Source organism: Alteromonas sp. CH_MED4-4 (genome assembly GCF_037029575.1).
Taxonomy (GTDB): Bacteria; Pseudomonadota; Gammaproteobacteria; order Enterobacterales; family Alteromonadaceae; genus Alteromonas; species Alteromonas macleodii.
Genome location: NZ_JAYMEU010000009.1, coordinates 57,672 through 157,800, shown reverse-complemented (window position 1 = coordinate 157,800; position 100,129 = coordinate 57,672). Strand labels below are relative to the sequence as shown.

The window sequence follows — 100,129 nt, the reverse complement described above, 5'->3', positions numbered from 1 at the left end:
GAGACTGATATCGGATTTTGAAGTCTTAAAACGATCGGTCAACCGATCAGGAAAATATTCTTAACTGATCGGCATTACGCACTAAGCGCGCTTTTTTGTAACCTGTGTTAGCCACCTATCTACCCTTTCAGCGCCACGCCGGTTGCTCCATATTCAATTCGGTGGGTTCACTCATGGTCGCCTCGTAAAATTCTTGATCTAAAACAACTTACGTTTTTCCCAATGTCGTTTATAGTTAGTATTAGAAAGCTTCGATTTCGACAGCCGCTACTAAGTTTCGTAGTTAGGGGGACGTTATGATTGAGTGTAAACGAATTCTGGCCGTGGTAGATGCCGAGCGCGATAACCAACCTGCACTAAGCCGAGCTTATGAACTCGCTTCAAAAACAGGTGCTTCAGTTACCGCCATGATGGTGGTATACGACTTATCTTATGATATGACGACCATGCTTAGCCCGGATGAGCGCGAGTCAATGCGCGATGCAGTTACAAAGGAGCATGCAAAATGGCTTGCCACCCACTTAAGAGAACAAGGATTCACTGAAACTGATATCGTTGTAGAATGGAATAATCGTGCGTATGAGTCGATTATTTACTACACCCTAAACAATCAGATAGATTTAGTGGTAAAGGCAACCAAAAAGCACGACGATCTTGCTTCTGTTATTTTCACCCCCACCGACTGGCATTTAATGCGTAAATGCCCTCGCCCAGTATTGCTCGTTAAAGAGCACGACTGGCCAGAAGGAGGAGAGATTATTGCTGCAGTAAACGTAGGCAGTGAAGACGATGAGCACGCCGCACTTAACGATAAGCTCACCCTCATTGCTAACGACTACGCCTCTTTATTGAAAGGGAGCGTAAATTTGGTCAACAGTTACCCTTCTACACCACTTAATATCGCCATAGAAGTGCCTGAGTTCGACCCCGATACCTATCACGACGCGGTAAAAAATCATCATTTAAAGGAAATGCGTAGTCACGCGTTAAAGTACGGTATTCCTGAGAACAAATGCGTAGTAAGAGAAGGCCTTCCGGAAAAGGTCATCCCGCAAGTGGCAAAAACACTGGATGCAGAGCTGGTTGTTATTGGTACCGTTGGCCGTGTGGGCATTTCAGCGGCCCTAATTGGTAACACTGCAGAACACGTGATCGACGAACTCAATTGCGATGTGCTTGCTATTAAGCCAGATGGATTTGTGTCGCCGTTGTCGGTGTAATCTTTTCATCAGTACCGCATAGCCCGTGTTTGCCGTTACTTAGCGGCCAACACGGTATGTCACCAACAAATTTAACTTCACAAGCATGGTCTCGAAAAGCCGCTTTAATGTATAATGGTGGCTTTATCACAAACCAAGCTAGTTAATTATGAGTTTAGGCACAAACAGTGCTGACGCGTCGCCATTAAATGCTGCGCAAAGTAAGCAAAAGTACAACTTCAACAAACTTCAGAAACGACTTCGCCGCAATGTGGGTAAAGCCATTGGCGATTTCGGTATGATTGAAAACAACGACAAAGTAATGGTGTGTTTATCTGGCGGTAAAGACAGCTACACCATGCTAGATATTTTATTGTTTTTAAAGAAGATTGCGCCTATTCACTTTGATATCGTTGCGGTTAATCTTGACCAAAAGCAGCCTGGTTTCCCAGAACATATCTTGCCTGAATATCTAGAAAGCATTGGCGTTGACTACAAAATTGTAGAAGAAGACACCTACTCTATTGTTAAAGACAAAATTCCAGAGGGAAAGACAACATGCTCTCTCTGTTCTCGCTTGCGCCGTGGTATTTTGTACCGCACGGCAAAAGAGTTAGGTGCGACTAAAATTGCATTAGGTCATCACCGCGACGACATGCTAGAAACGTTTTTCCTCAATATGTTTCATGGTGGCAAGCTTAAGTCTATGCCGCCAAAGCTAGTCAGCGACAACGGTGAACACATCGTTATTCGTCCATTGGCGTACTGCACAGAAAAAGACATCGAGAAATATTCTCAGGCCGCTGAATTTCCGATTATTCCGTGTAACCTTTGTGGCTCACAAGAAAACCTACAGCGCCAAAACATAAAGGCTATGCTTCAAGACTGGAACCGTCGCTTCCCAGGTCGTATAGAGTCGATGTTCCGTGCGCTTCAAAACGTAGCGCCTTCACACTTAATCGACAGCAACCTTTATGATTTTAAGGCTATAGCTACACAAGAAGGCCCGGTAGAAGACGGTGATATCGGGTTCGATGAACCTTCTTTCACTACAGAAAATAGTACGGACTTCAGTGATGAAGATAATGCTATTGAAGTAATAAACATTATGGAACCTAAGTAAATGAAAATTGGACTTGCGCTAGGTGCCGGTGCCGCAAGGGGCTGGACTCACATTGGCATAATTGAAGCATTAGAAAAACTCGGCGTAAAAATTGACGTTGTAGCGGGATGCTCTATTGGTGCCTATGTTGGTGCTGCCTACGCAAGTGGCAAGCTGGAAGGATTGAAAGAGTGGGCCTGTTCCCTCAGCGACTGGCAGGTACTTGCTCTTATGGGCGTAGGACTTAGACGCGGCGGCATTGCAAGCGGACAGAAGGTTTTCGACAAACTAGCAAGCGAGTTTTGTGAATCGACTTATGAAGACATGCTTAAGCCATTTGCGGCTGTGGCTACCGACCTTTATACAGGCCGTGAAGTGGTGTTTAACTCTGGTCCTATTGGAGACACCATTCAAGCATCCTGCGCTATTCCCGCACTTTTTGCGCCCGTAGCACACGGTGATCGTTGGTTGGTAGACGGTGCCGTTGTAAACCCTGTACCGGTGAACTTATGTCGCCAATTAGGGGCCGATTTTGTAATCGCGGTTAACCTTAACGCCGATTTCCGACCACTTCGTCTTGAAAAGTTGAGACAAGATCATGAAGAAAACCAGCGCAAAACTGAGGACTTTTTTACAAAGAGTCAAAACGTACTACGCCAATGGTTCTCCCCTGACAACAAAGAAGAAAAAGCCCTAGAGAAAAAAGATGAAAAAGACAGCGTCTCGGCTGGCAATGTAAAGACTGAAGAAGGCATTGCTTCTGATGTGATTGAAAAAGTGGAAGAAGAGTTGACCGAAGTCCCCGCTAAAGTGAACAAGCGAAACCCGCCGGGAATTATGAGCGTGATGAGCAGTTCACTTGAGATACTTCAAGCTCGCGTCACACGCTCACGCTTGGCTGGCGATCCGCCTGACATTCTTATTGAGCCTCAGCTTACCGACGTGGGTATTATGGAATTCCACAGAGCCGAAGAGCTATGCGCGAAGGGCGAAGAGACCATCGCGCGTTTAGCAGAGCAAATAAGGTATCAGCTTCTTACCTAATCCCAAATATGCATTTAGCTTGAAGCCATAGCGGTAACACGTAGCGGCGCATGAGGCAGTGTTAAGCCTTTTGCGTCGTTGATCCAATCTTGTTCTAGATGCAATACGCCGTTATTGATTTGCACACCTTGTGGTGTAATGAAATCTAAATTCTTGTCATCAAACTGAATCATCAAGCCCTTTACCGAAGGCATCATGAAAGACAAAAAACTTCCCATTTCATTAAAGAAAGCTTCGTACTGACCATACAAAAACGTAAGGTCGTCTTTTGTGTAATACTGCTTAAGATATTCCGGCTTGGTTTCAAGTTGTACCGACATATCACACACGTTCGCGCGTTCGTTTAAATCGATGCGAACCAGTGCGTTGGCAAGTTTCAGGGCCTTTTCAGTAGGCACCGTGAATCGCCCTTCACCACTCACTTCTAAGGGCATTGTTTTCTTATCGGTTACGATAGACGCTCCGTTAACTTCACATAAACGCCCTTCGCCAACACGAACAAACCCGAATGCAAACTGAAGTGCTTGGGTATCTTCATTATCCAGCTTTTTAACATGGCTATAGAAACGGCTGTACTCAACATCTATCGTTTCAGCAGCAACGGAAGAACTGCCTACACCAATAAACAGAGATGAAGCAAAAAATAAAGCAGCGCGTATCATTCGGATAAAAACTCCTCGTTAAATAGGATCATAGTTTGAAGCTCTTCAACATAAGCGGCTCCTCGCTCAGAATAGTTCATTAGCCCTTCAGCTAACGCAACACCAGTAATAGGAATTTGGTTTGCACGCAGTCGACTGCGGATCTCTCTTAAATCCGCATACGCGTCGTGGCGGTTTAAATTTCGCATGTAGGTGTACGTTGCACGCGACAAACTGTCGAATTTGGCAACTTCATGAGATGCCCCATCGTTTCGACGGTTAGGAACAAAACCACACCCCTTAGAGAAACACCATAAGCCAAAGAAGTTATAGCCCTTTCTTGCGAACCGGCTGGTGCCCCAAGCTGACTCATTCGCGGCTTGCACGAGCACGAGTTCGGCTGGTAGAACATCAATCTTTTGTAGCAAAGCTAGCAATTTTGATTTTAGCGGCTGCGTTGGCTTAACTCGATATTCCTCTTCTAACCATTCAAGCCTTGCCATATCTTCTTCAGAGAGCGTCTCGTTAGCTAACGCCTTTCTATATAAGGTTTGTACGTAATGTCTTAGCGTGAGTAGATACGCATTCTGCTTCTCTATTTCGGGGCGTAAATAGTTAAAAAATGCCTCTTTCTTCTCTTTTACATCTGTATAGGCAGAGAAGTTAGGCACCGGCTTTTTAGCTTCAACCGTTTGCGGTATATCTAAAATATCCGGTTCGTCCTCAGTAAAAATTATGGCGTTAATGACGATTACCGCCAATACGCCTAACGTAATAAGGACAATTTTAAAGGTTTCACGCTTATGCATCGAAGCTAGACTCATTCACATCGTTTTCAGATGCTTCCGTGCTTACTCCCTGCTCGCCAATCAGTTCCTGATAGAGCAAGCCCATCATACTAAAATAAAAAGGTAATACCCAAATAAGTGAAAAGCCCAGCGTTAATGGCACCGACACAAACAGTAAAAAGAACACACCAAATATGCTGGCAATTTGAGCCCAGTATGCATTAAATACGCGACACGACAGGATGATCGCACTAATTGGCGTTAACTTTCTGTCAGCAACCAACATAAGTGAAAAGGACGATGCTAAATAAAAATAAACGCCGGGTATAATAAGCAACATCATACCTAGTTGAACAAGAATACTGTTCACTAGCTGAGTTAGCGCCAGCAAAAATATCAAGGGGAAAAACTGGAATACGGTAAATACTGAAGTTTTAGTGCCGCGGGCAACAAAAACGCCCATCATATACAACCCCGTCAACAGCGGGGCAACGATGCAGATTGCAACAATTTCTATGATAGACTGATGCTCGAATACATAGGTCCCATCGTCATTTATTGTGATGTACTGCTGAGCAAATACACCTAACACGACAAACGTCAAAAATAGAACAACACTTCCCTGCAGCAATGATGAAAAGTTTGCCTTTGTTAAACCGGCAGCGCGGCGCAATAGACCTTTGGTATCAAATTGATACTGTTTAGACAACGTATTGTTCAGGCGGTCTTGGTTTACGTCTTTCACACAACTCTCTTATCTTTTTGAAAAATCGGCGGGATTATACCAATTCACAAAAACAAATGCCTGTTTGTAAGGTAAACAAACGTTAACCTAGTACTAATTTCGCAGCTAAACCGACGAGTAGCACCCCCATCGCACGGTCTAACCAATACCCTTTTTTACCAATAAGCTCAGCTACTTTACTGGTGCTCAAAAGGTATGAAAGAAAACAGAACCACAGTCCAGTAGCTATAGCTAAATAGATACCGTAGCCAAGTTTCACTGTAAATGGAGTATCAATACTAATAATTGCAGTAAACAATGAGAGGAAAAATAGCGTTGCTTTTGGGTTTAGTCCATTTGTGAGAAAGCCCATCCAAACTGCGCGCTTTGCAGATATGTGGGATGTTTTCTTTTCAGCGTTAACTGCCTGGTCCTGTTTTACAGGCCCGCTTCTAAGCGCACCAAACGCAAGGTACAGTAAATAAGCTGCGGCGGCATAGCTAAACGTGGTGAATAACCATGGAGTAGTTGCAATAACCACACTAAGCCCCACTAACGAGTAAGCCACATGCAGTAATATAGCTAAGCCAATCCCTATACTGGTGTACATGGCGATACGTCTGCCATAGGCCACGCTGTTTCGAACAACCACCGCGAAATCTGGCCCTGGGCTAGCAACAGCCACAAGGTGTACCAACGCAATGGTAAGAAACTCATTCATATACTGCATGTCATGCGCCTCCTACAGTGCGTACTTTGATATTAATTGATCAACCCATTGTGGGACGATGTGAGAAGCAGGGCCTGTTAGCGATTCATCGAACAATGCATTAGTTACGCCCGGCTCCAAATTTGCCTCTATGGTGTGTGCGCCACTTTCTTTAGCGATCTGAACAAAACCCGCGGCAGGATAGACATTACCTGATGTGCCAATGGCAATAAACACATCAGCCTTTGAAAGCGCATCGTAAATCTCTTCCATGTACATGGGCATTTCACCAAACCACACGATATCCGGTCGTAAGGTTACTCTGTTGCAACACGGGCATTTAGTGGTGTGATCAAAACTATCACTCCAGTCAAAAGTCTGCTGGCTTATAGCGCAGCGCGCAGATAGCAGCTTGCCATGCATATGGTAAACAGACTGGCTTCCACCGCGCTCATGCAAGTCATCCACATTTTGAGTAACCAACATCAGGTTGCTACCGAACGCTTTCTCAAGTTTGGCCAGCGCCTCATGCGCTGCATTAGGATTCACGTCGTCTTGCTGTAACTGCGCACGTCGAGCGTTGTAAAAGCGATAAACTAAGCTAGGATTTTGTTCAAAAGCCTCTGGGGTGGCCACCTCTTCTACGCGATGATTTTCCCAAAGGCCGTCATTATCCCGAAATGTCTTTAATCCAGATTCAGCGGAAATACCCGCACCGGTAAGAATAACAATATTGGGTAGAGATTGATCAGATGGCATCAGGTTGTTCTTACTCTGTAGTTATAGCGCTAATTATACGATTAGCATGTTGTATATTTACTTAGTTAAAAGCCGCGACTCTTTACATACCTTTGACCACAGGATATTGAGTATCAGCGCCCCACTCTGACCAAGAGCCATCGTATACTGAAACCTGAGTAGCGCCGCACAATAATGCCGCCACACCAATTATGCAGGCGGTAACGCCAGAACCACACGTACAAATAATAGGTTTGCGTAAATCGATATTAGCGCGGTCAAAAATAGCCTTAAGCTGCTCAACTGGCAAAAAATGCCCGCTTTTGAGTAAGGTGTCAAAAGGAATATTAAACGCTCCAGGCATATGACCTGAACGTACTCCTTCACGAGGCTCTGACACTTCTCCTTTGAATCGCGGCGCGCTACGCGCATCAACAAGTTGTACTTCAGTATTTATTGCCTGAAGAACTGCACCGGAATTTGCGAACCAACCAGGCCTAGGTGTAGCTTGATAGGTTAATTTTCCGTATTGTTGTTGTTCTGAAACCGGCAGCGCTGCTTTTTCCCATGCAGGCTGTCCGCCATTTAATATATAAACATCTTGGTGGCCCAACGCTTTTAACATCCACCACACTCTTGGCGCAGAATATATTCCACGGGTATCGTATACCGTAATAGGTGTATTCGCTGTTATACCCTGATTACCAAGATAAATTGCAAGGTCATTTGCAGAAGGCATACTGTGAGGGAGACCTGTAGTGTGATCGCTACCTTCACTATCTAAGTCAAAGTCGACTGACGCAGGTAAAACCATTGCCGTGCGCGTATCTGGTGTTTTTGAAACGGGGTCGTCCATTAACGCTCGTACAAGCGTTACCGGCTTTTGTTGCATTACATTGGCTAATTCACCAACTGAGAGCAATACCGATGCCATTATATTCTCCTAAAAGGCACCCACATCAGTGAGTGCCCTGTAATACCCCGATAAAACAAATCGGTACTTATTCAAACACATTACATAGTTAGCTAACCAACTAACCTATGTTGCGGATCTACTTAGCTAAGAGCTGCGATAGCCGCGTCGTAATTCGGCTCTTCTGTTGTTTCTGCAACTTGCTCTGTGTAAACCACTTTGCCTTCGGCATCGATAACCACTACTGAACGAGACAGCAGCCCAGTAAGCGGCGCTGATTCAAAGGTAACACCATAGTCATCACCAAAGCTTGAGCGGAAAGTCGAGCCTGTAAGTACATTTTCAATACCTTCAGCACCACAGAAACGACCCGCTGCAAACGGAAGATCTGCCGATACACAGATAACTGTAGTGTTATCCAATTTTGCCGCTTCTTCGTTGAATTTACGCACAGACATTGCACATGTTCCCGTGTCGATAGAAGGGAAAATGTTTAATACCACATTTTTTCCTGCAAGCTCAGACAGTGTTACTTCACCCAAATCTGCTTTCACTAATGTAAAGTCTGGTGCAGATGTACCTACTTCAGGAAGCTGACCCTTTGTCGTAACTGTATTGCCTTGAAAAGTAACTGATGCCATTCGCTTTCTCCGTGTTTAGTTAATATGAAATAGTGGATGTAAAACAATACTTTCGCAAATAAAAGTGGCGCTTTTTAAATGTTACTTTTAACCTGCGACTCTGCAAACGCAAGCTTATGCTGCAAATGCGGCTTACCTTTTAAATATTCCCGTCTAAACACACTGAAATAATGCGCTAAGGTTTGCGCCCCTTGCTTCTGCTGCGCAAGGTCTAAAACGCTAATACCAACTTCAGCAGTACAGTGTTGGAAATCATGGGTAGATTCGCGTAGTAAATAATCTGACGCTACGTCCATACTCACGCTCAACACAGGAAAGTCATGCAAGTAAGGGCTCTTCACGAACATTTTTTTTGCTTCACGCCACGTTCCATCCAAGAAAATAAATAGTAACGTTTTCCCAGTATTCAATGGTGGCGTATCAATACAACGTTCAGCTGCAGCATATTCGTGTGGAAATACCACGATAGGAAAATATTTTTCGTTGCGAAGTAACGCCAATAGCGCCTCTTCTGGCTCGGTGCGCTTCCACAAAAATGCGTGGTTATCTTTAACCACGTCCGCAATTAAACGACCGGTATTAGTAGGCTTATAATATTCGCCTTTGTACATCAAGAACAAAACCGCCACATCAGTGCCAGCCTCAGGCTTAAATTCACAAATACAGTTTTGCGTTGGAAGCAGACATGCGTCGCAGCGAACTACTTTACTCCCACGAGCGTGGAATGGACGTTCAGCACGAGATAACTCGTCTAAACGAAGTGACATAACAGAATTCAAGATAGTACGTCTTTGCCAAAATTTTTATGGATTTTACCATAGTAATTTGTGATAAAAGAGCGCAATTATTTTATCAATTTTTTGATTAAAATTTGGAATGTTTGGGAGTAGATAAATGGTGCCCGGGGCCGGACTTGAACCGGCACGCTGTTACCAGCGAGGGATTTTAAATCCCTTGTGTCTACCAATTTCACCACCCGGGCATCGGGTTGCTTTTCAGCAAAGGTGTCAGGCGTAGAACCTGATGCTGCGTTGCAGCGTTTGGAGGCGGAACCCGGAGTCGAACCGAGATAGACGGATTTGCAATCCGCTGCATAGCCATTCTGCCATTCCGCCAGATGCGTCTGGCGCGTGATTAAAACTCATCTCTAAGATGATTGGAGCGGGAAACGAGATTCGAACTCGCGACCCCGACCTTGGCAAGGTCGTGCTCTACCAACTGAGCTATTCCCGCATGTCTTAATCGACCATTTCGTTTGGTTGATGTCCTCTCGAAATGTGGGGTGCATTCTACCTACCCATTCAAAACTGTCAACACAAAAAAGCGTTTAAATTGAGATAAATGCGGTTTTTTATGATCGTTTGCTATTTTTTTATTCACTTTGATTAATGTACGATCAATTTCACTTTACTGCGCCACTTCGAAGGTGTGGCCAGGCCGCTTTTGTATAAACAAACATTGACCAAATTGACAGCACTGCTGAGAAATATAAAAGAATATAACCTAAAGAAACCCAATAAATAGTTATGCCCATAAAGGTTTCTAATCCCGACAACAAGCCAATTAAGGCTAACATTTGCGCAGTGGTTTTTGCTTTACCTATAAAAGACACTTTAACCGCATCCCTTACACCATTCGAACCCATCCATTCACGTAACGCCGACACATAAATTTCACGAACCAATAGCGCAATAGATGGCAACGTGATCCACAGGTTTGCATAACTATGAGTAATCATAAGAAGAGCAGCGCCCACAATGAGCTTGTCTGCTACAGGATCTAAGAATGCACCAAAGGGTGTAGACTGCTGTAGTTTTCTTGCTAGATAGCCGTCAAACCAGTCCGTTATTGCCGCAAGCCAAAAAATAAATGCGCCTGCCTCGTGCGCCCAGCGCCAATCAAGAAAATAAACAACTACAAATACAGGAATAAGGATTACTCGGAATAAAGTAATACAGTTTGGAACAGTCCACATAAAAAGTACGTCTCGGTGTTATGCCTCTATGGGCGTTTTAGCGCGGTAGCGTATAAGCTCTGCATCTTTCATTTTTGTAACACATTACCTTAATTTGTAATGCATTGCTTGTTACTCATTCATTTATTGATGAAGGTGGTCGTAAATAGTTTCCGCCAGTTCAGGGCTTATACCAGGTACATTTGAAATTTCATCTTTACTGGCTTTCTTAAGACCCTGCAAGCCCCCCATGAATTTAAGCAGTGTTTGTCTGCGTTTAGCACCAATACCAGGTATGCTTTCCAAACTCGACGTGGTTTTAACTTTCTGGCGTCGGTTGCGGTGCCCAGTAATGGCAAATCGGTGAGATTCATCGCGAATATGCTGAATAAGGTGAAGCCCTGGCGAATGGCTATCCATCGGCAGAACCTGATGGCTACCTGCCAGTATTAGTGTTTCTAAGCCAGGCTTACGGGTGGTGCCTTTTGCCACGCCTAACAGCATAGGCTTTTTATCATGGGGCCAATCTTCAAAAAACGCTTCTGCTTGGGCAAGCTGTCCTTTACCACCGTCTATTAATAGAAGGTCAGGTATTTTTTGCACTTCTTTCACTGACTTGTAGCGACGTTTTAACGCCTGTGCCATGGCCGCGTAGTCATCACCTGGGGTGATGCCTTCTATATTATATCGGCGATAGTCACTTTTGTGCGGTCCTTCACGATTAAATACCACACACGAAGCCACCGTTTGCTGGCCAGACGTATGTGATATATCAAAACACTCCATGCGTTGAATAGGCGTATCAACTTCCAGTGCCGCTTCTAAGTCGAGATAGCGTGCAAACACAGACTTTTGCTGACTGTATTGAGCATCTAACGCAGTTTGCGCATTTGACTGCGCCAACTGCAGGTACTTGCGCTTCTCTTCCCTCGCCCCTTTGAAGAACTGGACCTTGTGTCCCGCTTCACTGGCTAGTACATCTGCTATAGCGTCTTCGTCAGTTAATGTATTGCTAAGTACTATCTGCTTGGGAATAACTTTGTTACCCGCCAGATAGAACTGTAGGAAGAAAGATTCAAAAACTTCTTGTTCATCGGCAGTGTTGGGTACTTTGGGAAAATAGGCCTTGCTGCCTAACAACTGCCCTTCACGAATAAACATTACCTGAATACACGCCATATTGCCTTTGAACGCAAACCCAAACACATCCATTTCGTCTTGAGTACCGGCAACCCACTGTCGTTCTTGAACTTTTCTTAGTGCATTAATCTGATCTCGGTAACGGGCAGCAGCTTCAAAGTTGAGTGCCTCGCTGGCTGCTTCCATCTTTTCCACCAGCCCACCAATGACCTGCTGGTTTTTACCTTTCAAGAACAAGCGTGCAAAATTGACCTGCTCTTTATATTCTTCATCGCTCACATAGCCTTCTACACACGGCGCACTGCAGCGCTGCATCTGATACTGAAGACAAGGTCTACTGCGTGCTCGGTAATAGCTATCTTCGCACTGACGTACGGGGAAAATTCGCTGCATTGAACGCAAGCTTTCTCGCACCGACCACGCACTGGGGTATGGGCCAAAGTATTCGCCCTTTTTCTTTTGAGGGCCGCGATGAAAAGAAAGCCTTGGATGTTCGTGATCGGATAAGAAGATAAAGGGATAAGACTTGTCGTCACGCATGACCACGTTGTAACGCGGTTTGTATTTCTTGATGAAGTTGTTCTCAAGCAAAAACGCTTCGGTTTCGCTGTTTACAACCGTGACATCCATGTTCGCAATCTGACTAACTAGCGAACGCGTTTTGGCGTTATCAAGATTACTACGAAAATAGCTTGATACGCGCTTTTTAAGGTTTTTGGCTTTTCCTACGTAAATAACCTCTTCCTGACTATTGTACATGCGGTACACGCCAGGTTGAGAGGTTAGATTCTTAAGAAATGCTGCTGAATCAAATGCAGACATAATCACTTTGACGTTGCGCGTCTAGTGACGCTTAAAAGGTGTTAGGATTGATAAGCTTATGACGATAGGCCAAGTGCGTTAGCTCTACATCAGAATTTACGCCTAACTTTTGAAACATTCGATAACGGTAAGTATTAACCGTTTTTGAGTTAATACTGAGTTCTCGGGCTATATCCGGCACTTTGTGACCTTCGGTTAATCGCATTGCTATTGTAAGTTCTCTACTCGATAGCTCGTCAAACGGATTATCCGAACTAGGCAATAACTTACCGATGGCTATGCTATTGGCCACTTCTTGATCAACATACTTTTGTCCTGCCGCAACTTTATGGATAGCGCGTATTACTTCGTCTGGCTCTGCATCTTTTGTCAGAAAACCGTATGCGCCTGCGTCCATAACTTGCATTGGAATAGGACTTTCCTTGTGCATTGAAACACAAATAACACGCGTATTTTCAGACATACGAACAATTTTCTTTGTCGCTTCCAGTCCGCCAATACCGGGCATATTTACGTCCATGAGTACCACATCTGGCGCGTTTTTTCGGCACAAAAGTACCGCGTCTTCACCGTTCTTCGCTTCTGCGAGGATAGTAAAATCGTCTACGTCTTCCAGAATCCGGCGTATCCCTGTTCTGACCAAATCATGGTCATCTGCTAGGATTATTTTTATCACTCTAGTATCTCACTGACTTCAGTTTTACATACAACTGGAATAAAGGCTGATAACGTTCATTAATGAGAAGTATTACCAGCCTTTAACCTTATCCAAGTCATCATACCACGAGATAAGAATTCGTGAAGTAGAGATACACAATTTGAAACTAAATTATTGATCTAGATTACTTTTAGGCAGCTATTTAGGTAATTCAAACCACAAGGCCACACTTTCCTCTGAGGCTTTCAGACGAATGATGTCTTGCTCGTAAATACCCAAAGCATCGCCTGCCTCTATTTCAAATGCATTCGTTTCACTGTCTACCACAGCCTGTACATTACCGCTAATCATATGAAGGTAACCCTTTTGGTCTTCAGTGCCATGCTCCCATGTTTCGCCAGCTTTCAAAGTTAAACGGCTGATTGCCGCATTTTGCTTAATGCGTAATGACCCTTCCCTACCGTCATCACTTACTAATAATTCAAGCTTTGAATCATGGTTATTTCCACCCGCCTGTGTGCCAAAGGTTTTTTGCGCATAGCTGGGCGTACCGCCTTTTTCTTTGGGCACAATCCAAATTTGCAGAAAGTTAACAGGCTCTTCAGTAGAAGGGTTAAACTCTGAATGCATTATACCCTTACCTGCACTCATTACTTGCACGTCACCCGCAGGCACTACGTACTCATTACCGGTATTATCTTTGTGCTTTAAAGCACCGCTCACAACATATGAAATTATCTCCATATCTCTGTGACCGTGGGTTTCAAAACCTCTGCCGGCCTGAACAACATCGTCATTGATAACCCGTAGCGCTGAAAACCCCATATGTTTTGCGTCATAATAGTGTCCAAACGAAAAGCTATGTTGGCTTTTTAGCCAGCCAAAGTTCACTTTTCCTCTTTCATTCGCTTCTCTCAAATACATCATCTTGCATTCCTTATAACCGTAAGCCGTCACTGACTCTTCTGCCCAACAGGAGTAACGCTGGGCGATAGAACATGTGTCAAGGGCTAATTATTTAATAAGGCCATTTTAATCCTCTTTAATAGGAATAAAATGTCATATATTTGAGCTTATTATTCTAATATTTAGAATTAAACTAACTGTCGGTCAACAGATGCGGGTTAAGCTACGCTAAGAAATAAAGCACAGTCTTTGCAGCGCGGTTTCTACAACCGCAGGGTGACAGGCTAAATTTAGCCTAATATGGTGTGGAGAACCAAAGGTCGCACCGTCGTTACCTATCACGCCTCGCTCAATACATCCTTCCACAGTGGTCACGGGTGAATATTTGAGAGGTTGACGAGAAGCGTCACCTAAAGGAGCTTCATCCACAGAAGCGATACTGTTCGGCTGTGTTAAATGCGAAGGGAATGTTGAAAGGTCTAGCCACAAGAAATAGCCAGCGCTGCCCATTGTATAATTAACAGATAAACCATAGTGCTCAAAGAAGCGCACAACAAGCTTTCGGTTGAAGCTCAACGCACTTTTTACGCTGTCTAACCAAGTACTTCCCTTCTCATAGGCGGCAATCAACGCAACTTTTCCTAAGTTACTTGCGTTCAGGTGCCTGCTATTAATAGCTTGGGAAAACGTCTCTCTGATCGTTTTATCCTTAATGACCGCATACGATGCACCTGGAATACTCGCTAGGTTAAACGCCTTGGACACGCTATTAATGTGGATAATTCGCGGCAGTTGATGAGTATGGATGTTACCACCATTTAGACTTTCTTGGCGACCCTTGCTCTTATTGCTTACCTCTGCACCAAACATGGGGATTAGCGTTGGTTCATTTGACGAGTTAAATGCAAACTCGCTGTGCACCTCATCAGTGATCATTAAAATATCGTTCTTGGCGCAGAAGCTCATAATAACACGCTGCTCTTCTGCACTTAATACTGTACCTGTAGGGTTATTAGGATGGCAAATCACGAATGCAGCCGCAGCACTATCGAAGGCTGAAGTATCTATAGTTGAGTAAGAACCTTCGACGTCTTCCTGACGACTCTTGTCGCTACCCTTTGTCGCGGCAACTTCAGAAAGCTTAGTCTGAATTTGAAGCGCGTTTTGAATGACTGGAATAGATACTGGTGTTAAGCCGTTATTTTTAATAGCCTCCGTTAAAGGGGAATAAGTTGGTGTTAATACCATGACTTTTTGACCAGGTTGGCAAAAAGTGTGAAGCGCAACGTCTATTGCTCCTATTACGCTCGCAACATCCACAACATCGCCACTTTCTACTTTAAAGCGACTACTTTTTTGCGTGGTACGCTCAAAACGTTTTGCTACCGCGTCACCGATATCAAGGGACTGATATCCATAAGTAGAGCGAAGGTTTTGTGTAATCGCGCTGAGAATTTCATCACAAGGCGGGATGTCCATATCCGCTATCCACATTGGAATAGGGTCTTGCTGAGACGCGACAACGTTCGCTTGAGATGAAGACGCGCCCTGAAAGCGGCGAAATATCGCTGAATATTTAAGACGGGTTTGATCGAGTTTCAGGTGAGAAGGTGCCTGCCATACATCCTTGTAAGGCATAAACTCGCTTTGCATAGCGTTGAACACGGGGAGATGGCTTAGCGCGTTGCTCACCTTCACATTATCCTATCTATATAGCCTTACGCATTTACTATTGGCTAAAGGCCTTCTGAATTCTATTATATTTATAAGCGCGAAACACGCGTACCGCGCTCACTTTATGCTACACACACTTTAATAGACACCGTGTTATTCTATCTTTTCAAACACGTTAAATTCAGAAAGCGTATGTTGGTATTTCCGCTTTGTTTCTCGAATGACAAATGGAATGTCTTTAGGTTCAGCAATTCGTTTAAAGCTCTGACCTAATGCATCTTCAAGCGCCTGAGTAGAGCTAAGCGTTTCACCATTTTCATCTTTATAGCCGCCCAACCATTCACTTCTTTCGGTATACTCTTCCAACCATGTAAAGGGGCTGGCGACAACGAGCAATCCACCTTTATTTAGCCGCGTGGCCATGTCCGTTAATACCTTTCTTGGACTATACACTCTATCAATAAGGTTGCCTAAGAAGATCAAGTCGTAGCCTGTGAATTGCGGCTTCAAATTACACGCATCACCTTGTGCGAAAGCAACGTTGTCTACACTGTCATCTAAACCGAGCGCAGAGAGCTTCCGCGCCTTAAACGACGTAAGTTCACCTTCTTCTATAAGGTTATAGCGTATTTCACCACGCTCTTGCATCTCAAACGCTGTTTTTATAAAGCGTGCAGAAAAATCGATGCCATCGACATGATCGAAGTATTTTGCAAGTTCAAAGGTAGACCGACCAACGGCACACCCCAAATCTAACGCTTTATCGTGTTGACGCCCTTGCATAGCGTCAATACAAAACTGCGCACTGGCTTTAGCAAAATTAGGGACGCCGTAGTACTCGTCGCCGTAATGGAATTCACTGTATTGCGAAACCTGTGTATCACTTTCATAATCAAAATCGTTCACTGCTATAACTCGCTTTCCTTGAACATACCGAAACCCCGCGTGCTGAAAGAAGTGGCGCCTAAAAGCGTAACGACTATCTTTCATTGCTTCGTTACCTGTAGATATCCAACTACCGCCTTTAATGAGGTTATGCTTATTGTCGAATGTGGGTGTTGTAAAGTCGTCATATAAAGGATGAACGTTAAAGCCCTCAAACGGATAGATGGGTGTTTCTGTCCATTGCCATACGTTGCCAACAACATCATAAAATTCGCCGGACTTATTAACATTAACAGGTTCACTCGACGCATACTTTTGCAGCGCTATGTTGAACCCTTCGCTGTATACGGTTTGTGTTACACCAGCCTGCTGTCGTAACGCTTGCCATTCATTTTCAGTCGGCAGACGAATAAGATCACCCGTTTTTTCACTCAAGTAGTTACAAAACGCTTTCGCTTCATGATAATTCACATCCACAGGCCAATCTAAAGGTAGTGGATGCTCTTCAAGCATGCTGCGATATAAATAATCATCACCCTTTTCAATCCAAAATACAGGGTGCTGAGCTTTAGTGTATTCACGCCACTTATTGCCTTCAGCCTCCCAGTATTTTGCGTTGTTATAGCCGCCGTCTTGCACAAACGATAAATACTCACCATTACTTACAAGAAATTTAGACGCACTGAACTCGCTAACGGATTCTTGCTGAGAACCATATTCATTGTCCCAGCCGTAATAAGCACTGTCCCACGCTTTGTCATTTATAACTTTCTGTGCCGGAACGGTCATTAAAACATTAGCCTCTAACGCTTCAGCATTAGTTTGCATAGTGCTACATGCAGGCCATTCTGGGCTGGGGCGTACCGATGCAATGGGTAGCTGTCTGATTAGAACAGATGAGGTTTCTAAATGAATACGTTCATGCTCTATTCCCATTACAACGGGCCACATTGGGCTTTCCCAGTCAATAGGCATGCTAAAAGACATGGTATCTATTAAATCGCATACCAATGTGCGCACTTGATTACGATATTGACACACCTCTTCCACCTTCGGCCAGTCGTAATTTTCATCGTTAAGATCATCCCAACTCATTTCATCAACACCAATGGCAAATAGCGATTCAAATTTTGGGTTAATGCGCTCGTTTATCGCCTTAGACAGTACTAATTTATTGATAAAGAAAGTAGCAGTATGACCAAAATAGAAAATTAACGGATGGCGCAACTTTTCAGGTCGTTGATAAAATACGTCATCATTGGCAAGACAAGAGAAAAGCGATTCGTAGGTATCAAAGGAATCGAGGAAATAAGCCTTTATTTCCTGTCTTTTTTGCTCAACTGTTCCGTCCCGTAAATTAAGTGTGGGCATTGCCTGCATAATGTCCTCTCGATTTTTGTTATTACTACCAACTGCGTAGGACCAGCGCCGTAAAAATAAAAGAAGAGCGCTTTAAAATGCCGTAATGATTTCAGTTGATTGCTAACCCTTTATGTATACCAAGCTTTTATGAATAAAGCGCGACATAACTAGGTTTTTATGGAATGTCCTGTAATTACAAGATACAGACAGGATGAGATCAGAAAATATTTCATAACAAACTTATGCCTGCGATGATGCTGTGAAACACCGTTCAACTTAAAGCTCGTGATCATAAAAAGCATGGAGATACCGTTGGTTATCATGTTACGTTTACCTAGCTTACTAAATGCCCGATTCAACGTTGGCTAATAAGCTGCGTCGGTAAACAGCATACTTATACGCTTATACCTTCACACCTTCAGAAACGAAAAAGGATTTTTCTTAACATGAAATCAGTAATTTACATAGCAGTAACGCTGCTCTCGTTGTACGGTTCACCCGCGACTGCAGCTGACAACTATACTAATGCGCTTCTCAATGAAGCCGTTCGCAAAGGCAATAAGAGTACCCCTTTAATTGTAAACCCAACACTCACTATGGAGCGCCTATCAACCAGTGACGGAGAGATCACTTATCACTATCGCTCTATGACGTTGACTCAAAACAAAGGCGTTAATCAATTTGTAGAGGAACAACAAAAGAAGCTCTATCCGTATGTGTGCACTTCACCCTCGCAAGAAATTTTTAGGCGACATGGAATTACAGTTAATTATTTGTACAACGATAAGAATAATGATTTTTATGCGGTGATAAGTATCGACACTACAACGTGTAACGAGGTTGGTTGAAGACGTTCTAGCAGCACGTTTTTATTTGACCCATAAAAAAACCCGCAACTAAGTGCGGGTTTTTCGTATTTGGCGGAGAGTGAGGGATTCGAACCCCCGGTGGGTTTGACCCCACGTCTGATTTCAAGTCAGGTGCATTAAACCGGGCTCTGCCAACTCTCCTGAAGTGACGCTTATCTTAATGATTTACGTGACGCTGTAAAGCACTAATTTCAATTAAATCAATCAACTGGTGAAATATTCACCTTTTCGCAAGAATAATAACCATCTTGGTAGAAAATGACCTGCGTTCTCATTATTTAAAAACACTATTAGCGTTAACCTACTATAAATGCACGTAAAACTTAAAACGAAGTTTTTTAAAAGCGATTGAAGTTCTCACTCAAAAATTCTCATTAGGTATTCTATGCACGTCGACAGTTCATGATGCCAAAATGATAATGTTCGTTTAGCTTTGAACAATATAGTTTTGCGTAGGTTTCACTCTTGGCTATAGCCATATACTAAAGCGCGTAAATTTAGCCCATAAAAAAACCCGCAACAATGTGCGGGTTTTTCGTATTTGGCGGAGAGTGAGGGATTCGAACCCCCGGTGGGTTTGACCCCACGTCTGATTTCAAGTCAGGTGCATTAAACCGGGCTCTGCCAACTCTCCTGAAGTGCTGCGTATCTTAATGATTTATGTGGGACTGTAAAGCACTAATTTTAACATTTTTACTCAAACGACCAATTGATAATCAAAGTGTTCAAAATTTAATTGCTCTCGTTTAACGCAGGCGTTTTTCAATCAGGTGTTGCACTGACGCGGCAATGTGAAGCACTGGTCAATCACACCACATAAACATGCTTGCAGGTTTGGTTAGAAGCGTTAAAGACAGAGCTTTATCAGCTGCTCTATTATTAACGCCATAACAAACATGGAGTGGAAGAAGGTGCTCTTCTCTAGGATGGGCGTATCGGGCATCCGGCGCGCTGTACCATTCAACAAGACGAGCTTTGCGTTCATTCTCGCTGTAGGCACTGGTCTGCATAGTTGTCTGAAGCCAGTTATTAAAGCGCGTTGCTTTTCGCATTGCATCATCGGAGCTATCAAAAAAGCCCTGCATATTGTGAAAAGAAGACCCCGAGCCCAATACTAAAATATTCACTTCGTTCTTTGCTTCACTATTTACAGGCTCTACCCCGAGTTCAACAGCTTTCCTAATTGCTTCCCCCAATAGCACATGCTTTTTAGAATCCAAATCAGACGTAATGGATAGTTGAATACAGGGTACATCGGCACTGGGATACATAATACTTAGGGGAATGAACATTCCATGATCGAAACCACGTGCCCTATCCTCCAATACAGCGATGCCTTGCCCTGCTAAACGCTTTAGTAATAAAGTTGCGAGTGCTACTTCCCCTTTGGCCGGATATTCAAGGGAATACGCCTCTTTAGGGAAGCCATAATAGTCATAAATCAAGGAAGGTTCTGGGTGAGTAGTTACACAGACTTCAGTATCTTCCCAATGGGCACTAATCACTATGACTGCATCAGGTTTGGGTAAATCTGTTGATAATGCTTTGAGCGCTTCAATCATTTCAATGTGATAGGCAGGCATTCTCGCCTCTCCTACTGACTGCATTTCAAGAAGTGGAAGCGGCCCTCCACCATGAGAAATATAAGCGGTGTTAATTCTCACAGACGGGCGAGTTTGCGTTCGCTGTTGCATAAAACCATACCTTGTTAGATGTAGAGAATACCATTCCTGCACTCCCACGCTTCGCTAGGAAACTTGCCAGCGTCTTCTGAGTGGGCAATTATCTATGCGGATTGATATAAGGGCTCTATAGCCATTGAAACCGGCGCATTTGGGCCGGTTTCGTTAGTCGTCGAATCTCACAACCGCTATTTATTAAGCTTGTGACTAATAAGAGAGTCGATTGAAAGTTTACCGCCACCTTGAATAGCTAGCGCACCTGTTGCAGCAAGTAACGTTAGTGCAAACTCGTAACCGTTGTTAGTCATAAATAAACCGTTTGCTGCATGTACACTAAAAATCGCAATCACCATTGTGAATGCACTTACTAAAGCGGCTGGGCGTGTTAGAAAACCTATAATAAGCGCTAGCCCGCCAAAAAACTCAGCGCTGCCGGCCAGCAATGCCATTAAAAAGCCTGGCGCTAAACCAATGCTTTCCATCCACTGACCTGTGCCTTCTAGTCCATAACCACCAAACCACGCAAAAAGCTTTTGTGCGCCGTGTGCGGTAAGAATAATGCCCACAGGCACACGTAAAACCAAACTAGAAATACTGCTGTTAGAAGTAAAAATGTTTTTCAGAAATTGCTTGTTCATTGTTGAATCCTCAAAGTCTCTCGTAATTGAAAATGTCATATCTAAAAGTGATGAACGCTCCGCCTGACTTCATTGAGTTGGCACAGCGCTAACCTGATGCATATAGAATAGTTACCAACACCTATTGAATAAAGCAGTTAAATATTGAATGATTACCAACAATTTGTTGTTTATTGAGACGAATGGCTAAACGATGGATAAATTATCGCTACTGAAAACCTTCTGCGTTGTTGCGAATGAAGGGAGTTTTACAAAAGCTGCAGAAAAGCTAGACACGTCAAATCAACTCGTAAGCAAGTATGTTGCCGAATTAGAGAAGCAACTTGATACGCGTTTATTCAATCGCACTACAAGAAAAATTCACCTAACCGAGGCTGGTCAGCAGTGTTTGCAACATGCAAATCATATTCTAGAAAGCGTAGCCGATATGGAAAGTCAGCTTGGGTTGCTCAATACGGAAGTAAAGGGAGTTCTGCATGTAAGTGCCCCTGTCTCTTTCTCAACATTACATTTAGCGAGTGCACTCAGTGCGTTTCAACAAGCACACCCTCACGTATCGATAAACTTGCAGCTAAACGATAGAAAGATTGATGTGATAGACGAAGGGTTTGATGTAGCAATACGTGCAGGTCACCTAGCTAACTCGTCGCTGGTGGCCAAGAAAATCACAACGATAAAGCTGGCCCTGTGCGCTTCACCAGCCTACCTGGAAAAATATGGCACACCGCAACATCCAGCCGAATTAAAACCAGAACACTATCTTGAGTACTCCTACGTCAACTATGATAACGATAAATCAGTGCTTATTGCGGCGCTTAAAGCAAATGCCCAGACTGTGACGCCCAAGCTAACCGCGAATAATGGAGAAGTCCTAACCAATGTAGCAAAGCAGGGTGAAGGTTATGTACTTCAACCTACCTTCATTGCCGGTGAAGCGCTCAAAAACGGGGAACTCGTGTCCATACTGGACGATTTCGTACCGCAAGCTATCTCTTTGTATGCGGTCTATCCTCATCGTAAGCTCATTTCTAATAAGCTAAGGGTTTTCATTGACTTTTTATCAAGCTATTTTGAAAGTACGCCCTACTGGGACAAGTAAATCACGGTACGCGTAACGCTTAATTTATATAGTAGAAACATAACTTCAGTGGATGAGGGATATCAGCTTAATAAATTAAATAAAAACGGCGTGGAGAAACACCTCCGACGCCGTTCGCGTAATAGCCTATCTGGTTTCAGTGACTTAAACTTTAAAGGAGTAACCTTACCCTAAAGCCCTCATCACATTCTGAAGGTTTCCATAATCGCGGGCACCCCCGGGAACATACCAATTAGTGCCATAACGGTACATAACACCAAAAACGTAATTCCTGGAATTAGCCAGCGCCCTGCTTTGCCGAGCTCTCCAGCTCTATCTTTACACCCAACGAGCCCCAAATTATCCAAAAGCATGGTAAAAGACCATCCGAATACTGGATTAACTAATACAGAGGAGATCACTACCAATGCGGCAGATTGCGTCGTTTTACCTTCACGCGTCATTTGCATACCGGCTTCCATTAGCGGCAGAAAGACCCCAACAATAAGCGCTACGCAAAGCACTGGCGGCCAAATTGCTAGATCCATGGGGTAACCCCAAAGTGCCGCTACAACGCATAAAAAACCAGTAACTAATGCACCACCGGGTATGGGTCTGCGCGCGATTGAAGCCGGAATAATGTAGGTCCCCCACGAAGATGAGATATTCCCCCCTCCCAATAGGCTTCCCACTGCCTGACGACTAGATGCAGCAATCATGGTGTCATCTATATTCATGTGCGCTCGTTCACTTTTCTTAGGGTAGCTAAGCTTTTGGAAGACTTGATGACCTAAGAAATCTGGCGACCACATAGACACAGCTAGCACAGCAAAAGGCAGCACAGCAATGAAATGTGACCAGTCTGGCAGGCCTAGTTTCCAACCTGTGTCTTCCCCCCACCAATAAGCAGGGTTCAAGTTAGGCATACCCGGCGACGTTGTGAACTCAAATGGCGCACCGAAGGAAAACGCAATGACGGCCGCCATCACCGCACCAAGCGGAATGGCTAGCCAGCGCTTTTGAATATGCTCTAGCCATGCATACATTAAGATAGTGGCAATGATCACCACGAAGGCTAAGTAAGCCATATCGAAGCTTTCTGCCCACGCAAAGAGTTTCTTCACCTGGCCTGTAATGCCAATAAACCCTAAGTACAACAGCAACCCACCGCATACACCGTTACTGGTTAGCCTAGCAAGCACACTGCCGCCCTTCGTTATTCCTAAAATAAAACCAAAGAGTCCAATGAGCAGACCGAGCGCCATGGGATGGCCGCCAGATGCAACAATAAGGGGTACCAAGGGCAGTAAGGGGCCGTGTGTACCTGCTAAATTAGCTGACGGGTTCAGAAAACCGGAAATCAGAACAACGAACAAGACTGCTGCAATGAGTAATTCAAAGCGCACGTTTTCAATAACAAACTCAGGAGATAGCCCTAGCGGTGCTGCGAATGCACCTACTACGGCGGCAACCATAACGATTTTTCCTATGGTCGCCGCCATGCCTGGCACGAAGTCTTCCCACTCAACGCGGTAGTCTTTACCAGGCAGGTTCAACCGCCAACGTTTTGGAGAAAGTATTTGAAGTTCGTGATTTAAATATTCGTCTCTTGATTTAAAACTACTGCTCGGTTTGTGAAGATTTTGATAAGAAGAACTTTCTTGTGACACATAACACCTTTAGATTGCGCGAAGAAAAGCGCAAGCCTAAACATGTGAATGGAATGTAACAATGCGACTGTGGTCTTATACGAAAGTCTAACGTGGAAGACGGGCATAAAAAAACCCGCAACAATGTGCGGGTTTTCATAATATGGCGGAGAGTGAGGGATTCGAACCCCCGGTGGGTTTGACCCCACGTCTGATTTCAAGTCAGGTGCATTAAACCGGGCTCTGCCAACTCTCCTGAAGTGCTGCGTATCTTAATGATATTTTTATGACTGTAAAGCGAAAAATTAAAAAAGTTGTCTAAGTGCCGAGATTTCAATCAAATAGACTGTTTAGCACGTATAAGAGATGTTTTTATATTCACCTGACACCATTTTCATCTGAAACTACTTGAAAATGGGAACTAAAACCCATACAACATACACTAAATAATTGTGTACCATTTTGGTCATATCATAAGTCCTGTTGGAGGAAACAATGGATCAACGTTCGATGTATTCAAGTGCATCTCAACCATCGGTATTGCAGACGAACAAGGTTCTACGCAACACCTATATGCTGCTTGCGATGACACTGGCGTTTAGTGCGGTTTGTGCTGGTATAGCAATGGCAGTAGGCATTTCTCCTATGATGTCTCTTGTTATGACTATCGGCGCTTTTATTACGTTATTTGTAGTTCAGAAAAAAGCTGATTCAGCATCTGGTATCTACTGGGTGTTTGCATTCACAGGTTTAATGGGTGCATCACTAGGTTACACGCTTAATTTCTATCTAGGCGTTGCGGGCCCAGGCTTGATCATGGAAGCGCTAGGTGCAACAGCCCTTGTGTTCTTCGCGCTTTCTGGCTACGCACTTACCACTAAGAAAGACTTCTCGTTTATGGGCGGATTCTTGGTAGTAGGTCTAGTTGTAGTGCTTGTAGCTGCTATTGCGAACATCTTTTTCGCAGTTCCAGCGGTAAGCTTAGCAATCAGTGCAGCGATTGTGTTTATTATGTCAGGTTTCATCTTGTTTGATACAAGTCGTATCATCCACGGGGGTGAAACAAACTACATTCGTGCAACAGTTTCGCTATACTTGAACATATACAACTTGTTCACGTCTATCCTTCACCTTCTAGGTGCGTTTGGTGGCGACGATTAAAACAGCGTTAAAGGTTTAAAGAGAAACACCCCTTAACCGGGGTGTTTTTATTTGTATGGCAGAATATTCAGTACTTATCACATCATCACCGTTTCAAGGCGATACAGCGTTACGCGCCCTCTCCTTTGCACAAGGTGTAATCGATAATGGTGATGTAATAAACAACGTTTTCTTTTATAGCGAAGGTGTTCACCACACCAATAACTTAATGCTAAAGACGGGCGACGAGCTGTTCGTACTTGATAGCTGGAAGACTCTAGCTACTGAGCACAACGTGAAATTACTTGTATGCATTACCGCCGCCGTTAAGCGAGGTATTGTTAGTGAGTTAGAGGCGAAAGAGAATGGGTTGTCTCAGGCCAACTTAACCGCGCCTTTCGAGCAAGCTGGCTTGGGCGAATTCTTCACTGCGCTCCACGATTGCAACAGGTTGGTACAATTCTAATGGCGCAACTACTTATTAGGTTTACGCAAAGCCCTTTTTCCAATGCTAAAAGCCAAGACGGTTTAGATTTTGCGCTTGCTGCAACAAACTATGGGCACGATGTTAAAGTGCTTTTTGAAAGCCAAGGTGTACTGCAGCTTGTTAAGGCAGCGTCTACCAAAGGACTAAAAAATCACACCAAACGTTTAGCTAGCATGCCGTTTTTCGATATCGAAGAATGCTTTGTGTGTAAAGCAAGTGCAGATACCTACGACATTGAGCAGGTTCTTTCTAATAACAGTTTAGTTGATGAGTTAGACTGTGAGTGGATAACCCCAGAAGAAAAGGTCACGCTTATCCAAAGCGTAGATCATGTGGTGACATTCTAATGCTTATTACTATTTCAACGCCAAATTTGAGCACTGAATACAAACAGCTTATTGAAGCCACTTTTGAGCAATCGACTTCTACTTATGTTGTATTTGTTGGAGATGGCGTTTATGCCCCTGCATTAAACACCGCGTTTTTTGAGCAGCTGGCCAATACGGTAGAAAGCACTGTAAAAGACAAATCAACGCTAAACCTGTCGTTCTTGAGTACAGATGCGGATACCAGGGGCGCAAATCTTCCCGAACATATTAATCCTATTTCTCACAAAGAACTTGCTGCAATATCAGCAAAAAATCAGCACTGGATACCCCTTTCATGACACAAGAAACCTATAGCTTCAATTATAAAGGGCAAGCGATCCCTACAGACAAAGCCGGGTATTTACTCGACTATACCCTTTGGGAAGAAGATATGGTTGAGTTGCTGGCGCAAGAAGAGAACATTGAATTAACAGAAGCCCACTGGGAAGTGGTGCGCTTCGTACGCGCATTCTATGAAGAGTACGAAACCAGCCCAGCGATTCGTGCTTTGGTGAAAGCTATGGCCAATAAGTTTGGGCCAGAAAAAGGTAATAGCCGCTACCTGCAGCGACTCTTTAAAAAAGGCCCGGCGAAGCAAGCCACTAAACTAGCAGGATTACCTAAACCTGCGAAATGCTTGTAAAGGCGATCGCACATTATATTTAAAGTGCTAGCGCCCCCGGTTAGCCTTCTGCTAAAAGCACTTGTTGATTTGCTTCACGGGTTGAAACCCGATTTAAGGTAGCTATCAGAAGAGCCACCCTATTGTTAACTGTTTTAGCCTTGGTGTTGATATTGCAACTCCCCTCCTACATTGGCGTTTTATCTCGGGTTTCAGGCATATTTTTCATACTTGCCTTTTACCGAACACCATAAACGTGAATGTTTTACATAAATGGACATAGGAGGCTGTATGACAGTTCAAAAACACTACGTAATTGTGGCCAACCACGACGACGCCACAGCTTACACCTATACCAACCACGGAAGTGCACTTGTTGAAGTAAAAAAGTGGCATAACGAGTTTAGTGGCGCGAGTGACCAAGACATTTATACAGATAAACCCGGCAGACAATCGGCTCCCGCTTCGCAAGTACCAGGCGTTGATAGCATGAATCGAAAAGATGCCGCCGAACTCGAAGATGAAAGATTTGCTAGTGACATTGCTGACTGGCTAGATGGTGAACGTAAACGAGGTGCGTTGGGCTCGATAGATATTATTAGTGGGCCTGGATTTCTTGGTAAATTGAGAAGCGGAATGTCATCTCAATGTTCAGACGTCGTCGACAAAGAAGTGAAAAAGAATGTTTTAGGCGCGGACGAAGAAACCTTGCTTTCCTACCTTAAATAAAACGTTATTTAGTAGTTAGATTGTCACAGGCGGCTGTTTTTATAGCCGCCTTCCTTTGCTCACTTAGCAGTTAAAGCTAGCGGTTTTCGTCAGCTTTTAACACATTAACCTCACCGATTGCCTCGGCGCTTTTAAACGTCTTTACTCGCGTGACTTCAAGATCGGTATAAACACGAGGATTATTCAAAATATATTCTACCTCATTGTTCAATGAGCCTTGTGTGTCAGCCGCTAACCACGCATTTATCGCATGTGCATTATGTGGAAGAAAGCAAGGAATAGATTTTTCATGATACTGACTAAACCCCTCTACGGGTGGGCGCGTCACTACTGCACAGGAAAATAGGCCATTACTAAACCGCCGGTATACCGCGCCAATGAGCAATGCACCAGTAGCCGGTTTCATTAAATAGTGCGCTTTTCCTTTACCAAGCGGGTTTGACTCCCCTACTGCAGTTGCGACAACCACAGCGCGTCGTTCACGAATGAACTTGCTCCAATAAGGGCTATCGAGATTTCGAGCGTTAAATGTTGTTCTATCACCTACGGTAAGCGCGTTTCCATTAGGTTTTGCGTCAAACCACCACGTTGCATCGATGGTGCTATCACCAGATACAATTAAATTGGTAATTTGTCGTTCTGGCACTTTTCCAAATGCAGGATAAAAGTTAATAACATTGCTTGTGGAAGATTCATTGACAAAAAGCGGAATGGTTTGTGTAAGCCCGACTTCTTCAAGTAGCGCAATAACGTCAGGTGAGTCAGTAATACGCTGTATAAATCCGCACATGTAAGAAAGCCTATGAGTTTGTACTCGCTTCAAGGTACAGAAATTATAAGGGAAGTAACACAAAAAAGAGCCACCACGTTCACGTGGTGGCTCATCGTTTTAGTTAACGCTTATTCGAAGCGAACAGTAATACCTGCATTCAACCTGCGACCAAGTAGGTCGTATAGCGGATCGAACGTGTAGCCAGGTGGTACTTTATTGAATGCGTTTCTTAAACCCACATATACATCAACATTTTCGTTGTAGGTATATTCAATGCTGAAGTCATGAGTCCAAATACTTCCAACAAACGCTGGAGACACGTCTTCAGGTGAATCCGCACCAGGTGAAACGTCAAATAGCGCAGAACGATCAATAAAGCGGCTCGTATAGTTGAAGTTCCACTCATCAATACGGTAGTCAACGATGGTTCTGAATTGATACTCAGGGTCGCCAACTTCGCCCACTTCTACGTTAATCTCATCTGGACGGTCTTGGAAAGCGTATTCTTCAAGTTCGTTAACTTTGTTCCCTTGAAGGTTTAAGCGAAGCTCACCCGGTAGACCTAAATCGCTGAGCTCAGTAGTATATCGGATCTGAAACTCAACACCCGATGTTTTAAGTGCAGAGGCATTAATAAAGCCAGAGCGTACAACTTCAACATCGTTATTTTCGTCGCGGTCAATCTGAGAGCAGAACCCTGCATCAGGACCACCTGAAGCATCCACACAGTTATCGAGAATATCTTGTGCACCGACTTCTGTGATCGCATCTTCAATCTCAATGTCATAGAAATCAACCGTGACAGAGAAGTTTTCTAAGAACTCCGGTGTCCATACAATGCCTATCGTTCTCGACTCACTGCCTTCAGAGAAAAGGTCAGGATTACCGCCTGAGACTGTCTCGATACTTACGTTATCATTTGCTTCAAAACCAGCAGGAATACCCAGTGCTAGACAATTTGCGGCGCGATCTGGATCATCGTTAATATTGTCGGCGTCACACGGGTCATTGATGTTTGCAAAGCCTGGCGATTGAGGAGAAAATGCTTCGTCAACATTAGGAGCACGAACAGCTTCACCTACGGTACCGCGGATTCGCACATCTTCAATTGGAGCCCACATAAAGCCAACTTGCCACGCATCCGCATTACCCGCGTGTGAATAGTCCGCTGTGCGATATGCCGCATCTAATGATAGTTCCTTAGCCAGCATAACGTCACTAAGAAGAGGTAAGCGAAGCTCAATAAAGAACTCACTCACATCATAGCCACCAAAGGAGTCTGGCGTAGCAGCGTTGGTAAAGACCCCTTGTTTTGTTAATTCATCGGTCGTTGTCTCAACGTCTTCTTCACGATATTCGTAACCTAACGCAATACCTAATGGCCCACCAGGAAGTTCGAACCACTGACCTGAATCGAACGAAAGTGTTCCACCAACCATCTCTTGAGTGATTTCATCTTCTCGTTGAACATCACCAGCTATAAAGTCGGCAGATGCTGCACTTGCTTGACCAAAACCAAATGGATTAAATGGTGCGCAGTTTTCCGGGTTTACTAACGCTGGGTCTTCATAGTCTTCCCCTTGAAGCGCTGGAACTTGGCTGCGGCACGCCGCTTGCCCTGTTTCAGGATCAATGACCGAATCAAGCGCAGCCAGGAAATTTGTAGGAATTAAATCATTTAGCGTACGACGTACATTCGATACTTCGCCGCGAGTGTAGTAAACATCGTAGTCGAAATCAGTATCACTCAGAGTAAAGTACCCTTCAAAGCCACCGATGAAGCGAAACAGCTCACGATCGTTAGACGCTGTTCGGTTACCAATATCGGTGAAGAAACGCGACATTTCAACCACTGATTGACCGCCATCAAGAAGGCGTGAGCGAGTAGACTCATCTAAGAATGCATTATCTTCTACATCAACGAAAATACCACCAAAACGGAAAGACGGCTGGAATTGCTGCTCAATTTTCTTATCTACGTGTTTGACGTCACCGTAAAAGCGAATGTTGTCTGTGATGTCATAGCGGAACGTACTTGCTAGGGTAACTGTTTCTTGATCAGGAATGTAGTTAACGTAATCTTCGCCGAAGAAAACAGAATCGTAACGTTGATCGAAACTACCAAAAGCGAAGCTATTATTTTCCAAGCGACTTACTTGATCCATCGGCGAACCGTCTGGCATAAATGTAATCCGAGGACCACCACCAAATGGATTAATTACGCCAAACTGGTTAATCATTTCTGAACCAACAAATGGAACGCGTAGTCTATCTGCAATACCATCGTTTTCACCAGTATCTAGAGGGTTTACAATAGTACCCCATGCAGCGGCCTGTTGAAGGTCAGGCTCCATAACTTGGTTAATGTTATTTTTTTCAGCGAAAAAGGTGATATTGCCTTTTCCATCATCGGTAGTGTGACCGTATAATGCACTAAAATTATTGGTTCTATTTCCAACACCTTCTAGGTCAGTGGTGCCATCAAATCTGAACTCAAGGCCCTCATAGTCGTCTCTAAGGATAACGTTGATAACCCCTGATACAGCATCAGAACCATAAATAGCTGACGCGCCACCAGTAATTACTTCAATTCGCTCAATCATAGCGGCAGGTATAGAACCTGTGTCTACCGCATTAGAAAACGGTGAACCTGCTACGTGTCGTTTACCATTCACAAGAGTAAGTGTTCTATTTTCACCAAGAGAGCGTAGATCTGGCGAGCTTAGTCCAGCGTTAGCATTGCTATTGTTGTTACCAATTAGAGTAGAGCCTGCGGCTATCGCGGGAAGTTCAGCAAGAATACTACCTAAGTCAGGCGTACCGAAGCGCTTAATTTCTTCTGCGCTCACAGAAACTATTGGCGCGGGCGTAGAAAGCTCTGTTCGCTTAATACGCGAGCCAGTTACTTTGATTTTTTCAACAGATTCTTCATCAACTGGAGTTTCTTGAGCTAAGACAGGATAGGCAAGTGAGCCTACAAGACCAACTAACGCTGCATTTCGCAACGTCCTGGTAATGAGGTTTTTTTTAAACATGTGTGTTCCCTGGAATTTCATGTAAGGGAAAGAGAAATTCCAAGAAGGACATTTCCCTTATCCTCAAACATCAATATTTATTGATATGTAACTTTTCCTAGACGCGATACGAAATACGATTTTTCAATAACTTGCGTCAACCGAAACATTAGCCAAAAGTAGGGGGTATGTAAAGAAATGTAAAGACAGGTAAAGACCTATCTTTGATGATCTTATCTCAATGAAAAATAAAGAATAAATTCTTAATCATCGCAACACATTTACAATTTGAAACATCTTTTTCACAACCAAAAGGCTGATTATGAGCCCATTTAAATATTAGCTATTCATTACATTTTAAACAATTACTCCATTCTCTCATCACAGTATTCTCAGTAATACTTTATGCTAATCAGGTTTACTAATAAAAAAAATCCGACACCTTTCGGATGCCGGATTTTCATTTAAATTCGCTTTGTGCAGTAGTTATCGCTCAACTAAATAAAACTAATCCTTAAAGCTTCTGTACTTTACACGCTAGTCGCTTTGATAACCTCTTGGCCTGCCATGTAAGGCACAAGCGCCTTTGGAATCGTAACGCTTCCATCTGCCTGCTGATTGTTCTCTAAAATAGCTACAAGCGTACGCCCTACCGCTAAACCAGAACCATTCAATGTGTGAAGAAGTTCAGTTTTATTCGTTTCTGGGTTACGGAATCTAGCCTGCATGCGTCGTGCTTGGAAGTCCAACATGTTTGAACATGAAGAAATTTCACGATAGGTATTTTGCGCAGGCAGCCATACTTCAAGATCGTAGGTTTTACATGCACCAAAGCCCATATCACCAGTACAAAGCAACACTTTGCGGTACGGTAATTCTAGCTTTTGAAGAATAACTTCGGCGTGTCCTGTAAGTGCTTCTAGCGCGTCAAAGCTCTCTTCCGGCTTAACTAACTGTACAAGTTCTACCTTGTCGAACTGATGCTGACGAATAAGTCCACGGGTATCTCGACCGTACGAACCAGCTTCTGAGCGGAAGCAAGGCGTATGTGCTGTCATTTTCACAGGCAGTGATTTCGCATCTAATATTTCATCGCGTGCAATATTAGTTAGCGGAACTTCCGCCGTTGGAATTAGGCTAAGCCCCTGTCCTTCTTCAGTTGCTGGCTTGGTGTGAAATAAGTCCTCACCAAATTTAGGCAGCTGACCTGTGCCATAAAGGCTGTCAGCATTAACCAAGTAAGGCACATACATCTCTTGGTAGCCATGTTCTTGTGTATGGGTATCTAGCATGAACTGAGCAATTGCACGATTTAGGCGAGCAATATCGCCGCGCATCACTACAAAGCGGCTTCCCGTAAGCTTACTTGCGGTAGCGAAATCTAAGCCGTTGTTTAAGCCTTCAGCCACATCAACATGATCTTTAACTTCAAAATCAAACGTGCGTGGTTCGCCCCATCGAGAAATCTCAACATTGTCATCTTCGTCTTTACCCGCTGGTACAGACTCGTGTGGCAAATTAGGAATGCCTTGCGTAAGGGTGTTAATTTCTTCCAACAGTTCGCTAAGTTCCGCTTTAGCGGCGTCAAGCTCGTCACCAAGCTTACCCACTTCAGCCAATAGCGGTGCAATATCTTCGCCCTGCGCTTTTGCTTTACCAATGGATTTACTTCGTACGTTACGCTCGTTTTGCAGATCCTGTGTTCTGGACTGAAGTGTTTTTCTTTTTTCTTCAAGCGAACTGAAAGCTGCTACATCGAGGTTAAAACCACGGGCAGCTAATCGCTTAGCTGTTTGTTCTATATCGCTTCGCAAACACTTTGGATCTAACATGTGTTTCTAATTATCCTTTCATCAATTGAATGGCTAGCCAACCTGCTATTAGGCAAGCGCCAACGTTAAGAAATACATTTGCTGCGGCTTTAAGCCACAACCCGTTTTCTAATAAAGTTAAGGTTTCAACGGAAAATGTTGAGAATGTAGTAAAGGCACCTAATAGCCCTACACCGATAAGCGCTCGGTAAGGAGAGTCGCTTAAATCATGACGTTCGATAAAACCGTACAGTAATGCGAGTGCAAACGACCCGACCACATTCACCGTTAGTGTACCAAACGGCATGTGTTTTCCAAATAAGGAATCAACACTTGTGGTAACAAAATAGCGTAAACAGGCGCCGGTCGCACCGCCAGCGGCAATAAAACAATACAAAGCTAACCCTTGAGGCACGAAAACTCCCTAGCGCATTTTTTATTAACTAATTCATATAATCTGAACTAGTTGAGTTACTTGTCTGCAACTTTACCTTTTATTGTTACTTCTCGCATTAAGTGAATCGAGAAATTCACGCTTGGCTTTCAAAGCTTTCTCTAAACCGCGTTCATTAGGGTTATACAAGCGAGTTCCGGTAAGGCTTTCCGGAAAGTAAGTCTCACCCGCGGCAAACGCGTTTGGCTCGTTGTGAGCATAGCGGTAACCATCGCCATGACCGAGCTCTTTCATTAGCGACGTAGGCGCATTGCGTAAATGCATGGGAACAGGTGCATCAGAGGTTTTACGTGCCAATGCTTTTGCTTCGTTAAACGCCATATATACTGCGTTACTTTTTGCAGCTAACGCACAATATACCGCAGCTTGAGCAATAGCGCGCTCGCCCTCTGCAGGCCCTACTCGGTGAAACGTGTCCCAGGCATTAATACAAAGTTGCATTGCTCTTGGGTCTGCATTACCAATGTCTTCAGACGCGATAGCAAGTAAACGTCTTCCTACATACAGCGCGTCTCCCCCGCCATCAAGAATTCTTGCGTACCAGTAAAGGGCTGCGTCTGGATCTGAGCCTCTAACAGATTTATGAAACGCGGAGATTAGATCGTAGAAGGTGTCGCCTTTATTGTCGTAACTAGCAACTTTCTCGCCTACCGCATGGTCAACATCGCTTACGGTTATTTCGTTTGCTCCGGTGAAGTCGGCAGCAAGCTCTAAATAGGTGAGAAGACGACGTGCGTCGCCGCCACTTAAATCGATAAGCGCGTTTCTGGCTGCTTCTTCAATACCAAGGGCTCTGTCACCCAGACCTTTTTCAGTATCGCTTAGCGCTCTATCAATCAATTCAGACAGTGCTTCGTGTTCGAGTGTTTTTAGCACATAAACACGTACACGAGATAAAAGCGCTTTATTTAATTCGAACGAGGGATTCTCTGTCGTTGCGCCAATAAAGGTAACAACGCCAGACTCAACAAATGGAAGAAACGCGTCCTGCTGACTTTTGTTGAATCGGTGTACTTCATCAACAAACAACAAGGTTCGCTGGTTATAACGGGCGTTTTCTTCAGCCGTATCCATGGCGGCTCTGATGTCTTTTACCCCAGAGGTAACCGCAGAAATACGCAATACAGATGCGTTGGTGTATTGAGCAATGAGTTCAGCAAGGGTAGTTTTACCGGTACCGGGCGGCCCCCACAAAATCATAGAATGACAGTGACCCGCCTCTAACATTTTACGTAGAGGCTTACCTTCGCCAAGTAAGTGTTCTTGACCGCTGTACTGCTCTATGGTGACTGGGCGCATTCGCGCCGCGAGGGGCGCGAAATCTTGATTAACGCTGGTCATCAATTATGAAGCTGTCTGGAATATCAACTGAGAACGTATCAGCGGGCACTGGAAAACGCGTTTCAATATTACTGAACACCAAAGTGCTGATTTGCTGTTGCGCATCGAGCATATTAAGCGAAGCGAGTTCACTGTCTTGGTTAAAGGTTAATGTAAGCGTTGCGATTTGGCCGCCTTGTTCTTTAGGCGTGATTTGGTAGCTTTTTGTTGCGCTCACACCATTGATGTTGTCTGCCGCGCCATTTTCACGTGTTACGGCCGATGAACCGCTATTTAATTGACTGATAGAGAACTTTGACCACGTTGCTTCATCTGTCGATGTAAGCAAAACAATAGGGTTATCTTTAATCGCATTGTCTTGAGATAGGACTGTTACCTGCTCTACGAAGGTATCCACATTCCAAACCGCTTCGCCATCGGCAACCAAAAGGGTTTCATCAGGAAACGTTGTTTCCCAGCGAAGCTTATTAGGGCGGGTCATGGTCAGCGTGCCTTGTGCTTCGTGAACGACATTTTGCTGTGCATCGACTACTGTCTGCGCAAAGCTTGCACGAAACTGCTTCATATTGCTTAACAAAGCCTGCAGTGAAGTACTCGCAGAATCTTTGATAAGCGATGAAGTTTTAGGCTGACTAGTGTTTACTGTGGCATTAGCCTGAATAGCGTCATGAGCACTGACAACCTCGTGAGCATTGTTGTTGCCTATATTTGAACCTGTTGTATCTAATTCTACCGCAGCGTTAGCAGCAGTCATTGCTGTACCTGCCGTTACCAATGCACTCACAAAATAAACCGAAACTGCTTTATTCATTTATTCAATCCATTCGTTATTCTTTGTGGGGCGGCGGTGCAAGAACCTCACGGTTCCCGTTATGCCCCTGTGCACTTACGACACCACTCATTTCCATTTGTTCAACCAAGCGCGCAGCCCGATTGTAACCAATTCTAAACTTACGCTGCACACTCGACACACTAGCTCGACGTGTTTCAGTAACAAACGCCACGGCTTCATCATAGAAGGCATCAAATTCTTGATCCTCACCCTCAGGCTGTTCGCCTGGCAGTAAGACTTCAGCCGTCGCTTCGCCATTCAGGATCTCATCAATGTATTCAGGCTCACCACGTTTCTGCCAGTCTGCAACTACAGCATGTACTTCGTGATCATCCACAAATGCACCGTGAACACGGGTTGGCACAGGGCTACCAGGAGGCAGATAAAGCATGTCACCCATCCCTAGCAAAGTTTCTGCGCCTTGTTGGTCTAGAATGGTTCTTGAGTCTATTTTACTAGAAACTTGGAATGCACAACGGGTTGGAATGTTGGCCTTGATCAGACCTGTAATAACATCTACAGATGGACGCTGTGTGGCAAGGATAAGATGGATGCCCGCAGCACGTGCTTTCTGCGCGATACGTGCAATAAGCTCTTCTACTTTTTTGCCCACTATCATCATCATGTCGGCAAATTCATCGACCACTACCACGATAGCAGGAAGTTTGGCTAAGTCAGGCGCTTCAGCATCCATACTTTCTTCATTCTTCCACAGTGGGTCCTTTATTGGTGTGCCATTAGCAATAGCTTCTTCTACTTTCGCGTTATAGCCCTTTAGGTTACGCACGCCAAGAGCGCTCATTAGACGATAACGACGCTCCATCTCACCCACGCACCAACGAAGGGCATTGGCGGCTTCTTTCATGTCGGTAACCACTTCAGCAAGCAAGTGAGGTATGCCTTCATAAACGGAAAGCTCAAGCATTTTCGGGTCAATCATGATCATGCGAACATCTTCTGGCGTGCTCTTATAAAGCAAACTAAGAATCATAACGTTCACACCTACAGATTTACCTGAACCTGTAGTACCCGCAACCAAAAGGTGAGGCATTTTGGCTAAATCGACCACCACTGGCTGACCTGAAATATCAGCGCCCAACACCATGGTTAATGGTGATTTATTAGACTGAAAAGTATCGCAGCTAATAACTTCGCTCAGCCGCACCATTTCACGTTTTTTATTCGGCAGTTCTAAGCCAATTACTGACTTACCCGGAATAACTTCCACTACACGCACCGAGATAGCTGACATAGCGCGGGCTAAGTCTTTCGACAGTCCTGAGATCTTGCTCACTTTTACCCCAGGTGCTAAATCAAGCTCAAACCGGGTAATAACAGGGCCTGGGAACACGCCAACCACCGTCGCTTCAATGTTAAAGTCAGCCAGTTTTTCCTCTACCAAACGAGAAATACCTTCAATCTCTTCTGGCGTAAGCGGGTTTTCATGTTTGTCGGCACGTTCAAGTAAATCAAAGGACGGCATAGGTGGTAAATCAGGATCTAACTCACCTGCCCTCGCCTTCACGGGTTTGGCACCTAGTGCAGCAGGCGTAAATGCTTGGTTAGCACCTTGACTCGCTCCCTGAGTTTCAACAGTTTGCGACTGTAGCGTTTCCGTATTTGGTTCGCTACCTTCAACAGATGGCGCGCTGTTATTTGCAGAAGTTATTGGCTTGCTTCCAGTTTCGTAAGGCAAGTCTTCATCAAACTCTTCTAAGTCGTCGAAGTTAATATGCGGACTTTGCTGCGCTTGGTGTTTATGCTCATGTTGACTGCTATCATCTTCTGACTGAACTGAGTCATCTTGGCTCGATTTACCCAAACCCACTTTGTCTTTAAAGCTACCAGTAACCGCACTACGCATACCTGACAATGAGAACGACGACTTTTTCGTCTCAGCTACATCTGCACTTGATGTCGCATCGTCTTCCTCGGCGTTGACAGTATCGTTGGGATTAGATTGAACAGACTTGTCTCCGTCATAGGTATAAAACGGCGGTTCATCATCTACATCGTCAATGCCAAAGGTAGGCTCACTGCGTGATGGCGTAGTTTTCTGTGTCTGTGATGGTTTTGTCTGTGCAGTAGAAGCCAAAGGTTCAGCGCGCATACTAGTAATATCTAGCTCTGCACCTTCGTCGCCACTTTGATTAGACGATTTGTTAGCTAGGGCTAGTCGCGGCATTTCAAATGCTAACAAACTCTGAGGTGCTGAAAGAGTCTTACGTCCTAACCACAGCGTACCTTCACCTAACCTGTCGATAATAGTGAGCCAGCTAATACCAGTTAGTAAGGTAAAGCCCGTACAGAAGAAACAAAGAAGTAGCAAAATTGTGCCAGCTGTATTGAAGTAAGGCACTAGCGCTGAACTAATTACGTCGCCAACAAAACCGCCGGCTGAAAAGTTGTAGATGTCGTCAAAATTTATACTGGCGATGCCCGTTGCACCGAGGGCCATCAACAGCCCACCGATAATTCTTAATCCAATAGTAAGGTAATCGAATTCATCGAGTTCTTTAATGTGTTGGAATAGAAACCACCCTAAGAAGGCGGAGCCGAAAGGCAGCAAATACGCTAAAAAACCAAATGAGAATAGCAGAAGATCAGCGACCCACGCCCCTGTTGCTCCAACCCAGTTGTGAACGTCGAGTTGTAATCCAGCCTGACTCCAACCTGGGTCTCCTGGATGAAAAGATGCTAGTGCCAGCAATAAGAAGAAGGCGAAAACACAGGCGATAATCATACCTGCTTCCCACACTCGCTGAACCCCTGTTAATCGCGCCATAACCCTAAAAAACCTTCAATTTCCATCGCATGTATTACCGCAGATAGCTTTTTACGCTATGCGGTAACCGCAGTACTAACCGCAACAAAGAGCTTAGCGAACTCTTTGCTATTCCTACATAATTATTATTGATTTACTTTTTGGTAAGTTACTGAGCGTACAACTGAATTAATACACCCATCCCCTACCCTGTGCTTTAGTGTGCTGTTAATCCTTTGGTAAAACACAAACACTGTATTTTTGCACAGCCTACCACAAAACCACGCTATTGAGCCACGCTTTCATTACTTCAAATTAATGCGCAGCGACGATGTACTTTTTACTTCTTCCATCACAACGTACGTACGCGACTCACTTACTCCGGGCAAGCGCAGTAAAGTATCACCTAATAATTTCCTATAACTTCCCATATCTGCAACGCGTGCTTTAAGAAGGAAGTCAAAATCTCCGGACACCAGGTGACATTCTTGTATATCGTCATGCAGTTTTACCGCAGCAGAAAATTCTGCAAAGATATCTACCGATGTTTTCGTTAACGTAATCTCTACGAACACAAGCATAGCTGCGCCGAGCTTTTCTGGGTCAACGACAGCATGATATCCTTTTATATAGCCCTGAGCCTCCAGCCTCTTAACTCTCTCAAGACAAGGGCTGGGGCTTAATCCCACTTCTTTAGCAAGTTCGACGTTTGATATACGCCCGTTTTTCTGTAACTGTACCAGGATATTCCTGTCTATTCGGTCTAGGTGTTTTGGTGTCTTTACCAGCATATAAAATATCTTAAAAGCATCTTTTAGGAGAATTATATGCTACAAACGCCCATTCTTCAGCAGATAGTTCGTTTTTTTATCACGTATACTCCGCAAATATGTTCACGTGCTTCAAAGCCGAACACTATTTATCAAAAGTTCAACCAGAGCCGCTTAGAAGCTCACTATAAGATTGAGGACTATACATGTTAGTTGGTGTACCAAAAGAAATTAAGAACCACGAATACCGTGTTGGCTTGACGCCAGCAGCTGTAAAAGAGTTTGTTAGCCACGGTCACAGCGTTTTAGTAGAAACTAACGCAGGTGACGCAATAGGTTTCACTAACGAAATGTATGTCGAAGCAGGCGCAGCCATTGCATCAACGGCTGAGCAAGTGTTTGCTGAAGCAGAAATGATCGTAAAAGTTAAAGAGCCTCAGCCTAACGAGTGCAAAATGCTTCGTAAAGGCCAGACACTATACACCTACCTACATTTAGCGCCTGATCCTACGCAAACAAAGCTGCTTGTGGAATCTGGTGCAACTTGTATCGCATATGAAACAGTGACTGACGACCGCGGTGGGCTTCCACTACTAGCACCAATGAGTGAAGTAGCTGGCCGTATGTCGGTTCAAGCTGGCGCGCACTACCTTGAAAAAGCACACGGCGGTAGCGGTACACTTCTTGGTGGCGTTCCGGGTGTAGCACCAGGTAAAGTACTGGTTATCGGCGGTGGTGTTGTTGGTACTAACGCAGCAAAAATGGCACTAGGCCTTGGTGCTGACGTTACTATTCTTGACCGCTCGCTTCCTCGTCTTCGTCAAATCGATGATATCTTTAACGGACAAGTAAAAACGGTTTACTCTACCGTTGACGCTATCGAGCACTACTCTTCAAAAGCTGACCTTGTTGTTGGTGCGGTACTAATTCCTGGTGCAGCAGCTCCGAAGCTTCTTACTCGCGAACAAATTAAGGCAATGAAACCTGGTTCAGTGCTTGTCGATGTTGCTATCGACCAAGGTGGATGCTTTGAAACATCGAAAGCGACCACACACCAAGACCCTGTTTATGTTGTTGACGATGTAGTTCACTACTGTGTTGCAAACATGCCTGGTGGCGTTGCGCGTACTTCTACGATGGCACTTAACAATGCCACATTGCCATTTGGTCTAGCCTTAGCTAACAAAGGACCAGCGAAAGCAATGCTAGAAGACAAGCATTTGCTTAACGGCCTAAACGTGCACGAAGGTAAGGTAACGTACAAAGCTGTGGTTGACGCGCTAGGTGAAGAACTAGGCCTTACCTATACACCAGCTGAAGTAGCGCTTAAAGGCGAATAATTTCTAAAGATTAGTCTCGGGTAGGGCTGTGGCCATACCCTTGAATAAGAATATCGGAATAAAAAAGCTCGGTATGTGAACATCACATCCGAGCTTTTTTGTATTTGAAATAAGTCTAACCGTTTATTGATGCGTTTACTGCTTTCAGTACGGCAATAGGGTCTTCCGCTTTAGTGATAGGTCTTCCCATAACTAAATAGCTCACGCCAGCTTTCATAGCATCGGGAGGCGTCATGACGCGCTTTTGATCACCAGCATCTGCGCCTACTGGGCGAATACCTGGTGTAACTAGCAGAAAATCGTCGCTGTGTTTTTCGCGTAATGCGCTGGCTTCCTGTGCCGAGCAGACAATGCCGTCTAATCCTGCTTTTTCTGTTAGTGCCGCCAGACGCAGCACTTGTTGCTCTGGTGTCACACCGCTTACTACATCCGCCAACTGCGCTTCATCCATGCTGGTAAGAACGGTAACCGCAATAAGTTTAGTTTGAGGGTTGCTGCTTGTTGCAATCGCCTCTTTAGCTGCTTGCATCATAGGTAGGCCGCCCGATGCATGTACGTTTACCATCCATACACCCAGCTCCGCCGCTGCTTTACACGCTTTCGCTACAGTATTTGGAATGTCATGGAATTTGAGATCTAAGAAAACGTCAAAGCCTTTAGCGATTAGCGCTTTTACGAACTCCGGTCCAAATAAGGTGAACATCTCCTTGCCCACTTTTAGCTTGCACAAGCTTGAATCTAATTTATCAACAAACGCCAATGCAGTGTCTTTATTGTCATAGTCTAATGCAACAATAACGCGTGGGTCATGCATGTTCTTTTATTCTCCGTCTAGCCCTTTGATAGGTTTTACTACGCCCCACTTTTTACAGCTAGGACATAACCAATATAATTTTCGACCGGAAAAGCCACAGCTGCCACAGCGGTATTTAGGGCGCTGCAACATTTGCTTTTCCACCAATTCTTTAAGTAAGCGTAAGCTATCAGCCGTGGTTTTATCTGAAAGCTGGTCAATGTAAAGCCCCATAAGGGTTTTAAAGCCGCGCATAGTCGGGCGTTTGCGAAGTTGCTCAAGTAAGTATTCAGCCGCCTGTGCCGTTTCACCGCGCTTCATAAGCACATCAACCATGGCTAAATAGGACGTAGCACACTCTTGCCAGTGCGCTTCTAAGTTCTTCTGAAAACTTTCCCAGTCGTCAGTTTCTTCAGCAATTTTTTCCAAACTAGGTACGGCTTCGCTGAACCAGTTGATATCGCGTTCGGCCACTTGCGTAAAGTACGCGTTGGCATCAGTAAAGCGTTTTTGATCAAGCGCTATATCACCTAACATAAGCCACGGCCTAACCGCATGTTCGTCGGCGTTTACCGCTTTTTGTAATAAGGTCAATGCCGCCCCTTGGCTATCGTTCTTTAACTCAACCGATGCTTGTTCACAATAAAAGTGTGCAAGGCGTTCGCACAAATCATCATTGTCACCATGACACTGCACCATACGTTCGGCTAATTCGATGGCTCTTTCCCACTCTTTCGTGGTCTGGTAGATACTGAAAAGTTGCTGTTGAGCTACAAGGTAGTGTTTATCGCTGTTAAGCAGTTGAAGAAAAGCATTTTCAGCACGCTCTAGAAAGCCCGCTTGTGTGTAGTCGTGACCAAGCTCCCTCAGAGCATTTTCTCGTTGAGCCGGCTGGAGCTCATCACGGCTAACTAAATTCTGGTGGACTTTAATTGCGCGGTCTATTTCGCCTCGGTGACGGAAAAAGCTCCCCATCGCGATATGCGTCTCTACTGTATCGCTATTCACGTTAATCATTTTGATTAGCGTATCGACTGCTTTATCAGGTTGGTCTGAAAGAAGGAAGTTTAGCCCCTTGTAATAATGCTTAGATAGAATGCTAGACTGCTTTCGCTGCGCTTGACGGACACTATTTCGACCCATTATCCAGCCGTAACCTGCCGCAACAGGCAAAAGGAGAAACAGCAGTTCGAGCATTAGTGTTCTTGTTCCAGACTCTGTATTTTAGACTGCGCAGACATCAGCTGAACACGCAATTTTAGCCAGCTCATTAGCATTACCAAAATACCAATACCAACGCCTATTGAAAGTGTTATCGCTATTAACGTTGATAAGCGAAGATTCGCCTGAGCAATTAAATAATTAACTGTTACTTGTGCTTCATTTTGAGAGCCAATGACAAACGCGATCGCGAGCAGCACCAAAATGATAAGAAACGTTAGGATCCCTTTCAACACTCAACCCTTTTTTGTTGATTTATTTACAAGAATAGCAAAATGCGAAAAGAGATAACACTAAAAGCGTAAGTGAAATGATGTTATACCAATCTGCATCGATAATTGCCCATTCAGAAGGCTCTGGCATTAAGCCGCACCTTCGCTTTCTAGATCCTGTCGTTGGGGTTTGGCAATAAGATTGTCTACCACTAAATCGTGGTGAAGGGCTGACATATTAGTAATAAAAATACAGTGTGTATAACCCGCCTGCATCGTTTCGAGCTTGTCATACATGGCTTTGTCTAGCTTTGATAGCTGGGCAAGACGCTTCTTAGTTAACGGCGTTATCGCACCGTGACATCGAATAGCAGTGACATCTGTGGCGCTGAGATGTATTTTTTCTTCATCTAACTGAGTTTTTATCTGTGTTCGCAACTTAGAAAAAAGGAAGTCGCGTTCTTTTATATACACTAAGCGGCTATCGCTCTTTCTAACGCAGTGAACCACTAACGCTTGTTCAGATGTTTCTTTAAACATCGCCTCTAGAATTTGTGACTTGGGCTTAGCCTGCCCTTTGTCTGCAAAAAAGCCGTGCAATGGGATAATATTTTGAGTGCGCGAAAAAGGATAAAGATCATCAGATGCGTCACTTTGATACACCGTTTTGAGCCTGTCTAACGTAAAGCGGTTCATCACACATAGTACCGATAAAGACGGCATATGCCTAACCGCCAATTCCCAGATATAACGGTGAGTTGAGCGTTGAATACGCGCAATATCTCTTACTTTGAAATACGCGGTATTTTCTTCAACCATATGATCGACGCTCGAGCTCACTTTAGCCTTACGTGTATCTTCAACAAGACACAACCTCACCACGCCCGTTTCCGCTTGGTAGTGCACAACCTTATATTTTTCACCTTTAATTTTCAGTTCCGGTACTGAAACACGAATTTCCTTTTGTAGCTCACTTTTCGGTGCAACGATTAACTTCATCCCGCTTGCACTTAGATCAGCAACCCGCGCATCAATCGATGTCAGCAGTCCAACTTTAATAGAGGCAGGTTTATCAATAACGTAACGTGTCTCACTACGTCTATCTAAATCCTCTTCCATTACATAATCAATTCGCCAATTATTGCCGCTAGCCCTCAAGGTTTTTGACAAGGGTTTGAAATCGCATTTTGCTGAAAGGGTCAGATTAGTAAGATAAGCAGACACGTCTTTACAGTAAAGAACATGGGAGATCTGCGCCAGTTGCTCAAATTCTTTACTGGCAATATCGTGAATAGCAAACGCTTTTTGTTTATCTTCTCGCGTCACGCTATCAAGTCGACAATGGGTACAGATGAAGTCGCCACTTTTGGCAAGAAGATAAACCAACGCGTTAAGCTGTTTTAATGCCAGCAGTTGTCTATGCGTCGCTGTTATTTGAACGTTACCATTTTTGGTTTTGATGTTGCCATGAAAGACATAAGCTTCATTATACTTGCGCAGCTCGTCAACTAACGTCGCGAAGATAGGCTTATCTTGTAGGCTAGCCAAGAGTTTTTCGGCGTCGTTATGCTCGACATTGGCTTTGGTAAACAGGGCAATAATGGGCTTAAGCGACTTCTTCTCTGGCGCGAGAAACACGGGCAACCACGGGCTATTTTCAAGTATTCGGTCGCGTTCTAGTTCTTGCATGGCGCGTTCTATTTCTAAATCACGCTGCAAAGGCTGTTTATACGCGGTAATCGCTACATATCGTTTAAGGGTTGCAAGAAAGCCTTTATCCACGTCGTCTTGAAAAACAAACGATGTCTCATACTTCCCTAAGTGCTTGTTGTATTTTACCGACTCTAGTTCAAGTGTTATTTCAGTCGGTTCTTTAGTAAGTCCTTTAACTTCAGGAATAGTGAACGTAATAATGTCACCAGTAGAAGCGTTCGGTGGCCTTTTCGTTTCAAGAGCAATGCCTTTGTGTGACATCGAACTGATTGAACAATGACGGCCTTTCTCAAAATCGGGGGAAGAAATAGTAAAATTTGGGCGAATTGCGATGTCATCGCCGAAATCTATATCAGTAAATGATTGGCTTTCAACATTAAAAGCATCGACAATTTTTTTGAACTGTTCTTTTTTTATTTGGTTTTGGTAGAAGTCTGAGTTCATTACTGACTCAAACACGCCTACCGTATATCTGTCTTGATAAAGCGATGTTTCGTTTTTGAGTATCTGCGCGCCGACTTTATCAAGGCGCATTTGAACCCCGAAGTGCTTGAATTTCATGACGGGGAATTGAGCAAAGGCAGAGTTATCAGCAGGTGCGTCGGTTAACGACGTTAATCGAACAACCTCCTCTTTTACTACTTTTCGAACACTACTAGGTAGACGCTTCGAAAACTTGTTAATTCCTTCTAACAGCTTGTTTTGTTGTTCATAAGGAATTAACGCGCGAATGAGCGGCTGGTATTGTTTTATTATTGCTTGTTCGTCGCCGGCTGACATTACTTCTATGAATACCGTTTATTATTATTTGAACAATATATAACCCTATTCAAGTTGGGGTCAATAGGTATCAAAAATTAAACGAAAGTATATCAGCAATAACGAGCGTCTTATTTTAGCTAAGGCAAATAGACTATTGAATTTTGCTAAATAACAATAAGGCAGCAGACACAAAAAAGCCGCTTTTCAGCGGCTTTTAAAATGCATTATGCGATTGAGGCGTCTACCCTTTCGCGAAGTTCTTTACCAGGCTTAAAGTGCGGTACATATTTACCGTCAAGTTTCACTGTCTCACCCGTTTTTGGGTTTCTACCTACGCGTGGAGCGCGGTAGTGAAGAGAGAAACTGCCAAAACCTCTAATTTCAATACGCTCACCCTTTTGAAGAGTTTGTGCCATTTGCTCTAGAAGTTCTTTTATCGCCAGTTCGAGTTCCTTCGCCGGAATATGACGCGCTTGATCCGCGAGCCGTTCAATTAATTCAGACTTGGTCATGCTTAACCTCATTGTCAATATTATTGTTTAAACAGCTATCGCGAATTGGGTGTGCATCTGCACACCCACAAAAGCATTATTCGCCTTTAGCAGCTTTAAATGCTTCTGCCATCGCGTTAGCGAAACCAACATCTTCTTGCTGGTTAACTTTATCGATAGCTTCTTTTTCGTCAGCCTGATCTTTCGCTTTAACAGATAGGTTAACAGTGCGGTTCTTACGGTCAACGCCCATGAACTTCGCTTCGATGCTATCACCAACGCTTGCTACTTCTGTTGCGTCTTCAACACGCTCTACAGCAAGATCTGCAACGCGGATGTAGCCGTCAACTTCTTCAGCTAGGTTTACAGTAACGCCTTTCGCATCAACTGCTGTTACTGTACCAGTAACGATAGCACCTTTCTTGTTATCTGTCAGATACTTGTTGAAAGGATCTTCTTCGATTTGCTTAACGCCAAGAGAGATACGCTCACGCTCTGGGTCGACTTGAAGTACAACTGCAGAGATTTCGTCGCCTTTCTTGTAGTCGCGAACCGCGTCTTCACCAGACTTGTTCCAGCTGATGTCAGAAAGGTGAACTAGACCGTCGATGCCGCCGTCAAGACCGATGAAGATACCGAAGTCAGTGATTGACTTGATCTTACCAGACACTTTGTCACCTTTTTCGTGTGACTCAGCAAATGTTTCCCAAGGGTTAGCAATGCACTGCTTAAGACCTAGAGAAATACGACGACGCTCTTCGTCAATTTCAAGAACCATTACATCTACAGTGTCACCTAGGTTAACAACTTTAGATGGGTGGATGTTCTTGTTAGTCCAATCCATTTCAGAAACGTGAACAAGACCTTCAACGCCGTCTTCGATTTCAACGAAGCAGCCGTAGTCAGTAAGGTTAGTAACCTGACCGTTGATCTTAGTACCTTCTGGGTAACGAGAAGCAATTTCTTGCCATGGATCGTTGCCCATTTGTTTCATGCCAAGAGAAACACGCTGCTTCTCTTTGTCGAACTTAAGTACTTTAACGTTGATTTCGTCACCAACATTCACAATTTCACTTGGGTGCTTAACGCGCTTCCAAGCCATATCAGTGATGTGTAGAAGACCGTCTACGCCACCAAGGTCAACGAACGCACCGTAATCGGTAAGGTTCTTAACGATACCCTTGATTTCATGACCTTCTTCAAGGTTAGCAAGAAGCGTTTCGCGCTCTGCGCTGCTTTCTGCTTCGATAACTGCACGACGAGAAACAACAACGTTGTTACGCTTAGCGTCAAGCTTGATAACTTTAAATTCAAGCTCTTTGCCTTCAAGGTGCGTAGTGTCACGTACTGGACGTACGTCAACAAGAGAACCAGGAAGGAACGCGCGTACACTGTTAACTTCAACAGTGAAACCGCCTTTAACTTTACCGTTGATAACGCCTTTGATAGTAGCTTTATCTTCGTAAGCTTTTTCCAGCTCAACCCACGCTTCGTGACGCTTCGCTTTTTCGCGAGAAAGGATAGTTTCACCGAAACCATCTTCAACTGCATCTAGTGCAACGTCTACTTGGTCACCGATAGCGATTTCTAGTTCGCCTTCAGCGTTCTTAAATTGGTCAGCTGGGATAGCACTTTCTGATTTCAAGCCTGCATCAACAAGAACGATGTCTTTGTCGATAGAAACAACAGTACCTTTTACAATTGAACCAGGACGTGTTTCTAGTTCTTGTAAGCTTTCTTCAAAAAGTTGTGCAAAATTTTCAGTCATAAGTCTCAAATAACTTTTAAGTTGATATCCACGCTTCTTATCCGGATAACGCGGGGTTATTAAAATTAGTCGCCACTTCCTGTAGCAACACTGCTTTGGATGCGATCAGCTCTCGTCATTAAAGGCGTGAGGAAATAATATCCATCGCTTTTTCAAAGACTTGGTCAATATCCAAGTCCGTTGAATCTATAATTACTGCATCTTGTGCCGGTACCAAAGGAGCCACTGCACGTTGTGTATCGCGCTCGTCTCTTGCCTTGATATCGGTTAAAAGGCGCGCAATATTAACATCCATGCCCTTCGCTTTCAACTGGCTATAGCGTCGCTCAGCACGGGCTTCTGCGCTTGCTGTAAGGAAAATCTTTACAGGCGCATCGGGAAATACCACCGTACCCATGTCGCGACCGTCAGCAACAAGACCAGGATCTTGTTGGAAAGCGCGCTGTCTGCGAAGTAATGCTTCGCGAACCCGGGGTAATGCCGCAACTTTTGACGCCACGGCGCCAACTTCTTCGGTGCGAATATCGTCAGTAACGTCTTCGCCTTCTAAGATTATGCGAGTGGTATCGCCATTCGTCTCGAAACTAACATCGAGACCGGTTGCTAGAGGAACAACACATTCTTCATCATCACACGGAAGGTCGTGGTGAAGTGCAGCAACTGCTAATACGCGGTAAATTGCGCCGCTATCTAGAAAGTGCCACCCTAATTTCTTTGCCAGCAAGCTACTTAACGTACCTTTACCAGCACCACTAGGACCGTCAACCGTGACTACGGGTGTGGAATGCATACCTGCTCCATCGTTTAAATTACTAAAAATCGCGCGCAATTATACGCTTTAGTGAGAGATAAGCAATGCCGCCTCTAATTGGCGGCATTGAACATCAGGTTTAACCTGATTCAGATCAATGGGGCAAGTAAGGCGATCACCGGCATTGCCTACCATTATTTATGAGGAATATTTTTTGAGCCTTTACGCGCTATACAGTGTTTTAAAGCGAGTAAAATAGTCTGGGAACGTTTTGCGCGTGCAGCCCGGGTCGTTTATTGTTACCGGCGTATCGCTTAATGCAACAAGCGAGAAGCACATGGCAATGCGATGGTCGTTATACGTGTCTATCTCAGCATGTTTTAGCGAGTCAGTTGGCCATACTTTAATATAGTCATGCCCTTCTTCCACTTTCGCGCCCAACTTTTGAAGCTCGGTGGCCATAGCCGCAAGACGGTCTGTTTCCTTAACACGCCAGTTATAAATATTGGTCATGGTCGTTGGACCTTCAGCAAACAATGCCGTAGTCGCGATGGTCATGGCCGCATCTGGAATATGGTTCATATCCATGTTCACGCCTTTAAGCGGCGCACCGGTTACTTCAACATACTCATCGTTCCAAACCACCGTTGCACCCATGGCCTCAAGTACATCAGCAAAACGAATGTCACCTTGAATGCTGTTCTGGCCAATTCCGGTTACGCGTACCGTTCCACCTTTAATGGCACCGGCTGCAAGGAAGTAAGATGCTGACGATGCATCGCCTTCTACCATAAATTTACCCGGCGCAATATACTTAGCGTCACCAGAAATCGTGAACGTTTGGTAGTTATCATTTTTAACAGTAACGCCAAACTTCGCCATGGTATCTAACGTGATATCGATATAAGGCTTAGAAACCAACTCACCTTTTATGCGAATAGTCACATCGCCAGAAAATAACGGCGCAGCCATTAAAAGGGCTGTTAAAAACTGGCTAGATACACTGCCGTCCACCGACATTTCGCCACCGTTTAAAGTTTTACCTTTAATTTGAAGCGGCGGGAAACCTTCGTTTTTGAGATAGGTTACTTCAGCATCAGCTTCGCGCAGCGCATCCACTAAATCACCAATTGGACGCTCTTCCATGCGTGGTTCACCAGTAAGTACTGTGTCGACATTACTAGCAGCGAGTGCCGCGCATAAAGGACGCATTGCGGTACCGGCATTACCTAAGAAAAGCTCAAGAGGCTCAGCTACGTTGAATGCGCCTCCGTTACCTTGTACAACGCATTGCGTTTTATCTTCGCTTAAGCGATAACTAACACCTAACTTAGTAAGTGCATTGAGCATATGCTCAATATCTTCGCTATCAAGTAAGTTAGTTAATTCAGTTTCACCTTCAGCTAACGCGGCTAGCAGTAGTGCGCGGTTAGACAGACTTTTTGAGCCAGGTACATTGACCTCTCCCGATACTTTTGCAATCGGGTCTAATGTTAACTGCTCCATTTTATCCATTCACTCTTTCAAATTCGCGCATAAATTCAACTAGCGCAACAATGCCCTCTACTGGCATTGCATTATAAATACTGGCACGCATGCCCCCTACTGAACGATGCCCTTTAAGAGCAAGTAACCCTGCTTCTTGTGACTGTTTAAGGAACAATCCGTCAAGTTCAGCATTGGCTAAATGAAACGGCACGTTCATTTTTGAACGGTTGTCAGGGTGAACTTTACTTGAATAGAAGTCAGAGCTGTCGATAGCTGAATACAATAACGCCGCTTTTTCAGCATTGCGTTTAGCCATAGCGTCAACGCCGCCCATATCTTTAAGCCATTCAAATACAAGCCCCGCTAAGTACCAAGAGAACGTTGGCGGTGTGTTGTACATAGAGTCAGACTTTGCCGCTAGTGCATAATCGAAGATAGAGGGCGTTTCTTTACGTGCTTTGCCAACCAGATCTTCGCGAACAATAACAACTGATAAGCCGCTTGGGCCGATATTCTTTTGTGCGCCAGCGTATATAACGCCATGTTTTGCTACATCTAACGGCTGAGACAATATAGTCGAAGACATATCAGAAACCAGCGGAACCTTGCCCGACTCTGGTAGCCAATCGAAAGCGATTCCGTCAACGGTTTCATTTGGACAGAAATGGTAATACGCGGCAGATTGATCAATATCGCTCAACTGAGGCTGCGCAACGTAGTGACAGCCGTCTTTTTCAGACACTTCACCCACCACTTTGGCGTGGTTGTATTTGTTTGCTTCGTCAACGGCACCTTTAGACCAAGAACCGCTGACTAGGTGAAGACTGGTATCGTTAGCGTTGGATAAGTTGAGTGGTACAGCGGCAAATTGCCCACGCCCACCACCGTGCGTGAACAGCACATGGTAGTTGGAAGGAATAGACAGCAAGTCTCGTAAATCTTGCTCAGCTTTTGCCGCTATTTCAATGAAGTCTTTACCACGATGGCTTACTTCCATTACAGAGCAGCCTAGATCGCGCCAATTTGTAAATTCTGATTGTGCTTTTTCCATGACTTCTTTTGGAAGCATAGCCGGGCCAGCACTAAAATTAAAAACCTCTTTCATCGCGTTTTTCAACACCTGTAGATAATTACCGTTTAACTCGCTTTGTTTTGAACGTTTTGCGGGTCTATTAGGTAAACAAGCGGCTTAAGCCGCTTGTTTGAAAGAACACTGATAATGCGCAAGTATGAATACCTGCGCCCTATCCCTACTCTTCTGTCGTTGAGCCGTCACCGTCTTCTGCGGTGTTCTCTTGCTCTTGAACAGCAGTTTCTGCTTGTTCTGGCGCATCGTCTGAAATGATTAGGTTACCGTCTTCGTCGAATTCTTGTAACTCTTCCACTTCTTCAATGCGTTGTAAACCTACAACGTGCTCACCTTCTACTGTACGTATTAAGCGAACGCCTTGTGTGTTACGGCCTACTACTGACACTTCGCCTACACGGGTACGAACCAGTGTGCCTTGGTCACTAATAAGCATAATTTCATTGGTTTCGTCTACTTGAACCGCGCCAACCACTTTACCATTACGCTCAGACACCTTAATTGATACAACACCTTGTGTCGCACGGCTCTTCGCAGGGTAATCTTCAAGCGGAGTACGCTTACCGAAACCATTCTCTGTTGCTGTCAGGATTGGGCCGTCGCCTTTAGGAACAATAAGTGATACCACTTTTTGACCATCTTGCAGACGAATACCGCGAACACCTGTGGCTGTTCTTCCCATAGGACGAAGTGCCAGAAGCTCTTCACCCGTCTCTGGGTCACGCTTAACTTCACCGGTTTCGCTGTCGCGAAGCTTCTCGTTGAAGCGAACCACTTTACCTGCATCAGAGAACAACATTATGTCGTCATCACCGTGAGTGATATCAACACCAATCAGCTCATCACCTTCGTTCAGGTTAACGGCGATAATACCGCTTGAACGTGGGCGAGAATATAGGCTCAGGTCAGTCTTTTTAACCGTACCGTTTGCCGTCGCCATCAGTACAAACTTGCCTTCTTCAAACTCTTTAATAGGAAGAATAGCAGTAATACGTTCGTTCTCTTCAAGCGGTAGGATGTTAACAATTGGGCGTCCGCGCGCGTTACGGCTAGCAAACGGCAACTGATATACTTTCAACCAGTACAAGCGACCACGGGTTGAGAAGCAAAGTATGTGATCGTGGGTATTAGCTACCAATAATCTTTCGATGAAATCTTCATCTTTCATCTTGGTTGCTGATTTACCACGGCCACCACGACGCTGTGCTTCGTAGTCTGTAAGCTTTTGATATTTCACATAACCTTCGCGAGAAAGCGTTACTACAACATCTTCTTGCTCTATAAGATCTTCAATATCAATATCGTGACTTGCTGCCGTAATTTCAGTACGACGCTCATCACCAAATTCATCACGTACTTTTTCAAGTTCTTCTTGAATCACTTCCATCAAACGCTCTGGGCTGTTTAGGATGTGAAGAAGTTCTGCGATGATCTCTAGAAGTTGCTTATACTCTTCTAGAATTTTCTCGTGCTCAAGACCTGTTAGCTTGTGTAAGCGAAGGTCAAGAATAGCTTGCGCTTGCTGTTCTGTCAGGTAGTACTTGCCGTCGCGAATACCAAATTCTGGCATTAGCCAATCAGGGCGTGCAGCGTCATCGCCTGCGCGCTCCAGCATTTGCGCTACATCACCTAAGTCCCAACCTTGTGCTACAAGCGATTTCTTGGCGTCTGCTGGGCTTTGTGACGCTTTAATCAACTCGATAATTGGGTCGATGTTCGCAAGCGCTATCGCCAAACCTTCAAGAATGTGAGCGCGGTCACGGGCTTTACGTAATTCAAAAACAGTACGACGTGTTACTACTTCACGGCGGTGAAGAATAAAGCATTCTAGCGTTTCTTTAAGGTTGAATACCTTAGGCTGACCGTTATCAAGCGCAACCATGTTAATACCGAATACCGTTTGAAGCTGGGTATTCGCGTATAAATGATTAAGTAGGACTTCGGCAGATTCGTTGCGTTTAACTTCGATAACAATGCGCATACCGTCTTTATCAGACTCGTCTCGCAGTGCAGAAACGCCTTCGATGCGCTTTTCTTTTACCAGTTCAGCAATCTTTTCAATAAGACGCGCTTTGTTAACCTGGTACGGGATCTCGTTAACAACAATGGTTTCTTTACCGTTGCTGTCAGTTTCAATTTCCGCCTTAGCACGAAGATAAATTTTACCTCGACCTGTGCGATACGCATCTTCAATTCCCTTGCGCCCGCTGATCATCGCCGCCGTTGGGAAATCTGGACCTGGAATGTGTGTCATCAAGTCATCGATGGTAATAGACGGGTCTTGAATTAACGCTACGCAGCCGTTGATTACTTCGGTGAGGTTATGTGGCGGAATATTCGTCGCCATACCAACCGCGATACCCGATGAACCGTTAACAAGAAGGTTAGGAACCTTCGTTGGTAATACTTCAGGAATATGCTCTGTACCATCGTAGTTAGGTACGAAATCTACGGTCTCTTTATCTAAATCGGCAAGTAACTCGTGCGCAATTTTAGCCATGCGAACTTCGGTATAACGCATCGCAGCAGCAGAGTCGCCGTCTACCGATCCGAAGTTACCTTGACCGTCTACTAGCATATAGCGAAGTGAGAACGGTTGGGCCATACGAACAATAGTGTCGTAAACTGCAGAGTCACCGTGAGGGTGATATTTACCAATTACGTCACCCACCACACGGGCAGATTTTTTGTATGGCTTGTTAAAGTCGTTTTTCAGTTCGTTCATTGCGAACAGCACACGACGGTGCACTGGCTTCAAGCCATCTCTTACGTCAGGCAAGGCTCGCCCGACAATAACGCTCATCGCGTAATCAAGGTAAGAGTTCTTTAACTCTTCCTCAATATTAACGGGGAGGATTTCTTTAGCGTTATCAGACATAAACTGCTTAATCCCTTTATCTTGGTTTGTTCTGCGTTATCCAGCACTTCGCTTCACATCATTGTGAAAACAAGGCGTGGGAGCGCACTGTTATTATTATGTGGGTCATAATCGTGCTTCGAGTGTACCACTTGATGACAGAATTATGTAGCGCTTAATTACGCTTATTAATCAACTAAAAGGCAAGCGATTATTTTTCGTTCGACCCTTCTTATAATTTGTCTATTTCTGTTTAAAAACAGTGAAACACAACCTCGATTTACGATATCTTAAAAAGAGATAGATTAAGGATTGTTTTACTCATGACGAACGTCGATCAACAAGAAATCAATAAGTTCTCTGAACTCGCTTCACGCTGGTGGGATCCAGAAGGCGAATTTAAGCCATTGCACCTTATTAACCCACTTCGCTTAGACTTCATTAATCAACACAGTGAAGGCCTGTTTGACAAAAAAGTCGTCGATATTGGCTGTGGTGGCGGTATTTTAGCAGAGTCTATGGCGCGTGCAGGCGCGACGGTAACAGGTTTAGATATGGCAGAAGCCTCGTTAGAAGTAGCGAAGCTGCACGGTTTAGAATCAGGTGTAAAAGTTGACTACGTATGTTCAACTGCCGAAGCATTCGCAGAAGCAAATGCGGGACAGTTCGACGTGGTAACCTGTATGGAAATGTTAGAGCATGTACCCGACCCGGCTTCTGTTGTATTGGCCTGTGCTAAGTTGGTTAAGCCTGGTGGCCATGTTTTCTTTTCTACGCTTAACCGAAACCTAAAGTCGTATCTGATGGGGATCGTGGGAGCGGAATATATCCTTAAACTGGTTCCAAAGGGCACCCACGATCACAGTAAGTTCATCAAACCATCTGAACTTATGGCGATGACCGATCATGCTGGTTTGCTGCCTCGAGATATGACAGGTCTACACATGGACCCAATTTCTCAAGGCTTTTATCTCTCTGCGAATAATGTCGACGTTAACTACTTACTATATACAGTAGCGCAAAGTTAATTTAACACTATATATTGGGTTGCGGCGATATTTTAAACACCATATATCGTGTTTATATAAAAACTATTTTCTAAGAATAAATTAATTTTTATGTCGAAGAAATAATTAAAAATGCTTGCAATCCAGATATTTTACGCTTGTAGAACGCTAAAAAGTTAGTTGTTACTAACATAAATTTCATGCCAGATTGAGTGCTTGAAATACCACCAGATATTGGGTTGCATTAAGACTAAAACCTCACTATCTTGTGTTTAATTCAGCACGTGATCCCAATGCAGATTTTCTGGGATCGCACAGATCGCTAACGAGATTATGGCAATGCCATATGCAGTGTGTGACATCAACCTCGCTGAAAATATAAATGCAGTGAAAAAATTAAATGAGCAGTCTCTACTTTGTACTTTCGGTATTGGTTTAGGCCGCTTTCGTGTGTGTTGTTATCTGGCGTGAGCCAATGGTGATAATGTCACTCACACTCAATAAATTAAAAATGAAAATGGGCATAACATAGCCCACGCATCAAGCGCTAACAGACAAACGGCCAGTAACATGAACAACAACTTATTAGTCACCAAACGCAACGGTGAAAAAGAGTCCATCGACTTAGAGAAAATCCACAAAGTCGTGACATGGGCAGCCAAAGGACTTAAAAACGTTTCCGTTTCACAAGTTGAAATCAAGGCACAAATCCAGTTTTATGACGGTATCAATACTAGCGAGATCCATGAAACCCTGATCAAATCAGCGGCAGATCTTATTTCTACCGATGCGCCAGATTATCAATACCTGGCTGCGCGCTTGGCCATTTTCCACCTTCGCAAAAAGGCATATGGTCAATTTGAGCCGCCTGCCCTGCTTGAGCATGTAGGTAAGATGGTTGATATGGGCAAATACGATAAGCACTTGCTTGAAGACTACACGCCTGAAGAATTTGCTGAAATGGACTCGTATATCGACCATTGGCGAGACATGAACTTCAGCTACGCTGCAGTTAAACAGCTTGAAGGTAAATACCTGGTTCAAAACCGAGTTACAGGTGAAATCTACGAAAGTGCACAGTTCCTATATATCTTAGTGGCGGCATGTCTTTTCGCAAATTACGATAAAGCGACGCGTATGGACTACATCCGCCGCTTCTATGATGCCGCTTCAACATTCAAGCTTTCATTGCCTACACCTATCATGGCTGGCGTACGTACGCCTACTCGCCAGTTTAGCTCATGTGTACTTATCGAAACCGGCGATAGCTTAGACTCAATCAATGCAACCGCAAGTGCCATTGTTAAATACGTAAGCCAGCGCGCTGGTATCGGTGTAAACGCAGGCCGTATTCGCGCACTAGGTAGCCCTATTCGCGGCGGTGAAGCATTCCATACGGGTTGTATTCCGTTCTACAAATACTTCCAAACAGCCGTTAAAAGCTGTTCACAAGGTGGTGTTCGTGGTGGCGCTGCTACGCTGTTCTACCCTATCTGGCATATGGAAGTTGAATCACTGTTAGTGCTTAAGAACAACCGTGGTGTTGAAGAAAACCGTGTACGTCACCTAGATTACGGCGTTCAGTTCAACAAACTAATGTACCAGCGCATGATGAAAGACGGCTATATCTCACTATTTAGCCCGTCTGACGTTCCAGGTCTTTACGATGCATTCTTCGCTGACCAAGAGAAGTTTGAAGAGCTATACGTTAAATACGAAAACGACGACAGCATCCGCAAAAAGCAAATTAAAGCCATGGAGCTATTCAGCTTGTTCATGCAAGAGCGTGCAAGCACAGGTCGTATTTATCTACAAAACGTTGACCACTGTAATACGCACAGCCCGTTTAACCCAGAAGTTGCGCCAGTTCGTCAGAGCAACCTGTGCCTTGAAATTGCGCTACCTACTAAGCCGCTTCAGCACGTTAATGATGAGAACGGTGAAATTGCACTATGTACGCTGTCAGCGTTTAACTTAGGTGCGATTAAGTCTCTTGACGAGTTTGAAGAGCTGTCTGATCTTGCTGTACGTGCCCTAGATAACCTGCTTGATTACCAAGACTATCCTGTTCCTGCTGCATATAACGCAACAATGGGACGTCGTACGCTGGGTGTTGGTGTTATCAACTTTGCATACTACCTTGCTAAAAATGGCGTTAAATATTCTGATCACAGCGCGAACGGTCTAGTTCACCGCACGTTCGAAGCAATGCAGTACTATCTACTTAAAGCGTCGAACAATCTTGCTAAAGAAAAAGGTGCGTGTCCTAAGTTTAACGAAACCACCTATTCTCAAGGCATCATGCCAATTGATAGCTACAAGAAAGATCTTGATAGCGTATGTAATGAACCACTTCATTACGACTGGGATGCACTTCGTGAAGAAATCAAAACTCACGGATTGCGTAACTCTACGCTGTCAGCATTAATGCCGTCAGAGACGTCTTCTCAGATTTCTAACGCGACAAACGGCATTGAACCTCCGCGTGGTTTTATCAGCATTAAGTCGAGCAAAGATGGTGTTCTTAAGCAAGTTGTACCTGAGTACGAAACGCTAAGAGACCAATACGAGCTACTTTGGGATATTCCTTCAAACGATGGTTACCTACAACTTGTTGGTATCATGCAGAAGTTTATCGACCAAACTATCTCAGCGAATACCAACTACGATCCAAGCCGTTACGAAGGTAACAAGGTACCAATGAAGCTTCTTCTTAAGGACCTTCTTACTACGTATAAACTGGGTGTTAAAACACTTTACTATCATAACACTCGCGACGGCGCGTCAGACACATCTGCTCTCGATGCTAAAGCGAGCGAGCCTATGCCACGTCAAGAAGAAGTGGTTGTAGAGGAAGATGATGATTGTGCAGGTGGTGCGTGTAAGATTTAGAACACGCCCCCTGTTTAAATGGCAAATGCATAAAAGGAGTTAACTGCATTTGCCATTAACGTTTCGCAGCAAGAACACAAACAATAATACGCGTTAATCATTAAGTTTTTAGTTAGGCCATCATGAAATACACTACGTTTAATCAGCAAAGTACTAATCCATTGATCGAGCCGATGTTTTTCGGTAACCCCGTAAACGTTGCACGCTACGACCAGCAAAAGCATGCCATATTCGAAAAGCTTATTGAGAAGCAAATTAGCTTTTTTTGGCGCCCTGAAGAAGTTGACGTTTCTCGCGACCGTGTTGATTTCCAAAAATTGACCGACCCAGAAAAGCACATCTTTATTTCAAACCTTAAGTACCAAACCCTGTTAGATTCGGTGCAAGGCCGTAGCCCGAACATCGCGTTCTTGCCCATTATTTCACTACCAGAGTTAGAAACTTGGGTTGAAACATGGTCTTTCTTCGAGACTATTCACTCACGTTCGTATACCCATATTTTGAGAAACTTGTTCTCAGACCCAAGCGAAATATTCGAAGATATCGTAGTGAATGACGAAATTAAGCGACGTGCTGCTGATATTTCTAAATATTACGATGATCTCATTTTCGCCACTCAGCTTTGGCAGACACAGGGTGAAGGCGTACATACAGTGAATGGTGTTGCACACACTATCAACATGTATGAGCTTAAGAAGAAGCTTTACCTATGCATGAACTCGGTGAACGCACTGGAAGCAATCCGTTTCTACGTGTCTTTTGCCTGCACATTCGCTTTCGCTGAGCGGAAGCTGATGGAAGGTAATTCTAAGATTATTCGTTTGATTGCCCGTGACGAGAATCTGCACTTATCTTCAACACAGCATATCCTTAATTTGTGGGCTAAGGGTAAAGATGACCCTGAAATGGCGCAAATTGCAGAAGAATGTAAAGAAGAAGCGCGTGCTATCTTCATGAACGCTGTCGAGCAAGAAAAGCAGTGGGCTGACTACTTGTTCCAAAACGGCTCAATGATTGGTTTGAATAAAGAAATTCTTTGCCAGTACGTTGAGTACATTGCGAATCAACGTATGTCTGCTATTGGTCTAGACACCCCGTTCGAGATAAGCAGTAATCCACTTCCATGGATGAATAACTATTTGAATTCAGACAACGTGCAAGTGGCACCTCAAGAGTCTGAAATCAGCTCTTATCTTGTTGGTCAAATCGACTCTGCCGTGAGCGAAGACGACTTTGCTGATTTTGAGCTGTAAAACTACAGCTTAATGAGCAGCAACGATAAATCACTCCGCATCGACGTTGTCGATGTGGGGGCGATTATTTCCCCTTCTGATTCCACTATCTTAAACGCCCTTGAAGCAGCGGACGTTCATATTCACTACCATTGTCGTGAAGGCTTTTGTGGTGCATGCCGCACAAAGCTAATTGAAGGCGAAGTTGAGTACACCACAGATCCCCTCGCCTTCATTGACGACGATGAAATTCTTCCTTGTTGTTGCGTGGCTAAATGCCCGCTAAAAATAAAAGTACCGCTGTAAAATCTTCATTCATCGTTCTCACTATCACACTCACAGTGTTTCTGCGCGTTAGAGTAATCCACTTCAATAGTTTTACGTAGCAACTTAACACTAATCAAACGTAAGGATAATGTTATGAGTGAAGTTTCTGGAAAAGTTGTCATCATTACAGGTGCAAGTAGCGGGCTTGGAGAAGCAACGGCGAAAATGCTTGCGGATAAAGGTGCTAAATTAGTGTTGGGCGCCCGCCGTGAAGACCGTCTTAAAAAACTTGTAGATGAAATTGAATCTTCAGGTGGCCAAGCTACTTATCAAACGGTAGATGTCACGAAAAAGGATGAAGTCAAGGCGCTTGCGAAAGCGGCCATAGATGCCTATGGGCGTATTGACGTGCTCGTCAACAATGCTGGTCTTATGCCACTCGCTCCGCTTGACGAGATGAAAGTTGACGAGTGGGATCAGATGATAGATGTAAACATAAAAGGCGTTATGTATGGAGTAGCAGCTGTATTAGGACAAATGCGAGAGCAAAAAAGCGGGCATATTATCAATCTTTCCTCTGTGGCAGGTCATGTTGTGTTCCCTGGAGCAACGGTTTATTGCGCAACTAAATTCGCTGTTAAAGCAATAAGTGAAGGCATTCGCAGGGAGTCAAATGGTGAAATTCGCTCTACCAACATCTCACCTGGTGCAGTGGCGACAGAACTTACTGACCACATTTCTCACAAAGACTCAAAGCAAATGGCAGATGATATGTATGACGATGCTATCGATGCAGATGCTATTGCACGTGCAGTAACGTTTGCCATAGAGCAGCCTGGCGACGTAGACATAAACGAAATGATCATCAGACCTACCCGTCAGGAACTCTAATACAACTCATTGCTAACGTAATGGTATTGTTTGGCCATCTAACATCTAATAATTAAGCCTGCAAAAGCAGGCTTAATTTATTTCTGAATTTAAAGTACTTTTTCGATGGCATACAATTCTTCATCAATGACCTGTAAGCGAGATGCAACAACGACTCTCGCGTCGTTTACGCCTTTATTATAAAACGATGCGCCCATTTCTTTACTAATGAAGTCGAGAAGAAATTCTCCGTCAAATTGACCAAGTTCCACGCTTAATTCATCATCAAAATATCGTTGCAGTTTAGCGACTAGCGCGTCTTTTTCCTCACGGGTAAATGCAATATCACTCATTGTCATCCTTCATTTGTCACTTATAAAATGTCACGTTCTTTGTTTTAGACTCAACTATCGTTTTTCTTGCTCGTTAGCAATTATAAACGTTTTAACGTTAACACGCCGCACGCCTAATTTTAGATTTTTTAGCATGTAGGCTCAGCCTGGTATGATTTTCGTATACACCTTGTGGGCTTCTCTATTTTTAATTGCTGATTGTCTAAAAACAACTTTTTTAATGCAGAGTCTACATGCCCTTTTGTTCAAAGCACTATCGCAATAGTTTGCGTAGATAATTACATCAAAATGGAGCATCGCTTTCACGTAATTTGCGAGGTTAACAATGAAAGTTCTACCTATTATCGGAATAACAACCGTACTAGCAGCAAATAGTTTACCTGCTTGCGCCAACCCTAACCCTCATAAAGATAAATCACTCCCTCCGGGTATAGAGAAGAAGTATGAACGAACAGGTGAATTACCGCCGGGTTGGGACAAAAAGCTAGCCGTTGGAAATCGTTTAGATCGTGATATTTACAACCATGCCCGCATCATTGTGCCTCTGGGAGAAGACGGGTTAGTAACAGTTCGCATTGAAAACAAAGTGGTACGCCTTATTCAAGCCACAAGGGAAATTGTAGAGATTTTAGATTAAGCCTGCTCATATCTGAAAGAGAGCTTCTGATATGGAGCTCTTAGCTCACTTTTACTTATGGCTTACTATCAACATTTGAAAATTGACTTGCCCTCACTCGACAGTAGTATCTGGATTCAACCATAGTTTTTTAGTTGGGTAGCCATCATGTTATTCCTGCAACACATCACGCAGGATATACTAGAGCCAGTTATTCTTTGTTGTACATCAAGACTCAACAATCCCCAACTTAATGACTTGTTTAACACTTCTATAATAATGGCGGCGTTTCATTTTCTATGATGAAAGTACAAACGGCCCCAATTGCAATAAAGAAATCAGGAACAAAAAATGGCAGCTAACGCACTGTTTAAGCCTTACTCAAAGGGCAACTTATCGTTAACCAACCGAATTGTTATGGCCCCCATGACTCGTCAATTTTCGCCTAACGGCGTACCTACCAACGATGTAGCTGGTTACTATAAACGCCGCGCTCAAGGTGGCACAGGTTTGATTATCACCGAGGGCACTACAGTAAACGATAAAGTCGCTACGATGGATGCAAATATCCCTCAATTCCATGGCGATGAAGCGCTAGCCGGTTGGAAAAATGTGGTAGATGAAGTTCACAGTGTCGGTGGGAAAATTATGCCTCAACTATGGCACGTGGGTATGGCGAGGGTAGCGGAAAAAGCGCCTTATCCTGAACTTCCAAGTGCAGGGCCTTCAGGTTTATTCAAACCAGGAAAACAGGGCGCTGAACCTATGACCGTTGAACACATTGAATCCGTAATTACTGCCTTTGCACAAGCAGCAGCAGATGCCAAAACTATCGGTATGGATGGAATTGAGATTCACGGTGCTCATGGTTATCTAATCGACCAGTTCTTCTGGGAAGGCACAAACCAGCGAGCTGACAGTTGGGGCGGTAACATGGAAAATCGTGGACGATTTGCGGTTGAAATAATTAAAGCCATACGTGATGCAACCGGTCCCGATTTTCCGATCGTACTGCGCTATTCGCAGTGGAAACAACAAGATTACACCGCTCGTTTAGCGCACACGCCCCAAGAACTAGAACAGTTTCTTCTTCCGCTAAGTGAAGCTGGTGTAGATGTTTTTCATTGTTCTCAGCGCCGCTATTGGGAAAACGAATTTGAAGGCAGTGATTTAAACCTTGCAGGCTGGACGAAAAAATTAACTGGCAAGCCCACCATAACGGTAGGTTCAGTTGGGCTAAATGACGACTTCTTCGGCGCATTCAAAGGGCAAGATTCCAGCACTCGCTCAGTCGATGATTTACTTGAACGTATAGACGCTGGCGAATTTGATCTGGTTGCTGTAGGAAGAGCGCTACTGCAAGATCCGAACTGGGCAAACAAAATAAAAGAAAACCGCACCAACGAACTAGAGCAATACTCTGGTAAAGCCTTGGCAACGCTGTCTTAAGCCCGATTAAATTAAGCACTAGCGCGGCAAAGTTGCGCTAGTGCCTCTCCCAAAAGGACTCAAAGTCTGATTTGCTGAGCGGTTTTGCAATGAAATAACCCTGCGCATAATCACAGCCCATGCTTTTTAGAATATCGTATTGTTCTTGTGTCTCGACACCTTCCGCTACTACCTTTATTCCGAGTTTATTCGCCATCACAATAATGGCTTCGCACAGCACCTTATCATTGCTAACGTCAGTCATCGACTTCACAAAGCTCCTGTCAATCTTGATAAAGTCTGTAGGAAAGCGCTTTAAATAAGAAATAGAGCTGTAACCTGTACCAAAATCATCCAACGCGATATCAACGCCTGCTTGCCTAAACTGGAAAAGCTTCTTGGACACCATCTCGTTGGCTTCCATTAATAAGTTTTCCGTGACTTCAAGAAGTATAGAACGCGCAGAGATCTTCTGGTCTAAAAGCAGGTTTAACCATTGAGTTATATTAGATTCTAAATTGAAGTAGTGGCTAGGTGACGTATTAATACTCACCTGCAGCTCTTGACGGTTTTGGGCTTTCCATTGTTTGATATTGGCACAGACTTCATTAAATACCCAATTACTGATATCAATGATGAGTCCAGATTCTTCCGCAAGTGGAATAAATTCATCTGGTGTAATTCTCCCCTTCGTGGGATGCTGCCATCGAAGTAACGCTTCAGCTTTCATCACTTTCTGGCTGCTGAAACATGCAATTGGCTGGTACTCAATAAACAATTCTTTGTTCTTAACTGCATAGCGCAAATCATTCAACAAGGTCATTCTCTTGATTGCTGCAGTTTGCATGTCGTGGGTATAATACTGATAGTTGTTTTTACCGAGATCTTTAGCACCGTACATCGCTTGGTCGGCATTCTTTAACAGGCCTTTGACATCTTTTGCGTCGTCCGGGTATAAGGTGACACCTAGGCTCGCGCTAGTATGCACACGTTCCAGCTCTAAACTATAAGGTTTTACGATCTCGCCAAGTAGCTTTTGTACGACCAGTTCTATAGAACTTAGGCCTTTAATGCCGTTTAGGATAATGACAAATTCGTCACCGCCTAATCGGGAAACGGTGTCATCTGAACGCAAACACTGCTTTATTCTTCTGGCGCACTCAATTAAAAGCTTATCACCTATATCGTGACCAAGCGTGTCATTAATATCTTTGAAATTATCAAGGTCCAAGAATATCACCGCTACCTTATCGCTCTCTCTATCGGCAGCCTTAATGGCTAACTGTAAGTGATCCAACATAAGGTTTCGGTTAGGAAGTCCTGTCAAAGAATCAAAGTTGGCTTGCTTCCATATAAGTTGATTCGCCAGCTCTCTTTCAATAGCGATGCTAGCGATATGCGCGAACTGTTCGATTAAGCGCATTTCGTCCGCTGTCGGTACTGCTCTTTCTCTATGATAAATTGCAAAAGTACCAATAGCGTCACCATTAGCTCCTTGTATTGGCTGTGACCAACAAGAACATACACCAGCGCGCAATGCTAAATCTTTCCAATCGGTCCAAAACGGGTGCGTACTGATATCTTCAACAATGGTCGGTAAGTTCGTCGCGGCTGTATTTCCACATGATCCCCTGCCTACACCAAACTCAACGCCATCGATAGCGTCGTTATAAAAGTCGGGTAAAGAAGGCGCAGCACCCATTTTCAGCTTGCCATCTTCTAATAGCAGGATACTGCAAATTTGATCTGTGTATTCGGCCTCTATAGCATTCACAATGTCGTGGAGTACGGTATGCAATGACTCTGCATTTACCACTTTCTCTAAAATAGCGCTCCTCACACGGGTGATTTTTTGTGTTTGAGCTAGCTTAAATTGGTACTCTTCCAACTGAGTTGAGAGATCATTGAATTCTTGTCGCTGTAGTTCCGACTCTACAAGTTTTGCAAGCTGCTCTAATTGCTGTATTTGAACGCAATTGAATATTTTTGGATTATTATCCGACACACATAGCGTTCCCACCGCAAACCCCTCTATCATCAGCCTAACACCCGCGTAAAAACCAATGTGAGGATGACCAACCACAAAAGGATTGCTTTTGAAGCGAGGGTCCTCTTGAGTATCTGGAACGACTAAGGTTTTGTCCTGCGCTATAGCATGGGCACAAAAGGCGACATCCCATTCTGTTTCAGTCATATCGAGATTAATAGCCGACTTAAACCACTGCCTACTGTCATCGACAAATGTGACCGATGCGAATCTACAATCAAAAATGCTACTCGCTAGTCGAGTAATACGGTCAAAGCGCTCTTCTGGTGGGGTATCGAGCACTCTCAGTTTGTTGAGTGCAGCTAGCCTCTCATGTTCATTTACAATAGTCGGGGGTGTGCGCACAACTCACTCCTAAATCCAACACGGTCGAATTGCGCACATTGTGCAACACGCTTTCAATAGCGAGGTTAAGCCAGTTGGACATTATTTCTGCCGCTCTCTTTGGCTTTATATAATGCGTCATCGGCTTCCGATAGTGCTGACTCAATAGTGTCATGATGTTCTTTTACATAAGATACACCCGCACTAACAGTGATATCAATAAACTTCCCGTTCACATCTAGAGGGTTTTTACTTATTCGATCTCTTAACTTTTCAGCTAACTTGAAGGCGCCTGCGCGGTCGGTATCAGGCAATAAAAGTACGAATTCCTCACCGCCAATGCGCGCTACGCAATCTGCATTACGCGAAGACATTTTTAAAATTTTTGCTACGTGTTTAATCGCTTTATCACCCATGTCGTGGCCGTGAGTGTCGTTGATACGTTTAAAAAAATCGATGTCGATCATCACCACTGACAGCGATCGCTTGTAGCGGTGACTAGCCGCTATTGCTTGTTGGGAAACAATCTGAAATGCCCGTCGATTTAGCAAACCAGATAGGTAATCAAAATTAGCGTCTCGCTGGAGCTTAGTGGCAAAACGACTTACCTTTGCCACCATTGGACGAAATATGAAAAACGCTTCAACTAATATGGTGAGGATAATAATGCCCAACACTACGTTTTGTGCATTTCTAAGGTCGTTTACTTTTTCCAAACTCTCTTTTTCATATTGCCCAACAATGTTGTGTAACGGTGTTAGCAGGTCGCTTTCTGCGAGTTGTAAAAACATCAAACTTCCGTTAGAAAACTGGACAGCGCCAACGTTACCATTTTCTGAAAGTGCGGCCCTTATCTCGCCTTCAAATAACTTTATTTTCTTATCTACATCAGAGGGAGGCATAAAATAGAGGTTATACAGTTCTTCAGAAAGTGGGCTGGGTTGACCTTTTGATAATGCTTCAAAATGTGGTGCTAGCAGAAACTGATGGTTTTGCTTCATTTTCTCAATCGCAGCTATAGAGAGTCTTTTTGATTTTTGAGCGCCAGTTTGCAAGTAATCGACCGCAAACATACTGGCTCTTTGCGAAAGCATGCGTTGCTGACCACTTACGTTAACAATTTTGCCAGTATTGTTCTGCTCTGAAATGACTTCATCTAACATGAAGTGAACAACCAGAGACAGTACCGCAATCACTGAAAGCGAAATAACATAAGTTAGCGTTAACAATCTGCCTGGATTTCTTATCGTTATTGGATCTTCTGCGTTCATAACTGCGTTCCCATTATTTAGTGATCTACTACGTTAGCACTGTTGGAAAATTCAAATATTGCTCTTTAGTCTGGAAATATGCGTTAACGCTCCCCCATTAAACTTTATAGAACTATTTCGCCACGGCGGAAAATAACGCTTTTTCTGTTTTAAACGTAGCGTATAAAACGCTATTTTTTTATAACCAAGTAGATGCCACCCAACGTAGCTATTGAAGCAACCAGGATCTGCATTGTGAGTGGCTCACCAAGCGCTATCCACCCCATCAGCGATGCTATGACAGGCACGCTCAGTTGCACTGTCGCGGCGGTGGTCGATTTGATAAGGGGAAGCGCGCTGTACCAAATAGCGTATCCGCAACCCGATGCAAACACCCCTGATGCAAGCGCGTAATAAACACCCTCGCTATCTAAGACAAAATTATCTGCGCCCACGAAGCAAACCACACCAACCAAAGGAACACAGAAAAACGCGGCATAGACAAAATTACCCGATGTAGATAAAAGGGCTGAGCTACTTTTTTTACCCAAAAGCGAATAGACGCCCCAAGCCATACCCGCCAAAACCATAACCGCGCCAGTTAAAAGAGGCGGTGCTGCCGCGCTAGGCAACAGTAAGATAACAAGGCCTAAAAATGCCAACACAAACCCCAACCACTGCCATTTTTTAAATCGCTCGCCATTGAACAACCCTACGGAAATCATAGTGAGTTGCACGGCACCAAATAATAAAAGTGCCCCCGTACCCGTGGACATTGAGATATAGGCATATGAAAAGCAGATAGCGTAAACGAACAACGAAATGCCACCGAGTACGCTGGCGTTGGTTTTTAGGCCATGAAAAAGGCCTTGAGAAGGCACGCTCTCACTTTTGAAATAAGAAGACAAAAGTAACAGCGCTATCGCCCCGCTCGCTAAGCGTAAAATAGTAAAACTAGCTGGATCTATATCGGTGTTAGCAAGAGCCATGCGGCAAAGTAGCGAATTAGCAGCGAATGCAATCATGGCAATAGCGACCAATACAAAGGTTTTCAACAAACCGAATCTCCCTAGTTTTAAACGCAAAAATGCTTAGCAGTACACTAACTTATCCCGTAATGCATCGAAAAGTAAATGCTTAAACGCAAGAGACAATATTTTACAACGACGTAGACAGGTCAAACTGCCTAAAACGAAAAAGAGGACCGAAAGGTCCTCTTTAAATTAGTTATTACTTGATGAGGGTTTTAAAGCGATAAGCCTAAGCGCTCAGCCACTTCAATATAGGTCTCGACTACAGAGCCCAAACCTTGTCTAAAGCGGTCTTTGTCCATCTTTTTACGGGTTTCTTTATCCCACAAGCGACAGCCATCTGGTGTGAACTCATCACCTAGTACGATATTGCCATCTTTGTCGACACCAAACTCTAGTTTATAGTCTACAAGCAACATACCCGCGTCATCAAAGAGTGCTTTCAAAACACTGTTAACCTTGAAGGTCAATGCTTTCATTTCAGCAATTTGCGCTTCGGTTGCCCAACCAAATGATAAAATATGGTAGTCATTTACCATTGGGTCGTGAAGTGCATCATTCTTTAAGAAAAACTCGAAAATAGGTGGGTTAAGCTCTTTGCCCTCTTCCACACCCAGTCTGCGAACTAAAGAGCCAGCAGACAAGTTTCTCACCACACACTCAACAGGGATCATGTCAAGCTTCTTAACCAAAGACTCAGTGTCAGAAACCAGCGCCTCAACTTGCGTTGCAATGCCTGCTTCTTCAAGCTTTGTCATAATAAAGTGATTAAACTTGTTGTTTACTTCACCTTTGCGTTCTAGCTGTTCAATCTTCTCACCATCAAACGCCGAAGTGTCGTTTCTAAAGTGAAGAATAAGTTTATCGCTATCATCAGTGTAATAAACAGTTTTTGCTTTACCGCGGTAAAGCTCGTCGCGTTTTTCCATTCTCAGTCTCAGTTATATATCAAGGTTATCTTCTGACATGACCTCAGCAAATGCACTGTAAAGGTCGGAAACCTGATTTGCTTCAAACGGTACACTTTCATTATTCATGAAGGTAACTGACGTGCGATCTGCACCCGCTCTTGCAACTTTCAAACGATAGTCACCTTTCTTTAGTAACTCTTTATCGCTTGAGAATAAACCATCCCACCAACTACCTTGATCACCATTGTAAGTGACAAATAATAGGCCGTTTGATTTATCTAAATCTTTAACGTCAAAACCAAGCTTACGCAGTACTAACAGCATTCTTGGCCACGCTACATCATACTTAGCTTCTACGATATACGCCGCATCACCATCGGCATTAAAGCCCATCTCGGTATTGATACCCTGACGGATACGAGCAATTCTTCGTGTCTCTGCTAGCTGAATTTGGTACTCATAGTGACCAACAACTTGGTTCAACACCTCAACTTCTTCGCGACGTTCTTCCATTGAAGAGACTTCTGCAACCACGTCGTTGCCCAATGTTTGCATATAGTCCTTTAATTCAACAGTAAGCGCAGCACTACGGCCGTGAGGTTTAACGTCTAAGCTGAATTCAAAACGTCGACCGATTTCGGTTTCTTCATCTATAAAGCTATACCAAGGACCTTCGACTTCTTTAGTTATCACCATCCAGTCAGTAACCAGCACTTTCTCTTCTGGACTAAAGCTATCTACACCAATACCTTGTTCATCTAAGAAACTTAAAAGCGAGTTCCAAATTGCTTGGCTTAGCGGCTGACTATCGTCAACCTGGTCAAACCAAATGGTTGCTGAACTCTTACCTTCCTCAATGTGAGAACCTGTAACTAACGGTAAAACTAATGCTGGAGAGCGAACCATCAACGACTTGCCCACCAAATTTGAATCGGCCTCTTGACCTAACTCAGGTAATACAAAATCACGAGAAAAAGCAGGTGCATCTAAGTCAGAAGGTACTTTTAGCGATTCTTGTTCTTTAGTTTTTAAGTATTCGTAGCTGCCAGACGCGGTTTTTCTATCTATTTGGCTTGAACAACCTGCAAGTGCAACCATCGCTACTGAACTTGCTATAGCCAGCGTTCTTTTCATCTGTGTTCCTTATTAACCAGAAATCAATGCGTATTTTTTTAGTAGTTCTTCGATACGTTTTTGGCTTGATAGTTCCGGTAAAACCATAGGTAATCGCATAACTGCGCTTTCCATCATGCCCATTTTATACAATGCCCACTTCGGCATTACTGGATTTGGTTCAATAAATAGTTCGCTGTGAAGTAATTTAATGGTTTCATCGATATCGCGACATTTATCAAAATTATTTTCTAGCGCAGCTTCACACATTTGTGCGATTGCTTTAGGCACTATATTAGCCGTTACGGAGATAACGCCATGACCGCCTTCACACATAAACTCGCAGCTTGAACCGTCATCGCCGCTAAGTAAAACAAAGTCATCGGGAACCAAAGGCTGAGTAGCCTTAAGGCGTGCAATATTGCCAGTCGCGTCTTTAAGACCAACGATATTTTTGTGCGTTGCTAATTTAGCCACCGTTTCAGGCAGCATGTCGGCTACGGTGCGGCCTGGTACATTGTAAAGAATAACAGGTAAGTCACTAGCGTCTGCAATTGCATTAAAGTGCGCGACCATACCCGCCTGTTGAGGCTTATTGTAATAAGGTACTACGCTTAGGAAACCGTCTATACCTGTAGAGCCTAATTGCTCTGTAAGAAAAATAGCCTCTGCCGTAGAGTTTGCGCCACTGCCGGCAATAACCGGAATTGCTCCTGATGCCATAGCAACGGTTTCTTTAACCACATTGATGTGTTCATCAAAAGGTAGCGTTGCTGACTCACCAGTAGTTCCAACCGACACTATACCGTGGGTGCCCTGCTCTACATGAAACTTCACAAGTTTCTCTAAAGACTTGTAATCAATATCGCCGTTTTCGAACATCGGCGTGACGAGTGCTACGTAACTACCAGTAAACATAATCTCTCCGAAAAATGTGAGCGCACATGGTAAATATGTCGGTGCTTAAACACAAGTAATAGCGCAAGTAAAATGACAAGAATTTGACAATATCTTATTCAAAGGCAAGAAAAAGGCGCTGACTTATAAAAAAACTCTGTGCTAACATCCCGACATTATTAACATTGAAGTGAAGTAGATGTCGAAACACCAACTTATCGTCACCATCTTGGGGACAGACAAAAGTGGCATTTTAAGCGAAATTGCAACGACGGTATCAGAAGCTCAGTGCAATATTCTAGATAGCAGGCAAGCCATTTACGGCAAAGAGTTCTCGTTGACCATGATCATAGAAGGAACGCAAAGCGCTATCACAAAAGCTGAATGTATTTTACCTTCGCTATTTCAGCGTCTTGACCTGCTTTCTATGATGAAGCGCACTAGCCATCACGAAAAGCAAAACCTTGCCCATCTTTTTAATGTCGAGTTTAGTGGCGAAGATGCAGCTGGCTTGATTAAAGCGGTGACCGGCTTTTTTGCCGAGCGTCATGCAATGATAAGTGCATTTAGACAACGCACATTTAAAGACAAGACATCGGGTAAAGACAACATGCGCTGCAAATTTGTTGTTTCTCTTCCCTCTAATGAAAATGTAGACGCACTAGAATCTGATCTAATGTCCCTGTTCACTTCGTTAAATGTGACAGGCAAAGTTGTAGACAAACAAAAAAAGGATCCCAATGAAAACGTTACAAGCTGGTGATAAAGCCCCACAATTCTCATTGCAGAACCAAAATGATGAAACCGTATCTTTAGCTGATTTCGCAGGTAAAAAAGTACTGGTTTATTTTTACCCTAAAGCGATGACGCCTGGTTGCACAGTACAAGCCCAGGGCTTACGCGACGTAAACGAAGAACTAACGGCGAAAAATGTGGTTGTGCTAGGAATTAGCCCAGATGCAGTTAAACGCCTGCCTAAATTCATCGAAAAAGAAAACCTAAACTTTACGTTGCTTTCTGATGAAGACCACGCCGTTGCCGACGCTTTTGGTGTGTGGGGACCTAAAAAGTTTATGGGTAAAGAGTATGATGGCATTCATCGCCAAACATTCCTCGTGGATGAAAACGGTGTTATTGAGCACGTTTTCAACAAGTTCAAAACAAAAGAACACCACACCGTAGTACTTGATTATCTAAACAGCTAAACCGGTATAGAATTTAAAAAGCCCCGATAACATTATGTTTTCGGGGCTTTTTTATACTTACTCAATTCGTATCAGTGTTTACCTATAACGCCTATTTGAATCAGTACTCATTTTGAATCTCGTACTGGATGGCGCTGACTGGTTCGCCAAATGGGAATAACTACTTTGCCTCTTCGGGTACAATAACGGGGTTACTAGACCACGCTGTAATTACCGCCTTCACGAGGGTAGCGAGAGGAATAGCGAAAAATACCCCCCAGAAACCCCAAAGACCTCCAAACACTAATACTGCAACGATTATATAAAGCGGATGCAAGCTAACCGCCTCCGAGAATAGCAGCGGTACCAACAAGTTACCGTCTAACGCCTGAATAATGCCGTACGCTATCATTAAATACCAAAATTCTGGTGAAATACCCCACTGAAACATAGCGACAACGGCCACGGGTATAGTAACCACTGCTGCACCGATGTACGGAATAAGTACTGAAAATCCCACCAATACGCCAAGCAAAATAGCATAACGTAAGTCCATCAATACAAACGTTACGCAGCTCACCGCGCCCACAATTATAATCTCGATCACTTTGCCGCGAATATAGTTGGCAATTTGAGAGTTCATTTCGTGACCAACTTGCGTAATTAAGCGTCGCTCCTTAGGCAGCAAGCGAGATATGCTGTCTAAAAAGAAAAGCTTATCTTTTAGCATGAAAAACACCATAAGCGGTACGAGGATCACGTAAACGAGCAACGCAGCTAAGTTGGCGATATTACTAAACGAAGCAGAAATAAGGGTTTCGCCCACCTCAACCAATTTGTCATTTAAACCTTCCATCATTTGATGGATTTGATATACCTGAACGTAATCTGGATATTTGTCCGGAAGCGTTAATATCCATTCTTGCGCTTTCTGCCATATTAGCGGCGTTTCTTGAATCAAGTTAACGCTTTGCTTTGATATAATTGGAACAAGGCCAATTAAGGTTAATATGGTTATAGTGATAAAGCCGAGCATTACAACGACGCAGGCGAGCGTTCTACTTACGCCGACATTTACCAAGCGACAGACTGGCCAATCGAGTAAATACGCAATCACTGCTGCAACCAACACAGGCATAATTAGCCCGCCCCACAATAGCAACACTGCCGTGGTCAAAAGGATCAAGATAAGCAACATTGCTGCATCAGGATCAGAAAATTTGCGTCGGTACCAACGACCAAAAACGCTAATCATATAAACGCCTAGAAATTACTAAGAATAGGACACGCATCATAGTTGATAGCGCTAGCACTTAGCAATAAGTAGCACTTAAGAATCTTTCAAAATCAAACTGGTATGATGTTTTTACAGTATAAGCATTAGTGTGTAGAGTGGTTGTTACAACAGTAAAAGAATAAACTGGATGCGTTTGTGTCGCATTGGTATAACTGACGTGTCATAAACGAGATGGCATAGGCGATATTGCCTTGTGTCTTCGAAAATGATGCATATAAGAAAAAAATAAAATTTGAAACTGTTTAGCAACTTAGCGCTCTAAGGATTAAGCAGTATTAACCGTATACAATGATTGTAGGTTCATGAGAAAAAAGTTTTCAGCATCTTTGGTTGCCCTTTCCTTCGTGCTCACATCGAGCCTAACGGCTGTTGCACAAGATGCCAATTACAGCAATAAAAATGCGTTACCTGAAATAGGTGTTGTTGCGTCAGACGCCATATCGCTTGATAAGGAGATGATCGTAGGCGATGCCGTAATGCGGCAAATGCGCGGTCAAAGTCCTGTAATCTCAGATCCGGTGCTGGATGAATATTTACAGGATGTTGGCAACCGATTGGTTGTCCATGCTGACAACGCCAAATTTCCTTTTGAATTTTTCTGGGTAAATAATGATGCCATTAACGCGTTTGCGTTTTTTGGCGGTCACATTGGTGTTCACACAGGTTTAATGCGTCGTGCTGAAAATGAAAGTGAACTGGCTTCGGTGCTAGCGCACGAAATTTCTCACGTGACTCAACGCCACATAGCACGACGTATGCAGGCGCAGCAGCGCTCATCTCCCCTTGCCTTGGCGTCACTTATCGGCGGGGTGCTAATTGCTATGGCCAACCCAGAAGCGGGTATTGCGGCCATGCAGGCGGGAACCGCAGCCTCTGCACAATTGCAAATCGACTATACCCGTTCAAATGAACAAGAAGCCGATAGAATTGGTATCGCAATGCTTGCTCGTGCGGGCTTCGATCCGAGTGCGGCTGCTTCATTCTTTTCTACCATGGCGGAAGAGTACCGCATGGTTTCTCGTCCACCCGCAAGGCTGCTCACTCACCCTTTAACCGAAACCCGTATTGCTGATGCGAGAAATCGCGCTGGTGACTATCCTAGACGCTACTTACCCATTAACAAGCAATTCGAGTTGGCTAAAGCACGTATAAAGGCACGCTACTCGTTTAAAGCTGATTACGCTGTAGAATATTTCGAAGCGGCCGTGGCTCAAGACGTACAGCGCAGTAAAGAAGCGTCATTATATGGTTTAGCGCTTGCTTATATGCGCGCCGAAAAAATCGAAAAAGCCAAAGACATTATGGATGAGTTAATAGCAAAAGATAGAGGAAACCTCTTTTATCTCGACGCTATGACAGATATCTATATTTCGCAAGGTGAGCCTTTAAAAGCCGTTGAAATGCTAAGACCCCACGTTACGCATAACCCTAGAAATCAAGTATTGGCACTAAACCAGGCCAATGCTTACATAAGCGCAAACAAATATGAAGAAGCGGTGTCTCTACTTAAGGATTTCCTGCTGGTTAAAAAAGATTATCAATTGGCACATCAGTTGATGAGTGAGGCGTATCAAAAGTCGAAACGTTTCTCGCAAATGCATCAGAGCAAAGCGGAAGTATATGCATTGTATGGTGCTTATAACCGCGCGGTTGACGAACTTCAATATGCGTATAATTTCGCAGGCGATGATCACCTTGAAAAACAAAGAATCAGAGCGAGAATAAAACAATTTCGCGACCAAGAAGAGCGTTTACAACGACTCTAGACCATCGCACTTCCCTGCTATTCGTCAGCGCCTTTCAATTCAGCTAGGCGCTGACGCAGATGCGCTGCCGTAATTTCTCCCATTATCGTATCCTTTATTTTCCCATCAGGTCCAAGAATAAACGTTGCTGGTAAATAAGGGGGTTTTTGCATGGGCAGTTTAGTGTCTGGCGAACTTATAATAACAGGCAAATCAATATCAAACTTCTCAGCCATGGCTTTGAGTTCAGGCTTCGTTTTAAGGTCGTAGTTAATAGCAAAAAGACGGGTATCGTCAGGTAGCGAATGATTAAATGTGACGAGCTCAGGCATTTCTCGTAGACATGGTGCACACCATGGCGCAAAGTAATTTACCACAACCCACTTCCCCTCAAGATCTTGCCAAAGGTAAGCAGTTCCATCTAATGTTTCAAAGTCATGTTGAAGACGCTGATACGTATATGCACCGGCAAACGCAACAAGCGCTAACAGCACTAGAAAGAGTATAGGCTTTATTTTTCCTGCATTGCTTTTTGGCTGTGACAACAACATATAACCTTCTAATTTTGACTATTTTTTCATAGTGCCAGATTCTTACTTCGCGCACTAACATAAATTCAACCACGCTTTTTAAACACCGTTTTCCAGAAACGATGCTGTAAATAAAGAATAGTACGAATTTATTACCCGTTATCGGTAAACTGCTTGATATTCTATGGCAAAAACGCAATAGTTCGCGCCAATCCATATAATCATGAACAAGAGTATTTATGACAGACATTACCATTATTCACAATCCTCGCTGTTCAAAGAGCAGACAAACCCTAGCATTACTTGAAGAGCAAGGTATAGCGCCTGTTATTGTTGAGTACCTAAAGCAGCCTCTAGACGCAAAAGAACTGAAAGAGATATTTAAAAAACTTAACCTTGGATCGGTTAGAGATATGATGCGTACTAAAGAAGCAGAATATAAAGATGCTAACTTAGGTGACAGCGCACTGTCTGACAATGCGCTTTTTGAAGCTATGGCTCACACGCCCAAGTTGATAGAGCGTCCAATTGTTATTAGCGGCGAGAAAGCCAGAATTGGTCGTCCACCCGAATCTGTTTTGGAAATTGTATAGTGCAACCTGTTCTCGTACTTTATTACAGCCGCAACGGCAGCACAAAGCGATTAGCTGATGCCATCGCCCAAGGTGTATCGTCATTAGGTGCTCCTGTGATAGTACGTACAGTCAAGAGTATCAGCGATGCAGCTAATGACGCGGCATCTAGTGCTGTACCCGAGGTTTCCCTTCAGGAACTCGAACAGTGCAGTGCCCTGGCGTTAGGTAGTCCTACGCGTTTCGGCAATATGGCAGCGCCAGTAAAACACTTTTTGGATTCTACAAGCAGTCAATGGTTAAAAGGCGCGTTGATTGACAAGCCTGCGTGTGTATTTACATCTTCTTCTTCCATGCACGGCGGCCAGGAATCCACATTACTTTCCATGATGGTTCCGCTTATCCATCACGGCATGGTGATTTGCGGGCTACCTTACAGTGAGCCTGCGCTACACAACACCACAATGGGTGGCAGCCCTTACGGTGTAACACACGTCGCTCATCACAGTTTGAGTGCACCAGAGCAATTGAGTGCAGATGAAAAAGCGCTATGCATTGCTCAGGGTAAGCGACTTGCAATGTTCGCTAAAAAACTAGCTGACAACGCCTAACAGTTACGTTATTTGGCGCATAAAACGTAGACCTTATAAAGAACATTAAAAAACAAATTGTTTCGGAGACATTACCATGGCACCAGATACGCGTTTTTATCGCTATCTCGCACTTATAAGCCACACCGGGTTAATCGTATGGATAACACTGTGGCAATTTACATTTACTAAAGAGCATACTTACTCTCCTTTGTTTATTGCCTTGTTTTATATTTTACCTTTATTGTTACCTTACTGGGGTATATTAAAAGGCAAGCCATATACTCACGCATGGGCCAATTTTGTCGTTTTGTTTTACCTTATTCACGGATGCACTGTGGCATACGCTGTACCTGATGAACGTTGGTATGCAGTGGTAGAGATTATTCTATGCACGGGTATGTTTGTCGGCTGTAGTGCGTTTGCTAGAAAACGTGGTCGTGAATTGGGTTTGGGCCTTAAAAAGCTTAAAGAAGAGATGCAAGAAGAAAAAGCACGCTTTGAGCAAGGTCAACAATGATCATGTAATACACAGCGAAAACACATGCTGCCAAGGGGTTAATATGACACGCCATTTGCCTGAATTTACATTAGTAATCGCATCGTTATCGTTACTTGCAGCATGTGGAGGTTCTGGTTCAGGCGATAGTTCAGCCCCAAGCACTCCTTCCATTCCTCCAACCATTAGCATTTCAGGTCCTACAAACGCCGTTGTAGGCGATGCGGTCGACTTTGCTGTCGCCTCGCCTACTGGCCACGCTATTGTAGACATCAATTGGCAAGTCTCAGGCATATCACAGCAGCCTCTCAGTGCTCACACGCAGGCTATAGGCTTTGATGTTACCTCTTCAAGTAGCTTCGATATCGCCGTAAACGTTAGCTTAGAAAATGGCACAACGCTTACAGACAGCATCACGTTACAAACGAACGAAAGTACCGCGCCGCTTGCCGCATTACGATTGGGTCATGAGGCATCCGAAGGCGGCAGAGTTTCTCTTCGCGTTGACACAGTTAACACGCAAGCGTTAACAATCTCAAATATCACGTGGCAACAAACGTCTGGACCAATCGTCAATAACTTCAACTTTGATGAAGGCGATTATTCTCATTCGATATATTTTCAAGCGCCTCGAGTCAGCAACGACACAATCATTGAAATAGAAAGTACCGTTACACTCTCAAATGGCGAGGTGTTAACCGATAGCGCGCAAGTTCTAGTGAAAAACATCGACATTAACAATAGCGGCTTTTTTGTAGATGACGAGACAAGTATTCCCGAAACGGTAAGCGCGCATATGCAGCCCTATAGAGCCGACAGCCCTTACGCGTCGGCACTTGTTGATTGTGTTTATAATAATCAGGTTTCAAACAGCTGTACGTTCTCTCAGCTACCACTGATTGGCCAAGTCACCGAAAGCCCCACTATCGATGATATTTTAGATAGAACATACGTCTCGCATCCGTGGATGGGCGATGCATTTAGAACGTATTTAGAAACTTCAGCAACCCGTGATGACATGCTTAAGTTACTACGCGCAACTAACGCGATTGTGATTTCTTACGATATCCGCCCGTCATTTTATTGGGTTGCCACTGGTGCCATTTACTTAGATGCCAACAACTTTTGGCGCACACCGCAAGAGCGAGACACGCTAAATACTCGCCCAGATTATAGAAGTGGTTTTGGTAGTGAGCTCGATTTTACGACGTCATGGCGCTACGTGAAAAACGGGGCCTATTATTTCCCTAATATCAGCACAGCGAACGTAGCAGATAGACTTCCACGTGACGTGAGCGACGTAGAAGCAGCATTAAGCTATTTGCTATACCACGAGCTAGCTCACGCCAATGACTTTTTCGACTACACCGAATGGCAACAACTCAGCAATAGCGCGAGCCCACTGTCGTCTTATGATGACAGCTCTCCCATTTCTACGGGGCTAACAACTTCATTGCCTCTTACGTCGTCACAACTCCATGCTTTGGCCGAAATTCGATACGGCGGCGCAACCGCTTCAAGCGCGCAGCGAAATTATACCGCGCTACAAGTGGCAAATTGGTTTGAGGATGATGGTGCGGTTGCTTTCTATTCTTACTTTACGGAACGAGAAGATCTCGCCATGTTATTCGAGCGCTTCATGATGCTTTACCGGCTTGAGGCAGAAGCGGATGTAGGCGTATTTACAAGAGAGACAATGGAAGACGGCAGTTTCATTCCCACTTGGGCTCAGAGAAACCGTGTTAATGATGATAACGTTACTATGCGCGTAGATTACGTATTAAGTAGAATTTTACCCGAACTCGATGTACCTGCTATTCAAGCGTCACTTCCAAGCCCTTATCTGCTTCCGAACGATATTACCTGGCGGGACTCTGCGTCTAGTACAAATCCAAACGTACAGTCTGCGAGCGATAAGTTAATGCTACAGCTCGACGGAAACAATTCGGTTACTTCCGATGGAACTCTAATGACGGTAGCAGAAGAATTTAGCACCACATCAAGCGCTCATAGTTTAAGAAAAGAACAATAAACGGCAACACAGCAGCGCTTTGACTAATTTAGGTTAAGCTCGCGCTTTGGCTAACTTAAGTTAAGCTCGCGCTTAGACTAACTTAGGTTAAGCTCGCGCTTTGGCTAATTTAGGTTAAGCTCGCGCTTAACCATGGCCACGGATAAGCGTTTTTGTTCTTGGAGTGAGCGTGTGTCTAAACGGGCTAATAGTGACATGAGGCTTTTTAGGTCTCGTTCACTATGGTGCAAAAGAAACTGTAGTGCTTGGTTTGATAGCTTTAATCCACGTTCCGCTGCACGTAAGCGCACGGCTTCTTCACGACCATTGTCATCCAGTTGGTTTACGTGATAAATAACCCCCCACGCCAAGCGAGAACGCAAGTCAGGTAAAACAAAAGCCGGGTTAGATGGGCCTAGGTGACTAGAACAAAGTACCATGGTTTGCTTAGTCTCAATCACTCGGTTTAACAAATCGAACAACGCTTCTTCCCAACGTAAATCGCCCGCTATCGCGTGAATGTTGTCAAATGCGATTAACGAAAGATTCTCAAGGCCTTCAAAAATATCGAGCGACCACGCTTCATAATTATTAAGATTTAAATAAAGGTGACTAACCGATTTTTCGGCTAGTTGATGACAAGTGGCAAACAATAAGTGGCTTTTGCCGATAGCGGTACTGCCTAGTAAAGTAAGCAAAGGCAGCTGAAGCGATGCTAAAGGCCCCAATTCAGGAGCCTCGCGCCAGTGTGGCAGCGCATCTGCAATCTGCTCAAGGACTGAAACTACTTCTTCGTTACCCGTATTGACAAAACTATCGAAGTTTTCGTCAACAGGTAGCGTGACAGGCAATGGCAGCTGCATGCTAAATTAATTGCTCCAATAGAAACTGTGTCCTTTCACGGATTGTCCGTACGAATCGGTTACGGGACGTAATTTGCTTTCTAGTTTAATACTGTTAAGTAAATCGTCCACCGTTCCAATTAATGTAAGTGAGTACGTGGCAACAGAACCAGATTGCTCTACTAGTGTAGCGTTTTCAATCACACTTAAACTATTTAAATAGTCAGTAGCGCTGGCGTAACTTTTTACCGAGCCAATATTGGCAATCGATACTTTGATAACTTCTCGCTCAGACGCTTCGATTCCTACGATTGCATAAAGCGACGATAAATAATTTGAGTAGGCATCGATTAACTGATTGCCAAGAGCTTCGGGCGAATCACCGTATATGCTGCCATAGCTAACCTTACCGCCACCAACGAACACCCAGTCTAGTGCATAGTCACCTTCATCGGCACGCTTCGCATAGTTGGCAAACTCGTTCATGGTGAACGGCATCGTTGTGCTCTCTTCCTGCGCCAGCTCCTTCGCCGAGGTTCCGTCAGCATTATTCGAGTTTTGGTTTGTTTCGTCATAACCGTCGTTTAACTGAGCATCAACACCGTTATTCATCGCACCGGACTCAACGTTATCTGAAAAAGTGCGCTGTGCGTCCGTATTATCTACACGCGGATTTCGCTCATCGAAACTTTGTTCATCAGTTTGTGCTCTAAACTGTGCTTCTTCATCTAGCACGCTATCAAGAGACTCTACTGTTCCAGAAGGCACAACGTTTTCCGGCAAATCAGGAATTGCACTCGCGTCGTTACGATAAACTCTGGCACCAATAATGTTGTCGACGCTATAGCGTGTAGATGCTTTGCGCAAAGGCTCAACAAATCGTCCCCACACATCATAAGTAGAAATATTTACATTGTCGGTAAGGTCCATTAAAGGCAAGCTTAATGGAACGCCTCGTTCTTTCGCTGTTTGTTTGAGCGTATGTTGTAATTCTGTATTGAGAGATTCGTCTAAGATGATGCGAGTTTCGTTTTCGTCTTCCTGCGCAAGCCACACTATCGTTTCAGGGCGTCTATCACCCCAGAGCGGAAGCATTTCACGCTGAAGAAGTTCATTGAGTTTTGCTTGATCGAACTCCGCAACGTAATACGTTCTACCTTTGTCAAAAGCAAATCGATAGGAACGAAGCAGCGATTGAGGCGACGATAAGGCTGCTCTAACACCGGCATTATCGAGCACGCTTGTGCTGCCCGACATCTTCACAAAAACCTGCCTTAATGCTTTTTTAAGCGCGTTTTGTTGGGTACGCTGAGTTTGATCTTCAACTTGAATCTGCGCTTCGTTGACCACAACGCGTTGAGCCGCATTTATAAAGGGGGCGTAAGTCAGCGCAGCAAGAAATGAAATGCCCAGAATGCCTTTCAAGCTAACTCTCGTTAAATTAGTTCCATTGGTGTTACGCTTTACTGCCGTTAACATTGACACTCCATACTCTCTTAAAATCAATTCCTTACCTATCGAATCGTCAGTTAATCTCGTTTACCTATATACGGTAAACTTGGACTAACCTGCGCGCAATTCACTCTACTTTTTAGAGCGAGACATTTTATCAAGCAAGATGTTCACCAAAAGATAGCCTTCTATTGTCTTTTATATTGGGTTTAATTTCACCCCTAAAATAAAAAAGATTAAAAAGCGCATAAAATAGCCTTCACAAATTGGACTTGTGACGACTTGCTGGTAGAATCCGCGGTTTTCTACCTCTTAGTTTCAGGGCCCAACCGTGAGCGAAAATAAAACCTCTTTAAGTTACAAAGATGCAGGCGTAGATATCGATGCAGGTAATCAACTTGTTGAACGCATTAAATCTGTTACCAAGAAAACCCATAGACCAGAAGTAAAAGGTAATCTGGGTGGTTTTGGTGCACTTTGTGAACTGCCTACTAAATATAAAAAGCCGCTACTTGTTTCAGGTACTGACGGCGTGGGTACAAAACTAAGAGTTGCTATGGATGCTAACCGTCATGACGGTGTTGGTATCGACTTAGTAGCAATGTGCGTAAACGACCTTATTGTTCAAGGTGCTGAGCCCCTATTCTTTCTAGATTACTACGCAACTGGCAAGCTTGACGTTGATGTAGCCGCGTCGGTTGTTACCGGCATCGGCGCCGGCTGTGAGCAAGCAGGTTGTGCTTTAATTGGTGGTGAAACAGCCGAAATGCCTGGAATGTATCACGATGGTGACTACGATATTGCAGGCTTCTGCGTAGGCGTGGTTGAAGCTGATAAGGTTATTGACGGCACTAACGTTAAACCAGGTCAAAAACTAATTGCACTTGGTTCATCGGGCCCTCACTCAAACGGTTACTCATTAGTTAGAAAGATTATTGAAGTTAGTGGTGCAGATGTAAACGCCGACCTAAACGGCAAGCCTATCATCGACCAACTTCTCGAGCCTACTCGCATCTATGTTAAATCGGTATTGGCATTGCTTGAAGAAGTACAAGTAAGCGCTATTTCTCACATCACGGGCGGTGGTTTTTGGGAGAACATCCCTCGCGTGCTACCTGAAGATGCGAAAGTGGTTATTGATGAAAGCACCTGGGAATGGCCTGCAATCTTCTCTTGGTTACAAGAAAACGGTAACGTGACTCGCCACGAAATGTACCGCACGTTTAACTGTGGTGTTGGCCTTGTAATTGTTGTTGACGAAAGCGATACCGATGCTGCACTGAATATTCTTAAACAACACGGTGAAAATGCTTGGGTTATTGGTGATATCGCAGCAAAAGATGGCGAAGAGCAAGTAGAGATCAACGCGTGAGTAACAGTGTAACCAAACTATGCGTACTTATTTCAGGTAATGGCAGCAATTTACAAGCCATTATCGATGAAATAAAAGCAGGCCGTCTGAATGCGGAAATCAGCGGCGTGATCAGTAATCGCCCTACTGCTTATGGTCTGGAACGTGCTAAAGAAGCCGGGATCAATGCGGTTTGCTTAGATCATACAGGCTTCGATTCACGAGAGTCTTATGACGGGGCGCTCAAAGCACAAATTGAGGCTTTTGGCGCAGACTGTGTTGTTCTTGCGGGCTTTATGCGTATCTTAACATCGGAGTTCGTCGACAGCTTTGCTGGAAAATTAGTGAACATTCATCCATCTTTGTTGCCGAAGTACAAAGGTTTGAATACGCATCAGCGAGCTATCGACAATGGAGACAAGGAGCACGGCGTTAGCGTGCACTTTGTTACACCGGAGCTCGACGGCGGCCCTGTTATCATTCAAAGCCGCGTACCTGTGTTTGAAGACGACACAGCAAGCGACCTAGCCGAGCGTGTTCAAGAACAAGAACGTCGTATCTATCCGCTTGTACTATCTTGGTTTAGTGCAGGCCGATTATCGATGCGAAACAATAAGGCAGTTTTAGATGAGCAAGAATTACCAGAATCTGGTTATGCAAGCGACTAAGCCTTTTGCTTTAGGCGCACTGTTAGCAGCATCGCTTTCAGTAGCCGCGCAAGCAAACCCTAGTACAGAAAATACTGATAGTGCAGAGCTACCGCTTCAGCCCTACAAGGCAACCTATACCGCTTACAAATGGGGTGACGACGTAGGCGAAGCGAATATTGAGCTCTCGAAATTAGGTGATCAACAGTATTCTCTAATTTACACGTCAAAAGTGTCTAAGTTTTTCTTGTCTGACAAACGCAGTGAACATTCTATTTTTACTGTTAATGATAATACCGTCGTACCCTCTGAGTACTACTATAATCGTTCTGGCACAGGGCCTGATAAAGAGCTTAAGGTAACGTTTAGTCATCAGGGACAAGGCAAAATTGCAGTCGAGAATGGCGAAACATTTGATTGGAACGGTGAATTTGATAACCAAATTTATCGTATTGACCTTGCAAAGCAGTTAGCGGAAGGTAAGACATCGCTAGAATACCACTTCGTGAATTATCGTGGCGAACTTCGTCACTACGGCGTTCAAGTGGTGGATGAAGAGGTATTGTCTTTACCTTTCGGTAAAATTGAAACTGTAAAAGTTAAGCTTATTCGCGACTCAAATAAGCGTGAGACGTTTGCCTGGTTTGCGCCATCACTTAACTACACGTTAGTTCGTCTGCAACAGTTCAAAGAAGGCGATGAACAGGGCGATATCAAACTGAAATCGTTTGAGACGCAGTAAAGCGTAAAGATAAACCGTTTTTGTCTCAACAACTTTTTCACAATTGTTGAATAAAGCACGTTATGAACTAGCATTCAGACGTGCTTTTTTATTTACACTGTTGCTGTCTCATCCTCACGTAACCTCTTCTCGTTTCGCAACACAATTCACATTCTAAATCAGTATTTATAAGCAACGACTATACTTATAGAGCGGATAACGCACTACCCTATTATTTATGTCGTTGTTAATAGAATATTCATGTAAAAATCTTGATCTTTGCCCTATTAAATAATAGGTTTACAGCATGCTGGTCTGACCTCGATCTGTGACTGCTTTTCATAAAGCAACTCACTATGCTCGAGTTAAGACTAGCGTAACGTTTAACGCCTTTCAGGAGTGAAGTATGGCAGATTTTATATGGTTTTTACTGGTTGTTCTGACACTAGCGGTAGCTAGTTATCAGCGAACCAGCTTGGTAACAGCGGTTGCCATGGGCGCAGGTGTTATGATTTTAGGCACCCTTTTCGGTGACATCGGCCTGCTTGGTTGGGTAGTGTTCCTTGCTTTAACACTGCCGTTCACGCTTGCAAATATCAGACAGCAGCACATCTCTAAGAAGCTGCTAGCCTTCTACCGCAAAGTTATGCCTGAAATGTCGAGCACTGAGCAAGAAGCTATCGACGCAGGTACGGTATGGTGGGACGGTGATATTTTCAGCGGCAAGCCAGACTGGGATAAATTACACCGCATTCCGAAAGGTCGACTCACTGCTGAAGAGCAAGCATTCTTAGACGGTCCTTGTGACAAAGTGTGCTCAATGGTCGATGAATGGCAAATAAACCATAAAGATGCTGATCTTTCACCTGAAATTTGGCAGTTCCTTAAGGAACACAAATTTTTCGCTATGATCATCAAGAAAGAGTATGGCGGTCTAGAGTTTTCGGCATATGCCCAGTCTCGCGTTCTTCAAAAACTTGCAGGCGTAAGCGCGGTGCTATCAAGCACAGTCGGTGTACCAAACTCATTGGGCCCGGGCGAATTACTTCAGCACTATGGTACAAAAGAGCAACAAGATCATTATCTTCCCCGTCTTGCTGCCGGTGAAGAAATCCCTTGTTTTGCATTAACCGGCCCAGAAGCTGGCTCTGATGCAGGTGCGATCCCTGATGTTGGCGTTGTATGTAAAGGCGAGTGGAATGGCGAAGAAGTGTTGGGTATGCGCCTAACGTTTAACAAACGATACATCACCCTTGCGCCTGTTGCTACGGTTATTGGTCTTGCCTTTAAACTTCAAGATCCTGAAGGTCTTCTAGGTGATAACAAAGAGCCGGGCATAACATGTGCCCTTATTCCTCGCGACACTAAAGGTTTAGAGATTGGTCGCCGTCACTTCCCACTCAATACGCCATTCCAAAATGGCCCTATTAAGGGTGAAGATATTTTCGTTCCAATCGATTACATCATTGGTGGTCCGAAAATGGCAGGTCGCGGCTGGCGCATGCTGGTTGAATGTTTGTCGGTAGGTCGCTGTATTACCCTTCCTTCATCTGCTGCTGGTGGTGCTAAATCAGTATCTCTTGCAACGGGTGCATATGCACGTATTCGTCGCCAGTTCCGTATGCCTGTAGGTCATATGGAAGGAGTTGAAGAAATGCTTGCGCGCATTGGTGGTAATGCATATTTGATGGATGGCGTAACACGCTTCTCAACGGTGGGTGTAGACCTTGGTGAGAAACCTTCTGTTATCTCGGCTATCTGTAAGTACCACTTAACCGAGAAGATGCGTCAAATCATTAATGATTCGATGGATGTTCACGGCGGTAAAGGCGTTATGCTTGGGCCAAACAATTACCTTGGTCGCGGCTATCAAGGTGTACCAGTATCAATTACGGTTGAAGGCGCAAACATTCTAACCCGTAACATGATGATCTTTGGTCAAGGTGCAATGCGTTGTCACCCTTACGTGCTTAAGGAAATAGAAGCTGCGTCTATCGAAGACAAGAAAGAAGCGTTGAAAGCGTTTGATAAAGCGGTATTCGGTCATATTGGCTTTGCGGTAGCTAATACTGTTCGCAGTATTTGGTTCTCGTTAACCAATGGCGCATTCAGCAGCGCACCGTTCACTGACGAAACGGCGCGTTACTACAAGCTACTTCAAGGCTACAGTGCAAACTTAGCACTACTAACCGATGTCTCTATGGGTGTGCTTGGTGGTGATCTTAAGCGTCGCGAGCGTTTATCAGCGCGTTTAGGTGACATCCTAAGTGGCCTTTACATGGGTAGTACAACGCTTAAACGCTTCGACGAAGAAGGTCGTCTAAAAGAAGATTTACCGCTTTTACATTGGGCAATGCAAACTACATTGCACGATATCGAGACAGCAATTGATGACTTCTTGGCTAACTTCCCTAACCGCGCAATCGCTGCAGCGCTTCGCGTTATGGTGATTCCGTTTGGCCGACGTATTGGTAAGCCTTCAGACAAGACAGAACATGCTATTGCACAAATGCTTCAAACGCCTTCAACTGCACGTAGCCGTTTAGGTTATGGTCAGTACCTCACCCGTGAGGAAGGAAGCTTGTTTGGCGATCTTGAGCAAACTCTTGATGATGTACTAGCAAGTGAGCCTATCTTCGAACGTATTTGTAAGCACAAAAAAGCTAAACTACCGTTTACCCGTTTAGATGTGCTTGCTGACGAAGCGCTAGCAGAAGGAATTATTAACGAAGAAGAAGCGAATCTACTTCGTAAGACTGAAGCTGGAAGACTTCGCACTATCAACGTCGATGATTTCGACCACGAAGAATTAGTAGCGAAGGTTAATTCCAACACCACTGCTAAGAAACGAGGTGGCAAAGCTGCTTAATTTCATACCCAAACAAAAGGGCCGCTCTCGCGGCCTTTTTCGTCAACGATGCATTCTATTTACATCACTCACCTACGTATTTTCTAGCCTTTGCTTGGCCGATCAAACAACCTGCGGAAATACCGAACAGGCGAGAGAACTCTCTTTATTAATTGCTAACGACAAAGGTCAACAACGTTCGGTACTAAAATGTAATCCTACGCTTGTTATGCTGGCTGAAACAAAAGCCAAAGACATGGCTGAGAGAGGCTTGGTGTCTCACTTTTTGGGCGGCAGTCCGAACACTCGCATTCGCAATGCTGGTTTAACGTTACCAGAATATTATGGCGATGCGATGAGCAATCAAGTGGAGGCCCTTGCTGGTGGTTATATAACAGCTGATGACGTGTGGTACGCACTTAAAACATCGACTTCACACCGTCAACACTTGTTAGCAGAGTTACCTTTTTATCAAGAACAAGATCAAATAGGTATTGCCTTTTACAAAGATTACTCAACGCCTCATGTTGAATACTGGGCTATATACTTGACCAAACTGATTGACACAGAAACGTCTAACAATGACTTAAAGGATGACACAACAACTACGCTTCTAATAAAGCGTCAAAAGAAGTTTGACCATGTCCCTGATAAAGGTCTTGGGATCGTCACGGAAAGTGGTGAAATTATTTTACAGCCAAAAAAACCGGATGATTAATCCGGTTTTTTATTAGTACTAGATAAATACTTAGTTTAGCTAAGTTGGAGTTTATCCATCAACAATACGGCTTGCGTACGCGTGTTGATCTCTAGCTTGCGAAGAATGGCACTAATGTGTGCTTTAATGGTTGCTTCCGTAACGTTCATCTCGTGAGCGATTTGCTTGTTCATTAAGCCTGCGCGTAAGTAAGAAAGCACTTGAATCTGTTTAGGTGTAAGTTCACGGAAGCGCTGAAGTAGAACTTTAAGTTCATCGTCAACTTTCTCTAGTTCTTCTTCCATACCTTCTGGAAGCCACTTTTTGCCACCAATAATGTCTACAATAGCCTGAGCAATTTCTCGTGTTTGCGACACTTTGGGGATAAAGCCCTGAGCGCCTAGGCTCATTACTTGAGCGACAACCTCAACAGTATCGCTGCCCGAAACAACACCAATAGGGATATTCGGGTATTGTTCACGCAGCGTGATAAGGCCGTTAAAATATTCACCGCCAGGCATATTAAGGTCAAGAAGGATCAGCTCAACACCGTCGAATTCGTTTAGCTTCGCCATCGCATCATCCAAGCTTCCTGCTTGAATTATCTGTGCGTTTTCAAAGTAAGGTTCCAACGCGCCGCTCAAAGCTTCGCGAAACAATGGGTGATCGTCTGCTACTAGAATTCTTGTCATTAGCGTTACTGCTTCCTTATTGTATTATGAGTATAGATTAATACTTTAGATCATTAACGAAAAGCCCTAAACCAGAAAAATCACGCAAAATATAACAAATTTGGTGTTTTCCATTGGCATTTACGTATCAAACGGTAAAATTGCGCCCCAAATTAGTTAATTGAAGACCCACTGTGAAGAAACACGACAATATATACGCAAAGGCACTCAATAAAGTAGATGACTTTAAATTTGACGAGTCTGTCGTTGATGTGTTTCCCGATATGATTCAGCGCTCAGTGCCTGGATACGAAACCATTGTTCACACCATAGGCGAATTGGCTAAAATTGCCGTTACGCCCAATACCGTCGTTTATGATCTTGGCTGTAGCTTAGGTGCTGCAAGTTTATCTGTGGCAAGAGCTTTACCTAACGATACATGTGAAATTATTGGTGTGGATGCTTCAGAAGCAATGGTAGAGCGCTGCAAACGCGTCGTACAGACCTTCACACTGCCAAACCCAATTGTTATTCAGCATGGGTTTGCACAAAGTGTAGAAATTAAGAATGCCTCTTTGGTTGTGATGAATTTCACTTTGCAATTTATCCCCCCCGCTGACCGCGAAGCGTTATTAAAGCGCATTTACGACGGGCTTAACCCCGGCGGTATGTTGGTGCTATCAGAAAAAATACGCCACCCTACCCTTACTGGCAATGAACTGCTGGTAGATTTACATCATCAATTTAAGCGCGACAACGGTTATAGTGAACTAGAAGTGAGCCAAAAGCGCGCCGCGTTAGAAAAAGTTATGCTAACCGATACATTTAACGAGCATGATACTCGCTTGAGAAAAGTCGGGTTTACCGATGTTGTGATGTGGTACAAATGTTATAACTTCACGTCTATGGTTGCCATTAAAGGCTAAACAAATCTCGCTACGTCCGTCTTTCCGCAACGCCAACACATATTAAGAACAGTATGAGCAAATTAGAACAAACTTGGTTTACCGATTGCTACAAATCGTTAATAGACAGCCCGCTATCACATTGGCTTCAAACGCTGCCGGCACAAATGGACACCTGGCAGCGAACTGCTAAACACGGTGAGTTTGATAAATGGTGCCGTTTACTTTCGAAGCTGCCGACTACGTCGCCGAGTTGTGTTGATTTAGCCTCAAGCGTTTCCATTGGCACCGAAAATGACGTAGATGAATATGTCCAAAAACAAATTGAAGGATTACTAAAGCAGTTTATGCCCTGGAGAAAAGGGCCATTTAATCTTCATGGAATTCATATTGATACAGAGTGGCGTTCGGACTGGAAATGGGACCGCGTAGCACCTCATATTAGTTCGCTGAAAGACCGAAACGTTTTAGACGTAGGTTGTGGTAGTGGTTATCACATGTGGCGCATGCTGGGTGAAGGTGCCAATAACGTAATAGGTATAGATCCTACCCAACTGTTTCTTATTCAGTTTCACGCCATTAAACAATTTATTAGTAAAAGTAGTGCGCCTTCCGAGAATATCCATTTTCTACCGATGGGCATTGAAGACATGCAGCCATTGAGAGCTTTCGACACTGTGTTTTCTATGGGTGTACTTTACCACCGTAAAGACCCAATGGCGTTTCTGCAGCAACTTAAAGACCAGCTAAGAAAAGGTGGCGAACTGGTTCTTGAAACCCTTGTTGTGGATGGTGATGAAAACACAGTATTGATGGCGGGTGAACGCTATGCACAAATGCGAAATGTGTGGTTCTTACCGAGCACTGCAGCCCTATCTGTTTGGTTAGGCCGCTTAGGCTTTGAAAATATTCGCGTTGTAGATATCAACCACACCACCCTAGATGAGCAGCGCGCAACGCCTTGGATGGAAACGCAATCTTTGAAAGATTTTCTCGATCCGGAAGATATTACTCGCACTATCGAAGGTTACCCTGCACCACAAAGGGCCGTTATTGTCGCTAACAAGAAGTAAGTCGTAAGACCACGCCTCTGTTACCCTATTGGCACAAATGTTGTTATCTTAATCAAGAAGAACGTGCGAATTCTGCATTGATTAAGGTGACAACATGGATATACATGGCTTTCTAACGACGCATCAATTGCCAAGTACCTATGCAGAAACTGCACAAAAATGGTTCACCCCATTATGTGAGCAACTGCTTAAGCACCAAGACGGTGCAACACAACCATTTATCGTGGGCATAAATGGCAGTCAGGGTTCAGGTAAATCAACTCTGACCAGTTTTATCGAGTCCTTCCTTACCTCGGTCCACAACAAAAAAGTGGTATCACTCTCAATTGACGATTTTTACTACGACCAGTCGCAGCGAAATGCGCTAGCAATAAAAGTTCACCCGCTTCTAGCAACTCGTGGTGTACCGGGTACTCATGACATTCCTCTAGCGTTAAATACGTTTCGCAGTTTAGAAAAAGGCACGCGTACATCGCTGCCCCGCTTTAACAAAGCTACAGATAACCCGTTCCCCAAAGAACAGTGGCCTGTAATCGAATCTTCACCCGATTTCATCATACTTGAAGGATGGTGTGTGGGCGCTATTGCGCAAACATCTAGCGAACTTAAACGGCCAGTAAACCACCTTGAAGAAGTAGAGGACCCATTGGGCATTTGGCGCTCTTTTGTAAACACTGAACTAGCAGGCGATTATCAGACGTTGTTCGACAAAATAGACTACCGCATTATGCTGAAAGCACCGAGTTTCGACTGTGTGTATCAATGGCGGTTAGAACAAGAACATAAACTCGCCCAAAAAGCGTTAAAAGATAGCGATGGAGTGATGTCTGATGAAGAAGTGGCAAACTTTGTGCAACACTACCAACGCATCACTGAACACGCATTAAGTCACTTGCCTGAAAAGTGCGACACCGTGTTTTATCTAGATGAAACAAGAACGATAACTAAACAGGACGTAAAACGATGACGAAAACGCTTGTTTTCACCGATATGGACGGCACGCTGTTAGACCACCATACCTACTCTTTCGAGGCGGCGAAACCGGCTTTAACGGCATTAGAAAAAAAGGACATTCCCGTTATTCCCACTACCAGCAAAACCTTTGCTGAATTACAACCGCTGCGCGAGAGTATTGGTTTAGACGGGCCTTTTATTATTGAAAATGGCGCCGCTATTTTCATCCCTCATGGCTTTTTCAAACAAAAACCCAGCGGTACGGTTTGGATAGATGGCTACTGGTGTAAGGCGTTTATCTCAAACAAAAATTACTGGATTAAGCTACTTGAAAAAATAGGTAGCGAATTTGACGGCAAGTATAAACAATTCTCAAAAATGTCGATTCAAGAAATTCAGGAATGTACTGGGCTTGACGAAAGGTCAGCGTCACTTGCTGCCAAACGCCAGTTTGGCGAGCCGGTTTTGTGGCTTGGCACTGACGAAGAAAAACAACGCTTTTTAAAGGTAGTAAAAGATCGCGGTGCTTTCCCTCTAGAAGGCGGCCGCTTCATTCATATTTCAGGTAATTGCGATAAAGGCCAGGCTCTCAAGTGGCTGGCCAATGAATATCAAAAGCAACATACCACCAAAGTTAACACTATTGCCCTTGGCGATGGTAAGAACGACGTTGCAATGCTTGAAGCGGCGCACGTCCCCATTCGCATTTTATCCCCGGTAAATCCTCCACCAGCAGTAAAAAAAGAAGAGGTCTATACCAGCACCCTAACCGGCCCTGAAGGCTGGAACGAAATGCTTACTCAATTGCTATCCCTATGATCAGGAGGACACATGGCTGATTTTTATCAAAATGGTGTGGTTACTACGTTACATAACTTAGCTCGTCGTCCTACCGAAGAGCTTGAAGCAGAGCTTCTACAGTTTTCACAGAAGCGCCCTATGGCACTTATTTTACCGTCGCTCTTTTCTGAATTAGAAGGCGACGCACTTCCACATATCGTCAACGAATTAACAGACGTGCCCTACTTATCAGAAATTGTCATCGGTCTGGACCGAGCCAATGAAGAGCAGTACAAACACGCACTAAAATTCTTCGGCAAACTTCCTCAGCATCACAGAGTGCTATGGAACGACGGTCCTCGCCTTAAAGCACTTGATGAAGAGCTTCAGGCTCAAGGCTTGGCGCCAAAGGAGTTAGGTAAAGGCCGAAACGTTTGGTACTGCATGGGCTACGTACTAGCATCGAATCGAGCAGAATCTGTTGCACTACACGATTGCGATATTGTTACCTATAACAAAGATTTGCTCGCAAAGCTTATCTACCCTGTAGCCAACCCAATGTTTAACTACGAGTTTTGTAAGGGTTACTATGCGCGTGTGGCTAACGGCAAAATTAATGGCCGTGTTTCTCGACTTCTTGTTACGCCATTACTTCGTGCATTAAAACGCATAATGGGTGACAACGAATACTTGGAGTTTATGGACAGCTTCCGCTATCCATTAGCGGGTGAGTTTTCGTTTAGACGCGACGTACTAAACGATATTCGCATTCCAAGTGACTGGGGCTTAGAAATTGGTGTGCTGTCTGAAATGCACCGCAACTATTCGCACAACCGCCTGTGTCAGGCAGATATATGTGATATTTACGACCATAAACATCAGGATTTATCGCTTAATAACGACCAAGGTGGTTTATCTAAAATGTCTATCGACATTACCAAAGCCATTTTCAGAAAACTTGCCACGCAAGGCTATACGTTTAGCAACGAAATGTTCCGTTCAATTAAAGCCACCTATTTCCGTATTGCGCTAGACTTTATAGAAACCTACCACAATGACGCCGTAATGAATGGCTTGAACTTAGACATTCACAGCGAAGAGAAAGCAGTAGAAATGTTTGCCAGTAACATTATGAAAGCGGGGCAAAACTTTTTAGAAAACCCTATGGAAACGCCGTTTATACCAAGCTGGAACCGCGTGACCAGCGCGGTACCCGATATTTTAGAACGACTATTAGAAGCGGTTGAAGCCGATACTGCAGAATATATGGAGTAAGTAATATGGCATGGGACCATCTCCATGACAAAGTAAAACACCATTTAGAAAGCATTTATGCCGATGTATCGCTGGACGTCTCGTATGAGACGCTAGCGACTGAGTTAATGAACACTATAGGCATTCAGCAGCAAACGGATATTGCTTCACCTCAGTCTCATCACAATTATTGGGATGAAGATGACATTATCATGATTACCTACGGTGATAGTGTCATTGACGAAGGGGAGCGTCCGCTGGTTACGTTAAATAAGTTTTTGCACCGCTACTGCAAGAACACCGTTAATAATGTTCACATCCTGCCCTTCTTTCCGTACAGCTCAGACGATGGGTTTTCGGTTATCGACTACTCTACGGTGAATGAAGCACTAGGGTCATGGGACGATATTGAAGTCATTGCTGAGGATTATGGCTTGATGACCGACCTAGTTATCAATCACTGCTCTGCAAGAAGCGTGTGGTTTGATAACTTTGTGAAGGGTGAAGGACCAGGATCTGACTTTTTCTTCACAGCAGATCCATCCGATGACCTCTCCATGGTAACTCGCCCTCGTGTGTCGCCTTTGCTGCGAGAAACGGAAACCGCCAGCGGTACAAAGCATGTATGGTGCACATTTAGTCACGACCAAGTTGACTTTGACTTTGGAAACCCCAAGGTGTTGTTAGCGTTTATCGATATCATCAAGCTGTATATTGATAAAGGCGCTAAAATCTTTCGCTTAGACGCAGTGGCATTTCTTTGGAAAATTGTAGGTACAAACTGCATTAATCTATTCCAAACCCACGAAGTCATACGTTTGATCCGAACGCTGATTGAACATGTGGATCCTTCCATCATAATCATTACCGAAACCAATATTCCCAACAGGGAAAACCTAACGTACTTTGGTAATGCTAACGAAGCCCATGCTATCTACAACTTTTCGCTTCCGCCGTTACTTGTAAATACATTAGTAACGGGTGATTGTACGTATTTGAAAAGCTGGATGATGAGTATGCCACCGGCGCAAAACGGCACAGCCTACTTTAACTTTATCGCTTCGCACGATGGTATTGGCTTGCGTCCGGCGGAAGGCCTACTGTCAGATGAAGAAATTTCAGAGCTTGTGCATACAATGCAGCACTTTGGCGGCAAGGTGTCGTGGCGCGCTTCTGATCACGGTCAGCAAAAGCCTTACGAGATAAACATCACCCTGTTCGACGCGCTGCAAGGAACCACCAAGGGCCCTGATAAGTATCAAGTGGACCGATTTATTTGTGCTCACGCCATAATGTTAGGTATGGAAGGTATACCAGGAATTTACATTCACAGTTTACTTGGCACATCCAACGATTACGAAAAAGTCGCTAATACAGGACAAAATCGTTCAATCAACAGAAAACGTTGGGACTTTAATGAATTAGAGGCTCTGTTAGACTCGCCCTTTTCACAGCATCATAAAGTACTCACTCGAATCTCGCAGCTTATACGTATACGTAAAGCGCAGCCTGCATTTCACCCCAATGCAACGCAATTTACATTGCAGCTTGGTAATCAATTATTTGGCTACTGGCGACAAAGTCTCGATAGAAAGCAAAGTATTTTCTGTATTAGTAATATTTCAGACGAAGAACAAACAATTTTGTTGTCTGACATAAACCTTATTGGCACAGATAATTGGATTGATCTCATCACCCGTGACGAGATAGCCCTTTCTAGTGGTTTCTTACAAATGAAGCCTTATCAAGTACTTTGGATCAGCAACCAAGATTTTGAATAAATCTTTGAGCTTATAACGCCAGTCGACCAATAAATCTACCGCGGTAAGGATACTGCGGTGTTATGCTTGTCACACGAGTTAGCAAATCAAAATTTTGTAATGCAAGAAATTAATACCTTTTTTTTCGATTTAGACGGAACCTTGGTAGATTCTGTTCCTGATTTGGCAACAGCGTTAAACCAAACATTAAACGACTACCAATTACCAACGTATAACGAGCAGACAATTAGACACTGGGTTGGAAATGGTGCTCGTGTTCTGGTGGAACGCGGATTGAGCGGCAACGCAAAGATCAGACACCATTACACATCAAACGAGATTGATGCCGCTTTAGAAAAATTTCTTTTCTATTACCGAACGCTAGATACTAAGAGTACAGTGCTGTACGACGGCGTGTTCTCAACACTTCACGCGCTAAAAGAACAAGGGTTCACGCTAGCATTAATCACTAATAAACCTTCGGAATTTATTGAGCCTATCCTTTCATCGTTCTCAATATTCTCGTTGTTTTCGCTTACCATTGGCGGTGATAGTTTACCGGAAAAAAAGCCTTCTTCCCTTCCCCTTCTGCACGCCTGTGAAAAGCTTGGTGTTTCGCCCTCACAGTGTGTAATGGTTGGAGATTCTAAAAATGACATTGTTGCCGCAAAAGCCGCGAACATAAAAAGTATAGGGCTTACCTACGGGTATAACTATGGTGAGAACATCGCAAAATATAAACCTAACTGGGTTTTCGACGACTTTGAAGAGATATTAACGTTCGCTTCTTAATTCATCTGACATAGCCGTTGATGAAACTTCAATTGCGTCGTTTACGCATACTTTCTTTTATTTCACGCTTTAACCTTTGGTATAAGGCCGCTTTTTCTGTAATATCCGCGTGTTAAATCATTTCATGGAGTTGTTGGTATGTCATCTAAATGGCTTTCACTAGAAGAAGCCCTCACTAAAGCATTAGACGCTGCAAAAGCGATAAACGACGTTGAGCAAGTGAGCATTTTTGACGCCAACAACCGCATCTTGGCCCAAGATGTAACTGCCCACGTTGATGTCCCGCCATGGGATAATTCAGCAATGGATGGCTATGCCGTAAATGCGGAAGATCTCAAACACAGTGATAAACTCAAAGTACAGGGTGTAATTACAGCTGGCATGAGTGCTGATGAGCCGCTTGAAAAAGGTAAAGCATTTAAAATAATGACGGGGGCCCCGGTGCCTGCCAATGCTAACGCCGTTGTAATGGTAGAGAATACCGAAAGTCATGATGGCGAGGTTTTGATCAATAAAATTCCATCGGCGCAAGAGAATATACGTAAAAAGGCCAATGATATCGCCAGTGGCGATACACTAATAAGCAAGGGCACGCGCCTTCACGCCGAACACCTTATGCTGCTGTCCTCCCAAGGAAACAGTAAGGTGGCAGTATTCAGAAAACTTCGCGTTGGTGTAGTCGCGACTGGTTCTGAACTTGCTGCACCTGGCGAACCCTGTAAATCGACACAAATTTTCGAGTCTAATCGCGTTGGTGTAAGTAGTATCTTAAGCAATGAAAATGTAGAGCTTATTGATTTCGGCATTGTAGAAGACGACGAAGCTTCTTTGCGTAAACTCTTCATTGAGGCGAGCGAGCGTGTAGATGTAATGGTAAGTAGCGGTGGTGTATCTGTGGGCGATGCCGACTATGTAAAAGATATCATCGCTGAATTGGGCACTATCGACTTTTGGAAAGTCGCAGTTAAACCGGGTAAACCCTTTGCACTGGGCAAAATAAACAACACGTTGTTTTGCGGTTTGCCTGGCAACCCTGTGTCTTCATTTGTTACCGCAAAATTATTGGTTGTGCCTGTTATCAAAAAAATGCAAGGACAAGTACAACCACACGAGCCGTTCTTTGTTAACGCTAGCATTACGACACCTCTTAAGCGACGTGCAGGCCGCCGAGACTTTCAGCGTGCAACCATGGTAAGAAATAATCAAGGTGAATGGGAAGTCACACCATTTAAGTCACAAAGCTCTGGCGTTATGACTTCAATCACTTCTGCTAACTGCCTAATGGTAGTACATGAAGATATAAGTGAGTTAAAAGTTGGCGATACGGTTCCGGTTATACCGCTACATTTTTAACAAGTTCGTTGTTGAAACGCTACTTCGTTAAGGCTTTTAAGCTCGTTTTTATTTTCTGCATTTTTATCGCCCTAGGCGACCCATATAGAGACACATTACCGTGAATAAGAAACGCTTTCTTTTAGAAGGAAGAGACATTTTAAAACTAGCATGGCCATTGTTGGTTGCGCAGATTACTCAAATGCTAATGGGCGTTAGCGATACTATTATGGCTGGGCGTTACAGTGCAACCGACATGGCTGCGGTAGCACTTGGATTTAGCATCACTGTGCCACTGCTTTGCTTTATACAGGGTATAGCGCTGGCACTTCCCCCAATCATTTCACGGCTGCAGGGAAACAAAAATTTAAGTGGTATTGCCGACGCAAGTCAGCAAGCTGGTTATCTGGTTTTCTTTGTGGGATTAGCGGTAGCAGGCTTAATTCCGTTTACTGAAAGCATAGTCGCGCTGTTCCCTATGGCGCCCGAGCTATTTAGCATTACCGTAGACTACGTACTGTATGTGCTGTTCGCTATGCCTGGATTTGCACTTTACCAATGGCTTAGAAACTATTGTGAAGGCTTGGGTAAAACCAAACCCACTATGATTATTACGGTTATCGGGCTGATGGCGAACATTGTAGGGAACTACCTGTTTATCTATGGTGTAGGCCCATTACCAGCTATGGGCGGTGCGGGTTGTGGTATTGCAACGGCCATTGTGATTTACACTATGCTTATAGCAACCGTTATCTATGTTCGTTTTGCCCCTGCCCTGCAAAAGTACAATTTGTTCGGACAATTGTATAAACCTAACATGGTAACCATAAATCGCACCTTCAAAATGGGCTTGCCCATTGCTATGACTATCCTATTTGAAGTGACGCTGTTTTCACTGGTTGCATTGTTATTAGCCCCTTTTGGTGCCACAACGGTAGCGGCCCACCAAGTCGCACTGAACTTCTCGGCCCTGATGTTCATGTTTCCTATGAGTATTGGTATGGCAGCAGCAATTCGCATTGGCTATCGCATAGGGCAAAATAACCCACGACAGGCAAAAATTGCAGCTCGAACCGCTATTCTGATCGGTTTTTTCACCGCTGCGTGTACGGCTAGCTTCACCCTGCTAGCAAAGGGATTCATCATTGGCCTGTACACCAGCGACGAAGCCGTATATACCTTGGCAAATGCGCTATTGATTTACGCGGCGTTATTCCAATTGTCTGATGCGGTTCAGGTGATTTCGGCTAATGCATTACGCGGCTATAAAGACACAACAGCGATGTTTGTTATTACCTTTGTGTCCTACTGGTTAATAGGTCTACCTACAGGCGTTATTTTAGGTAGAACAAACTGGATAACGGCAGAACCAATGGCCGCAGCAGGGTTTTGGATTGGCTTCATTGTAGGATTGAGTGCCGCAGCTGTTATGCTAGGTGCACGCCTTCTTTACATCCAAAGGCCCAGTGCTGTGCATCGTATCGCGAATGCATAATACCTATCCGCATAGATCATTGCCCAGTCAGAAGCTTGCCAGACCTTCCCGAAGGGCGAGTTTAAAATGTTCAATTGAACCAAAGCAGTTACCCCCTGCTTTTTAGTTTGTCCCAGTCTTGTGGCGTGTCTATATCAAATTGTGCGTTAGGTATAGACACAGCCGTTACCCTACCTAGTTTCGCATACTTCTTAATAACCGGCTTAGCCCCCATATCGCCACTTAGCGCTAGCAGTTCACTAAATACCGCTTCAGGAAAGATAGCAGGTACGGTTAATCGACTATTGTTCTCTCCCTGCTTTTGCCATTCACTGCATACTATGTGATTAGGGTTCGCATAAGAAGAGTTGATAAGGCGAACGAAGTCTTGTGCATTAAGACTCGGCAAATCGGCCAACGTGAATAGCACGTGAGTAGGTCTTGTACACAAGCCCTTTGCTGTCGGGGATACTGATTTCGACAGTGATGAAAGGCTTAAAAGATGCGTGAGTCCAGTGCGAATACTTGATGCAAGGCCTTCATCCCAATTAGCGTTGTGAACGATACTGATGGGTAGTTCAGAAACCTTACATGGAGAGTGTTTTAGCTGCGTATTTACGGAATCATGCCATTTACCCGTAACAACAGTAATGGGTAATTCACTGGTTAACGCTAAGTCATTGCGCGCACTAACTACCTCCCCCACACTGTGTTGTATAAGAGAAAGCGCAGAAATTGGGTGTTCCGATAAAAGCTTATTACCCTTGTAGCGAGCGCTCTTTCCGCCCGCCAACACCACAAGTGCTACGGCATAATTTTCCGACTTCAATTCAATATCCGTTATATCAAAGAAATAAAACGTGACACGTCAAAGGGCTTAGCGGCTTCTGCTAAGCCCTTTAATAGCAGCCGTTAACCCTTCAAGCGTAAGCCCATACATTCTGTCTTCCATAATTTCACGAATAATTTTGATAGACGAATAATACGGCCAGTAATTCTCAGCTTGCGGATTAAGCCACACAGCGTTGTTAAAGTGGTTCAATAAGCGCTGCATCCACACACTGCCCGGCTCTTCATTCCAATGCTCTACACTGCCACCTGGATACGTTATTTCATACGGCCCCATGGTAGCGTCACCTACGAAAATAACCTTGTAGTCTTTTCCGTAGCGATGAATGATATCCCAAATAGGAATGCGTTCTTTATTGCGACGAAGGTTATCTTTCCACACCTCCTCATACACGCAGTTGTGGAAATAAAAGTACTCTAAGTATTTAAACTCGCTTTGCACCGCAGAGAAAAGCTCTTGAGTACTTTTTACGTGTGGGTCCATAGAGCCGCCCACATCAAAAAACATCAACACTTTTACCGCATTGTGACGTTCTGGTGACATGTGGATATCGAGTAAACCGCCTTTTTTAGCTGTCTCACCTATGGTTGTTGGCACATCTAGCTGCTCACTTGCGCCTGTGCGAGCAAACTTGCGTAGCTTCCTAAGGGCCACTTTTATGTTACGCGTACCCAGTTCTACATCAGAGCTTAGGTTTTTAAACTCGCGTTTATCCCATACTTTTACTGCCGAAAACTTTCTGTTTCCCTTTTGCCCTATTCGCACACCTTCTGGATTGTCGCCATAAGCGCCAAACGGGGATGTTCCGCCGGTGCCCACCCATTTATTTCCACCTTGGTGACGCTTTTCTTGTTCTTCTAAGCGCTTTTTCAACGTTTCCATCAGTTCTTCAAGGCCACCGGCTTTACGCAGCGCCTCACGCTCTTCAGGGCTTAAATTTTTTTCGATTTCCTTACGCAGCCATTCTTCAGGGATATCTTTACCGAATAGATCGACAGATTCGACACCTTCAAAATATTCAGCAAACGCCCTGTCGAACTTATCGTACTGCGTTTCGTCCTTCACCATTATGGTACGCGACAAACTGTAGAACGCTTCGATATCGGCATACACCACGTGCTTTTCAAGCGCACTAAGCAAATCCAGCAACTCGCGCAGCGTGGTTTTAACCTGATATTTTCGCAGTGTATAAAAAAACTGAATAAGCATTAGCGACGCGCCATAAAGACCAGTTTTTCAAACAAATGTATGTCTTGTTCGTTTTTAAGTAGTGCCCCGTAAAGTGGAGGAATAGTAGCTTTTCCGTCTTTTGAGTGAAGCGCTTCTGGTGGGATATCTTCAGCAACTAAAAGCTTCAACCAGTCGATAAGTTCAGAGGTAGAAGGCTTTTTCTTAAGCCCTGGTACATCTCGAATTTCAAAGAAAGCCTTTAACGCTTCATCAAGCAGCTTTTTCTTTAAATCTGGGAAATGTACGTTAACGATTTCTTGCATTTCCTCTGGATTCGGGAACTGAATGTAGTGGAAGAAACAACGGCGCAGGAAAGCATCTGGCAGCTCTTTTTCGTTGTTCGATGTAATAATAACAATCGGACGCTGCTTCGCGACTACACGTTCTTGTGTTTCATAAACGAAGAATTCCATCTTATCGAGCTCTA

90 protein-coding genes and 6 tRNA genes (1 of these 96 running past the window's edge) are annotated in these 100,129 nt (G+C 44.1%); 40 read left to right on the top strand and 56 right to left on the bottom strand.

Features of this window, described 5'->3' with window-relative positions; translation table 11 throughout:
* Positions 1-296 precede the first annotated feature (296 nt).
* The 3 genes from uspE to WA381_RS08695 all read left to right on the top strand — a co-directional run bounded on the left by uspE (position 297) and on the right by WA381_RS08695 (position 3,345).
* A complete protein-coding gene (gene uspE, locus WA381_RS08705; RefSeq protein ID WP_014949597.1) occupies positions 297-1,220 on the top strand; it encodes a universal stress protein UspE in 924 nt (307 codons plus the stop codon).
* 148 nt (positions 1,221-1,368) lie between these two features.
* Positions 1,369-2,322, top strand: coding sequence for a tRNA 2-thiocytidine(32) synthetase TtcA (gene ttcA, locus WA381_RS08700; protein ID WP_014976625.1), 954 nt, complete (start codon positions 1,369-1,371; stop codon positions 2,320-2,322).
* Complete coding sequence (locus WA381_RS08695; protein ID WP_014979378.1) at positions 2,323-3,345, top strand: patatin-like phospholipase family protein; 1,023 nt, start codon at positions 2,323-2,325, stop codon at positions 3,343-3,345. It begins immediately after the preceding gene.
* Positions 3,346-3,359: 14 nt separating this feature from the next.
* On the opposite strand, the gene WA381_RS08690 is transcribed toward WA381_RS08695, so the two are convergent.
* From WA381_RS08690 to ovoA, 17 genes are all read right to left on the bottom strand, one after another.
* On the bottom strand, positions 3,360-4,007 hold the full coding sequence (locus tag WA381_RS08690; protein ID WP_014976627.1) for a DUF2987 domain-containing protein: 648 nt from the start codon (positions 4,005-4,007) through the stop codon (positions 3,360-3,362).
* Positions 4,004-4,795 (bottom strand): glucosaminidase domain-containing protein, encoded by a 792-nt coding sequence (locus WA381_RS08685; protein WP_014949601.1) that lies wholly within the window; start codon positions 4,793-4,795, stop codon positions 4,004-4,006. Before WA381_RS08685 ends, WA381_RS08690 begins: the two co-directional genes overlap by 4 nt.
* The gene (locus tag WA381_RS08680; RefSeq protein ID WP_014949602.1) at positions 4,788-5,519 is read right to left on the bottom strand and encodes a stress protein; all 732 of its coding nucleotides are present in this window, start codon (positions 5,517-5,519) and stop codon (positions 4,788-4,790) included. Before WA381_RS08680 ends, WA381_RS08685 begins: the two co-directional genes overlap by 8 nt.
* 82 nt (positions 5,520-5,601) lie before the next feature.
* The gene (locus WA381_RS08675; protein ID WP_014949603.1) at positions 5,602-6,228 is read right to left on the bottom strand and encodes a LysE family translocator; all 627 of its coding nucleotides are present in this window, start codon (positions 6,226-6,228) and stop codon (positions 5,602-5,604) included.
* Between the two features lie 12 nt (positions 6,229-6,240).
* On the bottom strand, positions 6,241-6,966 hold the full coding sequence (cobB, locus tag WA381_RS08670) for a Sir2 family NAD+-dependent deacetylase (protein WP_049588221.1): 726 nt from the start codon (positions 6,964-6,966) through the stop codon (positions 6,241-6,243).
* Positions 6,967-7,048: 82 nt separating this feature from the next.
* Entirely contained in the window at positions 7,049-7,879 is an 831-nt protein-coding gene (locus WA381_RS08665; RefSeq protein ID WP_156086463.1) for a sulfurtransferase, read from the bottom strand.
* Between the two features lie 122 nt (positions 7,880-8,001).
* The gene (gene tpx, locus WA381_RS08660; protein ID WP_014949606.1) at positions 8,002-8,499 is read right to left on the bottom strand and encodes a thiol peroxidase; all 498 of its coding nucleotides are present in this window, start codon (positions 8,497-8,499) and stop codon (positions 8,002-8,004) included.
* Between the two features lie 74 nt (positions 8,500-8,573).
* The gene (locus tag WA381_RS08655; RefSeq protein ID WP_156086464.1) at positions 8,574-9,266 is read right to left on the bottom strand and encodes a tRNA-uridine aminocarboxypropyltransferase; all 693 of its coding nucleotides are present in this window, start codon (positions 9,264-9,266) and stop codon (positions 8,574-8,576) included.
* A 128-nt stretch (positions 9,267-9,394) separates the two neighbouring features.
* Positions 9,395-9,481, bottom strand: a tRNA-Leu gene (locus WA381_RS08650).
* 59 nt (positions 9,482-9,540) lie between these two features.
* Positions 9,541-9,614, bottom strand: a tRNA-Cys gene (locus tag WA381_RS08645).
* Between the two features lie 42 nt (positions 9,615-9,656).
* Positions 9,657-9,732, bottom strand: a tRNA-Gly gene (locus WA381_RS08640).
* Between the two features lie 169 nt (positions 9,733-9,901).
* Entirely contained in the window at positions 9,902-10,474 is a 573-nt protein-coding gene (pgsA, locus tag WA381_RS08635) for a CDP-diacylglycerol--glycerol-3-phosphate 3-phosphatidyltransferase (RefSeq protein WP_014949608.1), read from the bottom strand.
* Positions 10,475-10,597: 123 nt separating this feature from the next.
* Positions 10,598-12,415, bottom strand: coding sequence for an excinuclease ABC subunit UvrC (gene uvrC / locus WA381_RS08630; RefSeq protein WP_039227661.1), 1,818 nt, complete (start codon positions 12,413-12,415; stop codon positions 10,598-10,600).
* Positions 12,416-12,446: 31 nt separating this feature from the next.
* Complete coding sequence (gene uvrY, locus WA381_RS08625; protein WP_014949610.1) at positions 12,447-13,091, bottom strand: UvrY/SirA/GacA family response regulator transcription factor; 645 nt, start codon at positions 13,089-13,091, stop codon at positions 12,447-12,449.
* A 180-nt stretch (positions 13,092-13,271) separates the two neighbouring features.
* Positions 13,272-14,000: a pirin family protein gene (locus WA381_RS08620; protein ID WP_156086465.1), complete on the bottom strand. Its 729-nt coding sequence runs from the start codon at positions 13,998-14,000 to the stop codon at positions 13,272-13,274.
* A 207-nt stretch (positions 14,001-14,207) separates the two neighbouring features.
* Positions 14,208-15,671, bottom strand: a complete 1,464-nt coding sequence (locus WA381_RS08615) for an aminotransferase class I/II-fold pyridoxal phosphate-dependent enzyme (protein WP_156086466.1) — start codon at positions 15,669-15,671, stop codon at positions 14,208-14,210.
* A 135-nt stretch (positions 15,672-15,806) separates the two neighbouring features.
* Positions 15,807-17,918, bottom strand: coding sequence for a 5-histidylcysteine sulfoxide synthase (gene ovoA, locus WA381_RS08610; protein ID WP_156086467.1), 2,112 nt, complete (start codon positions 17,916-17,918; stop codon positions 15,807-15,809).
* 428 nt (positions 17,919-18,346) lie between these two features.
* Between ovoA and WA381_RS08605 the strand changes: the two genes are divergently transcribed.
* Positions 18,347-18,748, top strand: coding sequence for a hypothetical protein (locus WA381_RS08605; RefSeq protein WP_014949614.1), 402 nt, complete (start codon positions 18,347-18,349; stop codon positions 18,746-18,748).
* Positions 18,749-18,818: 70 nt separating this feature from the next.
* Here WA381_RS08605 and WA381_RS08600 read toward each other — a convergent pair.
* From WA381_RS08600 to WA381_RS08585, 4 genes are all read right to left on the bottom strand, one after another.
* A tRNA-Ser gene (locus WA381_RS08600) sits at positions 18,819-18,910 on the bottom strand.
* Between the two features lie 401 nt (positions 18,911-19,311).
* Positions 19,312-19,403 (bottom strand) — tRNA-Ser (locus WA381_RS08595).
* Between the two features lie 169 nt (positions 19,404-19,572).
* Positions 19,573-20,463, bottom strand: coding sequence for a DODA-type extradiol aromatic ring-opening family dioxygenase (locus WA381_RS08590; RefSeq protein ID WP_156086468.1), 891 nt, complete (start codon positions 20,461-20,463; stop codon positions 19,573-19,575).
* A 176-nt stretch (positions 20,464-20,639) separates the two neighbouring features.
* Positions 20,640-21,089: a DoxX family protein gene (locus WA381_RS08585; protein ID WP_014949616.1), complete on the bottom strand. Its 450-nt coding sequence runs from the start codon at positions 21,087-21,089 to the stop codon at positions 20,640-20,642.
* A 193-nt stretch (positions 21,090-21,282) separates the two neighbouring features.
* On the opposite strand from WA381_RS08585, the gene WA381_RS08580 reads away from it, so the two are divergent.
* Entirely contained in the window at positions 21,283-22,188 is a 906-nt protein-coding gene (locus WA381_RS08580; protein WP_156086469.1) for a LysR family transcriptional regulator, read from the top strand.
* Between the two features lie 182 nt (positions 22,189-22,370).
* Here the strand turns inward: WA381_RS08580 and WA381_RS08575 are convergent, their stop codons facing one another.
* Together WA381_RS08575 and WA381_RS08570 are read right to left on the bottom strand one after the other, a co-directional pair.
* Positions 22,371-23,837 (bottom strand): DUF3360 family protein, encoded by a 1,467-nt coding sequence (locus tag WA381_RS08575; protein WP_014949618.1) that lies wholly within the window; start codon positions 23,835-23,837, stop codon positions 22,371-22,373.
* Between the two features lie 143 nt (positions 23,838-23,980).
* Positions 23,981-24,072, bottom strand: a tRNA-Ser gene (locus WA381_RS08570).
* A 239-nt stretch (positions 24,073-24,311) separates the two neighbouring features.
* On the opposite strand from WA381_RS08570, the gene WA381_RS08565 reads away from it, so the two are divergent.
* The 6 genes from WA381_RS08565 to WA381_RS08540 all read left to right on the top strand — a co-directional run bounded on the left by WA381_RS08565 (position 24,312) and on the right by WA381_RS08540 (position 27,162).
* A complete protein-coding gene (locus tag WA381_RS08565) occupies positions 24,312-24,977 on the top strand; it encodes a Bax inhibitor-1/YccA family protein (RefSeq protein WP_014949619.1) in 666 nt (221 codons plus the stop codon).
* Positions 24,978-25,032: 55 nt separating this feature from the next.
* The gene (gene tusD / locus WA381_RS08560) at positions 25,033-25,422 is read left to right on the top strand and encodes a sulfurtransferase complex subunit TusD (protein ID WP_014976653.1); all 390 of its coding nucleotides are present in this window, start codon (positions 25,033-25,035) and stop codon (positions 25,420-25,422) included.
* Entirely contained in the window at positions 25,422-25,790 is a 369-nt protein-coding gene (locus WA381_RS08555) for a DsrE family protein (RefSeq protein WP_014949621.1), read from the top strand. Before tusD ends, WA381_RS08555 begins: the two co-directional genes overlap by 1 nt.
* Positions 25,790-26,110, top strand: coding sequence for a hypothetical protein (locus WA381_RS08550; protein ID WP_069944398.1), 321 nt, complete (start codon positions 25,790-25,792; stop codon positions 26,108-26,110). The genes WA381_RS08555 and WA381_RS08550 overlap by 1 nt, the downstream gene beginning before the upstream one ends.
* Positions 26,107-26,454, top strand: a complete 348-nt coding sequence (locus WA381_RS08545; protein WP_014949623.1) for a TusE/DsrC/DsvC family sulfur relay protein — start codon at positions 26,107-26,109, stop codon at positions 26,452-26,454. Before WA381_RS08550 ends, WA381_RS08545 begins: the two co-directional genes overlap by 4 nt.
* Positions 26,455-26,724: 270 nt before the next feature.
* Positions 26,725-27,162: a host attachment protein gene (locus tag WA381_RS08540; RefSeq protein ID WP_014979395.1), complete on the top strand. Its 438-nt coding sequence runs from the start codon at positions 26,725-26,727 to the stop codon at positions 27,160-27,162.
* Between the two features lie 76 nt (positions 27,163-27,238).
* On the opposite strand, the gene WA381_RS08535 is transcribed toward WA381_RS08540, so the two are convergent.
* The 8 genes from WA381_RS08535 to lrp form a co-directional block, all read right to left on the bottom strand.
* A complete protein-coding gene (locus tag WA381_RS08535) occupies positions 27,239-27,952 on the bottom strand; it encodes an SOS response-associated peptidase family protein (RefSeq protein ID WP_039227653.1) in 714 nt (237 codons plus the stop codon).
* A 110-nt stretch (positions 27,953-28,062) separates the two neighbouring features.
* Positions 28,063-30,969, bottom strand: coding sequence for a TonB-dependent receptor plug domain-containing protein (locus WA381_RS08530; RefSeq protein ID WP_049588242.1), 2,907 nt, complete (start codon positions 30,967-30,969; stop codon positions 28,063-28,065).
* Between the two features lie 509 nt (positions 30,970-31,478).
* Positions 31,479-32,780, bottom strand: coding sequence for a serine--tRNA ligase (gene serS, locus WA381_RS08525; RefSeq protein WP_069944399.1), 1,302 nt, complete (start codon positions 32,778-32,780; stop codon positions 31,479-31,481).
* 10 nt (positions 32,781-32,790) lie between these two features.
* Positions 32,791-33,174: a fluoride efflux transporter CrcB gene (crcB, locus tag WA381_RS08520; protein ID WP_014949631.1), complete on the bottom strand. Its 384-nt coding sequence runs from the start codon at positions 33,172-33,174 to the stop codon at positions 32,791-32,793.
* Positions 33,175-33,246: 72 nt separating this feature from the next.
* Positions 33,247-34,554 (bottom strand): replication-associated recombination protein A, encoded by a 1,308-nt coding sequence (locus WA381_RS08515; protein ID WP_069944400.1) that lies wholly within the window; start codon positions 34,552-34,554, stop codon positions 33,247-33,249.
* Positions 34,541-35,365: an outer membrane lipoprotein chaperone LolA gene (lolA, locus tag WA381_RS08510; protein ID WP_156086470.1), complete on the bottom strand. Its 825-nt coding sequence runs from the start codon at positions 35,363-35,365 to the stop codon at positions 34,541-34,543. Before lolA ends, WA381_RS08515 begins: the two co-directional genes overlap by 14 nt.
* Before the next feature lie 16 nt (positions 35,366-35,381).
* Positions 35,382-38,171, bottom strand: coding sequence for a DNA translocase FtsK (locus WA381_RS08505; RefSeq protein WP_156086471.1), 2,790 nt, complete (start codon positions 38,169-38,171; stop codon positions 35,382-35,384).
* 284 nt (positions 38,172-38,455) lie between these two features.
* Positions 38,456-38,941, bottom strand: coding sequence for a leucine-responsive transcriptional regulator Lrp (lrp, locus tag WA381_RS08500; protein ID WP_014949635.1), 486 nt, complete (start codon positions 38,939-38,941; stop codon positions 38,456-38,458).
* A gap of 185 nt (positions 38,942-39,126) precedes the next feature.
* Between lrp and ald the strand changes: the two genes are divergently transcribed.
* A complete protein-coding gene (gene ald / locus WA381_RS08495) occupies positions 39,127-40,260 on the top strand; it encodes an alanine dehydrogenase (RefSeq protein ID WP_014979403.1) in 1,134 nt (377 codons plus the stop codon).
* A gap of 115 nt (positions 40,261-40,375) precedes the next feature.
* Here the strand turns inward: ald and pyrF are convergent, their stop codons facing one another.
* The 10 genes from pyrF to gyrA form a co-directional block, all read right to left on the bottom strand.
* Positions 40,376-41,074, bottom strand: a complete 699-nt coding sequence (gene pyrF / locus WA381_RS08490) for an orotidine-5'-phosphate decarboxylase (RefSeq protein WP_039234640.1) — start codon at positions 41,072-41,074, stop codon at positions 40,376-40,378.
* Positions 41,075-41,080: 6 nt separating this feature from the next.
* Positions 41,081-42,250 carry a lipopolysaccharide assembly protein LapB gene (gene lapB, locus WA381_RS08485; protein WP_014949638.1) on the bottom strand — a complete coding sequence of 390 codons (1,170 nt, stop codon included), beginning with the start codon at positions 42,248-42,250 and terminating at the stop codon, positions 41,081-41,083.
* Positions 42,250-42,507, bottom strand: a complete 258-nt coding sequence (locus WA381_RS08480) for a LapA family protein (protein WP_014949639.1) — start codon at positions 42,505-42,507, stop codon at positions 42,250-42,252. The genes lapB and WA381_RS08480 overlap by 1 nt, the downstream gene beginning before the upstream one ends.
* A gap of 129 nt (positions 42,508-42,636) precedes the next feature.
* Positions 42,637-44,979, bottom strand: a complete 2,343-nt coding sequence (locus WA381_RS08475) for a PilZ domain-containing protein (RefSeq protein ID WP_014949640.1) — start codon at positions 44,977-44,979, stop codon at positions 42,637-42,639.
* Positions 44,980-45,185: 206 nt separating this feature from the next.
* Positions 45,186-45,473 (bottom strand): integration host factor subunit beta, encoded by a 288-nt coding sequence (ihfB, locus tag WA381_RS08470; RefSeq protein ID WP_014949641.1) that lies wholly within the window; start codon positions 45,471-45,473, stop codon positions 45,186-45,188.
* A gap of 76 nt (positions 45,474-45,549) precedes the next feature.
* Complete coding sequence (gene rpsA / locus WA381_RS08465) at positions 45,550-47,220, bottom strand: 30S ribosomal protein S1 (RefSeq protein ID WP_014949642.1); 1,671 nt, start codon at positions 47,218-47,220, stop codon at positions 45,550-45,552.
* Between the two features lie 118 nt (positions 47,221-47,338).
* Positions 47,339-48,010: a (d)CMP kinase gene (gene cmk, locus WA381_RS08460; protein ID WP_014976668.1), complete on the bottom strand. Its 672-nt coding sequence runs from the start codon at positions 48,008-48,010 to the stop codon at positions 47,339-47,341.
* Between the two features lie 183 nt (positions 48,011-48,193).
* Positions 48,194-49,477, bottom strand: a complete 1,284-nt coding sequence (gene aroA / locus WA381_RS08455) for a 3-phosphoshikimate 1-carboxyvinyltransferase (protein WP_014976669.1) — start codon at positions 49,475-49,477, stop codon at positions 48,194-48,196.
* Position 49,478: 1 nt separating this feature from the next.
* Entirely contained in the window at positions 49,479-50,564 is a 1,086-nt protein-coding gene (gene serC, locus WA381_RS08450) for a 3-phosphoserine/phosphohydroxythreonine transaminase (protein WP_014949645.1), read from the bottom strand.
* Between the two features lie 145 nt (positions 50,565-50,709).
* On the bottom strand, positions 50,710-53,424 hold the full coding sequence (gyrA, locus tag WA381_RS08445) for a DNA topoisomerase (ATP-hydrolyzing) subunit A (protein ID WP_014949646.1): 2,715 nt from the start codon (positions 53,422-53,424) through the stop codon (positions 50,710-50,712).
* A 302-nt stretch (positions 53,425-53,726) separates the two neighbouring features.
* Between gyrA and ubiG the strand changes: the two genes are divergently transcribed.
* The 5 genes from ubiG to WA381_RS08420 all read left to right on the top strand — a co-directional run bounded on the left by ubiG (position 53,727) and on the right by WA381_RS08420 (position 59,692).
* Complete coding sequence (gene ubiG / locus WA381_RS08440; RefSeq protein WP_014976672.1) at positions 53,727-54,431, top strand: bifunctional 2-polyprenyl-6-hydroxyphenol methylase/3-demethylubiquinol 3-O-methyltransferase UbiG; 705 nt, start codon at positions 53,727-53,729, stop codon at positions 54,429-54,431.
* A gap of 549 nt (positions 54,432-54,980) precedes the next feature.
* Complete coding sequence (nrdA, locus tag WA381_RS08435) at positions 54,981-57,302, top strand: class 1a ribonucleoside-diphosphate reductase subunit alpha (protein ID WP_014949648.1); 2,322 nt, start codon at positions 54,981-54,983, stop codon at positions 57,300-57,302.
* A gap of 122 nt (positions 57,303-57,424) precedes the next feature.
* Entirely contained in the window at positions 57,425-58,555 is a 1,131-nt protein-coding gene (nrdB, locus tag WA381_RS08430; RefSeq protein ID WP_014949649.1) for a class Ia ribonucleoside-diphosphate reductase subunit beta, read from the top strand.
* Positions 58,556-58,567: 12 nt separating this feature from the next.
* Positions 58,568-58,840 carry a class I ribonucleotide reductase maintenance protein YfaE gene (gene yfaE, locus WA381_RS08425; RefSeq protein ID WP_014949650.1) on the top strand — a complete coding sequence of 91 codons (273 nt, stop codon included), beginning with the start codon at positions 58,568-58,570 and terminating at the stop codon, positions 58,838-58,840.
* Positions 58,841-58,954: 114 nt separating this feature from the next.
* On the top strand, positions 58,955-59,692 hold the full coding sequence (locus WA381_RS08420; protein WP_014949651.1) for an SDR family oxidoreductase: 738 nt from the start codon (positions 58,955-58,957) through the stop codon (positions 59,690-59,692).
* A gap of 89 nt (positions 59,693-59,781) precedes the next feature.
* On the opposite strand, the gene WA381_RS08415 is transcribed toward WA381_RS08420, so the two are convergent.
* Positions 59,782-60,024, bottom strand: coding sequence for a DUF2164 domain-containing protein (locus tag WA381_RS08415; protein ID WP_156086472.1), 243 nt, complete (start codon positions 60,022-60,024; stop codon positions 59,782-59,784).
* A 325-nt stretch (positions 60,025-60,349) separates the two neighbouring features.
* Here WA381_RS08415 and WA381_RS08410 point away from each other — a divergent pair, with 325 nt between their 5' ends.
* A complete protein-coding gene (locus WA381_RS08410) occupies positions 60,350-60,661 on the top strand; it encodes a hypothetical protein (RefSeq protein WP_156086473.1) in 312 nt (103 codons plus the stop codon).
* A 330-nt stretch (positions 60,662-60,991) separates the two neighbouring features.
* Positions 60,992-62,089, top strand: coding sequence for an NADH:flavin oxidoreductase (locus tag WA381_RS08405; protein ID WP_156086474.1), 1,098 nt, complete (start codon positions 60,992-60,994; stop codon positions 62,087-62,089).
* A 37-nt stretch (positions 62,090-62,126) separates the two neighbouring features.
* Here WA381_RS08405 and WA381_RS08400 read toward each other — a convergent pair whose 3' ends face one another.
* The 6 genes from WA381_RS08400 to dapA all read right to left on the bottom strand — a co-directional run bounded on the left by WA381_RS08400 (position 62,127) and on the right by dapA (position 69,662).
* Complete coding sequence (locus tag WA381_RS08400) at positions 62,127-64,460, bottom strand: sensor domain-containing phosphodiesterase (protein ID WP_156086475.1); 2,334 nt, start codon at positions 64,458-64,460, stop codon at positions 62,127-62,129.
* A gap of 65 nt (positions 64,461-64,525) precedes the next feature.
* On the bottom strand, positions 64,526-65,710 hold the full coding sequence (locus WA381_RS08395; RefSeq protein ID WP_014949656.1) for a diguanylate cyclase: 1,185 nt from the start codon (positions 65,708-65,710) through the stop codon (positions 64,526-64,528).
* A gap of 170 nt (positions 65,711-65,880) precedes the next feature.
* On the bottom strand, positions 65,881-66,747 hold the full coding sequence (locus tag WA381_RS08390; RefSeq protein ID WP_156086476.1) for a DMT family transporter: 867 nt from the start codon (positions 66,745-66,747) through the stop codon (positions 65,881-65,883).
* A gap of 188 nt (positions 66,748-66,935) precedes the next feature.
* Positions 66,936-67,649 carry a phosphoribosylaminoimidazolesuccinocarboxamide synthase gene (purC, locus tag WA381_RS08385; protein ID WP_014949658.1) on the bottom strand — a complete coding sequence of 238 codons (714 nt, stop codon included), beginning with the start codon at positions 67,647-67,649 and terminating at the stop codon, positions 66,936-66,938.
* 12 nt (positions 67,650-67,661) lie between these two features.
* A complete protein-coding gene (bamC, locus tag WA381_RS08380; RefSeq protein ID WP_014976679.1) occupies positions 67,662-68,765 on the bottom strand; it encodes an outer membrane protein assembly factor BamC in 1,104 nt (367 codons plus the stop codon).
* Positions 68,766-68,777: 12 nt separating this feature from the next.
* Positions 68,778-69,662, bottom strand: a complete 885-nt coding sequence (gene dapA / locus WA381_RS08375; RefSeq protein ID WP_014949660.1) for a 4-hydroxy-tetrahydrodipicolinate synthase — start codon at positions 69,660-69,662, stop codon at positions 68,778-68,780.
* 178 nt (positions 69,663-69,840) lie between these two features.
* Between dapA and WA381_RS08370 the strand changes: the two genes are divergently transcribed.
* Together WA381_RS08370 and bcp are read left to right on the top strand one after the other, a co-directional pair.
* Positions 69,841-70,404 (top strand): glycine cleavage system protein R, encoded by a 564-nt coding sequence (locus WA381_RS08370; protein WP_014976680.1) that lies wholly within the window; start codon positions 69,841-69,843, stop codon positions 70,402-70,404.
* A complete protein-coding gene (gene bcp, locus WA381_RS08365) occupies positions 70,382-70,846 on the top strand; it encodes a thioredoxin-dependent thiol peroxidase (RefSeq protein WP_014949662.1) in 465 nt (154 codons plus the stop codon). The genes WA381_RS08370 and bcp overlap by 23 nt, the downstream gene beginning before the upstream one ends.
* 160 nt (positions 70,847-71,006) lie before the next feature.
* Here the strand turns inward: bcp and WA381_RS08360 are convergent, their stop codons facing one another.
* Positions 71,007-72,080, bottom strand: coding sequence for an AI-2E family transporter (locus WA381_RS08360; protein WP_014949663.1), 1,074 nt, complete (start codon positions 72,078-72,080; stop codon positions 71,007-71,009).
* Positions 72,081-72,424: 344 nt separating this feature from the next.
* On the opposite strand from WA381_RS08360, the gene WA381_RS08355 reads away from it, so the two are divergent.
* Positions 72,425-73,888 carry a M48 family metalloprotease gene (locus WA381_RS08355; RefSeq protein WP_014949664.1) on the top strand — a complete coding sequence of 488 codons (1,464 nt, stop codon included), beginning with the start codon at positions 72,425-72,427 and terminating at the stop codon, positions 73,886-73,888.
* 17 nt (positions 73,889-73,905) lie between these two features.
* Here WA381_RS08355 and WA381_RS08350 read toward each other — a convergent pair whose 3' ends face one another.
* A complete protein-coding gene (locus WA381_RS08350) occupies positions 73,906-74,418 on the bottom strand; it encodes a TlpA family protein disulfide reductase (protein WP_039234605.1) in 513 nt (170 codons plus the stop codon).
* 218 nt (positions 74,419-74,636) lie between these two features.
* Between WA381_RS08350 and arsC the strand changes: the two genes are divergently transcribed.
* The 4 genes from arsC (at position 74,637) to WA381_RS08330 (ending at position 78,090) form a co-directional block, all read left to right on the top strand.
* Positions 74,637-74,990 carry an arsenate reductase (glutaredoxin) gene (gene arsC / locus WA381_RS08345; protein ID WP_061485948.1) on the top strand — a complete coding sequence of 118 codons (354 nt, stop codon included), beginning with the start codon at positions 74,637-74,639 and terminating at the stop codon, positions 74,988-74,990.
* Entirely contained in the window at positions 74,990-75,580 is a 591-nt protein-coding gene (gene wrbA, locus WA381_RS08340; RefSeq protein ID WP_061485949.1) for an NAD(P)H:quinone oxidoreductase, read from the top strand. The genes arsC and wrbA overlap by 1 nt, the downstream gene beginning before the upstream one ends.
* Positions 75,581-75,656: 76 nt before the next feature.
* Positions 75,657-76,079, top strand: a complete 423-nt coding sequence (locus WA381_RS08335; RefSeq protein ID WP_039220793.1) for a DUF2069 domain-containing protein — start codon at positions 75,657-75,659, stop codon at positions 76,077-76,079.
* A 43-nt stretch (positions 76,080-76,122) separates the two neighbouring features.
* Positions 76,123-78,090: a hypothetical protein gene (locus WA381_RS08330; RefSeq protein WP_061485950.1), complete on the top strand. Its 1,968-nt coding sequence runs from the start codon at positions 76,123-76,125 to the stop codon at positions 78,088-78,090.
* A 104-nt stretch (positions 78,091-78,194) separates the two neighbouring features.
* Here the strand turns inward: WA381_RS08330 and hda are convergent, their stop codons facing one another.
* Both hda and WA381_RS08320 read right to left on the bottom strand, forming a co-directional pair.
* Positions 78,195-78,932 (bottom strand): DnaA regulatory inactivator Hda, encoded by a 738-nt coding sequence (gene hda, locus WA381_RS08325; protein ID WP_156086477.1) that lies wholly within the window; start codon positions 78,930-78,932, stop codon positions 78,195-78,197.
* Positions 78,933-78,938: 6 nt separating this feature from the next.
* A complete protein-coding gene (locus tag WA381_RS08320; protein WP_156086478.1) occupies positions 78,939-80,390 on the bottom strand; it encodes a DUF2066 domain-containing protein in 1,452 nt (483 codons plus the stop codon).
* A 304-nt stretch (positions 80,391-80,694) separates the two neighbouring features.
* Between WA381_RS08320 and purM the strand changes: the two genes are divergently transcribed.
* The 5 genes from purM to WA381_RS08295 all read left to right on the top strand — a co-directional run bounded on the left by purM (position 80,695) and on the right by WA381_RS08295 (position 86,648).
* Positions 80,695-81,735, top strand: a complete 1,041-nt coding sequence (gene purM, locus WA381_RS08315) for a phosphoribosylformylglycinamidine cyclo-ligase (protein WP_014976688.1) — start codon at positions 80,695-80,697, stop codon at positions 81,733-81,735.
* Entirely contained in the window at positions 81,732-82,382 is a 651-nt protein-coding gene (gene purN, locus WA381_RS08310; RefSeq protein ID WP_014976689.1) for a phosphoribosylglycinamide formyltransferase, read from the top strand. Before purM ends, purN begins: the two co-directional genes overlap by 4 nt.
* Complete coding sequence (locus WA381_RS08305) at positions 82,342-83,103, top strand: DUF3108 domain-containing protein (protein WP_231506486.1); 762 nt, start codon at positions 82,342-82,344, stop codon at positions 83,101-83,103. Before purN ends, WA381_RS08305 begins: the two co-directional genes overlap by 41 nt.
* 385 nt (positions 83,104-83,488) lie before the next feature.
* On the top strand, positions 83,489-85,951 hold the full coding sequence (fadE, locus tag WA381_RS08300) for an acyl-CoA dehydrogenase FadE (protein ID WP_014976690.1): 2,463 nt from the start codon (positions 83,489-83,491) through the stop codon (positions 85,949-85,951).
* Positions 85,935-86,648, top strand: coding sequence for a CAP domain-containing protein (locus WA381_RS08295; protein WP_014976691.1), 714 nt, complete (start codon positions 85,935-85,937; stop codon positions 86,646-86,648). Before fadE ends, WA381_RS08295 begins: the two co-directional genes overlap by 17 nt.
* Positions 86,649-86,683: 35 nt before the next feature.
* Here WA381_RS08295 and WA381_RS08290 read toward each other — a convergent pair whose 3' ends face one another.
* On the bottom strand, positions 86,684-87,319 hold the full coding sequence (locus WA381_RS08290) for a response regulator transcription factor (RefSeq protein WP_014976692.1): 636 nt from the start codon (positions 87,317-87,319) through the stop codon (positions 86,684-86,686).
* Between the two features lie 173 nt (positions 87,320-87,492).
* Here WA381_RS08290 and cmoA point away from each other — a divergent pair, with 173 nt between their 5' ends.
* From cmoA to WA381_RS08245, 9 genes are all read left to right on the top strand, one after another.
* A complete protein-coding gene (gene cmoA / locus WA381_RS08285; RefSeq protein ID WP_014976693.1) occupies positions 87,493-88,224 on the top strand; it encodes a carboxy-S-adenosyl-L-methionine synthase CmoA in 732 nt (243 codons plus the stop codon).
* A 53-nt stretch (positions 88,225-88,277) separates the two neighbouring features.
* Positions 88,278-89,276 carry a tRNA 5-methoxyuridine(34)/uridine 5-oxyacetic acid(34) synthase CmoB gene (gene cmoB, locus WA381_RS08280; protein WP_014949679.1) on the top strand — a complete coding sequence of 333 codons (999 nt, stop codon included), beginning with the start codon at positions 88,278-88,280 and terminating at the stop codon, positions 89,274-89,276.
* Positions 89,277-89,370: 94 nt separating this feature from the next.
* On the top strand, positions 89,371-90,243 hold the full coding sequence (locus tag WA381_RS08275) for a kinase (RefSeq protein ID WP_014976694.1): 873 nt from the start codon (positions 89,371-89,373) through the stop codon (positions 90,241-90,243).
* Complete coding sequence (locus tag WA381_RS08270; protein WP_014949681.1) at positions 90,240-91,049, top strand: HAD-IIB family hydrolase; 810 nt, start codon at positions 90,240-90,242, stop codon at positions 91,047-91,049. The genes WA381_RS08275 and WA381_RS08270 overlap by 4 nt, the downstream gene beginning before the upstream one ends.
* A gap of 12 nt (positions 91,050-91,061) precedes the next feature.
* Entirely contained in the window at positions 91,062-92,285 is a 1,224-nt protein-coding gene (locus tag WA381_RS08265; RefSeq protein ID WP_014949682.1) for a glycosyl transferase, read from the top strand.
* A gap of 5 nt (positions 92,286-92,290) precedes the next feature.
* On the top strand, positions 92,291-94,045 hold the full coding sequence (locus WA381_RS08260; RefSeq protein ID WP_014976695.1) for a sugar phosphorylase: 1,755 nt from the start codon (positions 92,291-92,293) through the stop codon (positions 94,043-94,045).
* 99 nt (positions 94,046-94,144) lie between these two features.
* Positions 94,145-94,816 carry a phosphoglycolate phosphatase gene (locus WA381_RS08255; RefSeq protein ID WP_170826507.1) on the top strand — a complete coding sequence of 224 codons (672 nt, stop codon included), beginning with the start codon at positions 94,145-94,147 and terminating at the stop codon, positions 94,814-94,816.
* A gap of 138 nt (positions 94,817-94,954) precedes the next feature.
* Positions 94,955-96,169: a molybdopterin molybdotransferase MoeA gene (gene moeA, locus WA381_RS08250; protein WP_156086479.1), complete on the top strand. Its 1,215-nt coding sequence runs from the start codon at positions 94,955-94,957 to the stop codon at positions 96,167-96,169.
* Between the two features lie 100 nt (positions 96,170-96,269).
* Entirely contained in the window at positions 96,270-97,643 is a 1,374-nt protein-coding gene (locus WA381_RS08245; protein WP_014949686.1) for an MATE family efflux transporter, read from the top strand.
* An 88-nt stretch (positions 97,644-97,731) separates the two neighbouring features.
* Here WA381_RS08245 and WA381_RS08240 read toward each other — a convergent pair whose 3' ends face one another.
* The 3 genes in view from WA381_RS08240 to WA381_RS08230 are tightly spaced (at most 48 nt apart) and all read right to left on the bottom strand, a layout consistent with a single transcriptional unit that may run on beyond the window.
* Positions 97,732-98,451, bottom strand: a complete 720-nt coding sequence (locus WA381_RS08240; RefSeq protein ID WP_014976697.1) for a nucleotidyltransferase family protein — start codon at positions 98,449-98,451, stop codon at positions 97,732-97,734.
* Between the two features lie 48 nt (positions 98,452-98,499).
* Positions 98,500-99,681, bottom strand: a complete 1,182-nt coding sequence (locus tag WA381_RS08235) for a vWA domain-containing protein (protein ID WP_014976698.1) — start codon at positions 99,679-99,681, stop codon at positions 98,500-98,502.
* Positions 99,681-100,129: the 3' portion of an AAA family ATPase gene (locus WA381_RS08230; RefSeq protein WP_014976699.1), read on the bottom strand. It continues 388 nt past the right edge of the window; only the last 449 of its 837 coding nucleotides appear in the window; its start codon lies beyond the right edge, outside the window — the gene reads right to left on this strand; its stop codon occupies positions 99,681-99,683. Before WA381_RS08230 ends, WA381_RS08235 begins: the two co-directional genes overlap by 1 nt.

Bases quoted from the DNA above. Each gene is read 5' to 3' on its own strand.
- uspE (WP_014949597.1), top strand. From the start codon at position 297: ATGATTGAGTGTAAACGAATTCTGGCCGTGGTAGATGCCGAGCGCGAT.
- ttcA (WP_014976625.1), top strand. From the start codon at position 1,369: ATGAGTTTAGGCACAAACAGTGCTGACGCGTCGCCATTAAATGCTGCG.
- WA381_RS08695 (WP_014979378.1), top strand. From the start codon at position 2,323: ATGAAAATTGGACTTGCGCTAGGTGCCGGTGCCGCAAGGGGCTGGACT.
- WA381_RS08690 (WP_014976627.1), bottom strand. From the start codon at position 4,007: ATGATACGCGCTGCTTTATTTTTTGCTTCATCTCTGTTTATTGGTGTA.
- WA381_RS08685 (WP_014949601.1), bottom strand. From the start codon at position 4,795: ATGCATAAGCGTGAAACCTTTAAAATTGTCCTTATTACGTTAGGCGTA.
- WA381_RS08675 (WP_014949603.1), bottom strand. From the start codon at position 6,228: ATGCAGTATATGAATGAGTTTCTTACCATTGCGTTGGTACACCTTGTG.
- cobB (WP_049588221.1), bottom strand. From the start codon at position 6,966: ATGCCATCTGATCAATCTCTACCCAATATTGTTATTCTTACCGGTGCG.
- WA381_RS08665 (WP_156086463.1), bottom strand. From the start codon at position 7,879: ATGGCATCGGTATTGCTCTCAGTTGGTGAATTAGCCAATGTAATGCAA.
- tpx (WP_014949606.1), bottom strand. From the start codon at position 8,499: ATGGCATCAGTTACTTTTCAAGGCAATACAGTTACGACAAAGGGTCAG.
- WA381_RS08655 (WP_156086464.1), bottom strand. From the start codon at position 9,266: ATGTCACTTCGTTTAGACGAGTTATCTCGTGCTGAACGTCCATTCCAC.
- pgsA (WP_014949608.1), bottom strand. From the start codon at position 10,474: ATGTGGACTGTTCCAAACTGTATTACTTTATTCCGAGTAATCCTTATT.
- uvrC (WP_039227661.1), bottom strand. From the start codon at position 12,415: ATGTCTGCATTTGATTCAGCAGCATTTCTTAAGAATCTAACCTCTCAA.
- WA381_RS08620 (WP_156086465.1), bottom strand. From the start codon at position 14,000: ATGATGTATTTGAGAGAAGCGAATGAAAGAGGAAAAGTGAACTTTGGC.
- ovoA (WP_156086467.1), bottom strand. From the start codon at position 17,918: ATGCAGGCAATGCCCACACTTAATTTACGGGACGGAACAGTTGAGCAA.
- WA381_RS08605 (WP_014949614.1), top strand. From the start codon at position 18,347: ATGAAATCAGTAATTTACATAGCAGTAACGCTGCTCTCGTTGTACGGT.
- WA381_RS08590 (WP_156086468.1), bottom strand. From the start codon at position 20,463: ATGCAACAGCGAACGCAAACTCGCCCGTCTGTGAGAATTAACACCGCT.
- WA381_RS08585 (WP_014949616.1), bottom strand. From the start codon at position 21,089: ATGAACAAGCAATTTCTGAAAAACATTTTTACTTCTAACAGCAGTATT.
- WA381_RS08580 (WP_156086469.1), top strand. From the start codon at position 21,283: ATGGATAAATTATCGCTACTGAAAACCTTCTGCGTTGTTGCGAATGAA.
- WA381_RS08565 (WP_014949619.1), top strand. From the start codon at position 24,312: ATGGATCAACGTTCGATGTATTCAAGTGCATCTCAACCATCGGTATTG.
- tusD (WP_014976653.1), top strand. From the start codon at position 25,033: ATGGCAGAATATTCAGTACTTATCACATCATCACCGTTTCAAGGCGAT.
- WA381_RS08555 (WP_014949621.1), top strand. From the start codon at position 25,422: ATGGCGCAACTACTTATTAGGTTTACGCAAAGCCCTTTTTCCAATGCT.
- WA381_RS08550 (WP_069944398.1), top strand. From the start codon at position 25,790: ATGCTTATTACTATTTCAACGCCAAATTTGAGCACTGAATACAAACAG.
- WA381_RS08545 (WP_014949623.1), top strand. From the start codon at position 26,107: ATGACACAAGAAACCTATAGCTTCAATTATAAAGGGCAAGCGATCCCT.
- WA381_RS08540 (WP_014979395.1), top strand. From the start codon at position 26,725: ATGACAGTTCAAAAACACTACGTAATTGTGGCCAACCACGACGACGCC.
- WA381_RS08535 (WP_039227653.1), bottom strand. From the start codon at position 27,952: ATGTGCGGATTTATACAGCGTATTACTGACTCACCTGACGTTATTGCG.
- WA381_RS08530 (WP_049588242.1), bottom strand. From the start codon at position 30,969: ATGTTTAAAAAAAACCTCATTACCAGGACGTTGCGAAATGCAGCGTTA.
- serS (WP_069944399.1), bottom strand. From the start codon at position 32,780: ATGTTAGATCCAAAGTGTTTGCGAAGCGATATAGAACAAACAGCTAAG.
- WA381_RS08515 (WP_069944400.1), bottom strand. From the start codon at position 34,554: ATGACCAGCGTTAATCAAGATTTCGCGCCCCTCGCGGCGCGAATGCGC.
- lolA (WP_156086470.1), bottom strand. From the start codon at position 35,365: ATGAATAAAGCAGTTTCGGTTTATTTTGTGAGTGCATTGGTAACGGCA.
- WA381_RS08505 (WP_156086471.1), bottom strand. From the start codon at position 38,171: ATGGCGCGATTAACAGGGGTTCAGCGAGTGTGGGAAGCAGGTATGATT.
- lrp (WP_014949635.1), bottom strand. From the start codon at position 38,941: ATGCTGGTAAAGACACCAAAACACCTAGACCGAATAGACAGGAATATC.
- ald (WP_014979403.1), top strand. From the start codon at position 39,127: ATGTTAGTTGGTGTACCAAAAGAAATTAAGAACCACGAATACCGTGTT.
- pyrF (WP_039234640.1), bottom strand. From the start codon at position 41,074: ATGCATGACCCACGCGTTATTGTTGCATTAGACTATGACAATAAAGAC.
- lapB (WP_014949638.1), bottom strand. From the start codon at position 42,250: ATGCTCGAACTGCTGTTTCTCCTTTTGCCTGTTGCGGCAGGTTACGGC.
- WA381_RS08475 (WP_014949640.1), bottom strand. From the start codon at position 44,979: ATGTCAGCCGGCGACGAACAAGCAATAATAAAACAATACCAGCCGCTC.
- ihfB (WP_014949641.1), bottom strand. From the start codon at position 45,473: ATGACCAAGTCTGAATTAATTGAACGGCTCGCGGATCAAGCGCGTCAT.
- rpsA (WP_014949642.1), bottom strand. From the start codon at position 47,220: ATGACTGAAAATTTTGCACAACTTTTTGAAGAAAGCTTACAAGAACTA.
- cmk (WP_014976668.1), bottom strand. From the start codon at position 48,010: ATGCATTCCACACCCGTAGTCACGGTTGACGGTCCTAGTGGTGCTGGT.
- aroA (WP_014976669.1), bottom strand. From the start codon at position 49,477: ATGGAGCAGTTAACATTAGACCCGATTGCAAAAGTATCGGGAGAGGTC.
- serC (WP_014949645.1), bottom strand. From the start codon at position 50,564: ATGAAAGAGGTTTTTAATTTTAGTGCTGGCCCGGCTATGCTTCCAAAA.
- gyrA (WP_014949646.1), bottom strand. From the start codon at position 53,424: ATGTCTGATAACGCTAAAGAAATCCTCCCCGTTAATATTGAGGAAGAG.
- ubiG (WP_014976672.1), top strand. From the start codon at position 53,727: ATGACGAACGTCGATCAACAAGAAATCAATAAGTTCTCTGAACTCGCT.
- nrdA (WP_014949648.1), top strand. From the start codon at position 54,981: ATGAACAACAACTTATTAGTCACCAAACGCAACGGTGAAAAAGAGTCC.
- nrdB (WP_014949649.1), top strand. From the start codon at position 57,425: ATGAAATACACTACGTTTAATCAGCAAAGTACTAATCCATTGATCGAG.
- yfaE (WP_014949650.1), top strand. From the start codon at position 58,568: ATGAGCAGCAACGATAAATCACTCCGCATCGACGTTGTCGATGTGGGG.
- WA381_RS08420 (WP_014949651.1), top strand. From the start codon at position 58,955: ATGAGTGAAGTTTCTGGAAAAGTTGTCATCATTACAGGTGCAAGTAGC.
- WA381_RS08415 (WP_156086472.1), bottom strand. From the start codon at position 60,024: ATGAGTGATATTGCATTTACCCGTGAGGAAAAAGACGCGCTAGTCGCT.
- WA381_RS08410 (WP_156086473.1), top strand. From the start codon at position 60,350: ATGAAAGTTCTACCTATTATCGGAATAACAACCGTACTAGCAGCAAAT.
- WA381_RS08405 (WP_156086474.1), top strand. From the start codon at position 60,992: ATGGCAGCTAACGCACTGTTTAAGCCTTACTCAAAGGGCAACTTATCG.
- WA381_RS08395 (WP_014949656.1), bottom strand. From the start codon at position 65,710: ATGAACGCAGAAGATCCAATAACGATAAGAAATCCAGGCAGATTGTTA.
- purC (WP_014949658.1), bottom strand. From the start codon at position 67,649: ATGGAAAAACGCGACGAGCTTTACCGCGGTAAAGCAAAAACTGTTTAT.
- bamC (WP_014976679.1), bottom strand. From the start codon at position 68,765: ATGAAAAGAACGCTGGCTATAGCAAGTTCAGTAGCGATGGTTGCACTT.
- dapA (WP_014949660.1), bottom strand. From the start codon at position 69,662: ATGTTTACTGGTAGTTACGTAGCACTCGTCACGCCGATGTTCGAAAAC.
- WA381_RS08370 (WP_014976680.1), top strand. From the start codon at position 69,841: ATGTCGAAACACCAACTTATCGTCACCATCTTGGGGACAGACAAAAGT.
- bcp (WP_014949662.1), top strand. From the start codon at position 70,382: ATGAAAACGTTACAAGCTGGTGATAAAGCCCCACAATTCTCATTGCAG.
- WA381_RS08360 (WP_014949663.1), bottom strand. From the start codon at position 72,080: ATGATTAGCGTTTTTGGTCGTTGGTACCGACGCAAATTTTCTGATCCT.
- WA381_RS08355 (WP_014949664.1), top strand. From the start codon at position 72,425: ATGAGAAAAAAGTTTTCAGCATCTTTGGTTGCCCTTTCCTTCGTGCTC.
- WA381_RS08350 (WP_039234605.1), bottom strand. From the start codon at position 74,418: ATGTTGTTGTCACAGCCAAAAAGCAATGCAGGAAAAATAAAGCCTATA.
- arsC (WP_061485948.1), top strand. From the start codon at position 74,637: ATGACAGACATTACCATTATTCACAATCCTCGCTGTTCAAAGAGCAGA.
- WA381_RS08335 (WP_039220793.1), top strand. From the start codon at position 75,657: ATGGCACCAGATACGCGTTTTTATCGCTATCTCGCACTTATAAGCCAC.
- WA381_RS08330 (WP_061485950.1), top strand. From the start codon at position 76,123: ATGACACGCCATTTGCCTGAATTTACATTAGTAATCGCATCGTTATCG.
- hda (WP_156086477.1), bottom strand. From the start codon at position 78,932: ATGCAGCTGCCATTGCCTGTCACGCTACCTGTTGACGAAAACTTCGAT.
- WA381_RS08320 (WP_156086478.1), bottom strand. From the start codon at position 80,390: ATGTTAACGGCAGTAAAGCGTAACACCAATGGAACTAATTTAACGAGA.
- WA381_RS08305 (WP_231506486.1), top strand. From the start codon at position 82,342: ATGAGCAAGAATTACCAGAATCTGGTTATGCAAGCGACTAAGCCTTTT.
- fadE (WP_014976690.1), top strand. From the start codon at position 83,489: ATGGCAGATTTTATATGGTTTTTACTGGTTGTTCTGACACTAGCGGTA.
- WA381_RS08290 (WP_014976692.1), bottom strand. From the start codon at position 87,319: ATGACAAGAATTCTAGTAGCAGACGATCACCCATTGTTTCGCGAAGCT.
- cmoB (WP_014949679.1), top strand. From the start codon at position 88,278: ATGAGCAAATTAGAACAAACTTGGTTTACCGATTGCTACAAATCGTTA.
- WA381_RS08275 (WP_014976694.1), top strand. From the start codon at position 89,371: ATGGATATACATGGCTTTCTAACGACGCATCAATTGCCAAGTACCTAT.
- WA381_RS08270 (WP_014949681.1), top strand. From the start codon at position 90,240: ATGACGAAAACGCTTGTTTTCACCGATATGGACGGCACGCTGTTAGAC.
- WA381_RS08265 (WP_014949682.1), top strand. From the start codon at position 91,062: ATGGCTGATTTTTATCAAAATGGTGTGGTTACTACGTTACATAACTTA.
- WA381_RS08260 (WP_014976695.1), top strand. From the start codon at position 92,291: ATGGCATGGGACCATCTCCATGACAAAGTAAAACACCATTTAGAAAGC.
- WA381_RS08255 (WP_170826507.1), top strand. From the start codon at position 94,145: ATGCAAGAAATTAATACCTTTTTTTTCGATTTAGACGGAACCTTGGTA.
- moeA (WP_156086479.1), top strand. From the start codon at position 94,955: ATGTCATCTAAATGGCTTTCACTAGAAGAAGCCCTCACTAAAGCATTA.
- WA381_RS08235 (WP_014976698.1), bottom strand. From the start codon at position 99,681: ATGCTTATTCAGTTTTTTTATACACTGCGAAAATATCAGGTTAAAACC.